Here is a 115,343-nt window from a genome sequence, read left to right as displayed (position 1 = left end):
CGATGCATGACTTAGGTGTCTCTTACTATTCTTTAGGTAATTATGTAAAAGCAAAAGAAAACTTATTGAAAAGTTTGGAAATCAAATAGTCGAAGGAGGTAGCCTCACACACATTGCTTGGAGTAGGTTTTGACGAGTTATATGATACTTGGACAATAAAAGAATCCTCGCACTTTATTTTTCACTTCCAAGATATTGCATCGGTAGGTGACGTCGCCTCTTATATCATGCAAAAAGAAAAAGCTTTTGATTTAATCAACAACTTTTTCAAAGTGAAGCTTCCGAAGAAAATTGATTATTTCGTCTGGAATGATCTTAAAAAGGGAGAAGTATTACTTAAAACCCCTCTTGCTTTCACTGAGCCTCCTCTTTGTCTTACGCATACAAGCATCGCCAACACTTTAGGGCACGAGATGACGCATTCGATCAGCTACTTCGCGGCTAAGCCAATCAAAAAAAAATATTTAATTTCAGAAGGAGTTTGCGTTTACTTTGATTTAACGAAAAGGGATAAAGTAGCCCAGTTGAAAAACATTAATCATTCTAAATACTCGATAATCGACGTTTGGAAAGGTAAGTTAAGGGTTGGTAATGATATCATCTATCCATTAGGGGGTGAACTAGTTAAAAGACTTATTGAGTCGTTTGGTCGAGAAAAATTCCTTCAGCTTCTTGCAGACCAGTCCTATGAGAACGCAAGAAACCTTTATGGCGAGAAACTCGATGATCTCATCTCCGGACTACAAAAAGACATTAGACGATAAGAAGCACTTGCGATGGCACTAACTATCTCAAAAATGAGCATAACATTATCGTTGAAATTCTTTACGTTAAGCAAGTCTTGTGTTTTATGGCTTTCAAGTCGACATCATCTCAACGTCTTAATAGTTAGGCTCAAAAAACGATCTCCACATCTAGCGCAAGTCTTCAATGTGTTTGCATGAGCATTGGCTGACTTGTGCTGAGTATAGTTACTTTTCTATCTTCGGATCGTAGCGTCACAAGTCTTCAGCGCTCAGGTGCCGACATACAAGACTTGCGCCAGTACGTTTAGGCTAGGGCTACCATTGACTGTGCAAAAAAACGATCATTTTAACGAGAGAAAGCCCTTCTAACCGGAGGCCGCTGTTTCTCTATGGTGGGTGTAATCACACCAACCTTAGGTACAAGATTCTTAGAGGTATGGTGATAACACCAACCTCAGGTGAAAAGAAATAAAAACGCCTGCAAACGGGGAGGATGCAGGCGTTAACTAACCAATTATAACCAGTCTATCAGACGGATTTCTTATTCAAACGTTACATCTTATGTTCAAAAATTCTGATTACCCTAATTCACCTCCCTTTTAGTGGGAGACTCATTCATAAAGAGGTACGATTTTTTATATCCCCCAAAATCGACAACGATCTTCTCGAAGACAATTCCCGGATCCAGCGGACTGAGGGTAAGTAGCTGCGTCCCGTCTGCTGTCACCGGAACATCCAGCTTAACTACTTTCTCCACCACCCGTCTTGCTACCGTAGGGTAAAAAATGGAGTAGCGATTTTCCTTATCTTCATTTAAGTCTGCATTGAAATTGATGATCTGCTCTTTGCCTCCCTTAAAGCCCACTTTATACTTATGGCCGCTTTTATCGAGAAAAGCCAGGGTCGACTTTACCACAATATGAACATTTGCTGAACGCACATCTTTGGGCAGGGTCATCTTATAGGTAAGAGAAGCGTCTTTTACAGGCTTAGCATATGGCATCAATGCAATACCACTTAAGGTACGTCCCATATATGGAATAGTGGTCCACTCGGTATCCGGCGCATTCTTCCGTTCATAAAAGTGCTCCGCCTCTATCGACACATACCCCTTTTCAGGCGAGAATACATACTTACCGCTTACTCCCTCCGGATTGTTGATACGATAAATCGTTGGTAAGATATTTCCCGGGAAGTTGTCATTCCATGAAGTATAACCTATATGTTTCTGATCCATCATATGTTTCCACTTTCCGCCAGACATGACGTTGTTGTAATCATAGGTTAGCAGGGAATCACGTTTAAATGTCTGTTCTACTTTGTCTGCCCAAAAATTGGCTGAAGGATTTTTATCTGCATAGAGTTTGTGGTTCATTGCCTGGGCATAATACATTTCGTAAAGATTGGCCATTGCCTGAACTGGAAATAAGATTACCTGCTTGTATGCATCTCTATACTGCGGTTCAAGCGCCATGTACTGACGTAAGGCTTCGGCTTCAAGCTTAAGATACTCGTCGGATACTTGCTTCCATTCTCCTGTTTCCACGTTATAGGTATTCCTGTCAAGCATTTCGGGGGTTACCCTTCCGGCATACTTGCTGTAAAGATTCAGGATGCGCATGGCTTCGTCAGCCTGAGCCTCGCCAAACTGCTGTGCACAAAACTGACGGGTATGCGTTAGTAAATTTTTCGCAGTGAATTTTGCAGGATCCCAACCCATATCCAGGAACAGCGTGATGGGGTATTCCATTGGCTTCAAATCTCCCACATTCACTATCCATAGCTTATCCACTCCATAGTCGTACGTTAGCTGCATTTGTTCCCACATATTTTGTATCGGGGTTACGTTTAGCCATTTGTAATTACGCGGAGCACCTACATAGTCTACATGGTAATACATTCCCCATCCTCCCTTATGCTTCCGTTCTTTTTCATTCGGCAATTTCCTTACATTTCCCCAGTTGTCGTCGCAAAGCAGCATGATCACATCGTCGGGCACACGCATGCCCGCTTCATAGTAATCCAGCACTTCTTTGTACAGCGCCCATACCTGAGGGGTTTCTTTGGCCGGTTTTTTGGTGACATCCTCGATAATTTTGCGTTGATTTTTAACAATGGTCTCTAAAAGCTCGACGTTACTGTCTTCCGACATGGGTTCGTCTCCATCTCCCCGCATTCCAATCGTAATCAAGTCTTCTGTCCCTTTAACGCGTTCTATGCCTTCGCGGAAAAAATTGTCGAGCACTTTCTGGTTGGTGGCATAGTTCCAGGCTCCGTATTCTTTCCGCTTACGACTCCATTCCTGATGATTCCTGGCCATGGGCTCGTGGTGAGAAGTGCCAATAACTACCCCCATTTCATCCGCCAGCTTGCTGTTCTGAGGATCATCCTGATAAAAGGCCCAAGACCACATGGCCGGCCACAGGTAATTCGCCCTCAGGCGAAGAATCAATTCGAATACATGGCCGTAGAATTTATGGCCGCCGTAGTTGGTTCCGAATGAATTCTTTACCCAGCCAGTTAAGGCCGGAGCTTCGTCGTTGAGGAAAATACCGCGATATTTTACTTTCGGAGATTCCTGTATATACTTTCCTGGCTTAACAACCAATGTTTTATTTGACTGAACCGGCACATCCGCCCACCAGTACCAGGGGGAAACTCCTATTTTTTCAGAGAGGTCATAAATTCCGAAGATGGAACCGCGTTTGTCGCTGCCCGCTATAATCAGATGGTCACCTACTGTTTGTATCAGATACGACTCCCATTGTCCCCGAACCCTGGAAACATCGATCTTTTTATCTCTTATTAACTGATCTATCAGCTTACTTTTACCGATGGTGCCTACAATGATACTTCCTTTGGCAGGGCTTTGGCCGGTTAGCACTGGGGATGCTGTACCAGACACTTTACGGATATCATCACTAAGATCGTTTGCCGCCCGTACGACTCCGGCCCATTCGTTGCCATCTACATAAATTGGAGCGGAATTGCCGTTTTTAGCAATTTCGAATCCTTTGGCCGAAGGCGAGACCTCTACGTACTGTGGCAAGCCAATCAGCTTGGTTGCCACAGGTTGAGCACTGGAATAATTCCATAAGAACAGAACACTTAAAATCAGGGTTAATTTGATTCTCATACTTAATATTACTTAATCTCTTACACTGTCATTTACGGACTTTGCTATCTGAATTAAATCGGACGAACAGCCAGATGTATACACTTTCAGCCCGTCGGGAGCTATAGCCGGACAATCATTGCTTGGTTTAATTGGAAGTCTGGATACGTCGTAAACGAAGACAGGGTATCTACCATTTCTATTAGGTGCAAAACTATGCCGGTGGGAGAAGTAGGAAGCGACAAATGTTCAATTTAATAGCTCACATGTCAATTGAGCAACGACAACCACTTCAATTCCTGCACAAAGCGCGATCGTAATGGCCTTGTTACAAACCCGCTGCAGGTATTTTTAACGTGCTGAAAGGCTTCTGACAGAAGAGCGCGACTCATCTCAAGAGGCTCAGTAAAGCTGCTATGAGCCCTGCAGCCTGGAAGAGGTTGTGCACCACGTTTATTAAGGTCTACAAAGAAACTGGTTTTGAGAAATAATTTTTTGCCTGCAAACAGGCGAACCATAGACTGACTATCTTTATTCGGCCGCTGCCACATGAACAGGGTTGATACTTAATTATTTAGGTTCGTTAAGTGTTCGAAACCTTTGAAGGGTCTGATTCTTATTTTCGTATATCATCGATCACCTTCTTACATCATAATTCAAAACCCTGTTAGCCCATGGTATGAAATGCTTCATGTTGGGGGCATCGGTATGTCCACCATCGTGCTGCCGCCAGGCCAGTTCTCCATCAAGCATACTCGTGTTGTATGGCGGCATTTTCTCCTTCATATAGTCGTTAGAGACGCCGAGATCTTTAGCGCCCAACAATTTGTAAACCGAACCTGCTGCTACGGTTGCCATATAGCTACCCTGCTGATCGAGCCAATGCGCATCGCCTTTTTCAGGGATGCCGTAGCTGATAAAAGTGGGACGGGGAGCGCACAGGGCGATAAGGCCGTGGGAATCGGTGGGCAGATCGCCGGCATTCTTACTGCCAAACTTTGCCTCAGAAGCGCCGTACTTCAGGTAATTGCCTGCCATCCAATAGTGGGAGAAACCTATCAGGCTCTCTACCGCTTCCCCGAAAACCCTCCGGTGCAAAGTAGTACCCCCTTTACCCGAGGAGCCGATTAAACCGGTAGCGAAGCGTTGATCGAATGCCATCGTCACCAACGCCGCTTTACCATAGCGTGATACTCCCTCTATTCCTACCTTTTTTGCATCAACCATCGACTCTGTCACGAGATAATCGAGTGCACGGGAGGCGCCCCAGGCCCAGGCCCGAAGTGCTCCCCAGTCCTCCGGCTTGCGCGGTTGTCCCCGGTTTACCAGACCAATAATTCCGGTTGTAAGGCCGGCCCCATTGTCAGCCTGCACACTATTGGGATCAATGGTAGCATAGCCCCAACCCGCTGCCAGCAATTGCTCGGTGGGCGAAAGCTCTCCTGCCGGAGGCGGCGCAAAGGGCGACGGGCCCGAGCGTATGATGGGATTGTAAGCCGGGTATTGATCAAAGATCGCCTTCAGTTCAGGACTACTTTGTATCAGCAGTTCTTTCAATGCGGTGTTAATCTTTTCCAGGTTTTCCGGTGAGGGCTGCGCGGGCGCGGGAAAGGAAGGCCGGCCGAACATCATCAACACAGGGACAGGGCCTTTTACATTCGTTGGCAGCACCAGCATCATATTAATGTCGACACTAATCAAAGGATAACTGCTATTATCCACGCGCCCGATCACTTGCTTCGCAATTACAGGAGTTCGTCCTACAAATTCGCGATCGGTAATTTTAACGGTCCATTTTACAGCAGGCACGTTTTCAGGAATGCGACCGTAGACCTCCCGCTCCAGGTCCTCCGCAATCTCTACACGTCGTAGGTTTGTCCATGCTTTCGCTGTACTTATCTTCTTTCCGTTCTTCGTCACCAGCAGATCAGGAAGTTTCGGATAAGGATTAGCGAGGGCCTCGTTATAATTGGCGGCATTGGGTGCCGAGGCGTCCGCACTCGGGCCGGGTCTCAGTGCTTTGATTCCCAGTTGATCCATCATATGCTTGCGAGCCTCGTCGGAACTCATGTTCACTACAGGAGGTAAATTTGCTGCGGCAGTTTGGGCATCGGTTGTTTGGGCCCCGACAGAATAAGTCGTTGCGACAATCATCAATACAGTAAACAGGCTTTTTATCATTATTAACGATTAACTGGTTTTATTACGTCGTTCCATTCTGCTGCAAGCCATCGAAGGTAGGCGGGGACGGTTAGTTTCCGGCTGAACAACAGTTTGCAGGAAGGATCTAATGTAGCAATCACAATAGCGAATAAGAAACACTCCTGTGCAAAAAAACCGTCCGGATGTTCAAAAGCAATAACTCAAATCGATGATGACATTGCAAGGCTGCCTCTCACCTTCAATGGAGGCTAAAGTAATCCTTCAATCTCCTGCTAGTCAACAGGTGTCGAAGTGTACACCAATTACAATGATTCCCTTCTCTAAACATCTGTACCCTTAATATGCTCAAACAAGACATTGCGTTTTATCTAATCCAGGTAGTTTTGAGTAGATTGATAAATTACAAGTTAGGATGAACAGATACAGAAAGAAGATCGCTATTGGTCTGGCCATTATTGGAATAGGGCTTACTGCTGCCAGTCCCCTCCCTGGCGACGAGGCTTCGCAGGGACTGAAGGATTATTATCAGAACTATTTCCCTATAGGGGTTGCAGTGCGGCCCTCTGACCTCGAGGGCGGTGCGGAAAGTAATCTCATTCTGAAACAATTCAACAGCATCACCGCTGAGAATGCAATGAAAATGGGACCGATTCACCCTGCCGAAAACCGGTACTTCTGGCGAGACGCTGACTCCATCGTCAACTTTGCCGTACGGAACAATTTGAAGATGCGAGGCCATACGCTGTGCTGGCATACCCAGGCTCCTTCCTGGATGTTCAAGGACTCCCTGGGAAACGACGTTAGCAAGGCGGTCTTACTGGATAGGTTGAGGACACATATTCACACAGTCGTGTCGCGCTACAAGGGTAAGGTTTATGCATGGGATGTGGTGAACGAAGTAATTGCTGACGATAGTTCCTTTTTCAGAAACTCCAAATGGTACCAGATCACGGGCGAGGAATTCATTGAGCAAGCATTCCGGTTTGCACATGAGGCAGATCCCAAAGCTGTGCTTTTTTACAATGACTACAACACCGAAATACCCGCGAAGAGGGAAAAGATCTATAAACTGTTGAAAAATTTGCTGGCTAAAGGAGTACCCATACATGGAGTTGGTCTGCAAGCTCACTGGTCTATCAATACGCCCAGCCGTGAGGAGCTTGTAAAGTCGATCGAACTATTCTCTTCACTGGGACTGCAAATCCAATTTACCGAGCTGGATATTTCGGTATATTCAGGAAATCAGGGCGGACAGCTTATTCGTGGAGAGCAACAAAAGCAAGTTGCTCCTTTTACTCCCGAGATGGAGCAGAAGCAACTCGAAAAATACAAGATGGTATTCGATGTGTTTCGCCAATACCAGAAAAACATCACTGGCGTCACTTTCTGGAACCTTTCTGATAAATACACCTGGTTAGACGCCCGGGGGCGAAAAAATTATCCTTTGCTATTTGACACCAACCTCCAGCCAAAAAAAGCCTACTGGGAGGTTGTAAAGTTTTAAACAAAGATACTTGGAACCGGTCTTTAAAAGGATCGGTTCCAAGTAAAAGTTGGACTGCCCGCTGACCTCCCGTCGAATCTATCTTAAAAAAACTTGTTAATTCTTAGCCAGTTCAAACTACTTTCGAACCATTGTCCGCCAGCCTTATTGTTCAAGCCAAAGCCGTGCCCTCCTGCCTGAAACAGGTGCATCTCTGCCTTACCTCCGTGCTTCAGTACTTCCTGGTAAAACAGTAGACTGTTATTTACGTGAACTACTTTGTCATCCTGTGCGTGTAAGATGAAGACAGGCGGTGTGTCCTGTCTCAACTGTTTTTCATTGGAAAACAGATCAATCTGCTGTTGAAAGGCGTCCTTCCCGATCAGATTTTCCTTCGAGCCGCCATGTGTAAACTCACCCATTGAAATAACAGGATAAATAAGCATCATAAAGCTGGGTCTTAAACTTACATTCGATTTGCCTATGTGCGATTTCGTGTAGTGCGTCCCAAGGGTAGACGCCAGATGGCCGCCCGCCGAGAATCCGATCACCCCTACTTTTGAAGTGTCTAACTTCCATTCTGAAGCCCTTGACCTGACCAGTTCCAGGGCTCGCTGCGCATCCTGAAGAGGACCGATGGAGCGATCGCGCATAATTAAGTCGCTGGGGAGTCGATACTTTAGTAGAAAAGCGGTTATACCAACCTCAGCAAATCGCTTTGCAACCTCGGCTCCCTCATGGTTAACTGCTAGTCCAGCATACCCTCCACCGGGAATTACGATAATGGCCGCTCCGCTTGCTTTCCCATCAGGGGGAAAAAACGGTGTAAGAGTAGGCTGACTTACCTTTGTTGTCCAGCCGTTACCGGTATGCTCCACATAATCGGAAGGAGTTGGCTTACTACCTGGTGCAGCATTTGGATAAAGCGGAATAACTGCAGTTTGAGCAAATAAGGAAACCTTGCCTCCAAGTAAAAAAATAGTAATCTTCAAAAATCTTCTCATGATCGTTTCAGGTGATGAGCATTCCAGCTCGACGTCCAGGTTTAAATTTATCGAATATTAATGGATCTTCGACTTGATTTTATTGTTTGCAGCGAGAAAAACAAGCCGACGTAGTCACTGGGATGTCTAAAGCATAGTTGAATTAGCCAACCCGCTGTACCCCTAAGAGAAGAGTGGTATCCCTAAAACAACATTACTCACATTTAAAGAAGGAATCACCTTCCAATAGAAAAGCCCACCTTTCTATTGAAAGATGGGCTTTTATTCTGTGGTATCAGCTGGAATCGAACCAGCGACACAAGGATTTTCAGTCCTTTGCTCTACCAACTGAGCTATGATACCGTCCCTTTTGGGATTGCAATTATAAGGTTTTTTTTTGAATTGGCTGACTAAGCACTTCAAAATAATATTGATGGATGTCAAAACCCATTCATGTCTAGCACATTAAAATGGAAACCTCGAAATTGCAGGGGTATCTATAGCACCACTACAGATGTTCCCCCCCTGCTCCTGTTCTCTTTTGGCTCTGCTTGCGTGCACGGTGAGTGCACGTTGTGAGCACCATGAGTGCAGGTTTTGGAGAGCAAACGTGGACTGACTCCGCAATTGCGATTGTGCTTTAGTATACGGAAGCTGTATAATAACTGAGAGATGTGTTATAGCTGCCGCTTTTGTTCCGGAGGAGACTTTAAACAACAAAACCCCAGATCGCTCTGAGGTTTCTTTCTGTGGTATCAGCTGGAATCGAACCAGCGACACAAGGATTTTCAGTCCTTTGCTCTACCAACTGAGCTATGATACCATCCCTTTTGGGATTGCAAATGTAAGCCTTTTTTTGAAAAGAGAAATAAAAAATCTAAAAAGTTATCCGCAAGCCTAGGGCTTATGGATAGTAATATCCGGAACCCGCCAGGTCAGATCCCCAATCCAAAACGCATTTCCCCCGCCCTAAAAGATCGTAAATTTTTTAGCGGCAATAAAAAGACGGCTCTAATACAACAAAACCCCAGATCGCTCTGAGGTTTCTTTCTGTGGTATCAGCTGGAATCGAACCAGCGACACAAGGATTTTCAGTCCTTTGCTCTACCAACTGAGCTATGATACCGTCCCTTTTGGGATTGCAAATGTACTGGGTTTTTTTAATTATTAAATTTTTTTTGAAAATATCCTGTTGCTCGTAAAATCGATAGATAACGGCTCCTACCATTAGCAATAAAAGTTTCTTTTGATGAGGAAATTCCGGGAGTTGTCTTTAAAAAAGAGTGGCCCATTCTAGTGGATAGAATGAGCCATCTTATTTTAACACATTAATCATTAATTTGAAGCAAGCTATGAGAGCAATAACTTCAAAACCAAAGTTATGACATTTATATTACCAATGCAATACTTTCTACGGCTTTTTTAACCAAAACTTAAAAGTCTATTACCGAACGCAATTATTTAAGTGCCTCTAAGGCTGTTTCCAGGCTATCTAGCTGCTCCGGCTCTACATGTACAACCGGTAGTTTTAACACAGAAGTCATCGAGTCAATATTACCTCTGGGGTCATTATACGTTTGTACGATTATATCGTCGGATACCGTTTTAATAACCAACTCCCCTACGCTGCTCGTTCCAAGAAAACTTAGTTCATCAAATCGCTTCAGATGAAAAGAAAAGTATTCTTGCTTCCCGTTTGGAAAGTACTTTCGTAGTCGAAAAAAACCTTTTTCGGTAACAACTAAATCCCACTTCTTCAACTTCTGCTTCCCAACAGCGGCGTCGAAGCAAGTGCTCAGACATTGCTGGATCCAACGCAGCTGATCACTAAAATTAGTTCTCTCCCCAAACGCCGACAACAGCAACAGAGCCAGACTACAGAACAGGAGCAAACGAAAGAAAGGCTTTTTACATTTCGCCAACATGATTGAAGGACTAAAAAACGCCTACAATTTAAGAATTTAGTAAATTTGATTAATGAAAATTTCTGAGAATTCCAGAGTTTGGATCTACCAGGCCAACCGGCCCTTCACTGCTGCTGAGCAGCAGGAAATAGAATCGCTGCTTCACACCTTTACGGGTGAGTGGTTAGCGCACGGTCATCAACTTGCAGCACAGGCAGAAGTACGCTATAATCGGTTTATTATACTTATGGTTGACGAAGCACAGGCTGGAGCAACAGGCTGCTCTATTGACAAATCTGTCCAGCTGATGAAACAGATAGAACAACAATATCACGTGGACCTGTTTGATCGCCTCAACATTGCCTTCCGTCAGAATGGCGAGGTGCTATCCTGCAGCAGAGACGAGTTTGAACAACGCATAGCCGCGGGTGAGGTAAACGAGAATACCGTTGTGTTTAACAACCTCGTACAAACAAGGAAAGAATTGGACACCAACTGGGAGGTTCCCTTCAAAAACAGCTGGCATGCCCGGGTATTTACAGGAGTGGTTTAACTAACGGAAGCAAGCAACTACAGACAGCTTAAAAGTTAAGCTTCCTGATGTTACGCATATTCCTTAAAATTAAGTACTGTTTATAATAGATGTATTTGGTTGGCTTTGCAGGCGACCATCGAAGTGGGTTCGGCAGGACAGCGATTAACAGGGCGGCCTGCCTCTTGCTCATCTTTTCAGACGACTTGTTGAAGTAATGCTGCATTGCGGCTTCAGCACCATAGATCCCATCCCCCATCTCTGCCACGTTCAAATAAACCTCCAAAATTCGCTCTTTACTCCAAAGCAGTTCTATTAACAGGGTAAAATAGGCTTCAAAACCCTTCCTGATCCAGGATCTTCCCGGCCACAAAAAAACATTTTTGGCGGTTTGCTGACTGATTGTGCTGCCACCACGGATCGGCTTCCCGGCTTTATTTTTTGCATAAGCTTTCTGAATCGACTTCATATCGAAGCCCCAATGTTCCAAAAAATGAGCGTCCTCCCCGGCTACAGCAGCAAGTTTTAGATTATCGGAAAGCTCATCAAAGCTCTTCCATTCTTTCTCTATCTTCCAGCTCTTTCCATCCCATTTCCGTTCTATGGCGCGTTGCATCATCAGCCAAGTTACGGGCGGGTTCAGAAAGCGGTAAAGGAGCACCCAGGCTATCGTGACGATAAAGAACCAGAGAACTACCTTCTTCAAGGCTCTAAAAAAACCACTCACCCTATTCCCTCCTTTTCTTCCCGACCTGCTGCTGCTCTTCCTTTTTGCCATGCCCAAAAATAAAAATGCCCTCGATTTCTCAAGGGCATTTCCAAATATTTATCTTTCGTAGTTCTGCTTATTCAGCAACAACTTCAAAAGGAACCTGAACCTTAACTTCTTTATGTAAGTTTAAGTTAGCGATGTACTCACCAACAAATTTAGGCTCAGTTTCGAAAGTGATTCTGCGACGATCCACTTCAAAACCTTCTTTCTTAAGTGCATCAGCAACTTGAATAGTGTTCACAGCTCCGAAGATCTTACCACTTTCACCAGCTTTAGCACCGATAGTCAATTTTACGCTTTCTAAACGAGCAGCAATTGCAAGCGCATCATTTTTGATTTTGTCTTGTTTGAATTGCGCTTGTTTCAAGTTTTCAGCAAGCACTTTCTTTGCAGAAGAAGTTGCTAAAACTGCAAATCCTTGTGGGATAAGGTAATTGCGACCGTAACCTGGCTTTACATTTACGATATCGTCTTTCTCGCCAAGGTTTTTAATATCCTGTTTTAAAATAATTTCCATTTCGCTTTACCTCCAATTATTTTAATGAATCAGTAACATAAGGTAAAATACCGATATGACGAGCACGTTTAACAGCCTGAGCTACTTTACGCTGAAACTTCAAAGAAGTACCAGTTAAACGGCGAGGTAATACTTTACCCTGATCGTTCACAAACTTCAAAAGGAAGTTAGCGTCTTTGTAATCGATATACTTGATACCGTTTTTCTTGAAACGGCAATACTTTTTACGGTTGTCCTCTACTTTAGGGGCAGTTACGTATTGAATTTGATCTTTTGCCATTATCCAGCTACCTCCTCAGTTTGTTGTTTTTTCTGGTTGAAAGCACCGCTACGTTTTTTCTCACTGTAAGCACGTGCATGCTTGTCAAGCGCAACGGTCAGAAAACGCATTACACGCTCATCACGTTTGTATTCAAGTTCCAGTTTGCTGATTAATTCACCCGGAGCCTTAAATTCAGTTAGGTGATAGTATCCTGTAGATTTTTTCTCGATCGGATACGCTAGTTTCTTCAAACCCCAATTATCTTCATTGATAATTTCGGCTCCGTTATCTGTAAGGATACCGCGGAATTTGGCAATTACCTCTTTCGCAGCTTCGTCAGACAACAACGGGGTCAGAATGATTACTGTTTCGTACTGTTGCATTTTATTAATTAATTTTCAATTATTTACCCTGCAATTAGGGATCGCAAATGTAGCTATAATATAAGACATGGTAAAACTTTTTTTGAAAACGGGCGACGGCACTTTGATCTGCTGCAGTCCGGCTTTCCGCTATAGTCCTCGCCTCCTTTCCCAATCCTCCTCCTCCGGCTGCGGGCTACCGCTGCAATCCGGTTTAGCTTAGACCGGAGCTACCGCTTCTCACCTACCTGGCTTCGCTACCTCCACCATCCCTTATACCCAATAATAAGTATTGGCCAGCCTCTGCTACTTTCGTATTTTTGACAAATTCAAATCCGGACTTTGTACACATTTCAGTTCCTGTCACTTATAAGAAAATCACCTTTTCTCTATCTCCTTTCCTTGAAATTTGCATTTCTCTTGCTGCTTACCCTGTTTTTGAGCGAAACCAACGCGCAGAACAGCTATCAGATAGAGGGACACCTATACAATGCGTCAACCAAAGCACCAGTGGCTAACGCTACGATAAAAACAAGGCAGAAAACCACCTCCAGCGACGAGCGGGGCTATTACAATCTCGTGCTGAATGAAGGGGAACACGTTCTAACCCTTACCCACATTGCTTACGATACCCTGCAGATATCTCTAATCCTACAGAAAGACGAAAACAAGGACTTATATCTCCATCCTAAAATGGCCTTGATGAACGAGGTCGTGGTGTCGGGCAGTCCGCGTAAAAGCAACATCAGGAGCGTCAGTGGAAACGTGCAGACACTTACCAGGGAAGACCTTCGTAAACAACCCGCCTTCCTCGGCCAGGCAGATCCATTAAAAACGCTGCAGACGCTTCCTGGCAGCGGCAAGGGCGGAGAGGGAAATTCGGGCTTCTATGTCAGGGGTGGAACCGCCGGCCAAAACCTCACGCTCTTTAACGAAGCTCCCATTTACAACCCCTCTCACCTGCTTGGTTTCTTCTCTGTTTTTAACGCAGAAGCGATCGACCAGGTAAAACTTTATAAATCGGCCATCCCTTCGGAGTATGGTGGGCGCCTCTCGTCAATCATCGAAGTGAATAGCAGTCGGAAGGTAGAAGACTCCCTTAGTATCCGGGGAGATGTAAGTATTCTCGCCGCCAACACAACGCTTGCTCTTCCCATTACCAGCAACTGGTCCCTTAGTGTTTCGGCAAGGAAAACCTTTATGAATCAAACCGTTTGGCCTTTGGTAAACAGTCTCGCCGGGAACGGAAGCTCGTTCAACGACATGCGCTACGACTTTCACGATTTGAATTTGAACTCGAATGCCCGGATCGGGAGCAGAAACTCCCTCAACCTTTCTGCTTATCATGGCGGCGACCGCTTTGGATTCGGCATCAGAAGGTTCAATATCAGCAATGGCATGAACTGGAAAAATTCAGCCTACTCGTTTAGTTGGAAGAGTATTTTGGAAGATAGAGCAGTATTACAAAACACAGCAAGCTACAGCGGTTACAACTTCAACTTCGGAATGACGCAAGACAAATATGACGCGAACATTACTTCTCAGATCAGAGATATTAACTGGAAAAGCGTGCTTGCCTTGTACTTCCAAAAGCATCAGTTGAAAACGGGATTACAGTACACGCGTCACCGGTTCAAACCTAACACCCCCTCCGTTTCCGCTTCGGATACGGAATATGATTTCGGCCTCCCTAACATCTATCACTCAGACGAAAGCTCGTTTTTTTTAAGCGACGAATTCTCAGTTACCGAAAAAACAGGGATTAACGCCGGGGCACGTTTTACCTACTATCGGCAGTTAGGGCCCTATCAACTAACAAACGAGGAGCAGGAAACAGTTAGCTTCGGAAAAAACGAGGCAGTGTCGGCCTTTGGTTATATCGAACCGTCACTTACATTACGTCAGCTGCTTAACCAAAACTCCTCCCTAAAACTTTCGCTTTCGCGAAATATCCAACCCTTACATCTTATTTCGGTTACTGCAGTCAACTTTCCTGCTGACTTCTGGATGCCCTCACTGCGGAGTATTCCCGCCGAGAAAGGGCTACAGGCCTCTGTGGGTTACTTCCGGGATTCCGGAAAGGATAATCGCTATGAATCCTATATTGATCTGTACTATAAAAAAATGTCGGGACTGGTTGAATTCTCAGGAGGAATCATGAACTTAATTGATAACCTGAAGATTGAAGAAAATTTACTGTTTGGTTCCGGCCGCGCTTATGGAGCCGAATTTTTCCTCAAAAAAAACACGGGTAAATTAACGGGGTGGATTGGCTACACCCTGGCGAAAAGCGAAAGAAGATTCGAAGGGATCAATGGAGGCAACTACTTCCCTGCTAAATATGATCGGACCCATGATCTCTCGATCGTTTCGAGCTACCCCCTCACCAGCCGATGGAACGTAAATGCATCCTTCACTTATGCAACGGGCAATGCCTACACGAAACCCGCAAGTCGTTATCTCATCGGTGGGAACATCGTTAACGAATATGGCCCGTTTAACGGCAACAGAATGCCGGCCTATCACCGGATGGACTTAGCAGCGACGTATAAAATCAGAAACAACAGGAAGTTCAGCACAGAGCTTTCTCTCTCCGTTTACAATGTATACAACCGCCAAAATCCTGTTTACATTTACTTCTTAGCTGAAGGAGATCTGGAAAAACAAAAAGTGTCTATTCGTCCCAAATCCGTTACGCTGCTGCCGGTACTGCCCGCTGTCAACTATAAATTCTCATTTAAGTAGCCATGATCATCTTAAGAAACACCATCTTAGCCATAGCTTTTCTTGCCGCCCTTTTCGGCTGCAAAAAAGAAGAGCAGTCGGTTTACGGTCACTACAAGCCGCGTTTCGTCGTGGAAGGCTGGATCGAACAGGGCGATTATCCCCATGTGATCCTCACCCATAATATTCCTTTTTTCACCTCGCTCGATTCTGCGCAGCTTAGTGAGGTGGTCATCAGATGGGCGAAGGTAAGTGTCAGTGATGGACAGACGACCGAGGTGTTGACGGCAAAAAAAGACAACGATTACTTCCCTGCCTATATCTATAAAGGAAATGAATTAAGAGGCATGCCAGGCAAGACCTATACGCTCACTATAGAATACGCCGGCAACACGCTTACTTCAACAACCAGTATCCCTCCAAAGGTTCCTTTAGACTCTGTCTGGTTTATACCGAAAGGAGACGGGCTGGATAAGGTTCAGCTCCAGCTCCGATTTAAGGATAATCCGAGCGAAAAAAACTACTATAAGATCTACACTAAGACAAGCTCCAACAAGAGGTACATACCAACCCTGTTATCAAACCATGACGACAAATATTTTAATGGCAAGCTGCTCACCCTGCAGGTAAACCGCGGACCTGAGAATAATCTTACGGTGGAAAACCAGCCCTACTTCAACAAAGGCGAGGCGGTGATGATAAAATTCGCGACGATACCGAAAGAGGGCTTCGACTTTTGGAGTACGTTCCAGGATGAGGTAATAAATTCATCTAATCCGCTGGTGGGATCAACGGGAAAAATCAAGTCAAATATACAAGGGCCAGGACTGGGAATATGGTGTGGTTATGGCTCCTATATTTTACAGGCGACGGCAACCCCCTAAACAAAACCTTCATGAGCAGAGCTCACAAACGGAGGATGAAAATAGTTTGAAGGTTCTTTGTGACCACTGGAAAACAAATCAAACTTTCACAAAAAAAAGGAGGCCCCCACAGCCTCCTCTGTTCAACAGGTAGTATTAATATTATTCAAACTTCTCTCCGAACTCTTCCAGATCGTCGATTAGTTGCGCAAACCCATTTTCGAAGAATGCTTCAAAACTGGTTTTTGAACCGTCTTTGAAAACCAGCTTTGGCTCCAGGTAATAATCAGTATAGCTATAGCAATGGTTAGATTGACCATTCCAGTAGCAGCTTTCGTAATCATCCCTGCCTGGTTCGAATTCTACTTTAGCAATCAGAGTGTTATCAGTCTTGTTTACTGCCACAAACTTAGCGTGCTTATTCCAGGCTTCAGCCTCTTTAACATTCTGAAGATCATTTGAAAGATTATCTGCAGCTCTTTCTGCATCAGCTATTCCTTTAATGTCCACCTGACCCAGCAACTTGAAGTTCATGATCTCAAAACTTGCGTTTGCACTTTTTAAAAACTCATCAAGATCATCTGCCGAATTAGCGTTGTCAACTGTCATGTTTCCAGCTGCAGAAGTAGTCAGGCTAAGAAGCACTTCAGTTCCTTTAGCCAAAGAAAACTCAGAACTCATTGCGCTTGAGCTGTTGTCAACTTTAGTTTTTAGAGTAAATGCTCCTAATACCAAATTGATGTCAGCTTTAGTTGGAGTTCCGTCGTTTTTGTATTCAAAAGAGGATGTATATTTCAACTCTTCCTTATTATCTACTTTAAGTACGGCAGTCATGGAAGCAGGAAGTTCTGCGCTTTCTCCTTCGTAAGTTGCCGTTGTGTTAGACTTAACATAGCTAAACGTTAAAGTAGCATTGTTAGATGTTTTAGAAGCGTCAGACGGAAACCGGAATTCCAGTTTATCAGTCGAGCTGGACTCCACCCATTCCTGCTCCGTACGATCCCATGTATAAATCTTATAAAGATCACTCAATTTGCCTGCATCATTAGTAGCTGAAGTTGAAGCATTAAATAAGGCATTGAAGTTTTTTGTCTTTGCCGCTTTCCCTACAGCGAAAATAGAGGCGACAGATTCTGATTCCGTTTCCAGATCAAGCTCCAGGCTAGCGAAGTAATCCAAAACATCTACAAACTTCTCGTCTGGCAGTGTGTTGATTTTTTGAACAAACTCAATTCCAGCTTGCTCCATCTTTTGTTTGTGCTGCTCGGTACTTAGGTTGGAGTACTCTAGCTTGAATGGATCCTCTTCCTCCTTGCCTCCGTCTTTTTTACACGAAGCAAAAACGGCAGAACAAGCAACTGCGATAAGTAATATTTTTTTCATTAGTTAAAAAATTAGTCGGTCAAAGATAATTTAATAACAAACGGGAAGAAATACTCACTTTTAGGTATTTCATTTAAGGATTGGCTGCAATTCTTAAAAATATCATAATTAGCAAAACCCGTTCAAGTTTCGCAACTTCTTATTAATTTAGTGGCGATGGATAATTTTATTGTGTCGGCGAGGAAATACAGGCCAGCAACATTCGAAAGTGTTGTGGGTCAGCAGCATATTACAAACACCTTAAAGAACGCGATAAAAAACCATCAGCTGGCTCAGGCTTTTCTTTTCTGCGGTCCGCGGGGAGTTGGAAAAACTACCTGTGCCCGTATTCTTGCAAAGACCATTAACTGCTTCAACTTAAGTCCGCAAGTAGAGGCCTGCGGCGAGTGTGAGTCTTGTCGCTCCTTCCAAAATGGCAACTCTTTCAGTATCCACGAGCTCGATGCTGCATCCAACAACTCTGTTGATGATATCAGGAGCCTGATTGAACAGGTACGGATCCCGCCACAAACCGGCAAATACAAGATTTATATTATAGATGAGGTCCACATGCTTTCACAGGCAGCCTTTAATGCGTTCCTGAAAACGCTGGAAGAACCTCCGTCCTATGCCATCTTTATCCTTGCGACGACCGAGAAGCACAAAATCCTTCCCACCATCTTATCCCGTTGTCAGATTTTTGATTTCAACAGGATCCGGGTGGAAGACATGGCTAATCATCTTGCTTCCATAGCAAGCAAAGAAAACGTCAGCTATGATGGAGATGGCCTACACCTGATTGCTCAAAAAGCAGATGGTGGTTTGCGGGATGCCCTGTCTATGTTTGATCAGATCGTCAGTTTCTCGAACCGGAACGTCACCTACAAAGCGGTGATTGACAATCTGAACATTCTCGATTACGATTATTATTTCAAGATTACCGATTCGCTGTTGAAGGAAGACGTCTCTAATACACTTTTGGTATTTGATGACATCCTGGCTAATGGCTTTGATGGGAACAACTTCATTACAGGTCTGGCCTCCCATTTTAGAAATCTCCTGGTAGGTAAGGATCCGGCCACGCTGAAACTCCTGGAAGTAAGCGACGGGATCCGGCAGAAATACCTTGAGCAGGCCAAAGCAGCTTCTGCCTCCTTCCTTTTATCCGGACTGAACATCGCTAATCAATGCGATCTCAATTATAAAAACAGTAAAAATCAGCGGCTGCAGGTGGAGATGGCGCTGATAAAAATATGCCACATCCCATCCGCTTTAAATTTATCCGCTTCGGTTTCCGCTGAAGCGGTAAAAAAAAAACATGATACCCCAGTAAAAGCTGAGCAAGGTTCGGCTTCTGTTACCGCTGCTCCACCGAGCCCTGCCGTTCTCAAAGAGCCGCCTCCCGTAGCTTTTAAAGCTCCATCACCGCAGCCAGCACCGGTGCCGGCAAGTACAAAGCCTGCAGCAACAGCCACCACGGAAAAGCCAAGGATTTCCATCAAACCCTTAACAGCGATTCCTTCTATTATTCCCAGTCTAAACGATCTTTCGGGCAGCACTGCAAAAGAAGAGAATGACGAACCGCAGGTCATTTCGGGCGATAGCCGCGAGCCCTTTACCGCGAACGACCTGTTAAGAGAATGGAATAGCTATGCAGAAGAAATAAAACGTCAGGGAAAAATAAACCTGTTTACCTTGATGACAGCCAACTCGCCTACACTGCTTCCCAACTTCCAAATTGAGGTGGTGATTGAGAACAAGATCCAGGAAGGACAACTGGCCGTTGAAAAAATCGATCTGCTGAATCACCTGAGAATAAAGATGCAGAACTTTGGAATTGACATAGTAACGCGTCAGGCAGAGAAAAACGATAAAAAGCGCTTATATACATCTTCTGAGAAGTACCAGTATATGGCAGAGAAGAACCCGGTACTGGAGGAGTTCAGAAGGAAGTTTAACCTTAATGTTGAATAAGCATCAGTACAATAAGAAGGCTGAAAGCCGACTTGTGTCGTCACCCTCAGCCTTCAAAACAATTATGACTTCAGATACTCATTGCCTTCCAATGGATCTTCGTCGTTTTTCGGATAACCTTCTTCGTCTAAATCATCCCGGTCATCCTCAGGAGTTTTTGCTAATTCTGCATCAAGCGGATCCAATTGGGCGATCTGTCCATCGTCGATATGCATACCGTACTCGTTCACTTCCGGCTCCGCGCCATCGTTGATCCGCTGGTAGTCGTCTACCAAAGCAATGTTTTCTTCATCATAGTCTGAGTCGAAATCAGAGCCGCCGCGTGCCGAGGTGTCATACGGGTTCGGGTGATCATATAGCTCGTCTTCGCCTGTACTTTTCACATCGACCTCAAAACTATCCTGGTCTTCGTTATATGTTAGGTTCTCACTATTCACTTCAGCTCCTAAATCATCCTTCATTTTTTTATCTCTATCCATGTTTTCATCGTTGAAACCAGGATAAAATGATTTGTCGTTGTTCATAGGAATTTAATTTTACAAGATGTAAAGCAAACTGCGTACCCAAATGTTTGAAAACAGCATTTGCAGACGAAATTGAATCTAAATAGCTCTGTTTTTGCAATTTTTATATCTTTGGGCGTCGCAAATTTTAACTAAACAAAGAAGACATGTCGATACAAAAAATCAAAGTAGCAAATCCGGTAGTTGAGCTGGATGGCGATGAGATGACCCGCATCATCTGGAAATTCATCAAGGACAAGCTGATTCTTCCTTACCTTGACGTAGATATCAAATACTTCGATCTTGGTATTGAGTACCGTGATGAAACCAATGACCAGGTTACTATTGATGCTGCAAATGCAATCAAAGAATATGGTGTTGGTATCAAGTGTGCTACTATCACTCCGGATGAAGCTCGTGTGGAAGAGTTTGGTTTGAAGCAAATGTGGAAGTCTCCTAATGGAACTATCCGTAACATTTTGGATGGGACAGTTTTTCGTGAGCCGATCGTAATGAGCAATGTGCCTCGTTTGGTTCCAAACTGGACTGCTCCTATCTGTATTGGCCGTCACGCTTTTGGCGATCAGTATCGTGCAACTGACTTCGTTACTAAAGGGAAAGGTAAATTAACTATCACCTTCACTCCTGAAGATGGGGGCGAAGAGCAATCTTTCGAAGTGTACAATTTCAAAGGTGACGGTGTGGCACTGGCGATGTATAACACTGACGAATCTATCAAAGGTTTCGCACGTGCCTGCTTCAACCAGGCGCTGATGAAAAAATGGCCTTTGTACCTTTCTACCAAGAATACCATTCTTAAAAAATACGACGGTCGTTTCAAAGATATTTTTGAAGAGATCTATCAAAACGAGTTCAAAGCTGAGTTCGATAAATTAGGACTGGTTTATGAGCACCGTTTAATTGACGACATGGTTGCTTCTGCATTAAAATGGAATGGAAACTTCGTTTGGGCTTGTAAAAACTACGACGGAGACGTTCAATCCGATACCGTAGCACAAGGTTTCGGTTCATTAGGTTTGATGACTTCTACTTTGGTTACTCCTGACGGAAAAACGATGGAAGCTGAAGCAGCACACGGAACAGTAACGCGTCACTACCGTGAGCATCAGAAAGGAAATCCTACGTCGACAAACCCAATTGCTTCTATCTTCGCCTGGACAAGAGGATTAGAGTTCCGCGGTAAGTTGGATAACAACCAGGAATTGATCAACTTCTGCCACACGTTGGAGCAGGTTTGTATCGAAACGGTTGAAAGTGGTAAAATGACTAAAGACCTTGCTATTACTATCAAGCCGAAAGTAGAGCACGGTACAGACTACTTGTACACAGAAGAATTCCTTGAGGCGATCGATCAGAATTTGAAAGCCAAATTAGGTTAATCATCATACGGCCATTTGGTCGCTGAGCCCCGGTAAAACACCGGGGCTTTTTTCGTAAAAAACATCCTGAATCTTTAGCAGTGGCCAGCGATCATTACCCTCCAGACACCACACATAGGGAAAAAATCAAAAGAGATGCAACTTTTTAGGCAAAATTGCATCTAAGTAAGGGTTCGCTATTCAAACATGAAATCATTTTTTATCCTTCTCACAATCCTGACTACCTCGTATTCAGCATTTTCTCAGTCAACAATTACAGGAAAAGTAAGCGACGAAAAACAAAAGCCGGCTGAATTTGCCACCGTCTTGCTTCTCCGGAAAACAGACTCCGCTCTTGTTAAGTCCGCTTTAACCAATGGAACCGGTGCGTACAGCTTCAGCAATATCAGCAAGGGCAGCTACCTGATCACCGCCACCATGGTGGGATACAAAAAGAGCTCCGTCTCTGTAAACGTGGAGGGACCGGCAGTGAAGGCGCCGGGCATAACTATTACACCAGGTGCAGCAAATCTGCGGGAAGTCAGCATTACTGCCCGTCGACCTTTCCTTGAACAGAGGCCGGATAAGCTGGTAGTGAATGTGGAAGGAAGCGCAACGGCAGCAGGATCTACAGCACTGGAAGTACTGCAAAAAGTACCGGGACTGATCGTCTCTGATGATAAGATTACCATGGTTGGTAAAGGCAGTCCGAATATTCTGATCGACGGAAGACAGTCGCAATACACTGACATTTCACAGGTACTGAAGGACCTGAGCGCAGCAAATATTGAACGCATTGAGGTAATTGCGAATCCTGGGGCGAAGTACGATGCCGCCGGCGGTTCCGTGATTAACATTATTATGAAGCGAAATGCCAACCTCGGGACAAACGGAAGCTTCAGCCTCGCCTCGGGCCTGGGGATTTACAACCGGGGAGAATATGGGGTCGACAGAAACTTTTACAGGCTAAGTCCGTCCCTCAATATTAATCACCGACAGGGAAAGTTTAACAGTTTTGGAAGCTACAGCTTTTTCCACCGCAACTATTACGATTACAGCGAATTCAACAGAACGATTTCCGGCAGCAGGTATGAGCAGGTGAATTACAGCCCGAACAACGCCAATAGTCATAACTTTAGCGCGGGGGCAGATTTCTATGCCGACAAGAAAAATACCTTTGGAGTAATTATACGAGGGTTTATACGAGAAGGCTCAAGGAACGCGAGCAATCTTACCGAACAGGTAAACGATGCTTCCAATTCTTTAGAAAGCACTTTTGAGACCTTAAACTATACCACCAGCAACCGCAGCAACTTCTCGGGAAATTTAAACTGGAAGCATAGCTTTGATACCTTGGGTAGAGACTTGAACGTCGACCTTGATTATTCCAACTTCAATATCGAGACAGTAAGTAACATCACCAACATCGACAATAACAATACTGCCTTCAATAATCAGCAGTTTGTAGACAATCCGGTGAAGTTTGGAGTGTTGAAACTGGATTACAGTCATCCGGTTGGAAAAGATGCAAAATTTGAAGCTGGGGGAAAATCTACTATCGCTACCATAGACAACTTTCTAACCTTTATCCGGAATGGAAAGACGGATGCTGACAGAAGTACCAACTTCAGATACATGGAGAACATCAATGCTTTGTACTCTTCGTATCAGCATAAGTTCGGCAAATGGAACCTCCAGGGAGGCCTTCGACTAGAACAAACGGTAGCTAATGGAAAGGAAGAGCTAAATACAGTGCTCGAGAGAGACTATTGGCAGCTGTTCCCTTCAGCGTTCATCACGCGGGAGATCACTCCGAAAATCTCTACCATTCTGCAGTACACCAGGAGAGTGAACCGGCCCAGTTTCCAGCAACAAAATCCGTTTATCCAGTTCCTTGACTCTTTGACCTACACGCAGGGAAATCCGAAATTGAGACCGGAAACAGCAGATCAGTACAAGATCTCGCTTACCTATCAAAATCAACCATTTATCGCGTTTAGCTATAATAAGAAACAGGATGTTATTTTCAGCAATGCACCCCGTCAGAATGGAAATCTCACGTACACCACATCTGAGAATTTGGGTACCTATGACAACTTTGCTGCCGAACTGAACTTCCCGCTGAACCTGGGAAAAAAGATAAGCGGATTTGGGGGCAATCAATTCATCTACAACAGATACAAAGCTGATTACCTCAGTGGAACTTACGAACAAAGTAAGTGGAATTGGCTGGCTTACTGGCAGCTGGCATACAAGCCTACGAGTACGTTAAACTTTGAATTGTCGGGATATTATATGACGAAATTCCTCAATGAGTTTATCACCATCGATAACTTAGGGAGTTTAAATTTTGCGGTACAAAAAACGTTTTGGGACAGAAAAGGAAAGCTGAGTCTCAATTTCAACGACATCCTGTTCTCGGATAATACCAGGGCTTCCATCTTGTATCGAGAGATCAATGTCGACTTCCGGCAGTTTTATGAAAGCAGAAATGCGAGATTAACCTTCAGCTACTCTTTTGGGAACCAACAGTTAAAGGCGGCACGAAATAGAAAGACGGCCTCTGAAGACGAAGCGAACCGGGTAAAAACAAACTAAAGGACAATTAGCGATCGCAGCAGGGAAAGCAAATGAACTATCAATTTGTTTAAGGACTATGGAAAACAAGGAACGTATTTGGTTTATAACAGGAGTATCAGGTGGCCTGGGAAGAGCCCTGGCTCAGGAGGTTGCTGCAGCCGGCGATATAGTAATTGGCTCGTTACGTAAGGAAGAGCAACGCGAAGCTTTTGAAAAGCTGTTGCCGGGTAAAACATTTGGAGTGCTGCTGGATGTAAATGACCAGTCGCAAATATCGAGCGTAGTTGAAGATGCTGTTGCCCGTTTTGGCCGCATTGACGTGCTGGTGAACAATGCGGGATATGGACTTTTCGGAGCCATTGAAGAAGTAAGTATGGAAGAAGCACGGCAGCAGATGGAAACGAACTTCTTCGGACCCCTGGCTCTCACTCAAGCTGTATTGCCTCATATGCGCAACAAGAAAAATGGTTGCATTGTGCAGATATCCTCCCAGGCAGGGTTCCGGTCCAATCCCGGAATGGGTTTGTATAACGCAAGCAAGTTCGCACTGGAGGGATTTAGCGAAGCGTTGGCTCTTGAAACGGCAGAACTAGGAATCAAAGTCATTATCGTCGAGCCCGGACCTTTCCGTACCAGCTGGGCCGGAGATTCCTCCAAAACAGCTGAAACGAAAATAGATGCTTATACGAGTACCGCGGGAGCGTTGACGGAGACTATTAAAGGCTATGCAGGCAAGCAACCCAACGATCCTGCGAAAGGAGCAAGAGCAATCATAACGGCTGTCAACAGTGAAAATCCGCCGCTCCGGTTGCCTCTCGGAAAAGAGGCTATTGAAGCCATTCGACGCAAGCTTAAATCAGTTGAAGAGAATGTAAATAGCTGGGAGGATGTAGCTGCAGATACCGCTTTTTAATCGGGATTTCCAGCACTGTTTTCCAGTTGCCAGTTGCCCGCCACCAATCGCTGCTTGGGAAGCAGCAGGACGGATGGACGCAGCAGCCCGAAGAATAGCAGATTTGGCCTAGACTTGTTTTTATTCTGCGGGGAAATACTTCCGGAGAAAATCCGTTACTCATTGAAAATACGTGTAACCTGCTTCTTCACTTAACGTTATAGAAGTCAGAACACTAAATTGAGCAATGAAGAGAATTTTTGTTTCCCTAACGTTTTTGGTTGCATTCGCTTTGGCATGTTTTGCAGCCGACATTACAGGGAATTGGAAGGGCGTTGTGAAGACGCCAGACGGAGACGATTTGGAAATTACCTACCACTTAAAAGCGAATGGCGATAATCTGACTGGTAAACTTTCCACCTCTATTGGAGAACTTGAACTGATTGACGGACGCATTAAAGGCGACGAGTTTGACTTCAAATTGAAGCTGGGAAGCGTAGTGATGGAAAACCAGGGCCGGATGTTTTCTGACTCGCTAGTAATTGTAACCCTTGTTCAGGGTGACACCCTGCAGCACACATTCAAAAGAATCAGACAATAAATCCATTCAGGATTTTTAAACTGGCCGGACATCTAGCGGATGGTCCGGCTTTACTATTTTCACACTTACTACTTTCGGTTTTTATTTTCGAAAATTAAGGCTAACTTCAGAATCTAAACTTATAAACCATGAAAAAGACCTTAACTTCAATTGCTCTGGTTTTGGCAGGCTTCCTTGTATGTCTGGCGGCCGACTTGACCGGGAGCTGGAAGGGTACTGTAAAAACCCCGAATGGAGACAATCTTGAAATTACGTACAAGCTGAAAGCCGAAGGTGAGAAACTCAGCGGAGTAGTTGTATCCTCTTACGGTGAACTGCCCTTGATGGATGGACAAATCAAAGGCGATGATTTCAGCTTTAAGCTCAACTTTGGCGACGATAATACGATGGTGGGCCAGGGAAAGCTGTATGGAGATTCTATCGTAATAAAAACAGATTTCCGCGGAAACAGCAGTCAAAATACATTTAAGCGGGTTATGGAAAACAAATAGTTGACCCTACACTCCTAAAGCCGGCACCAAAGCCGGCTTTTTCTTTTCTTAGCTAGCGCCAATTAACACATTAGCAAGAAAAAGTTAAAAAGTATCATTAAATTGCTAATATTGTGGACCTAATTCTGCGATATGTCGTCTCTCTATCCATTAAAATTCAAAACGATCTACAAGGACAAAATCTGGGGTGGCCAAAAAGTCAGAACAATTTTGGGCAAAGACTTTGCACCACTTCCAAACTGCGGTGAAACCTGGGAGATTTCAGGAGTAAAAAGCGACGTTTCTGTTGTGGCGAACGGTCCGCTGCAGGGCAAACGCTTAGACGTTCTGTTAGACGACTTCAAGTATGAATTGGTGGGAAAAAAAGTGTATGAGCGATTTGGAAACGAATTTCCCCTCCTGGTAAAATTTATTGACGCCAATGAGGATCTCTCCATTCAGGTGCACCCCAATGATAACTTGGCGAAAGAGCGACATAATTCTTTTGGGAAGACGGAGATGTGGTATGTGATCCAGGCTGATGAGGGCGCAACGCTTATTTCTGGTTTTAATCAGCAAGTTGACGAGAAAACTTACCTTGAGAAGTTGAATTCGGGAAGAATCAACGATATCCTAAATAAGGAGCAGGTAAATGCGGGAGATGTATTCTTCCTCCCCGCAGGCAGGGTCCATACCATTGGAAAAGGGCTATTAATTGCAGAAATCCAACAAACGTCCGATATCACTTATCGAATTTATGATTTTGACCGGGTAGACGACAAGGGAAACAAACGGGAATTGCATACGGAGGAAGCGCTTGCGGCTATTGACTACAACGTTTACCCTGAATACAAGTCGTCTTACAAGAAGAAGACAAACGAGCCGGTTGAAGTAGTAAACTCTCCTTACTTCAGCACCAGGATTCTTGAATTTACTCAACCAGTAGAAAGGGATTATTCAACCAATGATTCATTCGTAATACAAGTTTGTGTGCAGGGTTCCTATACTATTAGGTACGAGGGTGGTGAATTAAATGTCAGGATGGGCGACAGTATTTTGATTCCGGCTGCAGTAAAAAGTATTAATCTTCAAACTGATACCGGCTTCAAAATCCTCGAAAGCTCTATTCCCTGACCATTAGCAGGTTTTTAACGACAGCAAACATTCTGCTGTCTATGCTGGCTTTCTGCTACGGCATCTAGGCTTCTTTTATGCTCTATTTCAAAAGCAGGTAACGTATCTTATTCTTTAAGTGTGCAGAGGTAGCACAATAATGATGAGAACTTTTGGAGATAGGTAGCGACACCGAACAGTGCCGCTTCTACATTTTTTTTAGTCGGCTATTGCCTGATATACTAAAGCCCTGAATTTGTCTTGAATGTCAGTTCTTAGCGGCGATTGCTGCGTATAAATTAAGGCTACCACTTTCTCTTTCGGATCCACCCAGTAGGTAGTTCCAAAATAGCCGCCCCAGGCAAAAGAGCCTTCTGACACTCCAAGTTTCGCCTCTCCCTGGGCAGTTGTAATTTCGAAGCCCAGCCCGAACTTATTTCCTCTAAGGCTGAGGTCGCCGATCTGATTCATGGTCATCAAATCCACGGTTCTCCTCGCCAGAATTCTTTTTCCATTGTAAGTTCCGCCATTCAGCAACATCTGCAGAAAGGCCGCATAATCAGCAATTGTTGAGCTTAAGCCAGCTCCTCCAGAAAAGTAAGTTCCGTTTGAAAGGGGGTAATCGGCCGTGATCACTCCGTTACGCTCGTACTTAACCAATCTGTTTTCCTTGTCGAACGTATGAATGGGAACCAGCCGCGCATGTTTGGATGGAGGAAGAAAAAAATAAGTATCGTTCATCCCAATAGGTTTAAAAATCCTTTCGGAGAAAAACTTATCGAGCGTGGTGCCAGATGCTACCTCAACAATCCTCCCTAGGACGTCCGTGTTCAACCCATAGGTAAACCTTTCACCCGGTTGATGGGCAAGCGGGAGTCGGCCTAACCTGTCCATCGCCTCCTGCAGGGAATAGCCTCCTCTTTCAAAACCAACGGGAATTCCTGCTTTGGCATAAATGGCTTTCCCGGTTGCCGATCCGATAACGGCGTAATCAATACCAGACGTATGGGTAAGGAGATCTCTTACAGTCACCTCACGTTTTGCCGGCACAGTAGTGTAGCTCGAATCGGCAGGATTAAATTTATCGAGCACTTGAGGCTTGCTGAACGAAGGGATAAACTTGGATACCGGATCATCGAGCAGTAGCTTGCCCTCTTCAAAAAGGATCATTGCGGCTACACTGGTTATTGCTTTAGTTTGTGAGGCTATACGGAAAATATTGTCCGTACGAAGAGGAGCCTTAGAAGCGACGTCAGTATATCCGAAAGCCTTATTGTACACTACCTTGCCGTCTCTCGCTATAAATGCTACGGCGCCGGCAATCTGACCCTTATCGATATTTTCCTGGATCACCCGGTCAATTCGCTGCAATCGCGAATCAGAGACTTTTACCGTCGCCGGAGCAGCAGTATTTAACACTTGAGCAGCTGAACCGAGGCTCAGAGAGCCCAGGAGCAGAATAGATAAGTACGTTTTATAACTCCACATTTTTTAGGTCTTGTTTGATTTTGATGAGTTAAAAGTAAAAAAAGTATTCAGGGAGAAAATAAAAAAATAGCCTTCTCTTTCTTGGAAAAGTTTTGTATGCAAAAGCGTTTAAAAGCAAACATTTCGAGGCATTTAACAATTTATTAAACAGTTAAAATTCGCTGCCTTGAGAAATTACGGTATACTCTCTTTAAAAATAATTCTTTGGATCATAGGAATTGTCTTATTCCTTGTGCTGTTGCTGTTTGTGCTGATAAGAGTGCCGGCCGTGCAAGATTATGCCCGCGGAAAAGCCGTGAGCTTCCTTCAAAATAAAATTGGGACACGGGTAGAAGTGAACAGATTGAGCCTCGACCTCCCGAAGTTGGTGGTACTGGAGGACGTGTACTTTGAAGATCAGCAGGGCGATACCCTACTTGCCGGAGATACTTTAAAAGTGGATATCAGCCTGATGAAGCTTTTACGAAATACGGTAGAGATCAATGAGATTGACTTGCGCGGAATTACCGCCAACATCCATCGAAACCGCGACAGTGTTTTCAATTTCGACTATATCCTCAATGCCTTTGCCACCCAGCAGCAACAGCCGCAACCTGTAGACACCGCTGCTGCCCCCATGAAGTTTTCCATTGACAAAGTAAACCTTGACAGGATACGGGTTCGTTATAACGACGTTCCTACTGCCAACGATGTGGACATCTGGCTGGGGCATTTCGACACCCGGATAAAGGAGTTCGACTTGGAGAAGATGCGCTATAACATCCCGAAATTCAAGCTCGCAAACGTCAATGCTGTCATCAAGCAGGGCAAGCCAGCGGTACAGCCCGAGAGCCAGGCTGCAGACATTGCCGAGAGTGCTACCCCTGTAAACTATGCTCTCCAACTAGGAACTGCCGACTTGGATCGCGTGAAGCTGACTTACCGGAATGCGGTCTCGGCCTTAAACGCCGATATCGATGTCGGCCGGCTGGTAGTGGAGTCGGACAAGCTCGACATGCAAAACCAGGTGATCAACCTCAGAGATATTAACTTAAATAACTCTGCCTTTCACATTACGCTGGGCAGAAAACCAGCGGCCCGGGTAGTTGCCGAAGAAGCTAAACAGGAGGCTACGGCCACTACAAAAACCTGGAAGTTCACTTCGAATAACATCAACTTCCAAAACAATAAGATTCGGTTTGATAATAACAACGAGCCTGCGCTTCGCAGGGGAATGGACTATGCGCATATGCGCGTAACTGATCTTGATCTGAATGTCGACGACTTTGTTTACACGATAGACACCATTTCAGGCGTAATTAACTCCGGAAAAATGAGAGAGGCTAGAAGTGGTTTGAATTTGCAGCGCCTCCAGGCTAATTTCTTCTATGGACCGACCCGGGCGCAGCTAAGCAACCTCCTTCTTCAAACAGACCAAACGCTTATCAGGAACAACATCAGTGCATCGTATGCCTCGATAGAAAGCATCAGCAGGAATCCAGGAGCGTTACGTATTGATGCAAATCTTAACAACACCCGCCTTGGTTTCCGGGACATCCTGGTGTTCGTTCCTGATCTTGCCAATACAGATCCCTTCCGGGGAAATGCCAACGAAGTACTTTTTATCAATGGTAAAGTGAACGGACAGCTTGGTAACTTGTCGATTCCCAGGCTGCAGCTCTCTGGCTTCCGAAATACAAAGATTGATGCCACGGCAAGGATTACCGGACTTCCGGATATGAACCGCGCCTATTTTAACGTCACGCTGCACGACTTCTATACGGAAGATGACGATATCCAGGCAATGGTGCCGAGCGGCACCATACCGGCAAACATCAATATACCGGATGCCATGCGACTAAAGGGAACGTTCACTGGTGGGATGACCAATTTCAGGACCAATCTTAATTTAAACTCCAGCTATGGAAGCGCCCGGGTGATTGGAAGTTTCAGCAATGGCGCTGTTCCCTCTTACACCGGTAATATCAATACCTATAATTTCCACCTGGGCAGGCTGCTACGACAGGAAGCTACGATGGGCCGACTGTCGATGGCCGTGCACGTAGATGGAAGAGGGCTGGATGCCAACACGTTCAGCGGCAAGGTGCGTGGACGTGTAGTTAGGGCGGAGTACAATAAGTACAACTACCGCAACCTCAATCTCAATGCGACGGCGAACAACGGCAATATCACCGCTATCGCCTCCATGAATGATCCGAATATCAACTTTGATTTGAATGCGACGGCCAACATGAGAGGCAAGTATCCGTCGATTAAGGGTACCATTAACGTAGATAGCTTGAACCTGCAGAAGCTTAATTTCATGCAGGATGAATTCCGCTTCCGCGGGAAAGTGGTAGCCAATCTGCCAACTGCAGACCCTGACTACCTGAACGGTAGCATTGAATTAACAGACGCCATTGTGGTAGCGACAGGAAACCGGATCCCGGTTGACTCAGTACTGCTTACCGCTGCTTCTACGGCCGATAGCAATAGTATTCGCCTCCGTTCTAATTTTGTAAATGCTACCGCAACCGGAAAATACCAACTGACCCAGGTCGGTCCGGCTATACAATCTGTCATCTATCAATATTTTAATCCGTCCGGACCGCCGATTGCCCGAAACACTGCCACTCCGCAGCGTCTTAACTTCAGCGCGACAGTAGCTAATAGTCCCATCATCACCCAGTTTGTACCCGGACTGCAGGAAATGGCCACTATCACCCTGAATGGAAACTTCAATAATGAAACTGGCGCCTTGAACGTGCGGGGTAACGCCCCTCGCATTTTATACAATGGCATTGACCTGAACAACCTGGCGTTTAACGTCAGTACTGCCCAGGCAGACAGTGGAATTACCTACAACCTCACCCTGAGCAGGATGAATAGCGGGCAGATCCAGTTTCAGAACACCAGCATCAACGGAAATATTGCTAATAATTTAATTACTACAGATTTGCGTGTCCGCGATGCGAACAACCGGGATCGCTATCGCATCGCAGGTAATTTGGAATCCCTTCGGTCCAACTTTGAGTTCAGCCTGCTTCCGAACGGGCTAGTATTGAACTACGACACCTGGAACGTTAGCCAGGACAACTTTATTCGATTTGGGAATGGTGGCTTCCTTGCTCAGAACTTTGTGCTGTCGAGCAATAACCAGCGATTAAGTGTTAACTCCACTCCTGCCAGTCTTAACAGTCCCGTCAATGTAGAATTCAGCAATTTCAAAATTGAGACGCTTACGGAGATAGCGAGGAAAGACTCCCTGCTCGCAGGCGGGACCATTAACGGGAATGCGCTCGTTCGTAATCTGCAGAGTTCGCCGGTATTTACTTCCGACTTGGTGATTAGCGACTTCAACTTCAGGGGAGACACCGTGGGAAACATTGCCATGCAGGTGAACAATCAGACAGCAAATACCCTGGCGGCAAATGTGGAGATCAGCGGAAAGGGCAACGATGTGGATTTAAGCGGCTATTATTACATGAATAACAGCAGCTTTGATCTGAGCCTGAACATCGTGAATCTTAATCTCAAAAGCATCGAAGGCTTTACGATGGGAAATCTGGAGGACGCCAGCGGAAGTCTTAATGGAAAGCTATCCATCACAGGAACTACCGCAGATCCGAATGTAAACGGCGACGTCTACTTCAACAACACCGCTTTCCGGATCGGCATGTTTAACTCCTTGTACCGCATCAACGACGAACGTATCACTTTCAACGAACAGGGAATCCGATTCAACACCTTCACTATCGTAGATTCTGCAGGTAATACCGCGGCCATTGATGGCTCCCTGCTCACCCAGAATTACATGGACTACCGCTTTAACCTGGATGTAAGCAGTGATAATTTTATGGCACTGAACTCTACGGCGAAAGACAATGAAATGTACTACGGGAAGGTACTTCTCGATAGTCGCTTCCGCATCCGGGGTGATATGGACCAACCTCATATTGACGGAAATCTAAAAGTGCTGCCGAATACCAACTTAACCGTAGTACTTCCGCAGTCAGACCCCGGCATTATTGACCGTGAAGGGATTGTCGAATTTGTAGATATGGACAATCCTGAAAATGCAACAGCACTGACTTCCGGGGTCGACTCTTTAAACACGAGCGAAATTATCGGGCTGGATGTAGCAGCCAATATAGAAGTAGATAAAGATGCCGTCTTCAACCTGATCGTGGATCAGGGGAACGGAGACTTTCTACGCATGCGGGGGCAGGCACAGCTGGCAGGTGGAATTGACCCCAGCGGCAAAATTACGCTCACTGGAAATTACATCCTGGAAGAAGGAGCATACGAGCTGTCTTTTAACTTTATCAGAAGAAGATTTGACATCAGACAGGGAAGCAGCATTACCTGGAACGGCGAACCTATGATGGCTGATGTGAATGTAACGGCAGTGTATGTCGCAGAAACTCCTCCTATCGACCTCGTAGTTGACCAACTGGGAGGCGCTTCGCAGGCAGAATTGAACACTTATAAGCAAGATCTTCCCTTTGAGCTGTTGCTAAGTCTGAAGGGTGAACTGATGAAGCCGCTCATCTCCTTTGACATCGTACTGCCGGAGGGCAGTTATCCGGTATCGGAAGGAGTCACCTCCACGGTAAGAACCCGGCTGGAGCAGATCCGGGCCGAGCCTTCAGAACTAAACAAACAAGCCTTTGCACTTGTATTGTTAAACCGTTTTGTATCTGAGAATCCTTTTGATAGCAATGCAGGCGGAACAAGTGCAGAGTCGCTTGCCCGTCAAAGTGTAAGCAAATTGCTTTCAGAGCAGTTGAACCAGCTGGCCGGAGATCTGATCGGCGGGGTTGACCTCAACTTTGACCTTGAGTCGACCGACGACTATACTACCGGGCAACTCAAGAACCGGACGGACTTGAACGTTAGTCTGTCTAAACGCCTGCTGAACGACCGCTTGCAGGTATCTGTAGGCAATAACTTTGAGCTGGAGGGGCCGGCGCAGCCTCAGCGTGAAACAAATAATGTGGCTGGAAATATTACACTCGACTATCAGCTAAGCAAGGATGGAAGATATCGTCTCCGGTTTTACCGCCGCGATCAATACCAGGTTGCGGTAGAGGGCCAGGTGATTGAGACAGGATTAAATTTTATTATTAACATGGATTACAACCAGTTCAGAGAGCTTTTCCAAAGCAGAAGACAGGAAAGAAAACGTAGCCAGGCAGAAAAGGACACGAAACTTGCAGGAAATGAATAACACTATCCGACTAAGTACTTTCATCATTATTTCTATTATCATAAGCTCCTGCAGCGCTACTAAAAATATTCCTGAAGGAGATTACCTGTTCATGGGGGCGAATGTAAAACTGCAGGAAAACAACATCCCGCCAAGGGAATCAAAAGCGCTGTCGGGAGAGCTGGCCGGCTTAGTGAGACCGCGGCCGAACTCACGCTTTTTAGGTATCCCATTCAAATTATGGATCTACAATTTCTGGGGAAACCCAAATAAAGAAGGAGGATTGGGAAATAAGATCAGAAATAAATTTGGGGAACCGCCTGTCCTCTTCAGCAGTGTAAAGGTGGACCATAACATCGATTTGATTGAAAACCGGCTGGAAAATCGGGGCTACTTTCACGCTTTCGTCGCTTCAGATACAAGTTTAAGAAGAAAAAGAGCGCGGCTTACGTTTCTTGCTACTCCAGGACCTCAGTATATGATCAGCAGTGTCCATTTCCCGGCAGACAGCTCAGACCTCGGCAAGGCAATAAATGCGACTAGTCCTACCAGCTTTTTGAAAGTGGGCGAGGCTTACGATCTGGATGTGATTCGATCGGAGCGGGACCGTATTGATGCACGCCTGAAGGAGCAGGGGTTCTATTACTTCAGTCCTGAGCATCTTATTGTACGTGTGGACAGCACAAATAATCAGCATAAGGTGGATCTCTATGTTGATACAAAAACTGATATGCCCTTGCAAGCCAGAAACATTTACACCATCGACGACATTTACATCCACGCCAACTACGACATTTCCAAAGACTCGGTGAGTACCGCCTATGCAAAACCGCACAAAGATTTCCTCGTAATTGATACCGCGAACATCTTCAAGCCACGAATTTTTGAACGTGCTATGTTCTTCAATAAAGGAGATGCTTACAACCGGACAGACCACAATCTGTCGCTGCATAGACTGGTAACGCTTGGCACCTTTAAGTTTGTAAAAAACCGTTTTGAAGAGTCTACTGAGAGTGGTGATAATCAACTGGACGTGTATTACTACCTTAGTCCCTTTCCTAAAAAATCGATACGAGCGGAGCTTGGCGCCAGAAGCACCTCGGCGAACTTCAACGGTACAGAGGTGAATTTAAGCTGGAGAAACCGGAATGCCTTTAGAGGTGCAGAGCTCCTAACCATCACGGCTTATGCCGGAACAGACATTCAGGTTTCGGGAATAAATAAGGGCAATAACCTTTTTAGAGTTGGCGCGGAGGCGAACCTAACCTTCCCAAGGCTTATCTCGCCCTTCAACTTCAGGTCGTCCAGTGCTTTTATTCCACGCACCCGCGTTCAGTTGGGGTATGATCTGCTTAACCGGGCGCAAAGCTACATACTTAACTCTTTCCGCACCTCCTTCGGCTACATTTGGAAGGAAGACGTCAAACGGGAGCATACGTTTAATCTGATTTCAGTAAATTATGTGCAATCAAATCCGACTAAAAGATATCAACACATCGCTGACAGCGCATTTAAGGCGGGAAATACAGCTTATCAGCGCGCAATAGAAAAGCAGTTTATCATCGGTCCTAATTACAACTTTTTGTACACTAACACCACTGAAACCAGGAAGACCAATACTTTTTACGAAAACTTCAACATCGACCTTTCCGGCAATCTTTTAGGCCTGTTAACAGGGGCTAATCATGAAGAAGGGAATAGGAAAAAAATTTTCGGGGCGCATTTTTCTCAGTATGTCCGACTGGAGAATGACTTCAGACACTACTTCAACCTGGGATACGGCAGCCAAATCGCCAGCCGCTTGATTACCGGCTACGGCCTGGCATACGGAAATTCCCCTAATCTGCCCTTTATCAGACAATTTTTTATTGGCGGAACAAACAGTCTAAGAGCATTCCGGGCAAGATCGTTAGGGCCCGGAACTACCACCCCTGGAGACACTGGCGGCGGCATGCTGGGCGCCGATAAGACAGGTGATGTAAAGCTGGAAATAAATACAGAATACCGGCCGAAATTCAACAACATTCTGCGGGGTGCTCTATTTGTAGATGCCGGAAATATTTGGTTGTTGAACGAAGACGAAGCTGAAGGACAGTCTAAGTTTAGCAAAGATTTCATGAAGCAACTGGCAGTAGGTGCAGGGATCGGTTTACGCTTCGACCTCTCTTTCTTTGTTTTAAGAACCGATTTAGCCACTCCCCTTCGCAAACCCTGGTTACCTGAGGGCGAACGCTGGGTACTTGGAGAGTTCAACCTGAGAGATAAAGAGTGGCGCCGGGAAAACCTCGTGTTTAACCTTGCGATCGGGTATCCATTCTAAGTTAAAGCAAAAGGACAACCGCTGGTATTTTTTGAGCTGGCAGCGTAACGAACGGCTCTGTTAGAAGAAGGCGGTTGAATCTTGCGTTGCAAAATATTTGTTCAAGAAGAGCCTTTTAAAGTGGCGGAAGCGCTTATATGATTGACCATACTGATTTTGAAAAAGATTACCTTCTGCGCATAGCCGTTCGAAACCTTTTCATAACTTTAACCTAAATAGACTATCAACCCGCGTCAAAATTGTTTGCCTTCAAAGCAGAGAAGAACGTGAAGTGCATGATGGACGGGTCAGACAGGGTGGACTGAATAGACTTATTTCAAAAACTAAACCCCATGTATCTCTCAACCTTCTCCTTGGAAAGTGCCTGTAGCAATACATTATTGCTTTTTCTCCTGCTTATTGGATCAGATGTTTTAGCGCAAGCAGTTCAGGGGCGAGTTACTGAAGATGGAACCGGAAAGCCTGTTGGCTATGCCAGCATTTATTTTGAAGGTTCTTTCAGAGGCACAATTTCTGATGAAGAAGGCTTTTTCCGTTTAAACACAGAAGGCATTGGAAAACAAATACCTTTGACAGTAAGTGCCATTGGTTATCAGTCTGAAATTATTGACAGTTATTCATCCAAGCCTCTAGAGATTAAACTGAAACCTAAAGTAACTCAGTTAAAGGAAGTGGTGATTGGAGGCAGCGACGGCATGCCTTTGAAGGAGAAGTTGGCGATCTTTAAAAGAGAGTTCTTAGGAACGACAGCCAATGCTCGTAGTTGCAAAATTATTAATGAAGCAGATCTGATTTTCAACTATTCGGCTAAAACTAAAACCTTAAAAGCCTACTGCGACCAACCCTTAATCATCGATAATAAAAGCCTCGGGTATACCATTACCTATTTTTTGGAAAGTTTCACCTACAAACCATCGAGCACCTCTTTTCAGGGCAATTACTACTTTTCACAGGATTCCTCAGCGGCAGGCGACAAGAATTTGGCTAAAAGAAGAGAGCGTACGTATTGGGGATCCCGAATGCATTTTATAAGATCTTTATGGGATAACCAGCTCAAAGAGAACAAATTTCAAATCTACTCCGCTTCGAACACACCTCTGAATTATAAAGACCTGGTAGCAACAGAGGGCCCGGATAAATATTTTAGGATTCCGGGAAACTTGAGGTTAAGCTTTGGAAATAATAGTTCGCGATTAATACGTAAAAAGACAGCTTCCTTCATTGATGCTAAGGGATATTTCGATCCTTCTGCCGTTACATGGGCGGGCGAGATGGCAGTACAACGAATAGCGGATCTTCTTCCCTTCGAATACCAGCCAAGCAAAACGCAGAACAAGTCTTCAGAGCCAGCAAGGCAACTATTCGACAATGAAGTTCAAGCCCTCACTGCTCGTTTGGACTCTTTTAGTAAAAAACTTCCCACCGAAAAGCTCTTCATTCACACCGACAAGCCTCATTACGCCATTGGTGACACCATTTGGTTCAAGGCCTATCTGCTAGATGGAAAGCAGAATGCCGGATCTACCCATAGCGGTCTTATCTACATGGAGCTTGTGACAGACAGCTTGAAAACGGTAAAGCGACTGGTTATCCCGGCTGCAAGCGGAGTTTCCTGGGGACAGATAGCCCTTACAGATACCGAGTTCAAAGAAGGTAACTATACCTTAATCGCATACACCAATTGGATGCGAAATTTCGGGGAAGACGGCTTCTTCAAAAAAGAGTTATTTATTACACAAAAAGCTGAAGATCACTGGCTTGTAGGTAAAAATCACCAATTCACCGATTCAGCTGGAAAAAGAAATCTGGACTTGGTTATTCAGTTGAAAAACCTGTCAAACAAGCCTATCAATTTTACGGAACTTGACTGGAAGCTGCAAAGCGGCAGACGAGTGTTAGCTAAAGAGTCGACTAAAACCCTCGATGGGAAAATCTCCTCCCAGCTGGAACTTCCGGCGAGGACAGAAGGCACACTCCTGCTTACAGTCGAAAACAGGACAAATCGAAAACAGAAAGTAGCGATCCCGCTGACGGATAACGATCCGGAAAAAATTGACATGCAGTTTATGCCTGAAGGAGGACACCTGGTGGCTACGCTTCCAGCGCGGGTTGCCTTTAAAGCAATTGGAACAGATGGGCTATCAGTGCCCGTGTCTGGAACAATCACAGATTCGAAGAATAATGTTTTTGCTGATTTCAATACCAGTTTTAAAGGTATGGGCAGTTTCGAACTAATCCCATCTCGTGATGAAGTGTATACGGCCAACGTTCGGCTACCCAACGGCCAGCTGAAAAAGTTTAAACTTCCTGCAGTAAAACCTTCAGGAACAGTAATCAGAGTAGTAAACAATCCAAAAAGCGATTCAATAAAAGTTTACATACTCCTGAGCGACGACCTCACAAACAACAGCACCTATCGGGTAGTAGCTTTTTCAAGAGGTTCCGCGTCCTATGGCGCAACCTTTACTGCAAGCAAACAAGGAGCGTCGGCAACTATTGCCAAGCAGGCATTTCCAACCGGCATCGTCCACTTCTCGTTGTTCAACTCCTCCGATCAGCCCCTCAATGAGCGCCTGGTATTTATTCAGCATGACGACGAACTGCAAATCGATCATGAAATACAACCTTATTATTCTGTGAGAGATAGCGTGCCCCTCCTGTTCCAGGTTGCTGATGCTGAAGGAAAACCTGTTAGCGCCACCTTTTCTGTCGCCGTTACAGACGACAGTCAGGTAAAAGCAGACAGCCTGCAGGCAAACCTTCTCACCGAAACACTCTTGAAATCAGAATTACAAGGCCATATTGAAGCACCCTGGCTGTATTTTCAAAAAAACCGGGAAGCAGCCTATTATATGGATCTTTTGATGTTAACTCAAGGCTGGCGCGGCTACAAGTGGGATCAGATTTTAAAAGGGCCTCAGAAGCCCGGCTTCCTGGCGGAGTCAGAATTTAGAGTCTCCGGCCGTGTGCTGAATATTCTAAATAAACCTGTGGCAAAAACGAATGTGTTGTTGATGGGGATGGGAAAAACAAAAATCTTCCGGGATACCATAACCAATGACGAGGGTCGCTTCGAATTCAAGGCCTTCCCTCCCCTGGATACGGCGGCATTTTTTATTCAGGCTCGGAATCCAAGAGGGAAAAGTTTTAACGTTGGGGTAGTGGTAGACGCATTTAAGCCGCTCGAACTTTCAAATGCAGGAAGGATAATGCCGCCGTGGTATGTAAATTCAGATAGTACTTTGCTAAAATTTGTCCAAACTAATGTCGGGGTGCAAAAGAAGAAACAAGATTTGCTACTAAAGGGCGGAAATCTTCTGAAGGAGGTAACCGTCAATGCGAAAAAGGTAATTAAGCGCTCTAAAAACCTGAACGGATCCGGAGAAGCCGACCAGGTAATAGATGAAGAAGCCGTGGCTGAAGCCGACAGGACGCTTTTGACTGACGTATTAATGGCAACGGTCAGAGGATTCCAAAGCCGAACCAGGAAAACAGAAATGGTGTACTTTGTGCACGATAAGGAAGCCAGGTTTATCCTCGACGGAATAGACTTAAAGTGGTTTTACCAGACGGAGGAGGGCGCTGAAGTGTTAGGCGACTCTTATTTTGAGTTTCTCAGAGGCAATCTCAATAGTATTGCACCAAGTGAAGTGCTTGGAATTGAAGTTATGTTTAATAGATCAAGGACCAGCAACTATGACATGAAGTTTCTAACGACTGAGGAGATCATGGCCAATAAAGAGTATGTCTATATCGAAATCACCACCCGATCCGGGCAAGGAACTTTCGCTAAAACTACGCCCGGAACAGCGGTTTACAAACCCTTACCCATCAGCTGGCCTAGAGAATTCTACCGCCCTCGCTACCATCCCAAGCGGACTCTCTCCCCAATTCCCGATTTACGTTCCACTATCCACTGGGAGCCTAACTTAGTGAGCGATGCCTCGGGCAAGGCTCTTGTTTCCTTCTTTTCTTCCCAAAACCCTGGAACTTATACTGTCACCATCCAGGGTACAGACTTGAAAGGTCTGCTAGGCTATAAGACATTCAAAATTAAAGTGGTGGAGGATAAGAAATAGCGCCGACTGAAATAATAGAAAAAGCTCCTCTCGCGGGAGCTCTAAAACTTTCTGGGCACTACTACTTTCTGCTGCTAAAGTTATAACCGCGTCAAAACTCTATCCGATAATAAACAGAAGGAATCATTCCGGCAAGCGTGATTGTTTCGATATTGTTTTTGTCGGCGTTATAAAACTTACCCTGCTCATTAAGACGGTTAGTTACATTCTGAATATCAAGAAAAATTGCATGAGTCAGTTTGGGCCTGTTGATCCGATAAGTCATTGATAAATCAAGTCGGTAATAGGGTGAGGTGCGGAGGGTATTAATTTTATCTTCGTAAACCGTGTGATAGTCCTCCTGAAGCGACTTCTCAAAATTGATGGGTGTATATCTTCTTCCTCCCGTGTACACCAACTTCGTATTTAATCCTAACAGATTTTTACCTGAGGTGCCGGTTTTCCACTCCTTACCACTTACCAGATTTCCGATAAAGTTGCTGTTGAAATCAGTACTAAACCGCCGCCCCTTTGAGTTTTCAAATTGGGAATCAAAGATGGATGATGTTACCAGAAAATAGTATCCATTGTTCAGCGGTTTTTCTAACGTCAGTTCCAGTCCCACATTCGTACCCGTTCCCTTATTGATTAGCCCCCGATAATTGCGGTTATAGATCATGTAGGCATTTGCGGTGTTCAGGGTGCTGAAATTAATGGAAGGGTCCTTCGACACAGGAACATTAAACAAATGCTGATAATAGGCTTCCGCTTTGAGCCGCACCATTTTCGGAAAACTTCTTTCGTAGCCACCCACGAGGTGCAAAGCTTGCGTCGGCGAGAGGTTAGAGTTTGAACTTGCCACACTACCATCCGGCAATTCATTTTTTGCATAGTAAAAAGCCATTGGCTCAAGTCTGCTATGTAAGCCGGCACCAAAAGAAAGCTGTTCATTGGCACTAACCCACCAATTTAGTCCCAGGCGGGGTTCTATATTGAAACTTTCGCTGAGGTTGAAGTAACTTAGATGTAAACCAGTATTGACTGATAGCCGGTCATTAAACCGGTGCTTCCACTGCCCATAGGCCTCACTATTCCAAGCCTCGCCTTTAGCATCCAAGATCCGGCTTAACCTTTTAATGTCGCTTTTATAACTTAGCGAGCTTAAATCGAACCGTTGAAGAGAAACAATAGCACCTGTCCTGATTGTATTCTTCGGATTGATTTTATGATTTAGCATCCCTGAGTATCTGATAGCGCTATTCCCATAAGAATCCCTGCCGAATACATTTGTCTCATAGCTATTGGTAAGAGAGTCGATATCATCTGTAACCAGATTTCCCGAGTAAGAAATAATATTTTTCACATTAGTATCCCCGCCAAGGTGAAGCAAATGTTTAAGGCCTACACTCCCCGAATTATAAGTCGCTTTACGGTCGAACTTATCTTCAAGAGTTTCCCATTTACTAAAGTCGCGTTCGGCTTCTGCCTCCTGCCAGCTGTTCCCCCCGATACCGAAAAGAGATAAAGTTCCTGCTTTTGCTGTTGGGAAGTTTAAATTGAAAGCCAAATCCTGGTAAACCGGGGTGAATCCGTCTGGCCAGGGGGAAACGCCCACCTTTTCTAAAAGGCTCAAGGTAGAATAGCGGTAGTTCACCAGGTAGGAAGATTTTCCCCCCTTTTTAAAGGGCCCTTCCATCGACGCTTCGGTTCCAAGCAGTCCCACCATAAATGAATATTCTTTCTGTTCCGTATTTCCCTTTCTGAATTGCAGATCAAATACCCCTGACAAAGCATTTCCGTATTCAGCAGGAAAGGCTCCGGTAAAAAAATCAGAGGTACTTAACATGCTGGAACTGATCATGCTCACCCCTCCAGCAGAACTTCCCTCTTCTCCAAAATGATTGGGATTGATAATTTCCACGCCCTCCAGTCTCCATTGCAAACCCTTAGAAGAGTTCCCGCGGATTACGATATCATTATTAATGTCATTACCAGCAGTAACACCTGCTAGACTCAACGCCATCCGGGCGGGATCGAAAAAACTGGCAGCATATCGTCCGGTCTCTTCAACAGTAAATGAACGAGCACTGACGCTGGCTAAATCGTTCAACGACTTTTGAGGATCTTTACTCCCGGTAATTACCACGGCCTGAAGGTCTGTCACCGATTCTGTCATTGCCACAGAAAGTACCAGCTCCTTGCCTGCGGTCAATAAAATTTGCGGCAGCACCACCTTTTTGTATCCCATTCCTGAAAATTCCATTTCGTGTCGTCCCACAGGCACGGACGAGAATCGAAAAACTCCATCTACATTTGTCGAGGTTCCCTTTAGGGGACTAACGGAACGCAACTGAACGGTAACTCCTGGAATAGGCGAACCACTTTCCTCATCTATCACCACTCCCCGGATGGTTTGCAATAACTTTTGCGGCTGCTCTTCGGTAGCTGATGTTTTCTTGAGTTTCGAACGCAAAACAATTTGAGCGCCTACCTGCTTCCACTGCAAGCCCGTCTTTTCTGAGAGCTCATCCAAAACCAACTTCAGCGGCTTCGCATTTTGCTGTAAACTAAGCTTTTTATCCAGGTTAAGGTCAGAGTTGACGTATGAAAAATTAAGACCAAACCTTTTGTTCATATCGGTTAAAACCTCGCTTAAGCGCACTTCTTTATAATTCACGGTGATACGGCGTGTAAGGTCCTGTGCTAAGAGCTGTAACGAAAGGCATAGGATTCCCAGAAAGACGCTTATCTTTTTAAAATTTTGATTCATGATGTTGTGAATGACTTACTGTTTCTTTTTGACGACGTAAACAGAATCAGATTTGGTGATTTCAAGTCCCAGCATAGCTTCAAGTACTTCGCTGGCCTGATGAAAGGAAACTTGATTGAACGAGGTGGTGATACGCTGTTTTAGAAGGTCGGGATCGTTAATTTCAATTTTAACTTCGTACACTTCTTCAAGTGATTTTACTACATAAGAAAGCAAGGCGTTGTTGAACTTCAACTCTCTGTTCTTCCAGTAAAGGAAATTCTCATCCCCCAACTTAAACTTGCTAGCATAACCTTCTTTTGAAATGAGTCCTGCATCTCCTGGCAAAAGCAACAGTTCCTGTTTCGTGTTGGCTATCGGGCTGAATGCTACCTTTCCTGTAACTACCGATACCTGTACTGACCCTTCCTTATCCTGCTTTACGTTGAAAGAGGTCCCCAATACTTGTGTTCGGGTTTTGCCAGTACGAACTACAAACTTTCTCTCCGAGTCTTTAACCACTTCAAAGAATGCCTCTCCCTCCAGCTGTACCTCGCGGGTGTCATCATTATTGAAGGACTCAGAGTAGCTGATAGAGCTCATTTCGTTCAACCAGACTTTGGATCCATCGGGTAAAACCACCTCTTTTTGCTGTCCGGCAAAGGCCTCCACCTCAAGCAGCTCACTTTTGAACAATGACCGATAAGTAATGATTCCAAGGAAAAACACTACTATCACACTCGCTGCCAGGCCAAGCCAATGTATAGTGCTGAACTTCCGCACCTTCGGACCTCGCTTTTGTACCTCGATGGCAGTTCTAACCTTTTGCCAGCCAGCCCTGGTGTCGACTTTGAAATTTTCCGGATAATTTCTGGTCTTATCCCAGGTGTCCTGAAGTTCTTTAAGTAGGTCTGCCCGGGATGGATCGTCATTCATCCACTCCAACAACTCCTCCGTCTCTTCCAGAGTCAAGTCGTTAGACAAATACCTACTCATCAAATTCCAGTACTTTTCGTCGCTCATGTTTAAGCAATAATTAGCTGCGCCAGGTTAAGCACGTCCAGCAGATCATCTACAGGAGTTGCACCCTCCTGACATTTCTCAATGGCCTCGTTCAAAATTTGCTCTTCCATTTTTACGTCGTTTAAATATGAGACATTCTCAACAACCCCTACCCCTATGCGGCAATAAAAATTTTTAAAAGAATTAGCAGAGAAATAAATAGCAGATGTTTACGCAGATACTTCAACGCTTTTGTCATGTGATTTTCCACTGTTTTTACGGAAATATTTAATTTCTCTGCGATTGCTTTGTAGCTCAACTGTTCATAGCGACTCAGGATAAACACCGTGCGACAGGCATCGGGCAGCGCTTCAACTACCTCATCAACCCGCCTACTTACCTCTTTCAAGGCCATAATCTGTTCGGTTGAATTGATATCAACGCCAGTTTCCCTTCCAAAAGCAGTCTCCCTGTTAAGGGAGTTTTTATACTTTTTTAAATAGTTGAGTGACTGATTGATAGTGCTTTGAAACAGGTAGGCTTTAAGAGAAGTGGTAATCTTAATCTCGTCTTTTTTTTCCCATAGCTTCACGAATACGTCCTGCACAATATCCTCGGCTATATCCCTATCCTGAACAATGCGATAGGAAGTAGCGCAAAGTGATGCGTAGTTCACTTGAAAAAGCGCTTCAAAGCTCGAGATATCAAACATTAAGGACATTTTAATTATTTAATGTATGCTTAGCTAAAGTAATGACGTAGGCCCAAATTCAAACGTTACAAATAGAAAAAAGAATTTCATTGCTCTGGCGATTTTTTTATTTTAGACAAAATTGTTTAACTCCCTAAAAACAAATCACTCATGAAAGTTACAGTAGTTGGTGCAGGAGCCGTCGGTGCAACCTGTGCCGATAATATCGCTAGAAAAGAATTAGCCGAAGAACTTGTATTGTTAGATATCAAAGAAGGATTTGCTGAGGGTAAGTCGATTGATATCATGCAAACGGCCTCCCTATTAGGGTTTGATACGAAGGTAAAAGGAGTTACAAACGATTACGCGAGTACTGCCGATTCTGATGTTGTAGTTATTACATCAGGATTGCCAAGAAAACCGGGGATGACGCGTGAAGAGCTGATTGGAACAAACGCCGATATTGTAAAAGCGGTGACTGAGAATGTGCTGAAATTTTCCCCCAACACTATAATTATCGTCGTTTCCAATCCAATGGATACGATGAATTATCTGACCCTTAAAACGTCAGGTCTTCCAAAAAACAAAATATTAGGGATGGGAGGAGTGCTCGATTCTGCTAGGTTCAAGTATTATCTGAGCCAGGAATTAGGATGCTCTCCAGCTGATTTAAGTGCTGTCGTAATCGGGGGCCACGGAGATACAACAATGATCCCTCTGATTAAACATGCCACCTGGAACGGTGTTCCTGTAACCCAGTTTTTAAGCCAGGAGCAGCAGGACAAAGTGGTGCAGGCTACGATGGTAGGAGGCGCTACGTTAACTAAGCTCATCGGGACCTCTGCATGGTATGCTCCGGGAGCAGGTACGGCTGCCATGGTTGAGAGCATCGTAAGAGATGAAAAAAGATTAATGTCTTGTGGCGTATCCCTGGAAGGAGAGTACGGACAGTCTGATATATCTATGGTTGTACCAGTAGTTTTGGGTAAAAATGGCTGGGAGAAAATAGTGAACTTCGAGCTTAGCCCTGAGGAACAAGCTGCATTCAACAAAAGTGCAGATGCTGTTCGCAGCATGAATGGCGTCCTTGCTGAAAGTAAGGTACTTGGATAACGGATGATAACGGTTCCTTTAGAGATTTTAAATCTTAATGACGACGGCTTCCATCTCCTGGTGGAAGTCGTTGTTTTTGGTAAGCACTTCAAAGCAGTGCTCGACACCGGAGCCTCCCGCACCGTACTTGACAAAAGCACGGTTGAAGAATATATTGACCGTGAAACCCTGCACCTGAGCGATAAACTTTCCACCGGCCTCGGAACAAATTCTATGGAAAGTCATATCCTCACTATCCCTGAATTTAAAATTGGAGAATTGACGGTTCCAGACTTCGTCACCGCAGTTCTCGATCTGTCTATGATAAATCAAGCTTATCAGCAAGCAGACCTGGGACCGGTTATCGGAGTTGTTGGTGGCGACATCCTGATGAAGTATGGGGCAGTTATAGACTACCTTCATCATAGGCTATCCTTTCAAGAGAAACTGGCCTGATTTTATTCAAACAAAAGAAAAAGAAGTAAGGTTATTAGTTGATTACTAGCAACTTACTTAACAATCAACCTTATGAACCCCTTACTCCTCGGCGTACTATTCTGCCTGTGGGGACTGACTGGTGTGGGACAAGATCTGAAAGGCAAATGGTACGGAAAGCTTACGCAAGATCCGGGTGGATACAGCGACCTCTATAACTTCGATCTTTATCTGAATCAGGGCAAAAAGCTCTGGGGAGAATCCGATGCTTATATCGACAGGATCGTAAAAGTAAAAATCAGACTGGAAGGCAAAGTATTGGGAGACTCCGTACTACTTGCTGAAAAACTTCTGGGAATAGAAGAAGAACGCATGCCGCCTGGCTATATAACGTGCATTAAAACCCTTCGACTCAAATACCTCCATGCAGGGAGTGCAGAATACCTCCTCGGCACTTGGGATGGATTTGACAAGTTAGACTATTCTCCCTGCCCACCAGGACAAATAGTACTCGCAAGATCGCGAAGCCATCTTCAGCAGTTTTTTGATGGTGGGGGATTTGGAGGGGCTCCTCTTATCGCGACTACGACTGTCCCACTCCCTGAATTTACCCCGATGTTTCAGGAGACCGAGATTAAAAAGCTTTCAGAGATCCAAGTTTCAAAGAGAGAATTAGAATTTCGATTGAATGATTATTTGAAGGAAGACAACGATACTGTATCAGTATACTTCAATCGAAATTTGATTGCAGGAAAGCAGAAAATAAGCAAAAAACCTTTTAAATTTAAACTAACTATTGCTGACGGTTCAGGACTTAACGAGGTATTACTATTTGCAGAGAACCTGGGACATATTCCTCCAAACACATCCCAGTTACTCATCATTGACGGGAACAAGACCCACAGACTTCTAATTGAGTCTGATAAACAAAAGACTGCCGCAGTATATTTAAGATATAAACCTTGACCATGAAAAGAACTGCCATTATCCTGCCCCTAATTATTTTCATGAACATCGTGGCCCTGAGAGCCCAGGAATATAAAGGTGTCTGGGAAGGCTTTATCCAGGCTGAAGGAGTTTACCATAGGGGAATCGTTTTCGATGTTAAAAGTCAAACTGGAAATATTGTCAGCGGTCGCTCTTATCTGTTTGATGTAGTGAAAACAGGAAGTTCTGTGCCGGGAACCCTCCGTGCAACAATGGACTTTGTTGGATTACTTACCCAAAATAATCGGCTAACTATCTCGGATCTAAAAATTCTCGACTCCTTGATTCTGGACCAGGAAACTTTTCTTTGGATCAAAAAGCTGAACTTGATATACAAAAAAGATGCTCCTTATGACGTGCTGGTGGGAAGTTGGAATAGCGCCTACTACAGCAGGTCTCCTTACAGATCAGGGAACTTGATTGTACGAAAAAGAATTCAACCCAAAAATGATTCCCTATCGTTAATACCGGCTGTAGTGATGGAAAAGGTTAAATCAGACACGCTGCCTGGCATTAAACTATATGGAACAAAACTGGATAATCCCATAGTTATCGACGTAAAGAACTACAAAGTTACCATCACCTTGCGGGATTATTTGAGGGAGGACCTTGATACCGTGTCGGTGTATTTTAACAGGGAAAAAGTGATCAGTAACAAAAGGATCACGAGAAAACCCTACACAAAGACCTTTCGATTAGACAAATTTTCTGCAATTACAGAGGTTGTGGTTTATGCGGAAAACCTCGGACTTGTGCCCCCAAACACCTGTACCATGATTGTGGATGACGGCTTTTCTAAGCAGCGGGTAAACATTACCTCCGACAAGCAAACGAGTGCTGCAGTTTATTTAAACTATAACCCAGCCCTACCACGAGCTACTTACGACAGTACGGAGAAAGAGTTCAACGAATTGTTGCAAAAATCTCGAAATCCGAACAGGAAAGACCGGGACGGATTCAGCTACTAATTAAGCCAACAAAAAAAGGTCTGAATCATTCCATTCAGACCTTTTACTTTTTGTATAGCGTTTACACGTCAATCCGTGCGTACTTAGCATTTCTTTCGATAAAATCACGTCTGGGTGCCACCTCATCTCCCATTAGCATGGAGAAGATATGGTCGCATTCTGCGGCATTTTCAATGGTCACCTGGCGCAATGTTCTGGTTGCAGGATTTAGAGTTGTCTCCCACAACTGTTCTGCGTTCATCTCTCCCAGACCTTTATAGCGTTGCACGTGCACGCTATCCTCTTTGCCTGAGCCTTTAAGCCGCTGAACAGCCGCATCGCGCTCTTCATCGTTCCAAGCGTACTCGAACTCTTTACCTTTCTTAACCTGATACAGTGGTGGCGCAGCGATGTACACGTAACCAAACTCAATAAGCTCCTTCATGTAGCGGAAGAAGAATGTTAGAATCAGTGTAGTAATGTGCGAGCCGTCCACGTCGGCATCCGTCATGATAATGATACGGTGATAACGCAGCTTCTCCAGGTTCAGAGCCTTGTCGTCCTCGGGTGTTCCGATACTTACACCCAAAGCGGTGAAGATATTTTTGATCTCGTCGTTTTCGTAGATTTTATGCTCCATCGCCTTCTCCACGTTCAGGATTTTACCTTTTAGTGGAAGAATCGCCTGGAAGTTCCTGTCGCGTCCCTGCTTTGCTGTACCACCCGCAGAGTCCCCCTCCACCAGGTATAACTCACATTTTGCAGGGTCTTTGTCGGCACAGTCAGCAAGCTTCCCAGGAAGTCCGGAACCGCCCATCACGCTCTTGCGTTGAACCATCTCGCGAGCCTTACGCGCTGCCGCACGAGCAGTAGCTGCAAGCACAACCTTATTTACAATCAAGCGCGCCTCTTTCGGATTCTCTTCCAAGTAGTTACCTAGAATCTCACCAACGGCCACATCTACAGCTCCAGTTACCTCGTTGTTACCCAACTTAGTTTTTGTCTGTCCCTCAAATTGCGGCTCGGCCACTTTTACTGATACCACTGCAGTAAGGCCTTCACGAAAGTCGTCACCAGTGATTTCTACCTTCATGTTTTTTAGAAGACCTGATTTCTCAGCGTATGCCTTAAGCGTCCTGGTTAAACCTCTTCTGAAACCCGCAACGTGTGTTCCTCCCTCTATCGTGTTGATATTATTTACGTAGGAGTGTACATTTTCAGAATAAGTTTCATTGTACTGCAGTGCCAGCTCTACAGGAATCCCCTGCTTAATCCCTTCCACATAAATAGGCTCAGGAATTAACGGAGTACGAGTGCCGTCCAAATACTTTACGAACTCGCGTAAACCACCTTCTGAGTAAAACTCTTCCTGCAAATAGCTTCCGTTTTCCAGTACTTCACGCTCGTCAATCAGAATCAACTTAATGCCTTTATTCAAATAAGCCAGCTCTCTTAAACGAGTTGCCAGCGTATCAAACTTATATTCTGTTGATAGAGTAAAGATTTCAGCGTCAGGGTGAAAAGTAACAATCGTTCCGGTTCGTTGTGATTCGCCAATTACCTTCACATCGTACATCGGCTTACCGCGTTCGTACTCTTGTCTGAAAATCTTGCCCTCCCTGTGAACTGTAGCGATCAAATGGGTCGAAAGTGCGTTCACACACGATACCCCTACCCCGTGGAGTCCCCCGGACACTTTGTAGGTATCCTTGTCGAACTTACCACCGGCGTGAAGGACAGTCATTACTACTTCAAGAGCTGATTTCTTCTCTTTGGTGTGCATTGCGGTTGGAATACCGCGACCGTTATCCTCAACAGAGATAGAATTATCCTTATGTATAGTTACCTTGATATCAGTACAATAACCAGCCAATGCTTCGTCGATTGAGTTATCGACAACCTCATACACCAAGTGATGCAATCCTTTAACACCAACATCTCCGATATACATCGCCGGGCGCTTACGCACCGCTTCCAGTCCTTCTAGTACCTGTATATTATCCGCCGAATAATTAGATTTATTTTCCTTTTCTTCGCTCATAGTTTACATTAAACAGTAGGTTCAAATTTAACGCTTTTTGGTGGCATTTAGGTAATTGTGGAGAAAAATGGCCGTTTATCAACCAGTTTTAATTGCATATTTCAGCTCCTATTTACACTTTGCTTTTAAAAGTTATATTTGCCCTTTAATTCTTTCGGAAACAAACGCGAAAAAGAAGCTGATTAGATCTCTTACAGTAGTCTTGAGGGCTACAACAAACATTAAAATAACTAATAAAATGAAAAATACATTGGTGACATTTTCTAAACTTACTGCAGGGATAGTGTTTGCAGCAGTAATGGTTTCATGTAATAAAGAACAACCTAAAACTAGTAAGCCGGCAGCAACAACAGCATCCGCAGAAAAAAAGACAGAAGAAATTGTTTACGTTAACTCTGACTCACTTCTTAACAACTACGATTACTTCAAAGACATCAGAGGCAAGCTGGAGAGTAAATCGAAGAAGGCCCAAACGGACTTGACCGCCAAAGGAAATGCTTTTCAGCGGGAGGTTGCTGAATACCAGCAACAAGCTCAAAACATGAGTGCCGACCAGCGTGCTGCTACCGAGCAACGTTTGGCTCGTAAACAACAAGAATTAGCAGCTTTCAACCAAAACGCAAGTTCTGCCCTGGCTAATGAATCTGCTTTAGAAAATGACAAACTTTATCAGAAAGTAGCTGAATACCTCAAAGTTTATGCGAAAGACAAAGGTTATAGAATGGTTTTAACCTATTCCAAAACCAACCCCAATATCTTGTTTGCCGATGAAAGCCTGGACGTAACAAAAGAAGTAGTAGCAGGACTAAACGAAGCGTATAAAAAAGAAAAGAAATAGAAAAACATCTTCGACTTTTATTTCTTATAAAAGAATTTGTCCCTGACTTTGATAGTCGGGGATTTCTTTTTGTACATATGGAGGATCAAAAAAAGCATGAGCAGTTCATGCGACTAGCAATAGCGCTTTCTGAAAAAAATGTAAGCACTGCTGAGGGAGGGCCATTTGGAGCGGTAATCGTCAAAGACGGTAAAGTCATTGCTCAAAGTGCTAATCAGGTAACCCTGACCAATGACCCCACCGCTCATGCTGAAGTTTCAGCCATTAGAATCGCCTGCAAAGAACTTAACACATACGATCTTAGCGGCTGCATTATCTACAGCAGTTGCGAGCCTTGTCCCATGTGCCTTGGAGCGATTTACTGGGCGCGTATCTCGAGAATATTTTATGCAAACACAAAAGCTGATGCAGCTTCTGTTGGCTTCGACGACCAATTCATTTACGAGGAACTGGATCGCCCACCGACTGAGCGAAACGTGGCAATGGTGCAGTTATTAAGAGAAGAAGCGCTGACAGCGTTTGCTAATTGGCAGAGATCCTCATCTAAAATCACATACTGATCGGCTTATTCGCCGTCCGTCTCCCAATCAGCCTCAGTGCCTTCATCCAATAGATCATCAATTTCTCTTCGATCCTTTTTGGTCGGACGGCCTGTGCCCCGATCTCGCTTAAGTAGCGGAGAGTGGAACATGGACTTGAATCTTTGCGTTTCCTCCACCGGTGTCAAATCCTCATAAAAAGTCACTGCTGTTTTAGCATCTACACGATTAGCCAGCAATCCCCTAACCTTTAGTTGCTTGCGCTCCACCCCTTTAGAAACATGGTAAATCTCCCCAACCTTTACCTCGTAGGAGGGCTTAATATTTTGCCCGTTCAATTTAACCCTACCAGCTTTGCAAGCTTCGGTAGCTAAAGTCCGCGTTTTAAAGATCCGGATCGCCCAGAGATATTTATCAATTCTTAGTTTCTCTTTTTCTGCCATAACTCAAGTCAAAGCTTCGACAAAAGTAATGCCTCCACCGCGTTTTTAGAAGTCCTATTTGTGCAAGATACACTGCTCCAACTATCCCCTGGCACTTCGACCACCTTCGCTAGTTTTTACTTAGTGTTTGGCAGACACTAACTATTTCCTATATTTAAAAAATTTTTTATTCATGATACTTATTGCGGACGGTGGATCGACCAAAACTCATTGGGCATTAATAACGAAAGATCTGAACATCAAAGATTTTTACTCTGAAGGCTACAACCCCTATTTTGTAGATACGCCCTACATTATAACTTCGCTGACCGAAGCGCTTCCTACGGATATAATTACAACTAAGGTAGAGAAGATATATTTTTACGGTGCAGGGGTTCATAATACAGAGAAAGCAGAAGTACTTTCGGCCGCCTTCAAAAGTATTTTCACTAATGCCAGCACGTACATTGATAATGACCTGCTAGCTTCTTGCAGAGCCTTGCTGGGCGACAATCCCGGTTTTGCCGCCATACTTGGCACCGGGACTAACACCTGCCTTTATGACGGGACTACAATCGCTCATAAAATCAACTCTGCAGCATATATTTTGGGCGATGAAGGCAGCGGATGTTATTTAGGAAAAAAACTATTAATTGATTTTGTAAGAGGACGCCTACCCAAACATCTTGAAGAAGCCTTTAACGAAAAATATAAAATCAGCGCATCCGACATACTTGACAGGATCTATACGAAACCCCTTGCTAATCGCTTCTGCGCAAGCTTCAGTCAATTCCTCTATGACCATTTAAGCGACTCATATGCAAGCGGACTGGTAGAACAGTCGTTCGAAGATTTCTTCCGGCAACTAGTATCTGGCTATCCGAATTATGAAACCTACGAGTTTAATTCCGTCGGCTCTGTTGGATTCTATTTCCAGGATATTCTAACAAGGGTAGCAGCAAAATATGGGATGGCGACAGGAAAAATTATTAAATCTCCAATGGAGGGCTTACTTCAGTACCACAAAAAGCTCATCCTTAAAGAAAACCTTTTATTAGCATAATTTCCATTTGTCTGAGAAGTATTAAAAATTGATTTAACCGGGGTGGATTTTAAATATGTCTTGTGAAAAGCGTTACTTTGCCAAAAAATTCGATAAATGATACCGGAACTACAGAAAAAAATTGAACAGGTTTGGGAAGACCGCACATTCCTTACCTTCCCTGACTATGCTGATGCCATTGAAACAGTAGTTGATATGCTTGATAAAGGTGAACTGCGTGTTGCTGAACCAGTTGCCGGAGGATGGCATGTGAACGATTGGGTAAAGAAAGCTGTAATTCTTTATTTTCCAATAAGACAAATGGAGGTAATTGAGACGGGGCCATTTGTTTTCCATGATAAAATGAAACTGAAAACTAACTACAAAGAACTTGGAGTTAGAGTAGTGCCACAGGCAACTGCACGATATGGCGCCTATTTGTCGAAAGGCGTAATTATGATGCCTTCCTACGTAAATATTGGCGCTTATGTGGATGAAGGCACTATGGTAGACACCTGGGCTACTGTCGGCTCCTGTGCTCAGATCGGCAAAAATGTTCATCTAAGTGGTGGTGTTGGGATCGGCGGCGTGCTGGAACCAGTACAAGCGGCACCAGTAATTATTGAAGATAACGCATTTATCGGCTCGAGAGCTATTGTAGTTGAGGGAGTTAGAGTTGGCGCAGAAGCTGTTCTTGGTGCCAATGTTTGCTTAACAGCCTCCACTAAAATTATTGACGTTACCGGTCCTGAACCCATAGAATACAAAGGCGAAGTGCCTCCCCGTTCAGTGGTAATCCCTGGTTCTTATACCAAAAAGTTTGCAGCTGGAGAATATCAGGTTCCATGTGCATTAATCATAGGCCAACGTAAAGAATCAACAGACAAAAAGACTTCTTTAAATGATGCATTGCGCGAGCACAACGTTGCCGTGTAATTTCAAGGAATAATAAATTCATTGTCAAAGTTGTAAGGTTAGAAACTCGTTTTCGAAGCTTTACAACTTTTGACTTTTTATAATAAACTTTTATCTTGGGTGAATGCGTATAGGATTTGATGGAAAACGTGCTATTCAAAATTTTACCGGACTTGGCAATTACAGTCGCTTCGTCCTTGATCTTTTGGCACGGCACTACTCCGACTATCGCTATTACCTCTATACTGCAAAACGGCCTAAAGAGAACTACGGAATCCCCGAGAATATCCAATTCGTACACCCGAAACGATATAAAAACAGCGCTATTTGGCGAACGTTTACGATCCTCAGGAATTTAAAGAAAGACAAGATAGATCTTTATCATGGATTAAGTAATGAATTGCCGATCGGTATCTCCAAATCGGGTATTGCTTCGGTAGTTACCATCCACGACCTTATTTTCCTTCGATTTCCTGACTTCTATTCACCAATTGATCGGGCTATCTACAAATTCAAATTCAAGTATGCTTGTCAACACGCGACAAGAATAATCGCGGTGAGTGAACAAACAAAGGCTGACATCGTTAGCTTTTTCAAAATCTCTCCTGAAAAGATAGATGTAGTTTACCAAGGATGCAATGTTGCCTTTCAGCAAAAGGCATCAGAACGAGAAAAAGTAAACATCCGGTCGGAATACCACTTGCCCGCCAAATATCTTCTTCATGTAGGTACTATCGAGGAGAGGAAAAACTTAATGCTGATTGTGAAAGCACTGCCGAAAGTTTCGGCAGATGTAAAGTTGGTGGTGATTGGACGGGAGACAGACTACGCGGCTGAAGTAAGAGAATTCATTCAAAGTAATAATTTAACAGAGCGGGTTATTTTCCTGAAAAACGTGCCGCTGAAAGATTTGCCAACCATCTATCAACTTGCAGAGATGTTCATCTATCCTTCAGAATTTGAAGGTTTCGGAATACCGATCATTGAAGCCCTGTACTCGGGAGTACCGGTAATTGCAGCAACGGGATCTTGTCTGGAAGAGGCAGGTGGCCCGGGAGCATGCTATGTACATCCGAAAGATGAAGTGCAGTTGGGGTATTGTATCAACAACATTTTGAACCGCCCTGATGTACGGGAAGAAATGGTAAAAATGGGATACCAGCACGTCGAGAATTTTTCGGAAAGCAGATTGGCCGCAAATCTCATAAACACTTACACTAAAGCACTTTACAATGCTTAAAGACGACATTAACAAAGCACTAGAAATACTCAATGAAGGAGGTATTATCCTCTATCCTACTGATACCATTTGGGGCTTAGGTTGTGATGCGACAAACGAAGCGGCGGTAGAGCGTATATTCAAGCTTAAAGGCCGGGACGCCGGTAAAAGCTTAATCGTTCTGCTGGACACTGAAAACAAACTGGAAAGTTATGTAACAGAGGTACCTGCAATCGCTTATGATTTGATTGAGTACGCCGAAAACCCATTGACCATTATCTACTCAGGGGCAAAAAACCTGGCAAAAAATGTAATTCACGAAGATGGGAGTCTGGGTATACGGGTAGCAAAACATCCGTTTTGCCAACAGTTGATTCAACGGTTCCGAAAACCTATCGTCTCTACTTCTGCCAACATAAGTGGAGAAGCTTCTCCAAAAAACTTTTCAGAAATTGCAGACGAGATAAAAAACGGGGTAGACTATGTAGTTAAGTATGAACAGGATGACCTGAGTGAGAAGCGACCCTCAACCATTATGAAGTTGGAAACAGACGGTCGTTTTTCCTTTATCCGTCGATAAAGCGCAGCTTTTTTTCCCCCTTACTAACGAATTAAACTATTTTTGCAGCAATCTCCGGCCGACACCCAAAATATTGGCTCGAAAGAACGCAAATATGAAGCAACACCTCCAACATCCGATTTTTGCAAGATTACGTGACCTGGCTTCTGCCACGAACACCGAAATTTATGTAATAGGAGGTTTTGTTAGAGACCTGTTTCTAAGCAGGCCATCGAAAGACATAGATATTCTTGTAATAGGCAGCGGGACCGATTTTGCTGAAAGAGTAGCGGCAGAACTAAAGGTGCAGGTGAATGTTTTCAAAAACTTTGGTACTGCAATGCTAAAGTATGAAGACCTGGAGGTTGAGTTTGTAGGCGCACGAAAGGAATCCTACAGGGCAGATTCGAGAAAGCCAATAGTGGAGAACGGAACTTTAGAGGATGATCAGAAACGACGTGACTTCAGCATAAATGCGATGGCGCTGTCGCTGAATAAAGAGAGCTTCGGAGAATTGCTGGATCCGTTCGGTGGCATTGGAGACCTTCAAGCGAAATTAGTTCGCACTCCTTTAAATCCGGAGGAAACCTTTTCTGACGACCCCCTTCGCATGATGCGTGCGATCCGCTTCGCTTCACAACTTAATTTCAGTATTGATACAATAGCTGTAGATGCAATAAGAACCAATAAAGAGCGGATCTCGATCGTATCGAAAGAAAGGATCACAGACGAGCTTAACAAAATTATTTCGTCTCCAAAGCCCTCCTTAGGATTTAAATACCTGTTCGATACCGGTCTCCTCCATCTTATCTTTCCGCAAATGGCGCAGCTATTTGGCGTTGAATACGTTAACGGGAAGGGCCATAAAGACAATTTCTACCATACACTGGAGGTATTGGATAACATTGCTGAAGTTAGCGATGATTTATGGCTACGTTGGGCAGCAATTCTGCATGATATTGCAAAGCCTGCGACGAAACGGTTTGACCCTAAATTAGGTTGGACGTTCCATGGCCATGAAGACCGGGGAGCACGAATGGTTCCGAAGATCTTCGCTCAGCTAAAATTGCCCTTGAACGAAAAAATGAAGTTCGTTCAAAAACTGGTACTCCTGCATTTGCGACCCATTGTTCTGGCCCAGGAGGTAGTTACCGATTCCGCTGTCCGTCGCCTGCTGTTTGACGCAGGTGAAGACATTGAAAGCCTGATGATGCTTTGCCATGCTGATGTAACTACAAAGAACGAGTACAAGAAGAAGAAGTATCGACAGAACTTTGAACTGGTAAAGCAAAAGCTAAAGGATGTTGAAGAAAGGGATCAAATCCGGAACTGGCAACCGCCGGTCACGGGACTTGATATCATGGAAACATTTGGGATACCAGCCGGAAGAGAGGTGGGAATCATCAAAAATCAAATAAGGGAAGCAATTCTTGAAGGGGAAATAAAAAATTCCCGGGAAGAAGCGTTCTCATTTATGATCGAAAAAGGCAGAGCGATTGGGCTAAAACCGGTCGTACCTAAATAGCAGATTTTAAAAACATTATATTTAAAAAAGAGTTATTGATACTCCAATTTCATTAATTCGTACAAACTAGAATTAACATGGCAATTTACAGGTTCAGGGTGTCTTTTGAAGATTACGACGACGTAGTCCGCGAAATAGATATTAAATCTACCCAGACTTTTGAGGATCTTCACTACGCAATTCATAAAGGCACCGGCTATAACCCGGAGCAGTCTTCCTCTTTTTATGTGAGTAATGACCATTGGATTAAGGGCGACGAGATCGCTTTTTTACCCACCCAACGAAAACAGGACAGAGGTGTAACGTTAATGGCTGGTACTAAACTTAACAGGTTTATAGACGACCCTCATCAAAAGTTCTATTATACTTACAATTTTGACCGGCCGTTTGACTTCCACGTTGAGCTACTGAAAATTTTACTTGACGAGGATCCCTCCAAAGTGTACCCTGCAATAGTAAAAAGCGTTGGTGAGCCACCGAAACCTGCAGGTTCGATATTGCCTCCTCCGGGAAGCGGCGAGGAACCCGACGATTTGGATTTCCTGGCCGACCTAGATGACGATGCAGAACCGGAAGAAGAAATGGCAGTAGTTGACGAGCTGGGCATTGGCATGCAGGAAGAAGAGCAGGAGGAGGAAGAAGAGGAAAAAGATGAATTTATGGACGAGTTTTCTGACAATGATAACTTCGAATCCGACGACTACAATAATAAAGAAGACTATTAGTTTGCTTAATGATAGGGTACTACGGTACCCTTTACTATTTCTTGGATGAGCGAAAAGACTCTTATAGTTATTGTAGGACCTACTGCCATCGGCAAGACCGAACTTGCCATTAAAGTCGCTCAGGAGTTTAATACTGAAATTATATCTGCCGACTCGAGACAGTTTTACAGGGAAATGTCGATCGGTACGGCAAAACCTACAGCTGAAGAACTTGCAGCAGCCCCTCATCATTTTATTGACTCCCTTTCGATTACTGATACCTACACCGTGGGTGATTATGAAGTGGAAGCGTTGCAACGTTTGGGAAAACTATTTGAAAGGCGTTCTCAAGCTGTTCTTGTTGGAGGTTCAGGATTATTTATCAAGGCTGTTACAGATGGCTTTGATGATCTTCCCAAAGCCCCTGTCCTACTGCGGGAAGAATTGAACCAAGCAGTTGAACTACATGGGCTTCAGTCGCTGCAAGAACGGCTAAAGAAGCTGGATCCCGAGTATTTCAACGAGGTTGATTTAAACAACCCCCAACGAGTTATACGTGCCCTGGAAGTGTGTTTGAGTACCGGCCAACCTTTCTCGTCTTTCAGACAAAAAAACCTAAAAAAAAGGGACTTCGAAATCATTAAAATAGGGCTGACAACGGATCGCGAAAAACTATATAACAGAATTAACTTGCGTGTCGACAAAATGATGGAGCTTGGGCTTTTGGAGGAAGTGAAAACACTGCGGCCCTACGAGAACCAGAACGCCCTAAATACCGTTGGCTACTCAGAGCTTTTTGCTCACCTAAAAGGGGAGCTTTCGCTCACTGATGCAGTAGCCAGCATAAAACAGAATACACGCCGATTTGCAAAAAGACAACTAACCTGGTTTAGACGAGATGCGGAAATTACTTGGTTCGATCCGGAGGACAGTCAAGCTATTCTCGAATTTATAAGAGAAAAGGCAGTTGGCTAAGTGCCACTGCCTTTTTGCTTTTTAACAACTATTAAGCCTGCGCTGTTGGTCCCCCAAAATTCATTGGAATTCCCTGCTCATCCTGAATAGCTATTCTTCCGTTTACGGCTTCATACTTCTCGATATTATCTTCCAGTGCTCTCAGCAATCTTTTTGCATGCTCAGGAGTAAGTATAATTCGCGACTTTACTTTCGCCTTTGGAACTCCTGGCATCACCCTGATAAAGTCTAATACAAATTCAGTGTTCGAATGAGTGATGATAGCTAGGTTCGAGTAAGTTCCTTCAGCAACTTCTTCTGAAAGTTCAATATTCAATTGGTTGTCGTTGTTTTGCTCTTCCATTTTGTAAAAATAAAAAATATAGTGGCAAGTTAATCATGCGCCAGATTTAGAAACGGCATTGAAATGCCACGGTTGTAAAATAAACCTGGTTGCAGCGGAGGCCGGCCAAGAGTAAGGCCTGCAGGCCTATAAGCGGAAAACAAGTCAGGGCGGTCTGCGAGGACCCCATCGTTCTTTTTCAAACAAAAAAACATCTTAAAAAAAAAGCCCCCCTGATAAACAGGAGGGCTTGTTTATTGGGCAGAACCTATAAACTAGGCCTCTACTTCTTCTTGCTTGGACGCCATCAATCTGTCGTACTCTTCCTGAGAACCCACTATGATACGCTCATAGCTGCGGAGACCAGTTCCTGAAGGAATCAAGTGACCTACAATTACGTTCTCTTTCAGACCTAGTAGATTATCCCGTTTACCGCTGATAGCTGCCTCGTTAAGAACCTTAGTAGTTTCCTGGAAGGAAGCGGCAGAGATGAACGATTTAGTACCAAGTGAAGCGCGTGTGATACCTTGTAGCAACGGACTTGAAGTTGCTGCGATCGCATCGCGAGCTTCTACCAGTTTCATATCCCTACGTTTTAATTGAGAGTTTTCATCTCTCAACTTACGTACAGAAATGATTTGTCCTGCTTTCAGTGTCGTTGAATCACCCGGATCTGTAACAACCTTCTTGTCAAAGATATCGTCATTCTCCTGCATGAAGTCCCAACGATCAACAGCATCATTTTCTAAGAAACGAGTATCACCCGGATCTTCGATTTTCACTTTCTGCATCATCTGGTGAACGATTACTTCAAAGTGTTTATCGTTGATCTTCACCCCTTGCAGACGGTAAACTTCCTGAATACCATTTACCAGGTATTCTTGAACTGCTGCAGGTCCTTTAATTGCAAGGATGTCAGCAGGAGAAATTGAACCGTCAGAAAGTGGCATACCAGCTTTCACAAAGTCATTGTCCTGTACCAGGATGTGTTTAGAAAGCGGCACCAGGTATTTCTTGATTTGCCCATCTCTGGACTCGATCGAAATTTCGCGGTTACCACGTTTAACACCTCCAAGAGTTACCACACCGTCGATTTCAGTTACTACCGCTGGATTAGATGGATTACGAGCCTCGAACAACTCTGTTACACGAGGAAGACCACCGGTGATGTCACGGGTTTTTCCTGTTGAACGAGGAATTTTCGCAATAACTTCACCCATTTTCACTTTCGTACCTTCATCAACCGCAATGTGCGCACCTACCGGGATGTTGTATCCTTTTACAGTGCTTCCAGTATTGTCGATAATGCGGATCACCGGGTTCTTCGTCTTATCACGGGTATCGATGATAACTTTCTCTCTGTGTCCGGTTTGCTCGTCGGATTCTTCACGGAAGGTTACACCTTCAATAACAGCCTCAAACTCGATTTTACCGCTGAACTCAGAGATGATAACCGCGTTATACGGATCCCAGCTACAAATTCTATCGCCTTTGGTTACTTTATCTCCTTCGTTTACATACAAGTAAGAACCGTAAGGGATGTTGTTAGTCATGATTACTCTTCCGCTGTTTGGTTCAACAATACGGAATTCACCTGAACGACCCAACACTACCTCCACCGGACCTTCCTCTGTTTCGTAAGGAACCGTTCTGATGTTCTCAAATTCGATCACACCATCAAATTTAGCGTTGATCTGAGATTCAGCAGCAATGTTCGATGCAGTACCACCGACGTGGAACGTACGAAGTGTCAGCTGTGTTCCCGGCTCACCGATTGACTGAGCAGCAATTACACCGACAGCCTCACCAGCTTGCACACGCTTACCTGTTGCCAAGTTACGTCCGTAGCAAAGAGCACAAACACCGCGCTTGCTTTCACATGTCAATACTGAACGGATTTCGATTCCCTCGAGAGCTGAGTTCTCGATATTATGTGCCACATCTTCGTTAATGTCTTCACCTGCAGAAACAAGTAGTTCACCAGTGATAGGATCATAAACATCATGCAGCGAGGTTCTTCCCAAGATTCTGTCGTATAACGGCTCTACGATATCCTCGTTGTCTTTAAGAGCTGTTGTGAAGATACCTCTTAGAGTACCACAATCAGTCTCACCAACAATCATATCCTGAGCAACGTCATGCAAACGACGGGTTAAGTAACCAGCATCCGCTGTTTTTAACGCCGTATCCGCAAGACCTTTACGAGCACCGTGGGTAGAGATGAAGTACTCGAGTACCGACAATCCTTCTTTAAAGTTCGAAAGGATCGGGTTCTCAATAATTTCACCACCTGAACCCGATTTCTGAGGCTTAGCCATCAGTCCCCGCATACCGCAAAGCTGACGGATCTGCTCTTTAGAACCACGGGCACCAGAATCAAGCATCATGTATACCGAGTTGAAACCTTGATTATCGTTGGACAGGATATCCATAACGTTTGCAGTCAAACGGTTATTGATACGAGTCCAGATATCGATGATCTGGTTGTAACGCTCGTTGTTGGTAATGAATCCCATGTTATAGTTATTCATTACTTCTTCCACTTCCTGAGATGCCTGCTCAATCAACTTCACTTTCGCTTCAGGAATGTTAAGATCCTGCAGGTTAAATGAAAGACCACCGCGGAAGGCCATCTGGAATCCTAGTTCTTTGATATCGTCAAGGAACTGGGCTGCACGGGCCATACCAGTAATCTTCACTACTTCACCAATGATATCACGAAGCGATTTCTTGGTAAGAAGCTCATTGATATAACCTACTTCTTCCGGAACGTGTTGATTAAATAACACACGTCCTACAGTAGTTTCGATCAATTTATTTACGATAGTCCCGTCTTTTTCTTTGGCATTTGCTTTCACCTTGATGAACGCATGCAGGTCTACTTTCTTCTCATTGTAAGCGATAATTACCTCTTCTGCAGAATAGAAAGTCTGGCCTTCCCCTTTCATCACGCGGTTAGCATCCGTCTTCCGGCCCTTAGTAATATAGTACAGACCAAGTACCATGTCCTGAGAAGGAACGGTAATCGGCGAACCGTTAGCAGGGTTAAGAATGTTGTGAGATGCAAGCATTAACACCTGGGCTTCCAAAATTGCAGCATTACCAAGGGGTACGTGAACTGCCATCTGGTCACCGTCAAAGTCGGCGTTGAACGCGGTACACACTAGCGGGTGCAGTTGGATTGCTTTACCCTCTACTAGTTTTGGCTGGAAAGCCTGGATACCTAAACGGTGTAGTGTAGGAGCACGGTTTAAAAGAACCGGGTGACCTTTCAACACATTTTCAAGGATATCCCAAACCAGTGGATCTTTGCGATCAACTATTTTTTTAGCTGATTTTACCGTTTTTACCACACCTCTTTCAATCATCTTACGGATGATGAATGGTTTGAACAGCTCAGCTGCCATGTCTTTAGGCAAACCACACTCGTGTAATTTCAAGTGAGGTCCTACAACAATTACAGAACGTGCAGAATAGTCAACACGCTTACCTAACAAGTTCTGACGGAAACGTCCTTGCTTACCTTTCAGGATATCTGAAAGCGATTTCAAAGCACGGTTACCTTCAGTCTTAACAGCATTAACTTTACGAGAGTTATCGAACAATGAATCTACAGCTTCCTGTAGCATACGTTTTTCGTTACGTAAGATTACTTCAGGAGCCTTGATTTCGATCAATCTCTTCAGACGATTGTTACGAATAATTACCCGACGATATAAATCGTTCAAGTCAGACGTAGCAAAACGACCACCTTCCAAAGGAACTAACGGACGTAGTTCTGGTGGAATCACAGGAACGATCTTAACGATCATCCACTCCGGCTGATTTTCGATATTTTCACGAGCACCACGGAAAGCTTCAACAACTTGAAGGCGTTTTAATGCTTCGTTTTTCCGTTGCTGAGAAGTCTCGTTAGCTGCCTGGTGACGAAGGTCGTATGAAAGCTGATCTAGATCGATACGCTTCAACAGTTCTTCCAGCGCTTCAGCACCCATTTTAGCGATAAATTTCTGAGGGTCTTTATCGTCTAAGTACTGATTCTCTTTTGGAAGTGTATCTAAAATATCCAGGTACTCTTCTTCAGTCAGGAAATCCATTTTGGCAATTCCGTCTGTTTCTTTGATACCTGGTTGAATTACAACATAACGCTCATAGTAAATAATAAGGTCAAGTTTTTTGGTAGGAAGACCTAACAAATAACCGATCTTATTAGGTAATGAACGGAAGTACCAGATGTGTGCTACCGGAACCACCAGGTTGATGTGTCCCATACGCTCACGACGTACTTTCTTTTCAGTTACTTCAACACCACAACGATCGCAGACAATACCTTTATAACGAATACGCTTGTACTTACCGCAATGACATTCGTAATCCTTTACCGGACCGAAAATGCGCTCGCAGAAAAGTCCATCACGCTCCGGCTTATAGGTACGGTAGTTGATAGTTTCTGGTTTTAAAACCTCACCGCTTGAACGCTCTAAGATAGACTCAGGAGACGCTAAGCTGATAGTAATCGAGGTGAAGTTACTTTTGATTTTATTATCCTTTTTATAAGACATATCTCTTCTTAAGGTTAAAGGTGAAAGGTCAAAGGTGAAAGGTAAGTGCTTTCTGCTGCTTCCCTTTTACCTTTTACCTTCTACCTCGTATTAGTCTAATGTGATATCCAAACCTAAACCTCTTAGCTCATGAACCAATACGTTGAATGATTCAGGAACCGAAGGCGTTGGAAGGTTTTCACCTTTAACAATCGCTTCGTATGTTTTAGCACGTCCTACAACGTCGTCAGATTTCACTGTTAGGATCTCCTGAAGAATGTTGGCTGCACCGAATGCTTCCAGTGCCCACACCTCCATCTCACCAAAACGCTGACCACCGAACTGAGCTTTACCACCCAGAGGCTGTTGTGTAATCAATGAGTATGGACCAATTGAACGGGCGTGCATCTTATCGTCAACCATGTGACCTAACTTCAGCATGTAAATGATACCCACTGTTGTCGGCTGATCGAAACGTTCACCTGTCAGACCGTTGTACAAATACGTTCTACCAGAAGCTGGTAAGTTCGCTTTTGCCACCCACTCTTCAACTTCTTCATGTGTAGCACCGTCGAAGATCGGAGTTGCGAATTTGACACCGAGTTCTTTACCTGCCCAACCAAGTACAGTTTCGTAGATCTGTCCAAGGTTCATACGAGAAGGTACCCCAAGCGGGTTAAGAACGATATCTACAGGCGTTCCATCTTCAAGGAATGGCATGTCCTCATCCCGAACAATCCTGGCAACAATACCTTTGTTACCATGACGACCCGCCATTTTATCCCCTACACGTAGTTTCCGTTTCTTCGCAATGTAAACCTTAGCCATCTGAACGATTCCTGATGGAAGCTCATCTCCTACGCTGATCGCAAATTTGTCACGTTTGTAAGCACCAAGCTCTTCGTTAAGCTTAATGTTATAATTGTGAAGCAATGCTTTGATCAGCTCGTTCTTGTCCTCATCAGTGGTCCATTTAGTTGGATTGATGTTCGCATATTCTAATTCAGCCAGCATTTTCTGAGTGAACTTAGCTCCCTTAGGAACCAAAAGCTCCCTGTAAACGTTGAAAACACCTTGCGAAGTCTTACCATTCACGATGGTAAATAACTTGTCGATCAGCTGATCTTTCAATTGCTTAACTGCTCTGTCATGTGCTGCATCCAGTTTATCCAAAGCTGCTTTCTCTTCCGCTTTAGAAGTTTTCTTTGCACGAGAGAACAACTTGGTATCAATAACGACACCGCTGATGGATGGAGGAGTCTTCAAGGAAGCATCTTTCACGTCTCCGGCTTTATCACCAAAGATCGCACGAAGAAGCTTCTCTTCTGGTGAAGGATCGGACTCTCCTTTCGGGGTGATCTTACCAATAAGAATATCTCCTTCTTTCACTTCAGCCCCGATTCTGATGATACCGTTTTCATCAAGGTCTTTAGTGGCCTCTTCAGAAACGTTCGGAATGTCTGGTGTCAGCTCTTCTTCACCACGTTTTGTATCACGCACCTCTAACTCAAACTCCTCAATATGAAGAGAAGTAAAGATGTCTTGAGATACCACGCGCTCAGAGATTACAATAGCATCCTCAAAGTTAAAACCTTGCCAAGGCATGAATGCCACTTTCAAGTTTCTTCCAAGAGCAAGCTCACCATCCTGCGTTGCATATCCTTCACAAAGCACCTGTCCTTTTTCAACCCGCTGACCGCGTTTAACGATCGGCTTCAGGTTGATACAAGTACTTTGGTTAGTCTTCTTGAATTTAGTTAATCTGTATGACTTAGTTTCGCCTTCAAACGAAACCAATTTATCATCTTCATTTCTGTCGTAGCTGATACGGATTTCGTTAGCGTCAACGTATTCAACCACACCGCTTCCTTCAGCATTGATCAGCGTACGTGAATCACGGGCTACACGACCTTCCAGACCTGTACCTACCACTGGCGCCTCAGGGCGAAGCAATGGAACAGCCTGACGTTGCATGTTCGATCCCATCAAGGCACGGTTAGCATCATCGTGCTCAAGGAACGGAATCAACGAAGCCGCGATCGAAGTAATCTGGTTTGGAGCAACGTCCATCAGATCTAACCTTTCAGGTTCAATTACCGGGAAGTCACCTTCGAAACGGGCTTTTACACGCGGTGATTCGAAGTTACCCTTCTCATCATATTGCGCGTTTGCCTGAGCGATTGTCTTGCCATCCTCGTCTTCAGCTGAAAGATAAATTACCGGCTCTTCAACTACTACTCGTCCCTCTTCTACCTTACGGTAAGGAGTTTCGATAAAACCAAGGTTATTGATTTTTGCGTGAACGCAAAGTGAAGAGATCAAACCGATGTTTGGACCTTCCGGAGTTTCAATAGTACACAAACGACCGTAGTGCGTATAGTGAACGTCACGAACCTCGAAACCAGCACGCTCGCGGGAAAGACCACCAGGACCTAAAGCTGAAAGACGACGCTTGTGCGTGATCTCTGCAAGGGGATTGGTTTGATCCATGAACTGAGATAACTGGTTGGTTCCAAAGAACGAGTTGATCACCGATGAAAGCGTACGTGCATTGATCAGATCTGTAGGCGTGAATACCTCGTTGTCACGGATGTTCATCCGCTCACGAATGGTACGAGCCATACGAGCTAAACCTACACCGAACTGAGCATATAACTGCTCACCTACTGTGCGCACACGACGATTTGACAAGTGATCGATATCATCCACTTCCGCTTTAGAATTGATCAATTTGATCAGGTACTTCACGATAGCAATGATGTCAGCTTTAGTTAAAACTTTAGTCTCGTCGGGAGTATCAAGTTTCAACTTCCGGTTGATGCGGTAACGACCCACATCTCCCAAATCATATCTTTTATCCGAGAAGAATAAACGGTCAATGATACCACGAGCTGTTTCTTCATCTGGTGGTTCAGCATTACGTAATTGACGATAGATATGCTCTACCGCTTCTTTCTCAGAGTTGGAGGTGTCTTTTTGTAATGTATTATAGATAATCGAGTAATCGGCGTTGCTTGATGCATCATCCTTAGAAAGGATAACAGTTTTCACACCAGCATCGATGATCATATCGATATGGTCATCTTCAAGTATAGTTTCGCGCTCAAGGATAATCTCATTACGGTCGATAGATACCACCTCACCTGTATCCTCATCCACAAAGTCTTCTACCCACTTCTTAAGAACCCTTGCAGCAAGCTTCCGACCTACATACTTTTTCAGTCCTGATTTGCTTACTTTAACTTCATCAGCCAATTCAAATAGTTCTAAGATATCTTTATCTGAATCATAACCGATTGCACGTAATAGCGTAGTTACGGGGAATTTTTTCTTACGGTCGATGTAGGCATACATCACGTTATTAACGTCTGTTGCAAACTCAATCCATGAACCTTTAAAAGGAATTACACGGGCTGAATACAACTTTGTTCCATTAGTGTGGCGGCTTTGACCGAAAAACACTCCTGGAGATCTGTGCAACTGAGATACAATTACACGTTCAGCACCATTGATTACAAACGTACCCTTTGGAGTCATGTAAGGAATAGTTCCTAAATAGACGTCCTGTACAATTGTCTCAAAATCTTCGTGTTCTTCATCATTACATGACAAACGGAGTTTTGCCTTTAATGGAACACTGTAAGTTAACCCACGTTCGATACACTCCTGGATATCGTAACGAGGCGGATCAATAAAATAATCGAGAAACTCTAAAACGAAGATGTTTCTTGAGTCAGAGATCGGGAAGTTCTCAGCAAACACCTTAAACAAACCTTCCTGATGGCGGTTGTCTGAAGTCGTCTCCAACTGGAAAAATTCCCTGAAAGATTGCAATTGCACATCCAGGAAATCGGGATAATCGATCACGTGTTTGCTGGTTGCAAAATTTACTCTTTCGCTTTGATTTTTGTTTGCCAATGGATTAAGATTTTAGTTTATAATAAACTGTGACTTATTCGGGATTATCCCCAATCTTGTAAGTCAAACAAAAATGGGTACAATACAAATGGCAATAGACCCCGGTGAAAACCGGAGTCTAGTCCACTATTTTATCGAGTTAAGAAGCTTACTTAATCTCAACAACAGCTCCTGCTTCTTCTAATTGTTTTTTCAAAGCTTCAGCTTCGTCTTTAGCAACACCAGTTTTTAATTCTTTAGGTGCACCGTCAACTAGATCTTTTGCTTCTTTAAGACCAAGACCTGTAAGATCTTTAACTAGTTTCACAACAGCTAATTTCTGACCACCAGCTTCTTTCAAGATTACGTCGAAAGCAGTTTTCTCTTCTGCAGCAGCAGGAGCATCACCAGCAGGAGCAGCAGCAACTGCAACAGCTGCAGCAGCAGGCTCGATACCGTACTCATCTTTCAGGATCTGAGCTAGTTCATTAACTTCTTTAACTGTTAGGTTTACTAATTGTTCAGCAAACGATTTTAAATCTGCCATTTTATTTAAATTTTAAAATTCAATACTTTGTTTAATTAACGGATCTTTCAGGTGTCCGTATTAACCTCTTTCTTGTAATGTTTTAACTAATCCCGCAATAGTAGTTCCGCCTGATTGAAGAGCAGAAAGTACATTCTTAGCAGGTGATTGCAGTAATCCGATGATTTCGCCAACAAGCTCTTCTTTCGATTTCAAGCTTGCAAGTGCGTCTAATTGGTTGTCTCCTACAAATACAGCTGTATCTATATAAGCACCTTTCAACAGCGGCTTATCATTACCTTTTCTAAGCTCTTTAATCAACTTCGCCGGAGCATTAGCTACAGTCGAAAATAAGATCGTTGAAGAACCTTTTAAAGCCTCGCCAAGTTCTGATGAATCCACGCCTGCTGCTTCCATTGCCTTACGAATAAGGGTATTTTTTGCAACTTGAATGGTGACACCATTCTCAAAGAACTTACGACGGATCGCGTTAATCTTAGCTACAGTAAGGTTAGAAGTATCAGTAATATAAAAATTACCGTACTCTTTGATCTGCTCAGTCAGAGCCTGAACAATTTCGTGTTTTTCTTCTCTGTTCATCGCTTAGATCCCCGCTACTGATTTAGTTTCAATTTCGATTCCTGGAGACATAGTAGAAGAGATATGAATACTCTTAAAATATGTTCCTTTTGCTGCTGATGGCTTCAACTTAGAAAGCGTTTGAATTACTTCAAGTGCATTCTCGTAGATTTTATCAGCAGGGAAAGATACTTTACCGATCGAAGTATGGATGATACCGGTTTTGTCAACTTTGAAGTCGATCTTACCACCTTTTACATCAGTTACAGCTTTACCTACCTCTGTAGTTACTGTACCTGATTTAGGGTTTGGCATTAGGTTACGAGGACCTAATATACGTCCAAGTCTACCTACTTTAGCCATAACACTAGGCATGGTGATTATAATATCTACATCTGTCCATCCACCCTCTATTTTAGCAATATACTCATCTAGTCCAACGTAATCCGCTCCTGCTGCTTTTGCTTCCTCTTCTTTATCAGGGGTTACTAAAGCCAAAACACGAACAGTTTTACCTGTACCATGAGGAAGTGTAGCTATACCACGAACCATTTGATTTGCCTTACGAGGATCTACGCCCAAACGAACGTCGATATCTACAGAAGCATCAAACTTTGTGGTAGTGATTTCTTTTACTAATGCCGAAGCATCTTGCAAAGAATAAGCCTTACCAGCCTCAATTTTGGATAGTGCCTTTTTTTGATTTTTTGTTAATCTAGCCACTTTCTTAACTGATTTAATTAATTAACTGTTCCAGGGAGCAGTACCAGTTACGGTAATTCCCATGCTGCGTGCAGTACCAGCTACCATTCTCATAGCTGACTCTACAGTAAATGCGTTTAAGTCAGGCATCTTATCTTTTGCAATAGTTTCAACTTGATCCCATGAAACCTGAGCAACCTTTTTACGGTTAGGCTCTGCTGACCCGCTTTTAATACCTGAAACTTCCATTAACTGGATTGCAACAGGAGGGGTCTTAATGATAAAATCAAATGACTTATCAGCGTAAACTGTAATTACAACCGGCAACACTTTACCTGGCTTATCCTGGGTACGTGCATTGAACTGCTTGCAAAACTCCATGATGTTCACCCCTTTCGCACCCAATGCAGGTCCTACAGGAGGAGATGGATTTGCAGCGCCACCCTTGATCTGTAATTTTACTAGCGCACTGACTTCTTTTGCCATTTTGTTATTTATTTAGTACTCAATGTTAGTAGTGGAAGCATGTAACATTTAAGCTCATAGTTCGATTTATTCGGCCCCGTACACCAGTTGGACTGGTCTTCCCTGTTACGAAACCTACTCTTTTTCTACCTGCATGTAATTCAACTCCAGCGGAGTCCGGCGTCCGAAGATTTTCACCATCACCTTAAGCTTCTTCTTCTCTTCGTTGACCTCTTCAATTACACCTGAAAAACCATTGAACGGACCATCCATTACCTTCACGTTTTCGCCAACGTAATAAGGAACATTCATCGTTTCTCCCTGAGCCGACATCTCATCAACTTTTCCAAGTATCCGATTTACCTCTGCAGGCCGTAGCGGAACAGCATTTCCTCCTTTATCACCAAGGAAGCCAATAACGCTATTTACATTCTTAATAATATGTTCTAATTCTCCGTCTAACGCAGCTTCTATCAGCACGTAACCCGGGTAATAGTTACGCTCTTTCGCGATTTTTTTACCCTCGCGCATTTGGTAATACTTCTCCATAGGTATGAGTACTTGCGGAACCAAATGCGAAATTCCAAGACGGTTGATCTCGGATTCAATATATTGTTTTACTTTTTTCTCCTTACCACTAACCGCCCTAACCACGTACCATTTCAGTTGATCACTCATTACATTCGTCATTAAGCAACTGATCTATAGAACAACTTCAAAATGTTACCTACCGACTCATCCATCGCCAAAATCAGTAATGCGATGATCAGAGAGGCAACAAGTACAATAACAGCTGAATTTTGCAATTCACCCCAAGTTGGCCAGGAAACTTTCCCGGTCATCTCATTGTACGATTCTTTTATAAACTCAACTACGTTAGCCATTTTAAAGCTTTAGCACGGGCACAAGGATTCGAACCCTGATCAAAGGTTTTGGAGACCTCTATTCTACCATTGAACTATGCCCGTGTATTTAAAACATAAGCCTACAATAACGTAGACTTATGTTTTATATTGTGGTAAATCTTAAGCTAAGATTTCAGTTACCTGACCAGCACCTACTGTTCTACCACCCTCACGGATAGCGAAACGTAGACCTTTTTCCATCGCGATCGCGTTAATCAACTTTACAGTGATTGTAACGTTATCACCAGGCATAACCATTTCTACACCTTCAGCTAGTGAAATCTCACCAGTTACGTCTGTAGTACGGAAATAGAACTGAGGACGGTATTTGTTGAAGAATGGAGTGTGACGACCACCTTCTGCTTTTGACAATACGTATACCTCAGCTTTGAAATCTGTGTGAGGAGTTACAGAAGCAGGCTTACAGATAACCATACCACGACGGATATCAGTTTTCTCAATACCACGCAACAATAGACCTACGTTGTCCCCAGCTTCACCTCTGTCAAGGATCTTACGGAACATCTCAACACCAGTAACAGTCGACTTCAAGTTCTCAGCACCCATACCCAGGATTTCAACTGGATCACCAGAGTTGATAACACCACGCTCGATACGGCCAGTTGCTACTGTACCACGACCAGTGATTGAGAACACGTCCTCTACTGGCATCAAGAATGGAAGGTCAGTCAAACGTGGAGGAATTGGAATGTAGCTATCTACTGCATCCATTAACTCCATGATTTTAGCTACCCACTGTGCATCTCCGTTAAGTCCACCTAAAGCAGAACCACGGATTACTGGAATATCGTCACCAGGGAATTCGTAGAATGATAATAGTTCACGAACTTCCATCTCTACTAAGTCTAACAACTCAGGATCATCAACCATATCCACTTTGTTCATGAAAACAACTAGAGCTGGTACACCTACCTGACGAGCCAAAAGAATGTGCTCACGAGTTTGTGGCATCGGACCATCAGTAGAAGCAACTACAAGGATTGCACCATCCATCTGAGCAGCCCCAGTAACCATGTTCTTCACATAGTCAGCGTGACCTGGACAGTCTACGTGCGCATAGTGACGATTAGCTGTAGCATACTCTACGTGTGCAGTATTGATTGTAATACCTCTTTCTTTCTCTTCAGGAGCAGAGTCGATTGAATCAAATGAACGAGCTTCTGACAAACCAGCGTCAGCCAATACTTTAGTGATTGCTGCAGTCAAAGTAGTTTTACCGTGGTCAACGTGACCGATAGTACCGATATTTAAGTGCGGTTTACTGCGGTCAAATTTTTCTTTTGCCATGTTTTTATACTAATTAGTAGGTTAATTTTACTTTACTATAAACGATTATTTCCTCGTTGAGCCAAAGATGGGACTTGAACCCACGACCTCTTCCTTACCAAGGAAGTGCTCTACCGCTGAGCTACTTCGGCTTTAATACTAAACAGTTAACCACTAAGGTTATTCATCCTAGTAGTTAACTGCTATTAGCTCATGAGCGGAAGACGAGGTTCGAACTCGCGACCTATAGCTTGGAAGGCTATCGCTCTACCAACTGAGCTACTTCCGCATGAACTGACAGACGTATTAAATCTGTCATGGTGGGGAGAGAAGGATTCGAACCTTCGAAGCCGAAGCAACGGATTTACAGTCCGTCCCATTTGACCGCTCTGGAATCTCCCCAGGGCTCCTTTTTTTTCGGTCTGCGAAGGTACAACTTAAATTGATTAACGCAAACTAAAATTTAAAAATCTTGAGCCTCCTATCGGGATCGAACCAATGACCTACTGATTACAAGTCAGTTGCTCTACCAGCTGAGCTAAGGAGGCTTTTCGTAGTTTTTAATCTATCGAAAACGATATGTTTAAAGAACGATTCTTTCAAAGAACAACCTCTCCGAAAGGGATTGCAAATCTACAAAAAATAGATACGCGTCAAAATTTTTTTAAAAAAAATCCGACTGCTAGTAAACAGTCGGACTTTTTATCTCCTTTATATTGATCAGCTACGCAACTGCGTAGGCCATTGAAAGTTCGTATTTATGCTGGCTTACTCTGTTCCGCAGCTTCGACTTATACCGATCTACCTGGCGTCTTAGCGACTCCATTGCCAGGTCCGTTGCTTCCTCAAAGGTTTTACACTGCTCCTTAACGAATAATTGACAGCCCGGCAGCGCCACTTTGATCTCCGCAATTTTATTTAATTCATCCTCTGCTTTTTCCAACCGTAAATAAACCTGCGCACTAATCACCTGATCGAAAAATTGATCAAGCTTGTCTGCTTTTCTCTGAATAAAGGCTAACAACTTCTTGTCAGCATCGAAATGGATGGATTGAATTCTTACTTTCATTTTTCCTCCTTGTTTTTAAGCTTTTGGATGTGCTTGTTTATAAATTGATTTTAATCTCTCAACTGAGTTATGAGTATAGACTTGAGTCGCTGCTAAACTTGCATGGCCGAGTAATTCTTTTATTGCATTCAGATCAGCTCCGTTGTTCAGCAGGCTTGTAGCAAAGGAATGCCGTAAGACGTGAGGACTCCTCTTTTGATTAGTTGTGATACGAGCCAGATGCTGTCGAACTATTCTGTAAACCAGCTTCGCGTAGGCGGCCTTTCCTTCATTTGTTACGACAAGCAAGGCGGAAAGGTTCTCGAAATTTTGCTGTTTTTTTTCTTTTAAGTAAAACTCAGTTAGCTCTGCCAGGGATTTATTAAGAGGCACGATACGCTCTTTACTCCTCTTTCCAAAGATTTTAATTTGCTGTTTGTAAAAGTCAACATCCGAATCCTTAATGGTTAAAAGCTCTGACAGCCGAATACCGGTTCCAAATAACAACTCGATCACCAGCCGGTCTCGCAACCCCGCAAAACCCTCCTCAAAAGAAGAGGATTGATCAAGAAGCGACCCTAGCTTGATACCATCAACTACCGAAGGCAAACGCTTTGGCACTTTCGGGGCTTTAATATGAAGGGTTGGATTAGTGCTTATCAGATTTTCCCGTTGTAAGAACTTGTAGAAAGTCCGCAGGGTCGATAACTTCCTGCTAATTGTCTTTGGATCGGTATCAGCTTCCATCAAAGAAACAATCCATGACCTGATCTCCTGATGAGTAGCGGTATCGTAGTTACAGTCGGTTGAAGATAGAAATTGGTGGAACTGAAGCAGATCAGTTTTATACCCGTTGAGGGTATGCATGGAGAAACGTTTTTCGTACTGAAGATAATTAAAAAAACGCTCTATAAACATGAAAACCTATTTATATATGACAAAAGCAATATACAAATAGGTTTGATATAATAAAATGATTTATTAAAAATCTATACTGTCTCCTGGTTGAGAGTTTGTTTATAAACCGCCTTCTTAACCACGTTACGACGAGCTACAGATTTCTTCTCGAAAGCCTGACGGCTACGTAGTTCTCTTAATACACCTGTTTTCTCGAATTTCTTCTTGAAACGTTTTAGGGCTTTATCTAATGATTCGCCGTCCTTTACGTTGATAATGATCATGTTCTATATACCTCCTCTCAATTTTTTAAGGACTGCAAATTTAAGTAAATTATTCATAATCAAAACACTTGTTTTTATTTTTTTGAGTATAAAGGAAGAAGTAAAGAAAACGAAACAAGACGTAGGAATTGATAGTAGCTTTAAAACATAGGATTAATAATTTGTTAAGGTCACTATATTAGGTGAAAACGTTCTCAATCGCTCGTCGCCATTTAGAAAATCCAGACCGACTACAAAACAATAGCCGGAGACAGCCCCCCCCAACTCTTCGACCAACTGGGCGGTGGCTGTTGCTGTGCCTCCCGTAGCAAGTAGATCATCATGGATCAGGACTTTTTTCCCCGGCTCAAAGGCATCCTGATGAATTTCGATAGTAGCAGCACCGTATTCCAGTTCGTAGGATTTACTGACTGTTTTAAACGGTAGCTTTCCTGGCTTACGAACTGGAATAAACGGGACGCCCAGTCTGTTAGCTAGCATTAAACCAAACAAGAATCCACGGCTTTCTATTCCGGCAACAACGTCAATTTCCCAGCCCCCTACCCTGGCAGCAAAAGAGTCCAAAATTTCGGTACATAAAACTGAATCCTTAAAAATTGGGGTAACATCTTTAAAAATTATTCCTGGTTTGGGAAAATCGTGGATATCCCGGATTACTCTCTTTATCTTCTCGCTAATCATTTGAAATCTAAATACGGTTCAATTTTACGCAAAATTACATCATCAAGTACCCCAATCTTACTCAAATCTTCGAGAGATCGGAAGGCTCCGTGTTGTTTCCGGTACTGCAGAATAGCGTTCATTTGCCGATAGCTCAAGTAGGGAAACTTTTTAAATTCCTCGAAGGTGATAGCGTTCAACCTTAATTTGACGATGTCACTCCTGTTTACCTCAATATTTGCTTCAAGGTTTCGATACTTTGCCGAGTCCAGACCATAAACTTCCAGCAACTGCTCCTTCTTGTGGAAGCCCCCCAGCCGGTTCCTATACTTGATAATACGAGCCGCAAAGGCGGGGCCAATACCGTTAAGACTTTCCAAAGCGGCGGAGTCAGCTGAGTTGAGTTCAACGATTCGCAAGGGTTTTTCCTTTTTGTTCGCCCGAGTCCCTGAAACAAACTGAGCATACGACTCTTTGTCAGCGATAGAAATATAGGGAGACAGCCGCTCATAATCGGCCGGGCTAATAGAATAGATCTTTCTAAGATCCTCCTTTTTATAGAACCGCCCTCCTTTAGATACGTAGTTTCTGACTACCCTAACTTGTCGCTGAGAAAGGCCCAATTTGTACCAGCCCTCTTCAGTGAGCGTATTAGGATCAAATGGAAAATAAACAACTGACGGGGCTCTTGTATCCGTTGCTGCAAAACCGACCTTCCTTGAATAGTTAAATTTTTGGTCCTGAACTTTTTTCGCAGAGGCTCTAAAATCTGAGATTTCCTTTGCAAAGTCGGCATAATAAAAAACCTGCGGCGGATTGAGCCAGGCGTCTATCTGCGGGAGAAATGCAACAAAAACAAGTAATAGACAAAAGACAAAAAGTCCCTTTAGCTCTTTCTTGGTGAATGAAACCCCTCTTTTAAAATTTTCAAACATAAGGTTTATAGTTTCACAAATAAGGTTTATGGTGATAATAAAACATGATGACGGGTTCGGAGCCTACTCACTGCGACACGTTCATCTTGTAGGATTTAAGTTATAATAAAGCTAGTACTTTTAGCTGATAACAAGAATAGAATTAAGAAAGCAGAAAAGATTGAACCCGAAGAGATTGAAGAACGCCATACTGCTAATGAGTAAGCAGTTGCACAGTCACTTGTTAGGAAGATATCCGGTAAAGCAAATAAAAAAAGAAGGGGGCAGCCTCGCGCTGTACCCCCCTTCACAACACTAAACCAAAATTAGTATCTTAAATATTTTTCAAGCTAAGGCTAACTTCAGTCTTGCCTTCCCTGGTTGAGACAGTAGCTGCCACTGACTTTTTCTCCACGAAGAGAAACATGAGATAACTGACTACCACTGAGCATACCATACTTATTAAAATTGCTATTTTGGCTGCATCCTTATACGCATCAGCAGCAAAGGCAAGGTTGGTAGTAAAAATGGACATCGTAAATCCAATACCAGCTAAAGTTCCCATGGCGAAAACCTGATTCCAGTGAATCTTTTTCGGCAATGCCGCTACTTTAAGCATCACGAGCACTTTACTAAACAGGTAAATTCCAAGAGGTTTTCCCAGCACCAGTCCCAGCATAATTCCAATACTCACAGAACTCCCTATAGTAGATGCAACGTTTTCGGGCAGTAGAATTGCTGTATTCGCAAGTGCGAAGAGTGGTAAAATCAGAAAGTTAACGGGCTTATGGATTACTCTCTCGATTGCAGGCAGAACGTTCGAAGGCATTGCAAAAGCAACGAGAACTCCGGCTATACTCGCCTCTATTCCCGCTTTAAAAATAGTAAACCAGAGAGCCAGTGATAAAATAATCTGCAATGGAACAAAAGCCGACTTTCTAGTACTTACAGCAAGCAGCATTAGGTAAACGATGACGCTCAAACCTAAAAACATCCAACTGACATTACCACCGTAAAATACCGCTACAATCACGATCGCCCCAAGGTCGTCGATAATGGCAAGTGCCATCAGAAATACTTTCAGGGCGTTCGGAACGCGTTTGCCAAGCAAGGAAGCAATACCGAGGGAAAAGGCTATATCGGTTGCCGTTGGAATTCCCCAACCTGCTGCAAAAGGCGAGTTGACATTGAAGGCTACATAAATTAAAGCTGGCACGACCATGCCGCCAAGAGCAGCTGCTACCGGCAGAATCGCCTTTTTAAACGATGAAAGTTCTCCAGTTAATAACTCCCGCTTAATTTCCATCCCCGCAAGGAGAAAAAAGAAAGACATTAAAAAGCCGTTAATCCATTCGCCAAAGTTCGCCGGAAGCGATAAACTGTGAAGCTGATGACTCTCAGCCAACCAAAATCCCCTGTACTGATCACCGCTTGCAGAGTTCGCAAGAAGAATAGATAGCAGGGTTGACAGAATTAAAAGGATTCCCACGGTACGGGAGTCTTCCATCAGGGCCTTTAGCGGATTAAACGTTCTTTTTATGATTCTCTTCATCTTTTCTATATCATCGACAAATAAGTGAAAGCTGACAGTTGTCAGCTTTCAGTAATGTTATTAGAAAGCGTATACTAATGCAAGTGAAAACTGGGAAGCAGATTTAGTAGCAGAGCCATTCTCTTTCATGAACTGGCTTACACTTGAATTGTCTACTCTGAATTCAGGGATAAAGGTTAAGCCTCCTGATTTTAAGTTACCAGACACGGTTAAAGAAGTAACTGACTCGCCGGCATCCGCGCCAATCATATCTGCACCTGTCTTAGCCTTAAAGTATTCGCCTCTTAAGCCCAGAGCAAAACCTTCTGTAACTGAAACCTGAGGATATAAAGCAATACCGCTGTAACCGCCACCGTCATTCACCAAGCTATAGTCTGCTGCATTCAGTCCTAGTTTGAATTTATCTGTAATCTGATAAGCAGTGGTCAAATCAACCACGGTACCTGAAGGATATCCGGTTAATAAATTCAGGTAGGCGTTCCATCCTTCTACCGGAGCCAGAGACAACTGTGCACCAAACGTAGATACGCCGAATGAAGGGTTAGCACTATAAACATTCCAGCTGTCATTGAACAGACCTACCATTAGGCCTACTTTATCGGTAAAAGCGAAATTTGCTTTCACTCCGGCATTTTGGAATGGACCATTAGTGAATAGATAGGATGTAGAGTAGTTAAAATTTCCCACGGGAGAGATCACTTCATATCCAACGAAAGTACCCATGTAACCAGCAGTCATTGAAAAACGATCAGTAAAAGCGTAAGTAGCATACAGGTTTTGGATGTGGAAGGAGTTGAAACCATTTCCTTCACCATAAGAATCATCAGAATTTGGAAGCGACTGATATTGTCCCCTTGGCCCGAAGGATACCTCTCCTACAAAAGAAGCTTTTCCCGTAGTTTTACGTAGTGCAACATCGATCATCCCAATGGATACTGAGTTTTGATCGCTTACGAAACTTGTTGGAATATTCGAAAATCCGGAGAAATCGTATTTGTAATAAGCGTCTACAGATCCGCTTATTTCCAGTGGTGAAGAAGTAGACGTAGTGTCTTGTGCTTGAGCGTAAGTTGTGCCGGCAATGGCTGCGATTGCTAATAGTTTTTTTAACATTGTTTCTAATTTTGATTGTTAAATAAGGCTTGTATTGTTGATTGAATGATCGTGATAAACTAGACGAAAGCTTCTTCTTCTACTTTTCCTGCTGATTTTGCTTCAGCTGTTTCAAGTGTTAATACTGCAGGAATAGAGTAGGCATCAATTCCGTGCTCGTATTTATCAAGACCTTCTACTTCTTCGTTCTCTGATACTCTGATTCCGACTGTGTATTTCAATGCGGCGAAGATGACAAAGGCAGCTATGAAAGACACTGCGCCGTAAATGGCCACACCTTGAAGTTGAACCATGAAATCTTTTCCTTCGCCCCAGATACCAACAGCCAGTGTTCCCCAAACCCCACAGAAAAGGTGCACGGGTACCGCCCCTACCACATCATCCAGCTTTAGTGCGTCAAGTAATTTTACCGCAAGTACTACGATGAAGCCAGCAACTAGCCCGATAATGATTGATTCTGCAGGAGTAATGACATCAGCACCGGCAGTGATACCTACTAAACCAGCCAGAATACCATTAAGCGCCATTCCGAAGTCATACGTTTTATTAACAAAGTAGGCTAGCAGAACCGCAGCAACAGCTCCTGCACATCCCCCAAGGGTGGTATTGACTAAAACAAGAGAGGTAAGGCCGGGATCAGCAGAGAGCACAGATCCTCCGTTGAAACCAAACCACCCCAGAAATAAAAGGAAGGTACCAGCAGTAGCTAATGGTAGATTCGAAGCAGCAAATGACCTTACTTGCCCGTTTACGTATTTGCCTTTCCTTGCTCCTAAAAGAATGATACCTGCTAAAGCAGCCCAACCACCTACAGAATGAACCAAAGTGGAACCTGCAAAATCATGGAAACCCATATCATTCAGAGCACCGTATCCCCATTTCCAGCTTCCGGCAATAGGATAAACTAATCCTACAAAGATTAAGGTGAAAGTCATATAGGCGCCGAACTTAATGCGCTCAGCAACTGCCCCGGATACTATTGTTGCGCAGGTAGCAGCAAACATCGCCTGAAACAGAAAGTCTGTCCAATAAGTATAACCTCCGTTCGCATAGTCGGCTGTATTTCCGTTTTCTGGCGCAGTAAGACCAAATCCAGAAAAACCAAACCAACTGTGACTACCCGCTTCAAAGCCCGGATACATTAGACCAAAGCCAACCAGCGCATAAATAAGAATTCCAATTACAGGAGTTATAGTGTTTTTGAAAAGGATATTTACCGTGTTTTTTGTCTGCGCAAATCCAGCCTCAACACTTGCAAAGCCAAGGTGCATAATAAATACCAAAGCGGTCGACAACATCATCCAGATGTTATTGCTTGTAAGCATTGCATTTGCGATTTCAGCTGCTGCTCCTCCCTCCTCAACTGCTGCGAGAATGGCAGCTGTCGGAAGATTTCCTGAGATCTCGAATACCGAAGTTAAAATTTCCATAATTTTTTCTGGTTTTTAGTTGTTAAACAATCATTATTTACGATTTATCGACCAAAAAGAGACCGATTTTTTATTTTTTATACTATTTCGTATGATTTGATGATAAAATTAGGAACAAAAAATTAAAATCAAAGCACTTTTAATAAAAAAAGTAAAAATAATACTAAAAATATCAGATAAAGCATGGAAACTAACCCAAACAAGCCTAAAAAATCATTACAAAATCACAACAAACCAAAAAATTTATAGGAAAATCAACGAATTTAATGCAAAAAACAATAAGAAACTCACAAACTAAAGACTAGACACACCAAAATAAAGCTTCAACGACTCGAATTGAGAGAAGTAATAAGAAAGGAATAGGAGGCGATGGCTATTTTCTCGGCACTCTTCAATCTGAAAAAAATCTCACCTCCTTCAGCGAGATTTCGATAACCAGTAAGAGATCAACCGATAGATCAAGGATTGATAGTGACTTAAGTGCTCCCTTTCAGGGGATTTTTGTTGAGCGGAGAAGGAAAACAATTGTAACGAAGAGGACCTGTTGTTGATGAACAGAAACGCGATACGACCTGATACACCGAACACCACCTGCGGGTAACTGAAAACCGAAGACTACTGGGCGTTATCCTCTATCATAGCCTACCTTTCGGCTCTATTGGAGAGGCGTCCAACAATTTTTTATCGAGAAAAAAAGGAATCTGGGATATTCAGCTATAGAAGCAGAATATTCAGCGAATATCCGCGGGAATGTTAGGAATGAACAAGACTTTGATAAGCAGCGCCCTGTACTACGCCTTGCCTTTCCAGCTCTTTGTCGATATAGGTTTGAATCTCTGCCTTTTTCAGTCCCCAGTTCGGAGCAATTAAAAGATCATAGTCAGAGATCCCGAACAAGCGCTGAATAACGATATCAGGACGAAGCAGAGGAATAAACTCTGCCAGGAAGTTAGTATACTCCTCTAAAGAAAATACATGAAAAGGATCACGCTTGTATTGCACGCCCATTATTGAACCCTCAACAATGTGTAAATGATGCAACTTCACAAACTTAATTTGCGGAAAACGATTGATCTCATGAACATACCGCAACATCATCTCCTTAGTTTCCCAGGGAAATCCAAAAATAGTATGAACACAGACATCCAAAGGTGAGGTTCTTACCAGGTTAAGTGCTACTTCAAGCTCTTCATGAGTACAGCCCCGATTTATTTTTGACAGGGTTTCGTTATAGATGGACTCCATCCCCATTTCCAAATCTACATCCAGTCCTCTCTCACGATAACTTTCTAAAAGAGCAACCTTTTCGGCATCAATACAATCTGGACGAGTACCAACAGACAAGCCTACTACGTTCTCAGGGGCAATACTTAAGGCCTCGTCATACATCATCTTTAAATAATGTACTGGAGCATAGGTATTAGTGTTGGGCTGAAAATAAATGATAAACTTCTCGGCTGCATAGCCCTTAATAGCCCGCTCCATACCTTTTTCTATTTGTTCCCGGATAGTTGGGCCCTTACGGGAAAGTTCAGGGGTAAAAGAATCGACATTGCAATAAGCGCATCCGCCATAACCTTTGCTTCCATCACGATTCGGACAAGTGAAACCACCGTCAACAATTATTTTAAATACGCGTTTTCCCTCATACTTCTTCTTCAGGTATGCACCATAATAATTATAAGTCTTGAATCCGAAATCAACAGGTGTACCCATTATTATTTATTTAGAAGGAAAAACACTACTCGTTACCAGCGTAGCTGCAAAGATAGGAAAAGCGCGAGGCTAACCGAAGGAAACAGAGAGAAGCGACTCTTTTTTACCGTTTTTAGATTTTCTTTTTACTTTTAACCGATATGCTGCGAATTTATTACAAAAAGGACAAGAGATTAGCAAAAGAAACTGAGCTGGAGGAACTGCGGGAAATCCCGATGGAAAGCCTGATTTGGGTAGATCTTCAGAATCCTACTGTAAAAGAAAAAGCAACCATAGAAACCTACTTCGACATCAAGTATTCCTCTGAAGAGAAATCTCAGGAAATTGAGAGTTCATCCCGCTTCAATGAAATGGAAGACGAGCTTATCATCAATTCTAACTTCTTGTCGATACGTGAAAAGGGATTTGAATACTGTCCTGTATCCATCATCATAGAAAAAGGGATATTATTTACCTATCGGGATGACGATTTGAAAACCTTCGGAGAATCTGTTAAAAGGATAAAGGCTAGTCCAGGGTCTTATTCCAACGGCTTCCAAATTTTACTAACAATCTTGGAAACCGCGATTGATCAGGATGCCGACCTTATTGAAGGCTTGGCCAAAAGGATTGCCGAACTTAACCAGCAACTTACCTTGAGAAAAAGTCGTTCGGATGAAGAGATACTTATAAAACTATCATCTTTTCAAAATGAGACGATGTCCCTAAGGGAAAATATCATTGACAAGCAACGCCTGATTTCGGCCCTGATGAAAAGCAGCACGTTTCCCGAAGAATATATGGGAGTGCTCCGAATCATGATTAAAGATATCAGCTCCCTTCTGGAGCACAATAAATTCGCGTTCGAGCGCCTCGAATACTTGCAGGACACTTTTATGGGATTTGTAAATATTGAACAAAACCATATTATAAAAATATTTACGGTTGCAACAGTAGCCTTTATGCCCCCTACACTTATCGCGAGCATTTACGGAATGAACTTTCGGCTTATGCCTGAGCTCGAGTGGCAGTATGGATACGCCTTTGCATTGCTTCTGATGATCCTGTCATCAGCAATCACCCTCATTTTCTTTAAGAAGAAGAACTGGCTATAACTGAGCGCAGTCTTTGAGGATAAACAGAGAGTCCTTTCATCTGTTATCCTTAAAACTATATGACAGATTGGTACGTAGGCTGCTCGGGCTTTCACTACAAGCACTGGCGGGGAACATTCTATCCTGAAAAATTGCCAAGTACTAAATGGTTCGACTACTACTGTCAGCACTTCAATACGCTTGAACTAAACGTCACCTTTTACCGCTTCCCGCGATTGCCGGCCATGAAAAACTGGCATGATATAAGTCCAGCCAACTTTCAATTTGCAGTAAAAGTCCCAAAGGCGATTACGCATTTTAAACAGTTCAATGGAGTAACGGGGATGTTATCCGACTTTTACCGAACTACCCGAGAGGGTTTGCAGGACAAACTTGGATGTGTTCTATTTCAGATGTCGCCAAGATTTATATACAAGGAAGAACGTCTCGAGAAAATATTGAGCAACCTTGACAACTCCTTTTTGAATGTGCTCGAATTTCGTCACCCAAGCTGGTGGAACGACACGGTATACCAAGCCCTTGCTTCAAACAATATCAGTTTTTGCGGGATGAGCCATCCGGAATTACCGAGAGAAGCAATCATAAACACGCCCTTGTTTTACTACCGGTTTCATGGAGAAAACGAGCTCTACGGCTCAAACTACCCCCAAGAACAACTGAAAGATTTCGCCCAGTCGATTACTGCAAGAACAGAGATTCAGAAAGCATTCATCTTTTTCAACAACGATATAAACACCTTCGCACCTATCAACGCGCTCCACCTGAAAAGCTTGATGCCGGGTTAAAAAAGACAAAAGCATACGCAAGTTTCTTTCACTATAGAACAATTTTAAAAATGTTAAACATACGCTTATAAGCCCTGTTAGGTGATTGATAATTAACAAATTGTCCACTTAAAATCATCTACACTATGTTTTATCATGACAAGAGACTCCAGTACAAAGTACGGGTCGAAAAACCAAATCCTCAATTTGCGAGACTGCTACAACAAGCCATTGGCGGAATTGAAGGTGAAATACGGGTCTGCCTTCAGTACCTCTTTCAAGCCTGGGGAAATCGCGGTCCTGTAAAATACAGAGACATGCTATTGGAAACAGGGACGGAGGAGATTTCCCATATCGAGATGCTATCGACCGCTGTAGCGTTAAACCTGGAAGGCGCTTCGGGCAATATGGTAGAAAAAATGGTTAAAGAAAACCCGGTAGTTGGAGAAATCATGGGAGGAATGGACCCTCGCCATTATCTTTCAGCAGGTTTAGCAGCCATGGCTACAGATGCAAACGGAGTTCCTTTCAACGGATCGTGGGTAGTAGCAAGTGGAAATCTGGCAGCAGACATGTATGCAAATGTTATGGCCGAATCAACAGGACGTGTACTGGCGACTCGTCTTTGGAAGTCTACAGATGATCCTGGCATGAAAGACATGCTGGCCTTCTTAATTGCTAGAGACACTATGCACCAAAATCAGTGGCTGGCTGTAATTGAAGAGCTAGGAGGAATGAATGGCGTGCACCCTATTCCGAACAGCTTCCCTCAGACTGAAGAAAATCAAGAATTCAACTATTCATTTGTTTCTACTGATATAAGTGGAGACCCCTTGACCTACGAGGGCTCGCGCTGGACAAATGGAACGTCTGTTGATGGCAAGGGCGAATTCACAGTAGTTAAAGCTCAGCCTGTAGGAGAGGAACCAAAATTAGGAGCACCCGCACCTGAAGGCTTCGCACAGACAGAACAGATGATGAATAACGATGGGATCCTAGGGACCCTAAGCGATATGGTCAGTAAATAAATTGAGAAAAGCGTTGTTTGTGTAAAAACAACGCTTTTTTTATCCTACAAAGTCCAACTCTCCAAAACAGGCCCCTCCTCTCCATATACAGGATCAGAAGTTGGAACAGGGACCTGAGGTATACTTCTCAATGCCAGATCTAACTCTTCTTCCTTCCCGTATTTCAGGTCATAATCGGCACCTTCAGGATAGGCACCAACACAAAGAAAATCCTCTGAACTTTTAGAATTTCTGTGACTGACACCTGCCGGAATTACCAACACATCGCCTCGGGTAAGTTCGATACAAACACCAGCAGGGCCACCAAGAATCACGTCAGCTGTACCTCTTGTAACTGCCAGCACCTCATGCGTAACACTATGATAGTGGTCATAGTCATAAACACCCCCCTTCCAGCCATTCGTCCAGTTGTTCTTACTAAAAAGATCGAGAATGAAATCCCCCCCTTCATCCGGATGTAGCCGGAGCGCTCCTTTATATATGATTACCGGGAGCTTAGGGTTATTGGGGATAGAGCCGTCCTGCTCTAGAATATGTTTGGTAATGTGTCCGTGTATTACTTCTGGAATGTTGTTCATGTCGTCTGTATAAAACAGATAAACAACTAAAGCATCAGAAATGATTTGCCCAAGCTTTAAATCATCCTATTCCTTTTTATAAGGTAAGAATGTAGAATTTGGTAGAAGCCAGCGTTTATGTCTGCATCAATAAGATCAATATTAAACTGGGCGCACTTTAACTTTAACTCCTTCCGAAACGCTAACACGGATTCCTGGTACTTCTCCTTCACTTGTAAGGGATTCACCTTCAGTTCTTCCCCGCTCTCGAGATCTATAAAATGGTAGGGGCGATTCTCGAACTCAAAGTTCAATTCCCGCTTAAAATCAAGCACATTAAAAACTATCACCTCGTGTTTATTATACTTCAGATGCTGCAGGGCAGAAAAGACGTCATTGAGTGCCCGATCATCTGATGCATATTCGAGCATATCGCTAAAAATGATCACTAAAGATCGCTTGTGAATAAGCTCCGCAATTTCATGCAGAGCGGACGCTACAGCAGTCTTATCGCCAACGCTCTCCTTATTTATCAAGTTTTCCAGCTCCGAAAAGAGGTATTTCTGATGAACCGTTGTTGATTTAGCAGAGGTGGAAAGGTCAAGTTTATCGGAGAAACAGCTCAACCCAAACGCATCCCGCTGTTTTTTAAAAAGATACATCAGAGCCGCAGCAGAGTAGATTGAAAACAGGAGCTTGTTGAAGCCTTTTTCAGGGTAATACATGGAAGAAGAGACATCCAAAACCAGCTGACATCGAAGATTGGTTTCTTCTTCGAATCGCTTCACAAACATTTTATCTGTACGACCATACAGCTTCCAGTCAATGTTTTTCACCGATTCGCCGCTGTTATAAAGGCGATGCTCAGCAAACTCTACTGAGAATCCGTGAAATGGACTTTTATGAAGACCTGTGATAAAACCTTCAACTACTTGCCGGGCCAGTAACTCCAGGTTACCGAAATCCTGCAGATCTTTATATGCGTTTAAATCAGGTAGCATAAGCGACAAGTTACGAACGATTTTACAAAAGCCTTTAAACTAAAAACTCCATCCGCTTTTGACGAATGGAGTTCATTGTATTTAAATATTATTTGTTATGCTAATTGCTTGCTTAATTTGTCAGCAAGTACTGATTTCGGCACCGCTCCGATTTGCTTATCTACAATTTCTCCATTTTTGAAGAATAGTAAAGCTGGAATATTACGGATACCAAATTTCATGGACACTCCAGGATTATGATCTACGTTTACCTTCCCAACAATCGCTTTGCCTTCATACTCCTTGGAAAGCTCTTCAACTACGGGACCAACCATGCGACAAGGACCGCACCACTCTGCCCAAAAGTCGATAAGAACTGGTTTATCTGATTTCAGCACTACTTCATCAAAGTTTGCGTCTGTGATTTCTAAAGCCATCGTTATAAAATTTAATTTTTCAGTATTTCAAATTTACATATACAATAACCTTACCACAAATCCAGCAAGACAATCTGACAGGGATATGATTAAAAGAGGAAGTAGATATTGAAGCCGAGGTTATCCAAGTATTTCGTAGTCGAAAAATTAAATGACGTGGTAGTTTGCCTTCCTCCTCCCACCTGCTTCTCCGACGAGAGACTGAGCTCTGTTCCAATCAACTGGGTCTCAATAGCAAATCTTTTAGAAAGAAATAGCCCTAAACCACCGTTTGCTGCGAGGGAGTAGCTATTGGTCTTGAATGTCGAAGACCCACTATTATTGTACTCCTCCTCCCGAGAAGCACGTAAAACGCCGCCTGATCCTTCAATAAACCCCAATAATTTACCCACTATAGGATAATACTTCCCGTAGCCTGTGGAGATAGAATAAGCATTGCTCTGAAGTTTACTGATCGCACTTTCGTAATCCTGCTTCGAGTAATGTGCTGAGGCTCTTAATTTAACGTTGTCCCTAATAAACTTCCCGTAGTTAAGTGAGACATTAAAGCCATCTGACTCTTGCCTAGAACCTGCTGGCGTTTGAGTGTGGAAGCCACCACCAAACCCAATCGCATTAGTACCTTTAGTTTGAGAGTTAGCACAAAAAGTGCATGCAGCAAATAGCGCTGTGAGGAATAGATTTTTCATAAAAGTTATCTAAGTGTGTGTTTTAATTACAGGAGTAAAGGTTGTAATTAAAACACACACCGTAAATAGCTTTAACATTTTTTAAGATTTAACTGCTAGTTAATCAGAAGACTCCAACTACTAGTTCAGTCTATAGGTGATGTTATTCAACTTATGGAGATTCTCCAGAAACTCATTGCTTGGAAAGATCTTCAAATTTTTTGACGGCATTTCAATAGCGATCGTTTCTTCCTTCTCCCTGTCAAAAATGGTAAACTTCAACTGACAATTCCGCTGCGGGTTCTGTTCTACGTTTACACGGATGATTTCATCCAGCTCTTCAATGAAAGTAGTGGTAAGCTCCTGCAGGGGCAACTGAATGGTAAGGCTCTTAGACATCTTATCGCGCAACTCAGAAAGGAGAGTTATCTGCGTGATTTTAAACTCCCAGTTATCTTTCTGTTTGAACCGTTCAGTGATTGACCCTCTAATCTGTACAAAGTAGCCATCGGTGAAGAACTGTTTTAATTTCACATAGTCTTCTCCAAACAACACCAATTCAAATGAGTCGGAGTAGTCTTCAAGAACCATTGCACCGAAGGGCTTACCCGTCTTAGTGGTGCGGTGTTGTGCATTGGATACGAGGCCGCCAATAACAAGCTCCCTATTTTTTATTTTCGCAAACTCTTCTGCGTCATCCGGGGCCAGCTCACCACTTTTCGCCTTATTCATCAGAATAAGATGCTTTACCTGATGAGAGCAGAAATTATCTAATTCAAATTTATAATTATCAAGAGGATGGCCGGTAAGATATATTCCGATCATATCCTTCTCGTATTTGAGCCTTTCAATTAATCCCCAATCCGGGCATTCGGGAAGTTGAGGTTCGGCGATATGTGCATCGGAAGTGCCGCCAAACAGAGATACCTGAGAGGTATTTAGGCTGTTCTGATAATCACTGTTATACTTAATCAGCTTTTCAATTCCATTGAGCATAGCTCCATCCTGTTTGAAAAAGAACTGTGCCCGGCTGAGGCCGAAACAATCAAACGCACCGCTGTACACCAGATTTTCATAAACTTTCTTGTTTACGGTCCGGGAGTTTACCCTTTTCGCGAAATCACAAATATCTACGTAGGGGCCGTTTGCGTTCCGCTCTTCAATAATACTTTCAACCGCCTTCTCTCCCACTCCTTTGATACCTGACATACCAAAGCGGATTTCACCCTTTTTATTGGTACCAAAACTCAACTGCGACTCATTAATATCCGGTCCCAAAACCGGAACTCCCATTCGACGACATTCTTCCATGAAGAAGGAAATCTTCTCGATATTGTTCTGGTTATTCAATACCGCAGCCATGTATTCGGAAGGGTAATGAGCTTTCAGATAGGCAGTTTGATAGGCTACAAAGGCATAGCAAGTGGAGTGCGACTTGTTAAAAGCATAAGAGGCGAAAGCTTCCCAGTCAGTCCAGATCTTCTCCAATTTCTTTTCATCGTGCCCCTTCAGTTTGGCATTTTCAATAAACTGCGGCTTCAGCTTATCCAGCGTCTTCCTGTCTTTCTTTCCCATCGCCTTCCGCAGCACGTCGGCATCGCCCTTGGTAAAGCTAGCCAGCTTCTGCGACAGAAGCATCACCTGCTCCTGGTAGACCGTAATACCGTAGGTATCGGCCAGATACTCTTCCATGTCGGGCAAGTCGTAACTTACTTCCTCCCGACCATGTTTACGGGCAATGAAGTTAGGGATGTACTCGATCGGCCCCGGACGATAGAGCGCGTTCATGGCAATCAAATCCTCGAACTTATCGGGTTTTAACTCGCGGAGATACATCTGCATCCCGTCACTTTCAAACTGGAACGTACCATTGGTATCGCCCCTCTGGTATAATTCGAACGTTTTCTCGTCGGTGAGAGGAATATAATCTATATCGATTTCAACGCCATGATTCTTTTTAATCATCCGCAGGGCATCCTTGATAATGGTCAAGGTTTTCAAGCCCAGGAAGTCCATTTTGATAACGCCGGCATCCTCAATAACCCGACCGTCAAACTGAGTTACCAGAAGGTCCGAATCCTTTACCGTGGCAACGGGAATGATATTGGTAAGGTCATCGGGCGCGATGATGATACCAGCCGCATGAATACCTGTATTCCGGATAGATCCTTCCAGCTTTTCCGCTTCCTGCAGAACTTTGGCGCGAGCATCGTTGCCTTTCAGGATTTCCTGGAGCTCTGGAACTTGTTGAAAGGCTTCCTTTAAGGTAATTCCCAGGGTATCCGGTACAAGTTTTTTCAGTTGAGCAACCTCAGACAAGGGAACATCCAAAACGCGGGCAACGTCCTGAATACTCGTACGCGCCGCCATCGAACCATAGGTAATGATCTGCGCCACCTGGTTTTTGCCGTACTTATCCACCACGTAATCAATAACCTTCTGCCGACCTTCGTCATCGAAGTCAGTATCAATATCGGGCATTGACTTACGATCAGGGTTAAGAAAACGCTCAAACAGGAGGTTGTATTTAATCGGGTCGATATTGGTGATGCCAATGCAATACGCTACCGCAGAACCAGCGGCTGAACCACGACCAGGACCAACAAACACACCTAAATCCCTCCCTGCTTTTATGAAGTCGGATACAATCAGAAAGTATCCCGCGAAACCCATTATTTTAATGGTATTCAATTCAAAGTCGAGACGTTCCTGAACATCAGGGGTGATTTCCTTATACCTTTCCCGGGCTCCCGTCATTGTCAAGTGACGCAAGTACTCCCACTGGTTCAACACATCATCTGGGTGAATTTTAAACTCGGGCGGGATAGGGAAGTTAGGCAGCAGTATATCTCTCTTTAACTTGAGATGCTCTACCTTGTCGACTATCTCATTCGTATTATCGAGTGCCTGTGGCAGGTCATGAAATAGCTGAGCCATTTCAGCCTGAGTCTTAAAGTAAAACTGATCATTCGGAAATCCGAACCGATAGCCCTTTCCTCCCTCCTCGTCGGTTGCAATAGGGGTACTTTGCATATCTCCTGTGTTTACACAAAGCAGGATATCGTGCGCATTGGCGTCCTGTTGATCCACATAATGGGAGTCGTTTGAACAAATGATCTTTACATTATACTTCTTTGCAAACTTCAGCAACACATGGTTCACTTTTTCCTGGTCAGGAATTTCATGTCGTTGCAATTCAATGTAATAGTCTTCTCCAAACAAGTCGAGCCACCATTTAAATTCAGCTTCTCCTTCCTCTTCTCCTTTTTTCAGTATGGCTTGCGGAACCGAAGCCCCGATACAGCAGGTAGTAGCTATCAGCCCTTCATGGTACTTTAGAATAAGTTCCTTATCGATGCGAGGCCACTTACTATAGAGACCTTCCATGTAGCCCAGGGAACATAATTTAATGAGGTTCTGATAACCCTTCGGGTTCTTTGCCAGGAATAGCTGATGACATCTGACATCCTTGTTTTCCTTGGTAAACTGCTTTTTATGCCGATCTTCCACCACATAAAACTCGCAACCTACAATCGGTTTCACATTATGCTTTGCAGCTTCGGCAACAAATTTAAACGCCCCAAACATATTACCGTGGTCGGTAATTGCTAAAGCTTTCATGCCATCAGCAGCAGCTTTTTTGTAAAGCTTCGATATATCTGCAGCTCCGTCGAGCAGTGAAAATTGCGTATGTACGTGTAAATGAGAAAATTCCGGCATCAGCTAATCAATCAATAAAGACAAACCGAATTTACCCAAAATTATTATCAGTACGGTAGGTGTTGAAAAGTTAGGAATGACAAAAGCGAGGGGAATGAACTCCACAATCCACCATCTGTTTCCCCACCCTGCTACTCAAATCTCCTCAACTTCAACAAGCAAGCAGCTTATTCTGAACACTTTCGAACTGGAACATCATTTGAATAGATAGATTGCTCTCCTCTCAGAACTTTCGTTCTGTGCGAAACAACGCGTCTTACAATTTCTTTTGACAGGCAACCTTTCAATAGAAATGCAGTATACAGAGAATTTATAGTCAAAACGTTCAAAATCCTAATATCAACATGAAACACTTTTCCCCAATAGTGATTCTACTGGCGGCCCTTAGCTTGGTTGCTTGTAGAAAGACGCCTGGAGATGGAACCGACCCGAACATACATAAGGTTGCTCCCGACGGCTTCGACTATGCAACTTCAAAAAAAATTGACGTCAATGTTCGCTTACTGTCCAGCAAGAACGAACCTTTAAAAGGTGTGGTGCTAAGCATCACCTCTCCAAAATCTGGCGAGACGCTTGTTAGCGGGGCTAGTGACGCTCAGGGCTATGTAAAAACATCTGTAAACATCCCTTCGTATCTGGACACCGTTTTAATTGAGCCCAATTATGTAGGTCTGATCAGTAAAGTTCAGGCACTGATAAAAAATGGCAGCGTAGAGTGTGTTATTGGCGGCTCGGAAGGTTTAAGTGGCAATGTCGTGATGGGCGCAGTAGCGAGCAGCGGCGAATACCGCGGCAAAAATCTGATCACCACTTTAGCTACCAGCTATTCTTATATGGGTACGCATGACAATAACGGGCGTCCTAACTATCTAAGTACGCCGGGAGAAGTAAGTTCTGCTTTCTTATCCTACCTAAACGCTTCGCTACCGGAGAGAAAAGACGTGAGAAATCACCACCCTGAATACATCGACCAGGATGCCGCTCAGCATTTAAATATTGTTGCCAACTCTGACGTGTACATCACCTTCGTTTCTGAAGGCGCTGATTACCAAAATGCAATTGGCTATTATACCTATACTACGGGCAATCCTCCTAGGAACAAAAACGATGTTGGCAATATCAAATACATCTTCCCGAACTCGTCGGCTCTAGGCTCGGGAGGTGGGCTAAGATCTGGTGACCGAGTTAAAATAGGAACTTTCCCTGCAGGTACCTCTGTTGGCTTTGTGCTTCTATCTGATGCATGGCAATCTTCCAGCAGAACGGTAGATAATGACGCTTTGAAGTTCTATTCCCATAAAAGTCTAAATCCTGAACCAGGCGGCAACCTGGAAGTACATACGGTTCTGTTGAACTACAAACCCGAAAACCTGTTTATCATTGGTTTTGAAGACATCAGAAGAGATCAAAGCTCTTGCGACCATGACTTTAATGATGTCGTATTATATGCTAGCTCAACTCCTGTAAATGGGATATCTGCAGACAAAGTTATAGAACTTGATATACCTAACGACAGAGACAATGATGGCGTAAACGATACGTTTGATCAGTTTCCAACCGATGCGAGCAAGGCTTATATTAACTACTTTCCTTCTAAAGACAAATGGGGCACCTTTGCATTCGAAGATAACTGGCCAACAAAAGGGGATTACGACGTCAATGACCTGGTAGTGAATTATCGGTACACCATGATCTCTAATGCAAACAACCTGGTTGTGGAGATGAACGCAGACTTTGCCCCGGTTGCTGCTGGCGCATCTTATATGAACGGCTTCGGTGTGCAATTCCCGTTTGCTGCTTCAGATGTAACTTCAGTAACAGGACATAAGTTTATTAATAACTATATCAGTCTTAATAGTAACGGGACTGAGGCGGGACAAAGCAAAGCAGTTATCATTCCATTTGATAACCACGAGGCTTTAATCAAAAACTTTGCTGGAGCTTACTTCATTAACACGAAGGAATCGATGCCAAAAGTGACTGGAGACACTGCAAAAATGGTTATTAAATTAAAATCTCCGATGACGACAGCTAAACTTGGCAATGCACCATTCAATCCGTTCCTTATCAGCAATATGAGAAGGGGATACGAAATTCACCTGCCAGGATACGCTCCAACGGATAAAGCCACTGCCTCACTATTTGGAACAATGGATGACAGCTCAAAACCTGCAACAGGCAGATATTATTTATCGAAAGAAAACGGTCCGTGGGCACTAAGCTTTACAGAAACATTTAAGTACCCTTCAGAACTTAATGCCATTGGCGATGCCTATTTCCATTTCGCAGAGTGGGCTAGCTCTGGCGGCACACTCTTTAGCAACTGGTACACAAACAGTGACACAGGCTATCGCGACCAGTCGAAAATTTATTCGAAATAGCGGTTTTAAATTTTAATAAAAAAGGGTCTGAGCTGAAGCTTAGACCCTTTTTTTGTGAAACTTTAATTTGTTTTTAGCGGCCACAAAGAACCTTCAAACTATTTTCATCCTCCGTTTGTGAGCTCTGCTCATGAAGGTTTTATTGCTGTAGCAATGCTTTGTACCAAAGGCCTGAATCCTTCACCACCCGTTGCTGTGTTTCGAAGTCAACGTATATCAGACCAAACCTGGGATGATAGCCTTCAGCCCACTCGAAATTATCAGTCAAGGTCCACACGAAATATCCGTCAACACTAAAACCCTCTTTCTGTGCTCGTAGCACCTGACGCAAATTCTCCTCTATGTATTTCTTCCTCTTCTCGTCAGCCACCCTACCGTCTTTCAAAATATCAGGAAAAGCAGCACCATTTTCTGTGATGATCAATTTTTTGATATTGCTATAGGAGTTGAACTTTTTTATCATCTGATAAATGGCTTCAGGATAAACTTCCCAACCCATTTCCGTAAGCGGCACCTTTCTCTTTTTTGCTGCAACCAGCCTCGCTCCGATATAGGGCGTAAAAAAAGAGGAAGTCACAATTTCGCGGGTGTAATTCTGTATTCCGATAAAATCGAAGTCAAAAGACATTCTTTCCTCGTCGCCTGATCGCATGTATTTCTCCAACTTCTTCAGAACAGGCAAGTCATCTACTGGATAGCCCAAGCCAAGTATAGGCTCAAGAAATAATCTATTTAGAAGAGCGTCAGCTCGCTTTGCCGCCGCCAGATCCCTTGCCCCACTGGTTGCAGGTTCCACATAAGAGCACGAGAAAGTTGTTCCGACATTCGCCTGGGGAGCTAGTTGTTTCACCACCTTGCCACCCGCGGCCATGCTCAAAGTTGCGTGGTGAATAGCAGGAAGGAAGTTTTTCATTCCCGTCCGGCCGGGGGCATGGATCCCAAAAAAGTAACCAGCGCCGGTAAAAACCGCCGGTTCATTCATAACCATCCAGTTGGTCACCCGATCGCCGAAACTCTTAACACATAGTGCAGCATATTCGGAGAACCAGTCAACTACCTCTCTGTTAGTCCAGCCGCCCTTTAGTTCGAGTTCCTGCGGTAAGTCCCAGTGATACAAAGTAACCCAGGGCTCTATCCCGGATTCCAAACAATAGTCAATGATCCTGTTGTAATAATCAATTCCTTTTTGATTAACAGTGTTGGTCCCTGTCGGTAAAACTCTTGACCAGCTGATGGAAAAGCGAAAATTGGGGATACCTAAATCCTGAACTAACTGAATGTCGCCTTTGAAACAGTTATAAAAATCACAGGCAACGTTGCCATGCTGTCCCTTTTTTACTTTTCCCTTTCGGGAAGTAAAAACATCCCATATGGACAAGCCTTTCCCGTCTACGTCGTGGGCTCCTTCAATTTGGTAAGCTGCAGTAGAAACTCCCCACTTAAAATCCCGGCCAAACTGTTCCCTTGCCAGCCTATCACTATTACTGTCGTTAATCATGAAGTATTATCTCTGCTACGCTGCAATGTCGGCAAAAGAAATAATATTAGTGAAGAAATGACGATTGGAGAGCTCTCAGCACCAACCAGTTTTTGAAATGCCGAAAAGCGTTGAATAAATTGAGTGTCATAGTGTAAGATTTTATTAAACAAAAATCTTACTAAAGCTTTAACTGACGATGTACCTACTGTTATTAAAGTATTAATTTTTGCCGTCTGCAACTAGTTGAGAAACAATGCGGGCCGAAAGAAGTGCTAATGGAATGCCTCCTCCGGGATGAACGCTTCCCCCAACAAAATACAAATTGGCAATTTTAGATGAGAAGTTTGGATGGCGGAAAAAAGCTGCAAAACGACTATTGGAACTTGTCCCGTATAATGATCCCTGATAAGAATAGGTTTTAGACTCGATACTTCGTGGATCCAGTAGAGCTTCACATGCAATAAGGGTCCGAATATCTTCCTTCAAAATCCTGCTTAACTTTCTTATGATGTTGTCTCTTGCTTCCGCAATCAACAAGTCCCAGTTTTGCCCGGAGTTCGAAGGGACGTTAATCATCACAAACCAGTTTTCCTCGTTTGGGGGAGCATCTGCAGCGTTATATTTCGAACTGATATTTAGATAGACAGTTGGATCGTCATAAATACTTTTTTCGTTCCAGATGTGCGAGAATTCCTTCTGATAATCCTCACTAAAGAAGATGTTATGCAGATCGAGCTGTGGAAACTGCCTCCGGATACCCCAGTAGAAGATCAGAGCGGAGCTGCTTCTTTCCTGCGCTAACACTTTCGCTGGAGCTACTTCGTGGTTGAGAAGTTTCTTATAGGTAAACCAGACATCCATATTGGACACTACCAGGTCCGCCTTTCTCTCTCGTCCATCAACCACAACTCCCCGAACACTTCGCTTATCAACCAATATCCGCTCGACGGGAGAATTATAATTAAACTGAACCCCTAATTCAGTAGCTAGCCTGACCAGGCTTTGGACAATGGCATACATGCCACCTTCCGGGAAATAGGCCCCGAAATGCTGCTCGAGATGAGGAATAACATTAAGAGTCGCTGGAGCCTGGTAGGGATTGGAGCCGTTATAGGTAGCGTATCTGTTGAAAAACCGCTGCGTCTTGCTATCGCGAAACCTGCTTGCATTCGCCGCGTTCATACTACGCAGAGAATCTATTTTCCCAACCTTTAGGAGAGAATGAAGGGTCTTGGTGTTGAGGTACGTGCTCAATTTGTGCAACGACCGCTCGAGGAACACATGGTGAGTTATGTTGTAAATTTCCTCCGACTTCTGCAAAAATGCCTCTACTGCTTCCTTTGAATCAATTGTTTTGGCTGCTATTTCGCTCGTAAATCTGTCTCTGTCTGCCCAAGCCGTAATAGCAGTCTCATCTTCGTAGAAGTAGTTACATATGCGTTCTAGCTTTTGATAATTGAAATATTCGCGAGGATTTTTTCCCGCAAGGGTAAACAGCTCATCTACATAAAAAGGCATGGTAAACAAGCTGGGACCAGCATCGAAGCGAAAATCCTTTAGTAGAAGTTCAGATAGCTTTCCACCAGGCTGAGCGTTGGCTTCAAACACCTCCACTTGCATCCCCTGCAGGGCTAAGCGGATAGCTGCTGCTATTCCTCCAATGCCTGCACCGATTACTATCGCCTTAGCCATAGAAGCTACTTACCCCGGTTCACAATAGAAGCAACTATTATCGCAAAGACAACCAGCACTGCGATAACCAGGGCGCCAATTTTTCGCTTGTCCTTATCCTTCCAGATGATGGAAAAGATAAATACTAACAGAGGTATTACAAAAACAAGGGCAAAAAGTATTGTTACAAAGCTCATACTAAAAACTCATCCTTGCCAGCGGCGCAATATCCTGTCCGACAAAGTCTTTCTTTAAAAATTTATGATACCCGGCGATGGCAATCATGCCGGCATTATCTGTACAGTATTGAAAAGCAGGAATGAAAACACGCCATCCGTATTTCACAGCCGCCTCTTCCAAACTTTTCCTCAATCCTGAATTGGCAGACACTCCGCCTGCAATCGAAACATCTTTAATTCCATATTCTCTTGCGGCCCGCTTTAACTTACCCAGCAGTATAGTTATGATGCGATGCTGAACGGAGGCACAGATATCGGCGATGTTATTCTGCAGAAAGTTCGGATCCTCTTTCTGTCTGTCCCGAATGAAATATAGAATAGACGTTTTCAAACCACTAAAGCTGAAGTCGAGTCCGGGAATTTGAGGCTCCGGAAACTGAAAGGCTTCGGGATTCCCCTCTTTCGCATACTTATCAATCAGCGGCCCACCAGGATAAGGCAGGTCCAATATTTTTGCTGTCTTGTCAAAGGCTTCCCCTGCAGCGTCGTCCGTGGTTTGCCCCACGATTTCCATATCAAAGTAATCCCTTACCAGCACAATCTGCGTATGTCCTCCGGAGACTGTCAGACAGAGAAAGGGAAAGTCGGGCTTGGGGTCGTCAATAAAATGGGCTAAAATATGCGCCTGCATGTGATTAACTTCCACCAGGGGAATATTGTTAGCGAGGGCAAAAGCCTTAGAAAAGGACGTTCCTACCAAAAGTGATCCTAATAGGCCAGGCCCCCTCGTAAATGCAACTGCATCAATGTCTTTTTTCCTTATTTTTGCGGATGAAATTGCATCCTCAACCACCGGAATAATGTTCTGCTGGTGCGCGCGGGAGGCAAGCTCCGGCACTACTCCACCGTATTTTTGATGGACAGCTTGAGTTGCTATAATATTTGACAAGATTTTTCCGTCTTTACATATAGCTGCGGAAGTTTCATCACAGGATGATTCGATTGCAAGGATGGTAGCCAAACCGGAAGTATTTTAATTTGTTTTTATTCTTTAAAACGCAAAATTATTAAAAAAGCTCTTAAAATAACTCTTTGGACTTTCGTAGCGATCCTGCTGCTGTTTGCTGCCTTTTTATTGGCGCTGCAGTTTCGGCCAGTACAAACATTTGTCGCAAAGAAGGTTGCAAAATATTTATCTGAAGAGCTCAATACAAGAATCGAGGTCAAGAGCCTTTACGTGAAGCCTTTCAAATCTCTGGTACTCGAGGGCCTCTATGTGGAGGATCTGAACAAAGATACTCTTTTATATTCACCACGGTTTACGGTCGATCTGAATCAACTATCTTTTAGCGAAAGGATTATCGACGTTAATACGGTGCAATTAGATAAGGGCAAGTTCTTCCTGAAAACCTACCAGAACGGAACAACGAACCTGCAATTCATTGTAAATTATTTTAAGACCGGAAGACCAAGCCCTAAACCCAGCAAGACGAGACGCCCCTACAACATTACCGTCGACAAAATAGTGCTAAACAGCATCCAGTTCAAGTACCGGAATTACAACCGAAACAATGCGATGAAGCGGATCAATTTCGACGATCTGGATTTGTACCGGCTCAACACTACTGTGCTAAATCTCGACACTAAAAATCATCTTTTTAAGGCACAGGTGAACAATCTCACCTTCCGGGAAAAAAGTGGCTTTTACCTTAGGAACCTGACAACAGAAGCGGTTATCGACACAAATAGGATGGAGTTCAGGCAACTATTGCTCGAAACCCCTAACAGCAGGCTCTCCAACTATTTGGTAATGACCTACTCAAAATTCGGAGACTTCAGGCAGTTTATCAGCCAGGTATATGTAAAAGCACGGCTGAAAGGTTCTTATATTGATTCGAAAGATATTTCGTTTTTCGCTGATGCTACCCGCCGTATGAATTTTAACATCAAAATGGACGGTAGCCTAAGCGGATATGTAAACAACATCAGGGCAAGAAACTTTGTTGCAAAGGCAGGACAGGCCACCTACGTGAAAGGTAACTTCGATGTAAAAGGGCTCCCAAAGATTAACAGCACTGTTTTCAATCTTCGCTTTGCGCAAGCCCATACCAATAAAAAAGACATTCAGGTTTTACTAAAAGCCTTTACTGGAAAAAGCCAGAAACTACCACCCATCCTTGACGAATTGGGGAATATTAATTTTGCGGGAACGTTTTTCGGAAAAATAAAAGACTTTTCGACCAAAGGAACTTTTAAAACCAGCCTTGGCAGAATAGCAACCGACCTTAACGCCAACATTAACGGCACCCCAAGATATGCTGGTATCGTACGTTTTTACGACTTCAATTTAGGAGACCTTCTCAACCGCAAAGATCTCGGCCGAACTACCCTTACTGCAAAGATCAACGGCAGAGGTTTTTCATTGAAAGAGCTTCAGGAGGATCTCGACGTCCAGGCTGCCTACTTTGATTACAAGGGCTACCGCTACAGCAATATCAACTTATCAGGCGATTATAGCAACAAGCTGTTTGATGGGAACATACGAATAGATGACCGGAACCTGAAGCTCAACTTTAGCGGAAGTGTCAACCTAAACGCCGAACTGCCTCAATTCAACTTTATAGCCACTGTTCGTAATGCCAATCTTCATAAACTGGGGTTCTCTAAAGACACAGTGAGTATTAACGCAAATCTGCGCACCAACTTTGCAGGCAACAATCTAAACAACATCCAAGGTCGGTTCGAACTGAGAGACATCAGTTTAAGACATTCTGGAAATACACTTGTTGTAGATACGCTGGATTTAGTTGCGAAGGGAACAGGCTCTGCCCGATCGTTAACTATAGACTCCGACATTCTGGACGCCAGCCTGCAGGGGCAGTATGATTTGAATACCTTGCCTTCCTACTTCACCTCGGTGGTTAAGCAGTACATTCCATCTCTTAAGGCAAAAACGGGGAAATTCGGTGTTCAGAATTTCGAATTTACGCTCCATCTAAAGTACTTCGAGCCGCTTAGCCTTATTATTGCACCAGATGTGAAGATCCCCGAAGGTGCTATTTTCAATGGTACCTTTATTTCCTCTGAGAACGTGGCTACGGTAAGTGGATCAAGTCCACTTATCCAATATAAAAACATCAAAGTAAACAACTTCATTATTGACGAATCCACTACCCCGTCAGCATTAAATATTTTTGCAACTGCGGATAGGATTGATCTAACTGACCGACTCTACATACAGAACATCAACATCGCGAATATTTTAAGAAATGATAGCCTGTCGCTGAACGTAAAATTGTCGGACAAAGACGCGGTGAACCAGTTGGACTTAAACGGACTGATAGAGTTTGGAACGGATACTCTTGCCAAGCTTTCCGTGCTTCCCTCCGACGTAGTGATCAACCGGGAGGTATGGCGGGTCCAGGAACAGGTTAAGCTTAAGTTTGAAAAAGGAAAGATCTTCATAGAAAATTTTGAACTTTTCAGGAACGACCAGTTGCTTACTTTAAATGGGATAGTCTCACAAGACCCGGCTGACATTCTGCAAGCGGAGTTTAAACAGTTCAAATTGGCTACCTTCAATCCGATCACGAGCAGCGCGGGAATCAATTTACAAGGGGAGCTGAACGGCACCATGGCTTTATCCTCGCTAACCAAAAATCCGAAAGCAGAGTCGGACATCACTATTGATTCTCTTGTTATGAACAATACAGAGGTAGGGGATGTAACTCTTACCGCGAGTGTTGATGACGAAACGAAGCTGGTGGATGTAGAGATGAATATCCTCAAGGGAGGAAAAGAAACACTTTTTGCTTCCGGAACCTATAATGCCTATGCTAAGGAAAACAAGCTAAACATAGACCTGATGATGGACAATAGCGAAATCATCATCTTCCAACCCTTTATCAAACACCTTGTCTCGAACATGAGTGGTAATATATCGGCAAGGTTAAAGGTAACGGGGAACATCTTTGATCCAAGTATTAATGGAACAGCCAGCTTGAGGAATGCTGGCTTTACTATCAACTACCTGAAAACACCCTACAGAATTACCGACAATGTTACAGTGCAAAACAGTGTCATCCATTTAGATGAACTAGAGCTGCGTGACATTAATGGAAATAGAGCGGTAGCGTATGGTACTGTTGATATGAAAACTCCTAACCGTCCCTTCATTGATGTAACGATCCGGGCAACTCGTTTTATGGCACTCAACACTACGGCCAAAGACAATCCCCTCTATTACGGAACGGCTTACGGAACGGGCACTTTCAAGTTTACGGGACCAACCAATAACATGCGGATCAATATCGATGCAAAAACGGAGGAAGGTACCGTCTTTAACGTCCCATTAAATGCCGCTGAGACCGTTGGGAGTAACGACTTCATCACCTTTATTAGCGGAAGAGATTCGAGCAATGTTTCTGTAAGGCAGCCCTCATTTGCAGGGCTTATCATGACCTTCGATCTCAGAATCGACGAGGCCTCGCAGGTGAACATCATCACCGATTTTGGTCGCCTGCAGGGACGGGGAGATGCCACGCTCCGACTTAACATTACCAGCGCCGGGGACTTCGAGATGTACGGCGATTATCTTATCTCGAGCGGGAAATATGAATTTACCGCGCAGGACTATATCAATAAAATTTTCGAGATAAGGCGTGGAGGCTCTATCCGTTGGACCGGTGATCCCACAGAGGCAACGATTAACCTTGTTGCAGCTTACGAATTGCGGGCCAACCTGGGTCCTCTTTACCAGGCGGCGAACAGACCCGCCATAAGCCAAACGGTGCAGACCGAAGCTATCATCAATTTAAGCGGGGATTTAACGAGACCCGATATCCGCTTTGATGTCAACTTTCCTGCTGATGCTTATATAAAGGACGAACTTCAGAACTATTTCAGTGACGTTAGCAACAAGGAAATTCAAGCTTTAAGTTTAATTGTACGACGTTCTTTCGCTCCAAATACGGGGTTACTCAACGACGATGCCGTGAGAGAAACAGCACTGAGTGCCGGAGCTGAGTTGGTATTCAACAAGTTAAATACTATTGTCGCCGAGCTGTTTAACATCAGATCCCTTGACCTAAACATTCGTTCCTTAAATGAAGCGAGTGCTTCAGTACGGCTTTTGAACGAGCGGTTGATCATTACCGGAGGAGTCATAGATAACCGGGATGCCCAGATAAGCGAATTTGATTTAATTGGCGGAAACAGGGTAACGACAGACGTGGAAGCGCTTTACTTCCTAAAAAAAGACAGAAGTTTGATCTTAAGAGCTTCTAATAAGTTAAACAACCGAAGTTTCCTAACTGCCCAAAACTTAAATCAGGAAAATTATGTGAGCGCCCTCGGCTTGGTATATAGGCAAGACTTCGACAACTTTGGGGAATTTCTTAGGGCTTTAATTGGAGAGAAAAGACGGGAAGAGCGTAGTCCAAACAACGCCCCTAACCCTGCTATACCACCTCCTACCCCAGCTGCAAGCACTCCTTCGGCTAGTGCTCCCGCCAGAAGGGCAGGAGATCGCTAATTATTTTCCTCATTCATAATTGTGTGTCCCATCTTATCCCTTTTGGTTTTAAGATAAAGCTCATTATGAATGTTTGACTTTATTTCAATGGGAACGTTTTCAACCACTTCCAGCTGGTAGCCGATAAGACCGGCTCTTTTGGTTGGATTATTAGACATCAAACGCATCTTGCTAACACCGAGACTCCTCAAAATCTGAGCCCCAACCCCATAATCCCTTTGGTCCATCTTAAATCCAAGCTGCAAGTTGGCTTCTACTGTATCAAAGCCATTTTCCTGAAGGTTGTAGGCGTGTAATTTATTGATCAGCCCGATGCCCCGGCCCTCTTGATTCATATAGATAATCACGCCTTTTCCCTCTTCCTCGATCATCTCCATTGCCCGGTGGAGCTGAGGCCCGCAGTCGCAGCGGCAAGAGCCGAATATATCTCCGGTAACGCAGGAACTGTGTACGCGGACAAGTATCGGTTCATCTGGTTCCCAGCTACCCTTTACCAATGCAATATGATGTTCCCCAGTATTGATCTGAGTATAAGCGACCATCTCAAAATCGCCCCACTCAGTCGGCAACCGCACAGCTACCTCCTTCTTAATGAGCGATTCCGTTCTCAACCGATATTCTATCAGATCTTTGATGGAGACAATTTTGATATTATGTTCAGCAGCAATTTCGAAGAGATCATCCAATCGAGCCATCTCACCGTCTTCCTTCATAATTTCTACGATGACACCGGCCGGCTCGAAGCCTGCAAGAGCAGCCAAATCGATTGCTGCCTCTGTATGTCCGGTTCTGCGCAATACGCCGCCTTCTTTTGCCCGTAAAGGAAAAATATGGCCGGGCCTGCCCAATTCTTCAGGTTTGGTAGCTGGATTTATGAGTGCCTGAACGGTTTTGGATCGATCAGAAGCAGAAATGCCGGTAGTACAGCCATGACCAATCAGGTCTACCGATATCGTGAAGTTGGTTTCGTGAGTGGCGGTGTTATTTCCCACCATCAAATCCAGCTTCAGCTCATCACACCGCTCTTCGGTAAGAGGAACACAAATTAGGCCACGGCCGTATTTTGCCATAAAGTTTATCACTTCCGGCGTAGCGTTCCTTGCTGCCGTTAGAAAGTCGCCTTCATTCTCGCGATCTTCATCATCAACAACAATAATAACTTTACCGGCCTTTATTTCTTCAATAGCCTCCTCTATGGTATTCAATTGTACACTCATCTGACTACAAAAATACGGGAATCCTGATAAGATTATTCTACCTTATATAATTACTGCGTAAAGAAATAAGCGCTACTTATCCTTCCGTTTTATCAGCTTTTGAAACAGCTGTTTGTAATAGTCAAGGTCAAAAAGCGCCGAGTCTGCTGTAGCCTTGTATGTGAGGAATGCGCCAAGCGGGGCCAATACGAAAATGGCTATCCACATACCCATCACCGGCGACAAAGAACCTTCTTTTGCTGACTTTTCCCCAATGGTTGAAATGATGTGGAAGATCAGGAAGAAAATGATGGACATCACGACTGGAAGACCAAGCCCTCCCTTACGAATGATGGCTCCAAGGGGCGCTCCAATCGAGAATAGAACGAGACAGGAAAATGAGAGGGTAAACTTACGTTGATACTCGACCATATACCGGCGAATCTTCTTCAAGAAGCTCTCATGCTCCTCGGCTTTCACATTTAGCATGTCAGAAACCGAGCGCACCTGTCCCTGAGCGTAAATTACGGCTTGCGTCCTGCTTTCTTGAGGAAGTGCGTCTAAGACGGTGTTTTTATACGTGGGCACCTTTTTCACCTTAGTTTTGGTAATGCTAAGGTTGGGCAGAGAGTATAACCGATACATCGGCAGAATACTAGAGAGGACGGTCTTTGCGCTGCTATCCGCCTCTTTCCTGGTCGAGTCCCTATAGTAGCTCAGTTGCCGCAAGTTCAACATCGCATAATTGCTTTTAAACAAGCTCTCGTCCGTCCGCTTCATCTCGAATCCCGTCAGGTCAAACTCCTGCTCCGTCTCTCTAAACCGAAACCGGGTGAAGCGCTGCCGGGGATTATAGACTTTATCACCGGATGTTTCCTCGTACCGGACTCCGTTTTTCAACAAAAGAACCAGCTTCCGATCATCATCCGTTTTATACATCTTTCCCGTGTCGGCCATTAAGACCGTCAAGTTTCCATTAGTCCCTGTATGGTCGTAGATCAATACCTTGTATAGGGTTTGCCCGTCCGGATCTTTCTTCTGTACCCTGATAGAATATCCCTGGATACTATTGTTGAAAACGCCCTCTTCAATTAAAAAAGCAGATTTCTGGTTTCGGACATCGTATAGTAAAGATCCCATCTTCAGGTTAGCAACCGGAAGCATATAGTCAGAAAATAGAAAGGCGGCTATACTAAGGCTGGTTACTAAAACCACGAGTGGCATCATCGCTTTTTGCAGGGAAATGCCTGCTGCTTTAATGGCTACCAGCTCATAATTCTCACCCAATGCTCCAAACGTCATGATTGACGACAACAGCATTGCCAATGGCAGGGCCATGGCTACGTTCGTAGCCGATGCGTACCAGAGTAGCTCAAGAATAACGTACCACTCAAAACCCTTACCTATAAGGTCGTCGATGTATTTAAATAAAAATAACATCAACAGTACAAACATTACTATGAAAAAGGTAACTATGAAAGGCCGGATAAATGCCTTAATTACCAAAAGATGAACTTTCTTCACGTTACAAACTTAGGCAAATTCCTCCAACCAGCTTTTGAGCTTTGATTTTTAACCTTTATAGCACTACTGCGGCAGGGAGGTTTTTAACAAGAATAAAACGTAGTCTATAGCTGAATATTACGGCCCTAAACTAGTCAAACTGTCGTGTCTAGGCTCCTAATACGCTTATCAGGTATTCAATCTGATTATCCCAAATGAGCTTCCGTTCTACCACTGCATCCTCCGGGGCAAAATCTGTTATAGATAGGGCTACATCATTAGTCAGTTCATCCTGGATAATTTCCATCTCAAAAAAACAGTGGGGCTCGTCATCAATCCATTTAAACTTGACCAGTTTATTCTCTTTAACAGACAAAAGTTTAGCTTTATGCTCTTCGCCATCCCAATTAAACGTAAAAACCTGGTCGCGGTAGGTCACCTCGTCTGCGAACCACTGAGCTAAGCCGTTAGGTTCACTCAAAAAACTGAATAAAATTTTAGGCGATGATTTGATTTCGTACTCCAGACTAAACTTCTTTTTTTCTGACATTCTGATCTTTGGCTAATTGCAAGCGTTTTTTTTAGAATTTCTTTTCTAAAGAAAAGTAAATTAAACTATATTTGCAACTCCATTTTCAGAAGGGCCAAAAGACAACGAAAGTTGATTTACTAGTGCTTAGGATGGAAACGGCGGGGTAGCTCAGATGGTTAGAGCGTAGGATTCATAACCCTAAGGTCGGCAGTTCGATCCTGCTCCCCGCTACCGGATAACAAGGCGTTTAGGTAAACTTAGACGCCTTTTTTTGTTGCTTTTTTTTCAGCAGTAAGGCGGCGTTCCTACTCCGGTTGTACGATAAGCAATCGTCAGTACTTACTATTGATAAGATCTAGTTAGAACTACATCTTCGGCACCTTCGCGTTTAGCAGCTGTCTTTCTATTCTGCTTAACAGAACGCTTCCTTCAAAAGGTTTCGACACAATATCATTTGCACCTACGTCCATAATTGCATTATATATTTCCGGAACGGCAGATAGGATAATCACCGGAACAGAAGCTGTCATCGAATTCGCTTTAATATCCCTGCAGATGTCCCTTCCGTCCACACCGTCCAGAAGAATATCCAGCAGAATAAGGTCTGGATTAAAGTCGCCTATTATTTCAAATATATTTTTCCCCGTCGCCGACGCCCGAACCTGGTAGCCTGCAGTGGTTAAAAGAAGGTCAATAGTTTCCCGCACATTATCCTCGTCCTCAATAAGAAGTATCTTGCTGCACATTTTCCGTTAAAATTTAAACCAAACTAGTGTTTTATACAAAGAAGAAGAAAGAGTTGTTTTATAAGATCGAGATTCATCTTTTGTAACTTAAGAAAGGTAATTGCACCAGAATTTCCAGTGCGCTTCTCCCGCAAATATTTATAGTTTATTAACAAACAAATCATAAGTTTAAACGCTTAACGTATATCCTTGATATATGGAAAAAAACGATGATGTAAAACCAACTTTTTTTTGCGTTCCTGACATAACCGGGTTTACAAAATTTATTGCGACTGCCGACATTAACTTCAGTAAAGACTTTATCCCAAGCCTCCTGCGCCGACTTATAAATGCCAACATACTGAAGATGAATGTGGGTGAAATTGAGGGAGATGCAATCTTTTTCTATAAAACAGGTCGCCTTCCCTCAGTGAATCAGGTCGCAAAACAATGTAAACTTCTATTCAAAACATTTTATGACTTTGTAAGAACGATCGAGAAAGACGATCCCGAAAATTATCATAAGCACCTGTCGGGTGGACAGATGGGATTAAAAATTGTCATCCATTTCGGTCATATCAGCACGGCAAATATTAAGGGACGAACCAAGCTTATTGGAGAAGACGTAATCATCACCCATAAATTATTAAAAAACAGTGTAGAGGCTACAGAATATGTCTTGCTTACGCAAGCGTATTTGGATAAGATTAAAAAGAGCGATGTGAGCTCATGGTTCCACTGGGATGAGTTGAAGAAAGGCTGCGACGAGTATGACCATATCGGAATTATCGATTACTGGTACATACCCATCGAAGAGGAAAAGGTTTAAAAGCTTTAGTTATCGTAAGAGAACAACATGATTACTACGAATCCAACAGCGCATAGTACTAATCCTCCCATAAAGATATTATAAGACCAGCTTAAGAGACGGTATTTCTTGACCAGTACGGAACCCAGATAGTAAATGTCAATGGACATACTGTCGTACAATTCCTCTTTCTCATACTTTAGTTCACGTATCCTTTCCACAAATTCCCTTAGCTGAAGCTGGGCGAAGTTCCCAAAGAATAGGATACTGCTATCTTTTTTGGAAAGTTCGTACCGTTCCTTTGTGGTTACATTGGGTCTGGAAGAAAGTACGGCAAATACAACAGCGAGCAAGCTGGTCACGAGTAAAACTGCCATGGGTATTACAAAACGCAGGCTTCCGAACTCATTTTGTCCAGAGAAGGTATAACCCGATCCAAAGAGAGTAATTACCAGAGATATTATGATCGTATTAATACTGATCATAATATTGGCCTTATTGTCGGCAATGGAACTCAGGTTGATGTGATATTCGTACAACGACCGGTACAACGTTTCAATCCCCCGTCCTTCTTTTTTGGCACCATTGGCCGGATTCGATTTTTCCAGTTTGGCTTGAAGCTTTTCATTTTCTAACCTTAACATCTCCACTTTTTCACGCTGTGCCCGGATATTCGCTTCCCGCTGATCGCCATACTTCAGAATCGCCTCCTGGGTAGCAAATGATGTAGATATTAAAAAGTTAAGCTGCACTTCAGCCCACTCCAAGTCGCTATATTTTTTGTCAAGAACTCTTTCCCATTCAATTCGTAGCAATTCCGCTCTTTCCAGGAACTTTTTCTTGCCGATGTTGATATAGTCGGCATCGTGTAAAATCTCCTGCAGCATCCCTTCAGGGGTTGAACTGGCTTTCGTCGACAGGATCAAAGCCTCAATTTTATTTAAGTCCTCCGCCGGATAGTCATCCTTGAGGAAATCCTTCAGGATTCTCACACTTACCTCCTCATGCCCCTTATAAGTCTCGGTATAGCCTGAGTCGTGGAAAAGTGCAGCGAGCATCAGAATCTCATAATCCCTGCTTGACAGGTTGTAACTTTCTGCCAGTTCCCGGCATGCCTTAACTGTCTGCTGCGTATGCTTGTAGTTGTGATAAACGTAGTCCGGCTGCAACTTGTCCCTCAATAGGTTAAAAATATACTCTTCGGCAGATTTTACTATCGGGTTATTATTCTTCATATGATTCGAACTACTGTGCTTGAAAGGGATTATAAAACTATAATCTATGATTTGAGTTATAATAAAACTTTAACTGTTACAACATTAAATCTCATAACACCCCTATGAACAGAATTAGTTCGCTTTTGTTAGTACTTTTTTTTATTTCATGCAGCGGCAAGAACGAAAAGATGTCAGGTACGGCCGAGAAATCCGATAAGAAAACACTCGAGCCAATAGGTGGAAAGCTGTATCAGGTGCCCGCCGAACTCAATGAAATTTCAGGGATTTCTTTTGTAAATGATAACCTTTTGGTAGCAATACAAGACGAAGAAGGCATTCTTTACTTCTATGATTTGAAGGAGGAGAAGGTCACGCGGAAGTATGAATTTTGGAAAGGCAAAGACTACGAAGATTTAGCCGTGGTTGGTAAAGATCTTTTTATAGTCAACAGCTCGGGTACCATCTATGAACTGAAGAACTTCGAGGCTGGACCGTCGCAACCGGTGGTGCATAAGACCGCACTCCAGGAAGTAAACAATATTGAGGGACTAGCTTACGACAAAGCGAACAACCGGCTTTTGCTAGGGGTGAAAGACATCGGCCTCGATATGCATAAAGATCACAAGCACATCTATGCCTTTGATTTGGCGACGAAGAAATTAATCGAAAAAGAGGCGTATACCATCAGTCTGACAGAAGTAGAAGGCTACTTTAAAGGTGATCAAATTGAAGAGTACTCGAAGAAAATCCTAAAGGCAATTGGCAATCAGAATTTAAATGAGATTTTTAGAACCTCGGCACTAAATTTTAACCCTAAAACTGGAAACCTTTACGTGCTTTCTTCACTTAACAATATCATCGCAGTGCTGGATAAATCTGGAAAAATCATCAAAGTGCTTGAACTGGATGGTAAAGAATTTATTCAGCCTGAAGGCCTCGCTTTTACCAGTGACGGCCGACTGTTTATATCTAATGAAGGCAAAAACAAACAAGCAAATATTATTGAAGTACAATATGAAGATTAACTTTCCTAAAAGTTCTTTCTATATAATTTTTTCACTGGTAATTATAACCGGCTGCATCAGCAGGAAACCGTTTTACGATAAAAGCCAGGTCAACTGGCAAGAAGCTACACCACCAGATAGCACTAAGTTAAAATATACGGTATTTGTTATTGGAGATGCTGGACGGCCCGATGATGACGTGCAGGAGCCAACACTAAAGCTTCTCCAAAAACAATTGTTCGACAGTACCAGGATTGTTAAAGGCGACACGTCCCGAAATATCTCAAGACCGGAAGACGTAGTACTTTTTGTGGGTGATAACATCTATGAAACTGGTTTGCCTGAGCCCGATGCCCCGGATCGAAAAGAAAAGGAGCGCCGCATTATTGCACAGATGGATGTAGTAAAGGAGTTCAGGGGCCGAAAGATATTCATTCCCGGCAATCATGACTGGAACGAAAGCCGGCCCGGGGGATTAGCTGCTGTTCAAAGGCAAGAGGCATTTGTGGAAGCGTATCTTGACTCGAACGATGTGTTTATGCCAAGTAATGGTTGTCCCGGCCCCGTCGAAGTGCAGATGAATAACGACCTCGTGTTGGTCATTTTAGACACGGAGTGGTGGCTGCATAAACATAGAAAACCGATAGCTCCCGATAATGGTTGCACCGCTGCGAACCGGGTTGAAATCCTGGAACAGGTAGAAGATATTCTGGTTAGAAACCGCGGTAAAAATATTGTGATTGCCCAGCATCACCCCTTGTTCAGTAACGGAAAGCATAACGGATATTTTACCCTTAAAGATTACTTTTTTCCCTTAACCCTGGTCCGCCCCAATTTATATATTCCTCTTCCGGTAATTGGATCGATCTATCCCTTCATGCGGCAGTACGGTATTTCGAGGCAAGATCTTTCCAATAAGGATTACCAGCAGCTAAAACGTGGCTTACTGGCGATACTGGCAGACGAACCGAACGTAGTGATAGCAGCTGGCCATGAACATGCACTACAATTTAATAAGTTTGATAACATCAATCACGTGCTTAGCGGAGCTGGCGCTAAAGAAAATCCGGTGGCCAAAGGCAATGAGGCGATGTTTGCGTATGGAGAGAAGGGCTTCGCCCGGATAAATTACTATGATAACGGCCAGGCCTGGGTGGAGTATTGGATTCCTGTAGAGGATGGCTCTACGGGAAAACTGGTATATCGTACTCCCATGTATGCTATCCCACCGAAAAAGAGGGTGGAATCGCTTGCAGAACAAAGGATCAACTATTCAGATAGCGTTAAAGTAATTGCCGCCGGCCCGCAGTACAAAGCAAGCGAATATAAGAAACGTTTATACGGTGAACACTATCGCGAAACCTGGGCTACCCCGGTTAAAGTGCCTTACCTGGATTTGACCACCTTTGCGGGAGGGCTTACGCCACTTAAAATGGGGGGAGGCAAACAAACGACCTCGCTTCAACTCGAAGGAAAAGATGGGAATGTTTACCAATTCCGCACGATTTCGAAAGACCCAAGTGCTCTCCTTCCTGAGGGTTTTCTTAGAACTTTTGCCGACGACCTTTTTCAGGATCAGATTTCCTCCGCTCATCCCTACGGTGGTCTCATCATCCCCCAGATGGCAAAAGCAATAGGCATCTTTTACGTAACCCCGAAACTGGTGTACATGCCTTATTCGCGTCTGTTAGGTCCGTACCTGCAGCAAGTGGGCGGACAGCTGGGAACCATTGAGGCCCGGCCGGATGAAGATGTATCAGACTTCAAATCCTTTGGAAATGCGAAGAACGCAGTGAGCACGCGTAAGCTTTACGAAGAACTGCTTGAAGACAATGATAATGAAGTGGATCAGCAAATGTTCCTGAAGGCCCGCCTTTTTGATATGATTATCGGCGACTGGGATCGTCATGAGGATCAATGGCGCTGGGCTGAATTTAAGAAAGAAAAAGGCTCCATTTACAGACCTATACCCCGCGATCGGGACCAGGCGTTTACAAAATATGATGGAATTGTACCCAGCCTCGTATCTAAGATAGTGCCCGATATTCAGCATTTCGGAACTGAAATTAAAGACCCTGCAAAGCTCTCTCTTGCTGCCCGGAATCTGGACCGTAACCTCCTCAATAAATTAACCAGAGACCAGTGGGTCCAGCTAGCTACCGAAGTACAGAACAAGTTAACCGACGCTGTAATTGAAGAAGCAGTTCGTCAGATGCCGGAAGAGGTATTTGCCAAGTCAGGACAAGAGATTATCGACAAACTAAAATCGAGAAGAAATCAAATTGTTGACGTCGCCACCGAGTACTATCAGGTATTAAGCAAGGAAGTGACCGTTGCCTCTTCAGAAAAAAAGGAGTTCATCAGCGTAAACACTACTGCTGACTCGGTAACAGTAACGATACGGAAGATTAGCAATGATAACGACATCAAAAAAGTACTTTATCAGCGTACGTTTTCGAACAAGGAGACAGATGAGGTGAACCTCTTCGCCCTGGAGGGGCAGGATAGCATCCTTATTGAGGGAGACGCTTCTCCTATTAAGGTAAGGGTGATTGGAGGAGAAGGACCCGATTTCATTGCTGATAGGTCTGAAGCAGCATCAGGCAAACCTATAAAATACTTTGACAGCGATACAGGTAACACTATTAATAAAGGACACAATACCAGGTTAAGGCTGTCTGCCCACGAAAGTGTTCACGAGTTCAATGTTAATCATTTTAATTACGATAAATCGAATGTTTTTCCTGCCCTCGATTACAATCCTGACGACGGTGTATTTTTTGGAGCAGGGTATAAATACAGACATTACGGTTTCAGAAAAAAACCCTATAGCTTCGATCAAACGATATCTGGCATTTATGCTCCTAAAACAGAAGCTTACTCTGTACGGTACCGCTCGAATTACTACTCGTTATTCAAACGGAATCACGATTTTAGATTCGACGTCGCCTACAACGGTCCCCTTTATACATTCAACTATTATGGTGAGGGGAATTCCACACCTAATATCGGCGACGATATCAACTACTACAGGGTAAAGAGTAAAAATTTGAGTATAAATGCTTTTTATCAGCGCCGGTTTACGGAGGCTTTTAGTATCGGTATTGGTCCGGGCTATGAACACTATTGGGTAGAGAAAAAGCCCAATAGATTCCTCACCAGTCCTGAATTTCCTGATAAACCGGACATTGATAACCCCTCGCGCTTCGCTGTACTCAAATCGTATGCAAATATTGACTATGTGAACAGTCCTCTTTTTCCAACAACGGGAGTACGCTGGTTTAACCAGGCAAATTACTACAGCGAGATGGGCGGTTTGGGAGACAACTTCTTACGCCTGCAGTCAGATGTATCTTTTTATATAACTCCAAATTTCAACTTCCCGGTTACGGCTGCATTACGCCTTGGAGGAGCTACGAACATAGGCGACTATAAATTCTTCCAGGCTAATTTCCTCGGATCCAATACCAACTTACGGGGTTACAGAAACAATAGGTTTGCGGGCAGGAGTTACGTGTATAATAACTCGGAGCTCCGGTTTAAAGTCTCGAACTTCCGAAACTATATCTTCACTGGAAACCTGGGCTTGTTCGGGTTCTTTGACGCAGGAAGGGTATATTCAAGTGCAGCCGAAAATAACATATGGCATACCGGATACGGGCCCGGGGTTTGGCTGAACCTTTATAATAAATTTCTATTTTCTGTAGGATACGGAATATCTAAAGAAGGTAACTATTTCTCTATCAATACAGGTTTTGCCTTCTAGCAATGCAGGAACAAAAAAGGGGCGTCTCAAACGCCCCTTTTTTATTTAGAATATTCTTTTACTTTCCCTTACTGACTTCTTCAGCTAACTTAAGGGCATTATAGGCATTCACAACGCCTCCGGAAATACTAATGTCCGATAGGTTTACTTTTTTAGACTCCCCTCTCTCAGCAATCTTCACCTTCTGATCTACCTTCGCCACAGACCTCATAATGATGTCTTTGACTTGAACGGCAGATAGTGAAGGGTAATAAGAACGAATAAGGGCAGCTAGTCCGCTTACAACCGGCGCAGCCATACTTGTGCCCTGTTGCTCTTCGTACTTGGAGCCGGGCATAGTAGAATTAATCCTTACTCCGGGTGCAAATACGTCCACAGTTCTTTTTCCGAAATTAGAGAAATTAGCGACAAGCGTTTCATCATCCTTCCAACTTGAAGCACCTACTTCAAGCCAATTAGGGGCCTGAGGTCTCGAAAATTTAGCGGAGTCAACACGAGGACCTGTCGGTACATTTGGTCTGCCAATTCCACCCATCACACCTGGCATAGGTCTCGTCTGCAACGCTTGTTCCACTTCAATTCTATTGCTTAGGTTCCAATAGTTCGCATTAGTGGTGTCTCCGTAAATCCTGTTAGGAAAATTATTTTCGTAATCGGTATTCTTACTATCGTTTCCCGCTGCATGTACAAGCAACACGTCTTTGCGCGCTGCATAAGCCACAGCACTGTCCACTGTAGCTTTGTTCCACGAATAGCTTTTACCAAAGCTCATGTTAATTACCTTCGCTCCATTGTCAACAGCATATCGGATGGCATTAGCAACGTCTTTATCACGTTCATCACCGTCGGGAACTACTCTCACAGACATGATTCTTGCCTGATCTGCTACTCCGTTTATGCCCAGTTTATTCGTCCTGTCTGCAGCAATAATCCCAGCTACGTGGGTTCCATGGTCAGCATCCGGCCCTGTTACGTCACTGTTTCCATAGATCCTTTCATTCACATCTGCATAATTGTCGCCGATAGAATCTCTTGGATCAAACTCCAGATTCAGGTGGTAATTCAACTGGTTATGATAATATTCCAGCGTCTCATTCAACTCCTTCGTGAACTCCGAATAATCCGGATTCTTCTTAAGCTCTGAACGCACCACTTTTATAACTTTCGATTCGATATCGTTCTTAGCGCGGTATTTATCGAGGTCGTTCAACGATAACTTTTCCTTGCCTATTCGTCTTTCTATTGAATCCAGGTTTTTTTTCAGTATTGAATAGTTCTCATAACCGAACCTCGCATTTTGCAGCTTCGACTGATGTTCCGTAACCAGCTTCTTGTACAAAGAGAACTCTCTTCTTTCGGCTGTGCTCAATGGTGTTGAATTAAGAACGGAGGCATACTTGTCCTGATATATTCTGATCAGACGTACAATTTCCAGGTTATCAAACCGCACACTTCCTTTGGCGGACCCAAGAAAGTTCCAGCCATAGACGTCGTCCACGTAGCCGTTCTTGTCGTCATCGATATTATTACCAGCGATCTCCCGCTGGTTTTTCCACATGACAGTCTTCAAATCCTCATGTTCCTCGTCAACACCTCCATCTAATACGGCTACTGTCACTGGAACGGCTTTCTTTCCTTTAACTAATTCGTAGGCTCTTTCGGTGCTTATTCCAAAAACACCGTCTTTCTGCAAATCGAGATTAAACCAATTAGGCTTCAGGTCTTCCTTTTTTTGCGCGCTCGCCGCCAAGGGGGCAAATGCAGCAATCATTAATATCTTTTTAAAAAAATTCATAGTCGATTATCTAAGTGCTTAGTTCTAACGAATAACATGCCAGCAAATTATTAAATTTTCAGTAGAACTAAATATACTAACGAAGCTGAGAGTAGCTTGACAATCAGCGATATCCTGTCATCCTGCGCTGGACAGCAAGAGAAGTAAATGCAATTATGGCAGGAATGTTTGAAATAATTAGAAAACGTCAACCATCTCCCTTTCCGCAGGCATTGCTTTCTGCTCCTTCAGCTTCCGCCAGTAGGGTTGCTAGGTGTGTTGGCTCTACTTAATTCAGGCGATAGGCACTCAATTGTAAAATAGGCCATAAAACAGCAAAGCCCGATAGTTATCACTACCGGGCTTTTGTTGCTGAATAAAGGTTGGCACCGACCTACTCTCCCACATGTTACTGCAGTACCATTGGCTCTGGCGGGCTTAACTTCTCTGTT

At 43.7% G+C, this 115,343-nt stretch carries 87 protein-coding genes and 9 tRNA genes (1 of these 96 running past the window's edge); 38 read left to right on the top strand and 58 right to left on the bottom strand.

From position 1 onward, the window contains the following. Together J4N23_RS12715 and J4N23_RS12710 are read left to right on the top strand one after the other, a co-directional pair. On the top strand, positions 1-89 hold the end of the coding sequence (locus J4N23_RS12715) for a hypothetical protein (RefSeq protein ID WP_207427816.1). 283 nt of this gene lie to the left of the window's left edge; the window shows 89 of its 372 coding nt (coding positions 284-372); its start codon lies beyond the left edge, outside the window; it ends in the stop codon at positions 87-89. A 138-nt stretch (positions 90-227) separates the two neighbouring features. Further along, positions 228-764 (top strand): hypothetical protein, encoded by a 537-nt coding sequence (locus tag J4N23_RS12710; protein WP_207427814.1) that lies wholly within the window; start codon positions 228-230, stop codon positions 762-764. 565 nt (positions 765-1,329) lie between these two features. Here the strand turns inward: J4N23_RS12710 and J4N23_RS12705 are convergent. Together J4N23_RS12705 and J4N23_RS12700 are read right to left on the bottom strand one after the other, a co-directional pair. After that, on the bottom strand, positions 1,330-3,882 hold the full coding sequence (locus J4N23_RS12705; RefSeq protein ID WP_207427812.1) for a glycosyl hydrolase 115 family protein: 2,553 nt from the start codon (positions 3,880-3,882) through the stop codon (positions 1,330-1,332). 615 nt (positions 3,883-4,497) lie between these two features. Then, complete coding sequence (locus J4N23_RS12700; RefSeq protein ID WP_207427811.1) at positions 4,498-6,042, bottom strand: S9 family peptidase; 1,545 nt, start codon at positions 6,040-6,042, stop codon at positions 4,498-4,500. Between the two features lie 394 nt (positions 6,043-6,436). Here J4N23_RS12700 and J4N23_RS12695 point away from each other — a divergent pair, with 394 nt between their 5' ends. Continuing rightward, complete coding sequence (locus J4N23_RS12695) at positions 6,437-7,528, top strand: endo-1,4-beta-xylanase (RefSeq protein ID WP_207427809.1); 1,092 nt, start codon at positions 6,437-6,439, stop codon at positions 7,526-7,528. Positions 7,529-7,611: 83 nt separating this feature from the next. Here J4N23_RS12695 and J4N23_RS12690 read toward each other — a convergent pair whose 3' ends face one another. The 5 genes from J4N23_RS12690 to J4N23_RS12670 form a co-directional block, all read right to left on the bottom strand. Beyond that, entirely contained in the window at positions 7,612-8,511 is a 900-nt protein-coding gene (locus J4N23_RS12690) for an alpha/beta hydrolase (protein ID WP_207427808.1), read from the bottom strand. A gap of 269 nt (positions 8,512-8,780) precedes the next feature. After that, a tRNA-Phe gene (locus J4N23_RS12685) sits at positions 8,781-8,853 on the bottom strand. 387 nt (positions 8,854-9,240) lie between these two features. Next, positions 9,241-9,313 (bottom strand) — tRNA-Phe (locus J4N23_RS12680). Between the two features lie 230 nt (positions 9,314-9,543). Next, a tRNA-Phe gene (locus J4N23_RS12675) sits at positions 9,544-9,616 on the bottom strand. A 331-nt stretch (positions 9,617-9,947) separates the two neighbouring features. Next, complete coding sequence (locus tag J4N23_RS12670; RefSeq protein WP_207427807.1) at positions 9,948-10,415, bottom strand: hypothetical protein; 468 nt, start codon at positions 10,413-10,415, stop codon at positions 9,948-9,950. 52 nt (positions 10,416-10,467) lie between these two features. On the opposite strand from J4N23_RS12670, the gene J4N23_RS12665 reads away from it, so the two are divergent. Continuing rightward, positions 10,468-10,947 carry an ABC transporter ATPase gene (locus tag J4N23_RS12665; RefSeq protein ID WP_207427805.1) on the top strand — a complete coding sequence of 160 codons (480 nt, stop codon included), beginning with the start codon at positions 10,468-10,470 and terminating at the stop codon, positions 10,945-10,947. A 28-nt stretch (positions 10,948-10,975) separates the two neighbouring features. Here J4N23_RS12665 and mtgA read toward each other — a convergent pair whose 3' ends face one another. The 4 genes from mtgA to rpsF form a co-directional block, all read right to left on the bottom strand. After that, entirely contained in the window at positions 10,976-11,704 is a 729-nt protein-coding gene (gene mtgA / locus J4N23_RS12660; RefSeq protein ID WP_207427803.1) for a monofunctional biosynthetic peptidoglycan transglycosylase, read from the bottom strand. A 67-nt stretch (positions 11,705-11,771) separates the two neighbouring features. Then, a complete protein-coding gene (rplI, locus tag J4N23_RS12655; protein ID WP_207427801.1) occupies positions 11,772-12,215 on the bottom strand; it encodes a 50S ribosomal protein L9 in 444 nt (147 codons plus the stop codon). A 16-nt stretch (positions 12,216-12,231) separates the two neighbouring features. Beyond that, entirely contained in the window at positions 12,232-12,495 is a 264-nt protein-coding gene (gene rpsR / locus J4N23_RS12650) for a 30S ribosomal protein S18 (RefSeq protein WP_207427799.1), read from the bottom strand. Next, a complete protein-coding gene (gene rpsF, locus J4N23_RS12645; protein WP_207427797.1) occupies positions 12,495-12,860 on the bottom strand; it encodes a 30S ribosomal protein S6 in 366 nt (121 codons plus the stop codon). Before rpsF ends, rpsR begins: the two co-directional genes overlap by 1 nt. Positions 12,861-13,241: 381 nt before the next feature. On the opposite strand from rpsF, the gene J4N23_RS12640 reads away from it, so the two are divergent. After that, entirely contained in the window at positions 13,242-15,584 is a 2,343-nt protein-coding gene (locus J4N23_RS12640) for a TonB-dependent receptor (protein WP_207427795.1), read from the top strand. A gap of 2 nt (positions 15,585-15,586) precedes the next feature. Further along, the gene (locus J4N23_RS12635) at positions 15,587-16,447 is read left to right on the top strand and encodes a DUF4249 domain-containing protein (RefSeq protein WP_207427793.1); all 861 of its coding nucleotides are present in this window, start codon (positions 15,587-15,589) and stop codon (positions 16,445-16,447) included. A gap of 141 nt (positions 16,448-16,588) precedes the next feature. Here J4N23_RS12635 and J4N23_RS12630 read toward each other — a convergent pair whose 3' ends face one another. Beyond that, on the bottom strand, positions 16,589-17,809 hold the full coding sequence (locus J4N23_RS12630) for a hypothetical protein (protein ID WP_207427792.1): 1,221 nt from the start codon (positions 17,807-17,809) through the stop codon (positions 16,589-16,591). A gap of 156 nt (positions 17,810-17,965) precedes the next feature. Here J4N23_RS12630 and J4N23_RS12625 point away from each other — a divergent pair, with 156 nt between their 5' ends. Continuing rightward, positions 17,966-19,762 carry a DNA polymerase III subunit gamma/tau gene (locus J4N23_RS12625; RefSeq protein WP_207427791.1) on the top strand — a complete coding sequence of 599 codons (1,797 nt, stop codon included), beginning with the start codon at positions 17,966-17,968 and terminating at the stop codon, positions 19,760-19,762. A gap of 62 nt (positions 19,763-19,824) precedes the next feature. On the opposite strand, the gene J4N23_RS12620 is transcribed toward J4N23_RS12625, so the two are convergent. Further along, positions 19,825-20,286: a hypothetical protein gene (locus tag J4N23_RS12620; protein WP_242689218.1), complete on the bottom strand. Its 462-nt coding sequence runs from the start codon at positions 20,284-20,286 to the stop codon at positions 19,825-19,827. Between the two features lie 152 nt (positions 20,287-20,438). On the opposite strand from J4N23_RS12620, the gene J4N23_RS12615 reads away from it, so the two are divergent. From J4N23_RS12615 to J4N23_RS12590, 6 genes are all read left to right on the top strand, one after another. Then, positions 20,439-21,665, top strand: a complete 1,227-nt coding sequence (locus tag J4N23_RS12615) for an NADP-dependent isocitrate dehydrogenase (RefSeq protein WP_370527270.1) — start codon at positions 20,439-20,441, stop codon at positions 21,663-21,665. Positions 21,666-21,851: 186 nt separating this feature from the next. Further along, complete coding sequence (locus tag J4N23_RS12610) at positions 21,852-24,242, top strand: TonB-dependent receptor domain-containing protein (protein ID WP_207427789.1); 2,391 nt, start codon at positions 21,852-21,854, stop codon at positions 24,240-24,242. 58 nt (positions 24,243-24,300) lie between these two features. Next, positions 24,301-25,137 (top strand): oxidoreductase, encoded by an 837-nt coding sequence (locus J4N23_RS12605; protein ID WP_207427788.1) that lies wholly within the window; start codon positions 24,301-24,303, stop codon positions 25,135-25,137. Positions 25,138-25,363: 226 nt separating this feature from the next. Next, positions 25,364-25,717, top strand: a complete 354-nt coding sequence (locus tag J4N23_RS12600; protein WP_207427787.1) for a hypothetical protein — start codon at positions 25,364-25,366, stop codon at positions 25,715-25,717. 128 nt (positions 25,718-25,845) lie between these two features. Continuing rightward, positions 25,846-26,208 (top strand): hypothetical protein, encoded by a 363-nt coding sequence (locus J4N23_RS12595; RefSeq protein ID WP_207427785.1) that lies wholly within the window; start codon positions 25,846-25,848, stop codon positions 26,206-26,208. Positions 26,209-26,340: 132 nt separating this feature from the next. Then, positions 26,341-27,321, top strand: coding sequence for a type I phosphomannose isomerase catalytic subunit (locus J4N23_RS12590; protein ID WP_207427782.1), 981 nt, complete (start codon positions 26,341-26,343; stop codon positions 27,319-27,321). A gap of 198 nt (positions 27,322-27,519) precedes the next feature. Here J4N23_RS12590 and J4N23_RS12585 read toward each other — a convergent pair whose 3' ends face one another. Next, positions 27,520-28,788: a serine hydrolase gene (locus J4N23_RS12585; RefSeq protein WP_207427780.1), complete on the bottom strand. Its 1,269-nt coding sequence runs from the start codon at positions 28,786-28,788 to the stop codon at positions 27,520-27,522. Positions 28,789-28,954: 166 nt separating this feature from the next. Between J4N23_RS12585 and J4N23_RS12580 the strand changes: the two genes are divergently transcribed. From J4N23_RS12580 to J4N23_RS12570, 3 genes are all read left to right on the top strand, one after another. After that, entirely contained in the window at positions 28,955-33,997 is a 5,043-nt protein-coding gene (locus tag J4N23_RS12580; protein ID WP_242689217.1) for a translocation/assembly module TamB, read from the top strand. Beyond that, entirely contained in the window at positions 33,990-36,296 is a 2,307-nt protein-coding gene (locus J4N23_RS12575) for a BamA/TamA family outer membrane protein (protein ID WP_207427778.1), read from the top strand. Before J4N23_RS12580 ends, J4N23_RS12575 begins: the two co-directional genes overlap by 8 nt. Before the next feature lie 332 nt (positions 36,297-36,628). Then, entirely contained in the window at positions 36,629-40,375 is a 3,747-nt protein-coding gene (locus J4N23_RS12570) for a carboxypeptidase-like regulatory domain-containing protein (RefSeq protein ID WP_207427776.1), read from the top strand. 91 nt (positions 40,376-40,466) lie between these two features. Here J4N23_RS12570 and J4N23_RS12565 read toward each other — a convergent pair whose 3' ends face one another. The 3 genes from J4N23_RS12565 to J4N23_RS12555 form a co-directional block, all read right to left on the bottom strand. Then, positions 40,467-42,989, bottom strand: a complete 2,523-nt coding sequence (locus tag J4N23_RS12565; protein ID WP_207427774.1) for a carboxypeptidase regulatory-like domain-containing protein — start codon at positions 42,987-42,989, stop codon at positions 40,467-40,469. A 150-nt stretch (positions 42,990-43,139) separates the two neighbouring features. Next, positions 43,140-44,126: a FecR family protein gene (locus J4N23_RS12560; RefSeq protein ID WP_207427772.1), complete on the bottom strand. Its 987-nt coding sequence runs from the start codon at positions 44,124-44,126 to the stop codon at positions 43,140-43,142. Positions 44,127-44,280: 154 nt separating this feature from the next. Then, a complete protein-coding gene (locus J4N23_RS12555; RefSeq protein ID WP_207427771.1) occupies positions 44,281-44,817 on the bottom strand; it encodes an RNA polymerase sigma-70 factor in 537 nt (178 codons plus the stop codon). 150 nt (positions 44,818-44,967) lie between these two features. Between J4N23_RS12555 and mdh the strand changes: the two genes are divergently transcribed. The 4 genes from mdh to J4N23_RS12535 all read left to right on the top strand — a co-directional run bounded on the left by mdh (position 44,968) and on the right by J4N23_RS12535 (position 48,278). Further along, positions 44,968-45,909 (top strand): malate dehydrogenase, encoded by a 942-nt coding sequence (gene mdh / locus J4N23_RS12550; RefSeq protein WP_207427770.1) that lies wholly within the window; start codon positions 44,968-44,970, stop codon positions 45,907-45,909. 3 nt (positions 45,910-45,912) lie between these two features. After that, positions 45,913-46,344 (top strand): retropepsin-like aspartic protease, encoded by a 432-nt coding sequence (locus J4N23_RS12545; RefSeq protein WP_207427769.1) that lies wholly within the window; start codon positions 45,913-45,915, stop codon positions 46,342-46,344. Positions 46,345-46,416: 72 nt separating this feature from the next. Next, positions 46,417-47,289 carry a hypothetical protein gene (locus tag J4N23_RS12540; RefSeq protein ID WP_207427768.1) on the top strand — a complete coding sequence of 291 codons (873 nt, stop codon included), beginning with the start codon at positions 46,417-46,419 and terminating at the stop codon, positions 47,287-47,289. Between the two features lie 2 nt (positions 47,290-47,291). Next, entirely contained in the window at positions 47,292-48,278 is a 987-nt protein-coding gene (locus J4N23_RS12535) for a hypothetical protein (RefSeq protein WP_207427767.1), read from the top strand. Positions 48,279-48,339: 61 nt separating this feature from the next. Here J4N23_RS12535 and gyrB read toward each other — a convergent pair whose 3' ends face one another. Next, positions 48,340-50,298: a DNA topoisomerase (ATP-hydrolyzing) subunit B gene (gyrB, locus tag J4N23_RS12530; RefSeq protein ID WP_207427766.1), complete on the bottom strand. Its 1,959-nt coding sequence runs from the start codon at positions 50,296-50,298 to the stop codon at positions 48,340-48,342. Positions 50,299-50,536: 238 nt separating this feature from the next. On the opposite strand from gyrB, the gene J4N23_RS12525 reads away from it, so the two are divergent. Together J4N23_RS12525 and J4N23_RS12520 are read left to right on the top strand one after the other, a co-directional pair. After that, complete coding sequence (locus J4N23_RS12525) at positions 50,537-51,136, top strand: OmpH family outer membrane protein (RefSeq protein ID WP_207427765.1); 600 nt, start codon at positions 50,537-50,539, stop codon at positions 51,134-51,136. 77 nt (positions 51,137-51,213) lie between these two features. After that, a complete protein-coding gene (locus tag J4N23_RS12520; protein WP_207427763.1) occupies positions 51,214-51,696 on the top strand; it encodes a nucleoside deaminase in 483 nt (160 codons plus the stop codon). A gap of 5 nt (positions 51,697-51,701) precedes the next feature. Here the strand turns inward: J4N23_RS12520 and J4N23_RS12515 are convergent, their stop codons facing one another. Further along, on the bottom strand, positions 51,702-52,118 hold the full coding sequence (locus tag J4N23_RS12515; protein WP_207427762.1) for an RNA-binding S4 domain-containing protein: 417 nt from the start codon (positions 52,116-52,118) through the stop codon (positions 51,702-51,704). Between the two features lie 172 nt (positions 52,119-52,290). Here J4N23_RS12515 and J4N23_RS12510 point away from each other — a divergent pair, with 172 nt between their 5' ends. The 7 genes from J4N23_RS12510 to miaA all read left to right on the top strand — a co-directional run bounded on the left by J4N23_RS12510 (position 52,291) and on the right by miaA (position 59,036). Then, the gene (locus J4N23_RS12510) at positions 52,291-53,160 is read left to right on the top strand and encodes an N-acetylglucosamine kinase (RefSeq protein ID WP_207427760.1); all 870 of its coding nucleotides are present in this window, start codon (positions 52,291-52,293) and stop codon (positions 53,158-53,160) included. A gap of 96 nt (positions 53,161-53,256) precedes the next feature. After that, positions 53,257-54,075: a 2,3,4,5-tetrahydropyridine-2,6-dicarboxylate N-succinyltransferase gene (locus J4N23_RS12505; protein WP_207427758.1), complete on the top strand. Its 819-nt coding sequence runs from the start codon at positions 53,257-53,259 to the stop codon at positions 54,073-54,075. A gap of 103 nt (positions 54,076-54,178) precedes the next feature. Beyond that, positions 54,179-55,294: a glycosyltransferase family 1 protein gene (locus tag J4N23_RS12500; RefSeq protein ID WP_207427757.1), complete on the top strand. Its 1,116-nt coding sequence runs from the start codon at positions 54,179-54,181 to the stop codon at positions 55,292-55,294. Then, positions 55,287-55,853, top strand: coding sequence for an L-threonylcarbamoyladenylate synthase (locus J4N23_RS12495; RefSeq protein WP_207427756.1), 567 nt, complete (start codon positions 55,287-55,289; stop codon positions 55,851-55,853). The genes J4N23_RS12500 and J4N23_RS12495 overlap by 8 nt, the downstream gene beginning before the upstream one ends. Positions 55,854-55,947: 94 nt before the next feature. Further along, positions 55,948-57,357 (top strand): CCA tRNA nucleotidyltransferase, encoded by a 1,410-nt coding sequence (locus J4N23_RS12490; RefSeq protein WP_207427755.1) that lies wholly within the window; start codon positions 55,948-55,950, stop codon positions 57,355-57,357. A gap of 77 nt (positions 57,358-57,434) precedes the next feature. Beyond that, positions 57,435-58,082, top strand: coding sequence for a hypothetical protein (locus tag J4N23_RS12485; protein WP_207427754.1), 648 nt, complete (start codon positions 57,435-57,437; stop codon positions 58,080-58,082). Positions 58,083-58,127: 45 nt separating this feature from the next. Then, the gene (miaA, locus tag J4N23_RS12480; RefSeq protein WP_207427753.1) at positions 58,128-59,036 is read left to right on the top strand and encodes a tRNA (adenosine(37)-N6)-dimethylallyltransferase MiaA; all 909 of its coding nucleotides are present in this window, start codon (positions 58,128-58,130) and stop codon (positions 59,034-59,036) included. A 31-nt stretch (positions 59,037-59,067) separates the two neighbouring features. Here the strand turns inward: miaA and J4N23_RS12475 are convergent, their stop codons facing one another. From J4N23_RS12475 to J4N23_RS12360, 24 genes are all read right to left on the bottom strand, one after another. Beyond that, positions 59,068-59,379 (bottom strand): DUF3467 domain-containing protein, encoded by a 312-nt coding sequence (locus tag J4N23_RS12475; protein ID WP_207427752.1) that lies wholly within the window; start codon positions 59,377-59,379, stop codon positions 59,068-59,070. Between the two features lie 254 nt (positions 59,380-59,633). Further along, entirely contained in the window at positions 59,634-63,920 is a 4,287-nt protein-coding gene (gene rpoC / locus J4N23_RS12470) for a DNA-directed RNA polymerase subunit beta' (protein WP_207427750.1), read from the bottom strand. Between the two features lie 90 nt (positions 63,921-64,010). Then, a complete protein-coding gene (gene rpoB / locus J4N23_RS12465) occupies positions 64,011-67,817 on the bottom strand; it encodes a DNA-directed RNA polymerase subunit beta (protein WP_207427749.1) in 3,807 nt (1,268 codons plus the stop codon). Between the two features lie 148 nt (positions 67,818-67,965). After that, positions 67,966-68,343 (bottom strand): 50S ribosomal protein L7/L12, encoded by a 378-nt coding sequence (gene rplL, locus J4N23_RS12460; RefSeq protein ID WP_207427748.1) that lies wholly within the window; start codon positions 68,341-68,343, stop codon positions 67,966-67,968. A gap of 60 nt (positions 68,344-68,403) precedes the next feature. After that, a complete protein-coding gene (gene rplJ, locus J4N23_RS12455; protein ID WP_207427747.1) occupies positions 68,404-68,922 on the bottom strand; it encodes a 50S ribosomal protein L10 in 519 nt (172 codons plus the stop codon). Between the two features lie 3 nt (positions 68,923-68,925). Continuing rightward, positions 68,926-69,624 carry a 50S ribosomal protein L1 gene (rplA, locus tag J4N23_RS12450; protein WP_207427746.1) on the bottom strand — a complete coding sequence of 233 codons (699 nt, stop codon included), beginning with the start codon at positions 69,622-69,624 and terminating at the stop codon, positions 68,926-68,928. A 21-nt stretch (positions 69,625-69,645) separates the two neighbouring features. Next, positions 69,646-70,089: a 50S ribosomal protein L11 gene (rplK, locus tag J4N23_RS12445; protein ID WP_207427745.1), complete on the bottom strand. Its 444-nt coding sequence runs from the start codon at positions 70,087-70,089 to the stop codon at positions 69,646-69,648. A 114-nt stretch (positions 70,090-70,203) separates the two neighbouring features. Further along, entirely contained in the window at positions 70,204-70,746 is a 543-nt protein-coding gene (gene nusG, locus J4N23_RS12440; RefSeq protein ID WP_207427744.1) for a transcription termination/antitermination protein NusG, read from the bottom strand. Positions 70,747-70,757: 11 nt separating this feature from the next. Next, the gene (secE, locus tag J4N23_RS12435) at positions 70,758-70,952 is read right to left on the bottom strand and encodes a preprotein translocase subunit SecE (RefSeq protein ID WP_207427742.1); all 195 of its coding nucleotides are present in this window, start codon (positions 70,950-70,952) and stop codon (positions 70,758-70,760) included. 13 nt (positions 70,953-70,965) lie between these two features. Beyond that, positions 70,966-71,036, bottom strand: a tRNA-Trp gene (locus J4N23_RS12430). A 57-nt stretch (positions 71,037-71,093) separates the two neighbouring features. After that, positions 71,094-72,281, bottom strand: a complete 1,188-nt coding sequence (gene tuf, locus J4N23_RS12425; protein ID WP_207427740.1) for an elongation factor Tu — start codon at positions 72,279-72,281, stop codon at positions 71,094-71,096. A 59-nt stretch (positions 72,282-72,340) separates the two neighbouring features. Beyond that, positions 72,341-72,412, bottom strand: a tRNA-Thr gene (locus J4N23_RS12420). A gap of 64 nt (positions 72,413-72,476) precedes the next feature. After that, positions 72,477-72,549, bottom strand: a tRNA-Gly gene (locus J4N23_RS12415). Positions 72,550-72,578: 29 nt separating this feature from the next. Continuing rightward, a tRNA-Tyr gene (locus J4N23_RS12410) sits at positions 72,579-72,662 on the bottom strand. A 73-nt stretch (positions 72,663-72,735) separates the two neighbouring features. Beyond that, positions 72,736-72,808, bottom strand: a tRNA-Thr gene (locus J4N23_RS12405). 176 nt (positions 72,809-72,984) lie between these two features. After that, positions 72,985-73,329 carry a ribosome hibernation-promoting factor, HPF/YfiA family gene (gene hpf, locus J4N23_RS12400; RefSeq protein WP_207427739.1) on the bottom strand — a complete coding sequence of 115 codons (345 nt, stop codon included), beginning with the start codon at positions 73,327-73,329 and terminating at the stop codon, positions 72,985-72,987. A 15-nt stretch (positions 73,330-73,344) separates the two neighbouring features. Then, positions 73,345-74,226 (bottom strand): tyrosine-type recombinase/integrase, encoded by an 882-nt coding sequence (locus J4N23_RS12395; protein WP_207427738.1) that lies wholly within the window; start codon positions 74,224-74,226, stop codon positions 73,345-73,347. Between the two features lie 71 nt (positions 74,227-74,297). Next, positions 74,298-74,489: a 30S ribosomal protein S21 gene (gene rpsU, locus J4N23_RS12390; protein WP_207427737.1), complete on the bottom strand. Its 192-nt coding sequence runs from the start codon at positions 74,487-74,489 to the stop codon at positions 74,298-74,300. A gap of 153 nt (positions 74,490-74,642) precedes the next feature. After that, the gene (locus J4N23_RS12385; protein ID WP_207427736.1) at positions 74,643-75,170 is read right to left on the bottom strand and encodes an adenine phosphoribosyltransferase; all 528 of its coding nucleotides are present in this window, start codon (positions 75,168-75,170) and stop codon (positions 74,643-74,645) included. After that, positions 75,167-76,084 carry a helix-hairpin-helix domain-containing protein gene (locus J4N23_RS12380; RefSeq protein WP_207427735.1) on the bottom strand — a complete coding sequence of 306 codons (918 nt, stop codon included), beginning with the start codon at positions 76,082-76,084 and terminating at the stop codon, positions 75,167-75,169. The genes J4N23_RS12385 and J4N23_RS12380 overlap by 4 nt, the downstream gene beginning before the upstream one ends. Before the next feature lie 313 nt (positions 76,085-76,397). Further along, positions 76,398-77,615, bottom strand: a complete 1,218-nt coding sequence (gene nhaA, locus J4N23_RS12375) for a Na+/H+ antiporter NhaA (protein ID WP_207427734.1) — start codon at positions 77,613-77,615, stop codon at positions 76,398-76,400. A gap of 60 nt (positions 77,616-77,675) precedes the next feature. Further along, entirely contained in the window at positions 77,676-78,728 is a 1,053-nt protein-coding gene (locus tag J4N23_RS12370) for an outer membrane beta-barrel protein (RefSeq protein ID WP_207427733.1), read from the bottom strand. 59 nt (positions 78,729-78,787) lie between these two features. Continuing rightward, positions 78,788-80,158, bottom strand: coding sequence for an ammonium transporter (locus J4N23_RS12365; protein ID WP_207427731.1), 1,371 nt, complete (start codon positions 80,156-80,158; stop codon positions 78,788-78,790). Positions 80,159-80,911: 753 nt separating this feature from the next. Continuing rightward, positions 80,912-81,874 carry a TIGR01212 family radical SAM protein gene (locus J4N23_RS12360; RefSeq protein WP_207427730.1) on the bottom strand — a complete coding sequence of 321 codons (963 nt, stop codon included), beginning with the start codon at positions 81,872-81,874 and terminating at the stop codon, positions 80,912-80,914. A 140-nt stretch (positions 81,875-82,014) separates the two neighbouring features. Between J4N23_RS12360 and corA the strand changes: the two genes are divergently transcribed. The 3 genes from corA (at position 82,015) to J4N23_RS12345 (ending at position 84,760) form a co-directional block, all read left to right on the top strand. After that, positions 82,015-82,968 carry a magnesium/cobalt transporter CorA gene (gene corA / locus J4N23_RS12355; protein WP_207427728.1) on the top strand — a complete coding sequence of 318 codons (954 nt, stop codon included), beginning with the start codon at positions 82,015-82,017 and terminating at the stop codon, positions 82,966-82,968. Between the two features lie 59 nt (positions 82,969-83,027). Further along, a complete protein-coding gene (locus J4N23_RS12350; protein WP_207427726.1) occupies positions 83,028-83,753 on the top strand; it encodes a DUF72 domain-containing protein in 726 nt (241 codons plus the stop codon). A gap of 125 nt (positions 83,754-83,878) precedes the next feature. Next, on the top strand, positions 83,879-84,760 hold the full coding sequence (locus J4N23_RS12345; protein ID WP_207427724.1) for a manganese catalase family protein: 882 nt from the start codon (positions 83,879-83,881) through the stop codon (positions 84,758-84,760). Between the two features lie 44 nt (positions 84,761-84,804). On the opposite strand, the gene J4N23_RS12340 is transcribed toward J4N23_RS12345, so the two are convergent. From J4N23_RS12340 to dnaE, 5 genes are all read right to left on the bottom strand, one after another. Next, positions 84,805-85,338, bottom strand: coding sequence for a cupin domain-containing protein (locus J4N23_RS12340; protein WP_207427723.1), 534 nt, complete (start codon positions 85,336-85,338; stop codon positions 84,805-84,807). A gap of 56 nt (positions 85,339-85,394) precedes the next feature. Next, positions 85,395-86,318, bottom strand: a complete 924-nt coding sequence (locus J4N23_RS12335) for a DUF58 domain-containing protein (protein ID WP_207427722.1) — start codon at positions 86,316-86,318, stop codon at positions 85,395-85,397. 95 nt (positions 86,319-86,413) lie between these two features. Then, positions 86,414-86,734 carry a thioredoxin gene (gene trxA / locus J4N23_RS12330; RefSeq protein ID WP_207427721.1) on the bottom strand — a complete coding sequence of 107 codons (321 nt, stop codon included), beginning with the start codon at positions 86,732-86,734 and terminating at the stop codon, positions 86,414-86,416. An 89-nt stretch (positions 86,735-86,823) separates the two neighbouring features. After that, complete coding sequence (locus J4N23_RS12325) at positions 86,824-87,423, bottom strand: outer membrane beta-barrel protein (protein WP_207427720.1); 600 nt, start codon at positions 87,421-87,423, stop codon at positions 86,824-86,826. A 120-nt stretch (positions 87,424-87,543) separates the two neighbouring features. Beyond that, positions 87,544-91,122 (bottom strand): DNA polymerase III subunit alpha, encoded by a 3,579-nt coding sequence (dnaE, locus tag J4N23_RS12320; RefSeq protein WP_207427719.1) that lies wholly within the window; start codon positions 91,120-91,122, stop codon positions 87,544-87,546. A 344-nt stretch (positions 91,123-91,466) separates the two neighbouring features. On the opposite strand from dnaE, the gene J4N23_RS12315 reads away from it, so the two are divergent. Continuing rightward, positions 91,467-93,503: an LruC domain-containing protein gene (locus tag J4N23_RS12315; protein WP_207427718.1), complete on the top strand. Its 2,037-nt coding sequence runs from the start codon at positions 91,467-91,469 to the stop codon at positions 93,501-93,503. 139 nt (positions 93,504-93,642) lie between these two features. On the opposite strand, the gene J4N23_RS12310 is transcribed toward J4N23_RS12315, so the two are convergent. The 4 genes from J4N23_RS12310 to tsaD form a co-directional block, all read right to left on the bottom strand. Continuing rightward, positions 93,643-95,001 carry a GH1 family beta-glucosidase gene (locus J4N23_RS12310; protein WP_207427716.1) on the bottom strand — a complete coding sequence of 453 codons (1,359 nt, stop codon included), beginning with the start codon at positions 94,999-95,001 and terminating at the stop codon, positions 93,643-93,645. 201 nt (positions 95,002-95,202) lie between these two features. Further along, a complete protein-coding gene (gene crtD / locus J4N23_RS12305) occupies positions 95,203-96,675 on the bottom strand; it encodes a 1-hydroxycarotenoid 3,4-desaturase CrtD (protein WP_207427715.1) in 1,473 nt (490 codons plus the stop codon). 5 nt (positions 96,676-96,680) lie between these two features. Continuing rightward, positions 96,681-96,851 carry a hypothetical protein gene (locus J4N23_RS12300; RefSeq protein ID WP_207427714.1) on the bottom strand — a complete coding sequence of 57 codons (171 nt, stop codon included), beginning with the start codon at positions 96,849-96,851 and terminating at the stop codon, positions 96,681-96,683. Between the two features lies 1 nt (position 96,852). Continuing rightward, complete coding sequence (tsaD, locus tag J4N23_RS12295; RefSeq protein WP_207427713.1) at positions 96,853-97,854, bottom strand: tRNA (adenosine(37)-N6)-threonylcarbamoyltransferase complex transferase subunit TsaD; 1,002 nt, start codon at positions 97,852-97,854, stop codon at positions 96,853-96,855. 216 nt (positions 97,855-98,070) lie between these two features. Between tsaD and J4N23_RS21260 the strand changes: the two genes are divergently transcribed. Next, positions 98,071-102,366, top strand: coding sequence for a translocation/assembly module TamB domain-containing protein (locus tag J4N23_RS21260; RefSeq protein WP_207427712.1), 4,296 nt, complete (start codon positions 98,071-98,073; stop codon positions 102,364-102,366). On the opposite strand, the gene J4N23_RS12285 is transcribed toward J4N23_RS21260, so the two are convergent. The 3 genes from J4N23_RS12285 to J4N23_RS12275 all read right to left on the bottom strand — a co-directional run bounded on the left by J4N23_RS12285 (position 102,363) and on the right by J4N23_RS12275 (position 105,615). After that, on the bottom strand, positions 102,363-103,583 hold the full coding sequence (locus tag J4N23_RS12285) for a bifunctional 3,4-dihydroxy-2-butanone-4-phosphate synthase/GTP cyclohydrolase II (protein WP_207427706.1): 1,221 nt from the start codon (positions 103,581-103,583) through the stop codon (positions 102,363-102,365). The genes J4N23_RS21260 and J4N23_RS12285 overlap by 4 nt on opposite strands. 72 nt (positions 103,584-103,655) lie before the next feature. Beyond that, positions 103,656-105,086: an LptF/LptG family permease gene (locus J4N23_RS12280; protein ID WP_207427704.1), complete on the bottom strand. Its 1,431-nt coding sequence runs from the start codon at positions 105,084-105,086 to the stop codon at positions 103,656-103,658. Between the two features lie 148 nt (positions 105,087-105,234). Beyond that, positions 105,235-105,615: an START-like domain-containing protein gene (locus tag J4N23_RS12275; RefSeq protein ID WP_207427702.1), complete on the bottom strand. Its 381-nt coding sequence runs from the start codon at positions 105,613-105,615 to the stop codon at positions 105,235-105,237. A gap of 139 nt (positions 105,616-105,754) precedes the next feature. Here J4N23_RS12275 and J4N23_RS12270 point away from each other — a divergent pair. Beyond that, positions 105,755-105,828 (top strand) — tRNA-Met (locus tag J4N23_RS12270). A gap of 134 nt (positions 105,829-105,962) precedes the next feature. Here J4N23_RS12270 and J4N23_RS12265 read toward each other — a convergent pair. Continuing rightward, positions 105,963-106,343, bottom strand: a complete 381-nt coding sequence (locus J4N23_RS12265; protein WP_207427700.1) for a response regulator — start codon at positions 106,341-106,343, stop codon at positions 105,963-105,965. Positions 106,344-106,539: 196 nt separating this feature from the next. Between J4N23_RS12265 and J4N23_RS12260 the strand changes: the two genes are divergently transcribed. Beyond that, positions 106,540-107,151, top strand: a complete 612-nt coding sequence (locus J4N23_RS12260) for a DUF2652 domain-containing protein (RefSeq protein WP_207427698.1) — start codon at positions 106,540-106,542, stop codon at positions 107,149-107,151. Between the two features lie 5 nt (positions 107,152-107,156). Here the strand turns inward: J4N23_RS12260 and J4N23_RS12255 are convergent, their stop codons facing one another. Next, positions 107,157-108,365 carry a Pycsar system effector family protein gene (locus J4N23_RS12255; RefSeq protein ID WP_207427697.1) on the bottom strand — a complete coding sequence of 403 codons (1,209 nt, stop codon included), beginning with the start codon at positions 108,363-108,365 and terminating at the stop codon, positions 107,157-107,159. 104 nt (positions 108,366-108,469) lie between these two features. Between J4N23_RS12255 and J4N23_RS12250 the strand changes: the two genes are divergently transcribed. Continuing rightward, on the top strand, positions 108,470-109,372 hold the full coding sequence (locus J4N23_RS12250; protein WP_207427695.1) for an SdiA-regulated domain-containing protein: 903 nt from the start codon (positions 108,470-108,472) through the stop codon (positions 109,370-109,372). After that, a complete protein-coding gene (locus tag J4N23_RS12245) occupies positions 109,362-113,117 on the top strand; it encodes a metallophosphoesterase (protein ID WP_207427691.1) in 3,756 nt (1,251 codons plus the stop codon). The genes J4N23_RS12250 and J4N23_RS12245 overlap by 11 nt, the downstream gene beginning before the upstream one ends. Positions 113,118-113,175: 58 nt before the next feature. Here J4N23_RS12245 and J4N23_RS12240 read toward each other — a convergent pair whose 3' ends face one another. Further along, entirely contained in the window at positions 113,176-114,912 is a 1,737-nt protein-coding gene (locus tag J4N23_RS12240) for a S8 family peptidase (RefSeq protein WP_207427688.1), read from the bottom strand. Between the last annotated feature and the right edge of the window lie 431 nt (positions 114,913-115,343).

Origin of the sequence: Pedobacter sp. SYSU D00535 (assembly GCF_017355855.1) — a bacterium.
Taxonomy (GTDB): domain Bacteria; phylum Bacteroidota; class Bacteroidia; order Sphingobacteriales; family Sphingobacteriaceae; genus Desertivirga.
The sequence above is the reverse complement of the archived record's forward strand: the minus strand, read 5'-3'. Positions and strand labels throughout refer to the sequence as shown.

Coding starts and splice junctions, on each gene's coding strand:
- J4N23_RS12710 (WP_207427814.1), top strand. CDS start 228: ATGCAAAAAGAAAAAGCTTTTGATTTAATCAACAACTTTTTCAAAGTG.
- J4N23_RS12705 (WP_207427812.1), bottom strand. CDS start 3,882: ATGAGAATCAAATTAACCCTGATTTTAAGTGTTCTGTTCTTATGGAAT.
- J4N23_RS12700 (WP_207427811.1), bottom strand. CDS start 6,042: ATGATAAAAAGCCTGTTTACTGTATTGATGATTGTCGCAACGACTTAT.
- J4N23_RS12695 (WP_207427809.1), top strand. CDS start 6,437: ATGAACAGATACAGAAAGAAGATCGCTATTGGTCTGGCCATTATTGGA.
- J4N23_RS12690 (WP_207427808.1), bottom strand. CDS start 8,511: ATGAGAAGATTTTTGAAGATTACTATTTTTTTACTTGGAGGCAAGGTT.
- J4N23_RS12670 (WP_207427807.1), bottom strand. CDS start 10,415: ATGTTGGCGAAATGTAAAAAGCCTTTCTTTCGTTTGCTCCTGTTCTGT.
- J4N23_RS12665 (WP_207427805.1), top strand. CDS start 10,468: ATGAAAATTTCTGAGAATTCCAGAGTTTGGATCTACCAGGCCAACCGG.
- mtgA (WP_207427803.1), bottom strand. CDS start 11,704: ATGGCAAAAAGGAAGAGCAGCAGCAGGTCGGGAAGAAAAGGAGGGAAT.
- rplI (WP_207427801.1), bottom strand. CDS start 12,215: ATGGAAATTATTTTAAAACAGGATATTAAAAACCTTGGCGAGAAAGAC.
- rpsR (WP_207427799.1), bottom strand. CDS start 12,495: ATGGCAAAAGATCAAATTCAATACGTAACTGCCCCTAAAGTAGAGGAC.
- rpsF (WP_207427797.1), bottom strand. CDS start 12,860: ATGCAACAGTACGAAACAGTAATCATTCTGACCCCGTTGTTGTCTGAC.
- J4N23_RS12635 (WP_207427793.1), top strand. CDS start 15,587: ATGATCATCTTAAGAAACACCATCTTAGCCATAGCTTTTCTTGCCGCC.
- J4N23_RS12630 (WP_207427792.1), bottom strand. CDS start 17,809: ATGAAAAAAATATTACTTATCGCAGTTGCTTGTTCTGCCGTTTTTGCT.
- J4N23_RS12625 (WP_207427791.1), top strand. CDS start 17,966: ATGGATAATTTTATTGTGTCGGCGAGGAAATACAGGCCAGCAACATTC.
- J4N23_RS12620 (WP_242689218.1), bottom strand. CDS start 20,286: ATGAACAACGACAAATCATTTTATCCTGGTTTCAACGATGAAAACATG.
- J4N23_RS12610 (WP_207427789.1), top strand. CDS start 21,852: ATGAAATCATTTTTTATCCTTCTCACAATCCTGACTACCTCGTATTCA.
- J4N23_RS12605 (WP_207427788.1), top strand. CDS start 24,301: ATGGAAAACAAGGAACGTATTTGGTTTATAACAGGAGTATCAGGTGGC.
- J4N23_RS12600 (WP_207427787.1), top strand. CDS start 25,364: ATGAAGAGAATTTTTGTTTCCCTAACGTTTTTGGTTGCATTCGCTTTG.
- J4N23_RS12595 (WP_207427785.1), top strand. CDS start 25,846: ATGAAAAAGACCTTAACTTCAATTGCTCTGGTTTTGGCAGGCTTCCTT.
- J4N23_RS12590 (WP_207427782.1), top strand. CDS start 26,341: ATGTCGTCTCTCTATCCATTAAAATTCAAAACGATCTACAAGGACAAA.
- J4N23_RS12585 (WP_207427780.1), bottom strand. CDS start 28,788: ATGTGGAGTTATAAAACGTACTTATCTATTCTGCTCCTGGGCTCTCTG.
- J4N23_RS12575 (WP_207427778.1), top strand. CDS start 33,990: ATGAATAACACTATCCGACTAAGTACTTTCATCATTATTTCTATTATC.
- J4N23_RS12570 (WP_207427776.1), top strand. CDS start 36,629: ATGTATCTCTCAACCTTCTCCTTGGAAAGTGCCTGTAGCAATACATTA.
- J4N23_RS12565 (WP_207427774.1), bottom strand. CDS start 42,989: ATGAACAAAAGGTTTGGTCTTAATTTTTCATACGTCAACTCTGACCTT.
- J4N23_RS12560 (WP_207427772.1), bottom strand. CDS start 44,126: ATGAGCGACGAAAAGTACTGGAATTTGATGAGTAGGTATTTGTCTAAC.
- J4N23_RS12555 (WP_207427771.1), bottom strand. CDS start 44,817: ATGTTTGATATCTCGAGCTTTGAAGCGCTTTTTCAAGTGAACTACGCA.
- mdh (WP_207427770.1), top strand. CDS start 44,968: ATGAAAGTTACAGTAGTTGGTGCAGGAGCCGTCGGTGCAACCTGTGCC.
- J4N23_RS12545 (WP_207427769.1), top strand. CDS start 45,913: ATGATAACGGTTCCTTTAGAGATTTTAAATCTTAATGACGACGGCTTC.
- J4N23_RS12540 (WP_207427768.1), top strand. CDS start 46,417: ATGAACCCCTTACTCCTCGGCGTACTATTCTGCCTGTGGGGACTGACT.
- J4N23_RS12535 (WP_207427767.1), top strand. CDS start 47,292: ATGAAAAGAACTGCCATTATCCTGCCCCTAATTATTTTCATGAACATC.
- gyrB (WP_207427766.1), bottom strand. CDS start 50,298: ATGAGCGAAGAAAAGGAAAATAAATCTAATTATTCGGCGGATAATATA.
- J4N23_RS12525 (WP_207427765.1), top strand. CDS start 50,537: ATGAAAAATACATTGGTGACATTTTCTAAACTTACTGCAGGGATAGTG.
- J4N23_RS12520 (WP_207427763.1), top strand. CDS start 51,214: ATGGAGGATCAAAAAAAGCATGAGCAGTTCATGCGACTAGCAATAGCG.
- J4N23_RS12515 (WP_207427762.1), bottom strand. CDS start 52,118: ATGGCAGAAAAAGAGAAACTAAGAATTGATAAATATCTCTGGGCGATC.
- J4N23_RS12510 (WP_207427760.1), top strand. CDS start 52,291: ATGATACTTATTGCGGACGGTGGATCGACCAAAACTCATTGGGCATTA.
- J4N23_RS12505 (WP_207427758.1), top strand. CDS start 53,257: ATGATACCGGAACTACAGAAAAAAATTGAACAGGTTTGGGAAGACCGC.
- J4N23_RS12500 (WP_207427757.1), top strand. CDS start 54,179: ATGCGTATAGGATTTGATGGAAAACGTGCTATTCAAAATTTTACCGGA.
- J4N23_RS12495 (WP_207427756.1), top strand. CDS start 55,287: ATGCTTAAAGACGACATTAACAAAGCACTAGAAATACTCAATGAAGGA.
- J4N23_RS12490 (WP_207427755.1), top strand. CDS start 55,948: ATGAAGCAACACCTCCAACATCCGATTTTTGCAAGATTACGTGACCTG.
- J4N23_RS12485 (WP_207427754.1), top strand. CDS start 57,435: ATGGCAATTTACAGGTTCAGGGTGTCTTTTGAAGATTACGACGACGTA.
- miaA (WP_207427753.1), top strand. CDS start 58,128: ATGAGCGAAAAGACTCTTATAGTTATTGTAGGACCTACTGCCATCGGC.
- J4N23_RS12475 (WP_207427752.1), bottom strand. CDS start 59,379: ATGGAAGAGCAAAACAACGACAACCAATTGAATATTGAACTTTCAGAA.
- rpoC (WP_207427750.1), bottom strand. CDS start 63,920: ATGTCTTATAAAAAGGATAATAAAATCAAAAGTAACTTCACCTCGATT.
- rplL (WP_207427748.1), bottom strand. CDS start 68,343: ATGGCAGATTTAAAATCGTTTGCTGAACAATTAGTAAACCTAACAGTT.
- rplJ (WP_207427747.1), bottom strand. CDS start 68,922: ATGAACAGAGAAGAAAAACACGAAATTGTTCAGGCTCTGACTGAGCAG.
- rplK (WP_207427745.1), bottom strand. CDS start 70,089: ATGGCAAAAGAAGTCAGTGCGCTAGTAAAATTACAGATCAAGGGTGGC.
- nusG (WP_207427744.1), bottom strand. CDS start 70,746: ATGAGTGATCAACTGAAATGGTACGTGGTTAGGGCGGTTAGTGGTAAG.
- secE (WP_207427742.1), bottom strand. CDS start 70,952: ATGGCTAACGTAGTTGAGTTTATAAAAGAATCGTACAATGAGATGACC.
- tuf (WP_207427740.1), bottom strand. CDS start 72,281: ATGGCAAAAGAAAAATTTGACCGCAGTAAACCGCACTTAAATATCGGT.
- hpf (WP_207427739.1), bottom strand. CDS start 73,329: ATGAAAGTAAGAATTCAATCCATCCATTTCGATGCTGACAAGAAGTTG.
- J4N23_RS12395 (WP_207427738.1), bottom strand. CDS start 74,226: ATGTTTATAGAGCGTTTTTTTAATTATCTTCAGTACGAAAAACGTTTC.
- rpsU (WP_207427737.1), bottom strand. CDS start 74,489: ATGATCATTATCAACGTAAAGGACGGCGAATCATTAGATAAAGCCCTA.
- J4N23_RS12385 (WP_207427736.1), bottom strand. CDS start 75,170: ATGATTAGCGAGAAGATAAAGAGAGTAATCCGGGATATCCACGATTTT.
- J4N23_RS12380 (WP_207427735.1), bottom strand. CDS start 76,084: ATGTTTGAAAATTTTAAAAGAGGGGTTTCATTCACCAAGAAAGAGCTA.
- nhaA (WP_207427734.1), bottom strand. CDS start 77,615: ATGAAGAGAATCATAAAAAGAACGTTTAATCCGCTAAAGGCCCTGATG.
- J4N23_RS12370 (WP_207427733.1), bottom strand. CDS start 78,728: ATGTTAAAAAAACTATTAGCAATCGCAGCCATTGCCGGCACAACTTAC.
- J4N23_RS12365 (WP_207427731.1), bottom strand. CDS start 80,158: ATGGAAATTTTAACTTCGGTATTCGAGATCTCAGGAAATCTTCCGACA.
- J4N23_RS12360 (WP_207427730.1), bottom strand. CDS start 81,874: ATGGGTACACCTGTTGATTTCGGATTCAAGACTTATAATTATTATGGT.
- corA (WP_207427728.1), top strand. CDS start 82,015: ATGCTGCGAATTTATTACAAAAAGGACAAGAGATTAGCAAAAGAAACT.
- J4N23_RS12350 (WP_207427726.1), top strand. CDS start 83,028: ATGACAGATTGGTACGTAGGCTGCTCGGGCTTTCACTACAAGCACTGG.
- J4N23_RS12345 (WP_207427724.1), top strand. CDS start 83,879: ATGTTTTATCATGACAAGAGACTCCAGTACAAAGTACGGGTCGAAAAA.
- J4N23_RS12340 (WP_207427723.1), bottom strand. CDS start 85,338: ATGAACAACATTCCAGAAGTAATACACGGACACATTACCAAACATATT.
- J4N23_RS12335 (WP_207427722.1), bottom strand. CDS start 86,318: ATGCTACCTGATTTAAACGCATATAAAGATCTGCAGGATTTCGGTAAC.
- trxA (WP_207427721.1), bottom strand. CDS start 86,734: ATGGCTTTAGAAATCACAGACGCAAACTTTGATGAAGTAGTGCTGAAA.
- J4N23_RS12325 (WP_207427720.1), bottom strand. CDS start 87,423: ATGAAAAATCTATTCCTCACAGCGCTATTTGCTGCATGCACTTTTTGT.
- dnaE (WP_207427719.1), bottom strand. CDS start 91,122: ATGCCGGAATTTTCTCATTTACACGTACATACGCAATTTTCACTGCTC.
- J4N23_RS12315 (WP_207427718.1), top strand. CDS start 91,467: ATGAAACACTTTTCCCCAATAGTGATTCTACTGGCGGCCCTTAGCTTG.
- J4N23_RS12310 (WP_207427716.1), bottom strand. CDS start 95,001: ATGATTAACGACAGTAATAGTGATAGGCTGGCAAGGGAACAGTTTGGC.
- crtD (WP_207427715.1), bottom strand. CDS start 96,675: ATGGCTAAGGCGATAGTAATCGGTGCAGGCATTGGAGGAATAGCAGCA.
- J4N23_RS12300 (WP_207427714.1), bottom strand. CDS start 96,851: ATGAGCTTTGTAACAATACTTTTTGCCCTTGTTTTTGTAATACCTCTG.
- J4N23_RS12285 (WP_207427706.1), bottom strand. CDS start 103,583: ATGAGTGTACAATTGAATACCATAGAGGAGGCTATTGAAGAAATAAAG.
- J4N23_RS12275 (WP_207427702.1), bottom strand. CDS start 105,615: ATGTCAGAAAAAAAGAAGTTTAGTCTGGAGTACGAAATCAAATCATCG.
- J4N23_RS12265 (WP_207427700.1), bottom strand. CDS start 106,343: ATGTGCAGCAAGATACTTCTTATTGAGGACGAGGATAATGTGCGGGAA.
- J4N23_RS12260 (WP_207427698.1), top strand. CDS start 106,540: ATGGAAAAAAACGATGATGTAAAACCAACTTTTTTTTGCGTTCCTGAC.
- J4N23_RS12255 (WP_207427697.1), bottom strand. CDS start 108,365: ATGAAGAATAATAACCCGATAGTAAAATCTGCCGAAGAGTATATTTTT.
- J4N23_RS12250 (WP_207427695.1), top strand. CDS start 108,470: ATGAACAGAATTAGTTCGCTTTTGTTAGTACTTTTTTTTATTTCATGC.
- J4N23_RS12245 (WP_207427691.1), top strand. CDS start 109,362: ATGAAGATTAACTTTCCTAAAAGTTCTTTCTATATAATTTTTTCACTG.
- J4N23_RS12240 (WP_207427688.1), bottom strand. CDS start 114,912: ATGAATTTTTTTAAAAAGATATTAATGATTGCTGCATTTGCCCCCTTG.